Origin of the sequence: Stappia sp. P2PMeth1 (assembly GCF_900185735.1) — a bacterium.
GTDB lineage: Bacteria > Pseudomonadota > Alphaproteobacteria > Rhizobiales > Stappiaceae > Stappia.
This window is the reverse complement of record NZ_FYAW01000019.1, coordinates 280,774-391,866: the sequence shown is the minus strand read 5'-3', so window position 1 is coordinate 391,866 and position 111,093 is coordinate 280,774. Positions and strand designations below refer to the sequence as shown.

Annotated in this window: 106 protein-coding genes (2 of these 106 cut by a window edge); 65 read left to right on the top strand and 41 right to left on the bottom strand. The window is 67.6% G+C overall.

Annotation, left to right across the window (positions count from 1 at the left end; genetic code table 11):
* Positions 1-167, bottom strand: partial view of a bifunctional aminoglycoside phosphotransferase/ATP-binding protein gene (locus P2PM1_RS12805; RefSeq protein WP_186399289.1) — the 5' end (the start) only. Its footprint begins 1,363 nt before the window's first position; only the first 167 of its 1,530 coding nucleotides appear in the window; the start codon lies at positions 165-167; its stop codon lies off the left edge, out of view.
* A gap of 196 nt (positions 168-363) precedes the next feature.
* Here P2PM1_RS12805 and P2PM1_RS12800 point away from each other — a divergent pair, with 196 nt between their 5' ends.
* From P2PM1_RS12800 to P2PM1_RS12790, 3 genes are read left to right on the top strand one after another with little or no spacing between them, the layout of a single operon-like run.
* Positions 364-957 (top strand): LysE family translocator, encoded by a 594-nt coding sequence (locus tag P2PM1_RS12800; RefSeq protein ID WP_186388585.1) that lies wholly within the window; start codon positions 364-366, stop codon positions 955-957.
* Between the two features lie 8 nt (positions 958-965).
* Positions 966-1,373, top strand: coding sequence for a cupin domain-containing protein (locus tag P2PM1_RS12795; RefSeq protein WP_186388586.1), 408 nt, complete (start codon positions 966-968; stop codon positions 1,371-1,373).
* Positions 1,370-1,912, top strand: coding sequence for a cupin domain-containing protein (locus P2PM1_RS12790; RefSeq protein ID WP_186399288.1), 543 nt, complete (start codon positions 1,370-1,372; stop codon positions 1,910-1,912). Before P2PM1_RS12795 ends, P2PM1_RS12790 begins: the two co-directional genes overlap by 4 nt.
* On the opposite strand, the gene P2PM1_RS12785 is transcribed toward P2PM1_RS12790, so the two are convergent.
* Positions 1,843-2,874 (bottom strand): LysR substrate-binding domain-containing protein, encoded by a 1,032-nt coding sequence (locus P2PM1_RS12785; protein WP_244301493.1) that lies wholly within the window; start codon positions 2,872-2,874, stop codon positions 1,843-1,845. The genes P2PM1_RS12790 and P2PM1_RS12785 overlap by 70 nt on opposite strands.
* Before the next feature lie 114 nt (positions 2,875-2,988).
* Between P2PM1_RS12785 and P2PM1_RS12780 the strand changes: the two genes are divergently transcribed.
* On the top strand, positions 2,989-4,398 hold the full coding sequence (locus tag P2PM1_RS12780; RefSeq protein WP_186399287.1) for a PLP-dependent aminotransferase family protein: 1,410 nt from the start codon (positions 2,989-2,991) through the stop codon (positions 4,396-4,398).
* Positions 4,399-4,410: 12 nt separating this feature from the next.
* Here P2PM1_RS12780 and P2PM1_RS12775 read toward each other — a convergent pair whose 3' ends face one another.
* Positions 4,411-5,733, bottom strand: coding sequence for an aspartate aminotransferase family protein (locus P2PM1_RS12775; protein WP_186399286.1), 1,323 nt, complete (start codon positions 5,731-5,733; stop codon positions 4,411-4,413).
* A gap of 202 nt (positions 5,734-5,935) precedes the next feature.
* Here P2PM1_RS12775 and P2PM1_RS12770 point away from each other — a divergent pair, with 202 nt between their 5' ends.
* From P2PM1_RS12770 to P2PM1_RS12725, 10 genes are all read left to right on the top strand, one after another.
* The gene (locus P2PM1_RS12770; protein ID WP_186399285.1) at positions 5,936-7,486 is read left to right on the top strand and encodes a M81 family metallopeptidase; all 1,551 of its coding nucleotides are present in this window, start codon (positions 5,936-5,938) and stop codon (positions 7,484-7,486) included.
* Positions 7,483-9,087: an NAD(P)/FAD-dependent oxidoreductase gene (locus tag P2PM1_RS12765; protein WP_186399284.1), complete on the top strand. Its 1,605-nt coding sequence runs from the start codon at positions 7,483-7,485 to the stop codon at positions 9,085-9,087. Before P2PM1_RS12770 ends, P2PM1_RS12765 begins: the two co-directional genes overlap by 4 nt.
* A gap of 60 nt (positions 9,088-9,147) precedes the next feature.
* Positions 9,148-9,954, top strand: a complete 807-nt coding sequence (locus P2PM1_RS12760; RefSeq protein WP_186399283.1) for an IclR family transcriptional regulator C-terminal domain-containing protein — start codon at positions 9,148-9,150, stop codon at positions 9,952-9,954.
* A gap of 274 nt (positions 9,955-10,228) precedes the next feature.
* Complete coding sequence (locus tag P2PM1_RS12755; RefSeq protein ID WP_186399282.1) at positions 10,229-10,993, top strand: ABC transporter ATP-binding protein; 765 nt, start codon at positions 10,229-10,231, stop codon at positions 10,991-10,993.
* Positions 10,994-11,045: 52 nt separating this feature from the next.
* On the top strand, positions 11,046-11,837 hold the full coding sequence (locus tag P2PM1_RS12750; RefSeq protein ID WP_244293122.1) for a transporter substrate-binding domain-containing protein: 792 nt from the start codon (positions 11,046-11,048) through the stop codon (positions 11,835-11,837).
* Positions 11,838-11,921: 84 nt separating this feature from the next.
* Positions 11,922-12,620: an ABC transporter permease gene (locus P2PM1_RS12745; RefSeq protein WP_186388595.1), complete on the top strand. Its 699-nt coding sequence runs from the start codon at positions 11,922-11,924 to the stop codon at positions 12,618-12,620.
* Positions 12,617-13,363 (top strand): ABC transporter permease, encoded by a 747-nt coding sequence (locus tag P2PM1_RS12740; RefSeq protein WP_186399281.1) that lies wholly within the window; start codon positions 12,617-12,619, stop codon positions 13,361-13,363. The genes P2PM1_RS12745 and P2PM1_RS12740 overlap by 4 nt, the downstream gene beginning before the upstream one ends.
* The gene (locus tag P2PM1_RS12735; RefSeq protein ID WP_186399280.1) at positions 13,360-14,907 is read left to right on the top strand and encodes an aldehyde dehydrogenase; all 1,548 of its coding nucleotides are present in this window, start codon (positions 13,360-13,362) and stop codon (positions 14,905-14,907) included. The genes P2PM1_RS12740 and P2PM1_RS12735 overlap by 4 nt, the downstream gene beginning before the upstream one ends.
* A gap of 5 nt (positions 14,908-14,912) precedes the next feature.
* Entirely contained in the window at positions 14,913-16,535 is a 1,623-nt protein-coding gene (locus P2PM1_RS12730) for a M81 family metallopeptidase (RefSeq protein WP_186399279.1), read from the top strand.
* Positions 16,465-17,853 carry an aspartate aminotransferase family protein gene (locus P2PM1_RS12725; RefSeq protein WP_186399278.1) on the top strand — a complete coding sequence of 463 codons (1,389 nt, stop codon included), beginning with the start codon at positions 16,465-16,467 and terminating at the stop codon, positions 17,851-17,853. Before P2PM1_RS12730 ends, P2PM1_RS12725 begins: the two co-directional genes overlap by 71 nt.
* An 86-nt stretch (positions 17,854-17,939) precedes the next feature.
* On the opposite strand, the gene P2PM1_RS12720 is transcribed toward P2PM1_RS12725, so the two are convergent.
* Positions 17,940-18,560 carry an FMN-dependent NADH-azoreductase gene (locus P2PM1_RS12720; RefSeq protein WP_186399277.1) on the bottom strand — a complete coding sequence of 207 codons (621 nt, stop codon included), beginning with the start codon at positions 18,558-18,560 and terminating at the stop codon, positions 17,940-17,942.
* A 104-nt stretch (positions 18,561-18,664) separates the two neighbouring features.
* Between P2PM1_RS12720 and P2PM1_RS12715 the strand changes: the two genes are divergently transcribed.
* Positions 18,665-19,633: a LysR family transcriptional regulator gene (locus tag P2PM1_RS12715; RefSeq protein ID WP_186399276.1), complete on the top strand. Its 969-nt coding sequence runs from the start codon at positions 18,665-18,667 to the stop codon at positions 19,631-19,633.
* 284 nt (positions 19,634-19,917) lie between these two features.
* A complete protein-coding gene (locus P2PM1_RS12710; protein ID WP_186399275.1) occupies positions 19,918-21,513 on the top strand; it encodes an MBL fold metallo-hydrolase RNA specificity domain-containing protein in 1,596 nt (531 codons plus the stop codon).
* A gap of 64 nt (positions 21,514-21,577) precedes the next feature.
* Here P2PM1_RS12710 and P2PM1_RS12705 read toward each other — a convergent pair whose 3' ends face one another.
* Complete coding sequence (locus tag P2PM1_RS12705; protein WP_186399274.1) at positions 21,578-21,772, bottom strand: hypothetical protein; 195 nt, start codon at positions 21,770-21,772, stop codon at positions 21,578-21,580.
* Between the two features lie 74 nt (positions 21,773-21,846).
* Here P2PM1_RS12705 and nth point away from each other — a divergent pair, with 74 nt between their 5' ends.
* The 4 genes from nth to P2PM1_RS12685 are packed head-to-tail and all read left to right on the top strand — an operon-like array spanning position 21,847 to position 28,049.
* Entirely contained in the window at positions 21,847-22,545 is a 699-nt protein-coding gene (gene nth, locus P2PM1_RS25740; RefSeq protein ID WP_186399273.1) for an endonuclease III, read from the top strand.
* A complete protein-coding gene (locus tag P2PM1_RS12695) occupies positions 22,542-23,327 on the top strand; it encodes an ImuA family protein (protein WP_186399272.1) in 786 nt (261 codons plus the stop codon). Before nth ends, P2PM1_RS12695 begins: the two co-directional genes overlap by 4 nt.
* Entirely contained in the window at positions 23,233-24,807 is a 1,575-nt protein-coding gene (locus P2PM1_RS12690) for a DNA polymerase Y family protein (RefSeq protein ID WP_186399271.1), read from the top strand. Before P2PM1_RS12695 ends, P2PM1_RS12690 begins: the two co-directional genes overlap by 95 nt.
* Positions 24,804-28,049, top strand: coding sequence for an error-prone DNA polymerase (locus tag P2PM1_RS12685; RefSeq protein WP_186399270.1), 3,246 nt, complete (start codon positions 24,804-24,806; stop codon positions 28,047-28,049). Before P2PM1_RS12690 ends, P2PM1_RS12685 begins: the two co-directional genes overlap by 4 nt.
* Before the next feature lie 26 nt (positions 28,050-28,075).
* On the opposite strand, the gene P2PM1_RS12680 is transcribed toward P2PM1_RS12685, so the two are convergent.
* On the bottom strand, positions 28,076-28,732 hold the full coding sequence (locus P2PM1_RS12680; protein WP_186399269.1) for a dihydrofolate reductase family protein: 657 nt from the start codon (positions 28,730-28,732) through the stop codon (positions 28,076-28,078).
* An 87-nt stretch (positions 28,733-28,819) separates the two neighbouring features.
* Here P2PM1_RS12680 and P2PM1_RS12675 point away from each other — a divergent pair, with 87 nt between their 5' ends.
* The 9 genes from P2PM1_RS12675 (at position 28,820) to P2PM1_RS12635 (ending at position 36,430) form a co-directional block, all read left to right on the top strand.
* Positions 28,820-29,341, top strand: a complete 522-nt coding sequence (locus tag P2PM1_RS12675; RefSeq protein ID WP_186395403.1) for a helix-turn-helix domain-containing protein — start codon at positions 28,820-28,822, stop codon at positions 29,339-29,341.
* 368 nt (positions 29,342-29,709) lie between these two features.
* Positions 29,710-30,960: an alanine racemase gene (locus tag P2PM1_RS12670; protein ID WP_186399268.1), complete on the top strand. Its 1,251-nt coding sequence runs from the start codon at positions 29,710-29,712 to the stop codon at positions 30,958-30,960.
* A 15-nt stretch (positions 30,961-30,975) separates the two neighbouring features.
* The gene (locus P2PM1_RS12665; RefSeq protein ID WP_186388609.1) at positions 30,976-31,644 is read left to right on the top strand and encodes an amino acid ABC transporter permease; all 669 of its coding nucleotides are present in this window, start codon (positions 30,976-30,978) and stop codon (positions 31,642-31,644) included.
* A gap of 11 nt (positions 31,645-31,655) precedes the next feature.
* Positions 31,656-32,306 (top strand): amino acid ABC transporter permease, encoded by a 651-nt coding sequence (locus tag P2PM1_RS12660; RefSeq protein ID WP_186388610.1) that lies wholly within the window; start codon positions 31,656-31,658, stop codon positions 32,304-32,306.
* Complete coding sequence (locus P2PM1_RS12655; RefSeq protein WP_186388611.1) at positions 32,293-33,024, top strand: amino acid ABC transporter ATP-binding protein; 732 nt, start codon at positions 32,293-32,295, stop codon at positions 33,022-33,024. The genes P2PM1_RS12660 and P2PM1_RS12655 overlap by 14 nt, the downstream gene beginning before the upstream one ends.
* 34 nt (positions 33,025-33,058) lie before the next feature.
* Complete coding sequence (locus P2PM1_RS12650) at positions 33,059-33,838, top strand: transporter substrate-binding domain-containing protein (protein WP_186388612.1); 780 nt, start codon at positions 33,059-33,061, stop codon at positions 33,836-33,838.
* Positions 33,839-33,929: 91 nt separating this feature from the next.
* Positions 33,930-34,274: a RidA family protein gene (locus P2PM1_RS12645; RefSeq protein ID WP_186388613.1), complete on the top strand. Its 345-nt coding sequence runs from the start codon at positions 33,930-33,932 to the stop codon at positions 34,272-34,274.
* 25 nt (positions 34,275-34,299) lie between these two features.
* A complete protein-coding gene (locus tag P2PM1_RS12640; RefSeq protein WP_186388614.1) occupies positions 34,300-35,322 on the top strand; it encodes a succinylglutamate desuccinylase/aspartoacylase family protein in 1,023 nt (340 codons plus the stop codon).
* Positions 35,323-35,344: 22 nt separating this feature from the next.
* The gene (locus P2PM1_RS12635; RefSeq protein ID WP_186399267.1) at positions 35,345-36,430 is read left to right on the top strand and encodes a LacI family DNA-binding transcriptional regulator; all 1,086 of its coding nucleotides are present in this window, start codon (positions 35,345-35,347) and stop codon (positions 36,428-36,430) included.
* A gap of 3 nt (positions 36,431-36,433) precedes the next feature.
* On the opposite strand, the gene P2PM1_RS12630 is transcribed toward P2PM1_RS12635, so the two are convergent.
* Together P2PM1_RS12630 and P2PM1_RS12625 are read right to left on the bottom strand one after the other, a co-directional pair.
* The gene (locus P2PM1_RS12630; protein WP_186399266.1) at positions 36,434-37,747 is read right to left on the bottom strand and encodes a four-carbon acid sugar kinase family protein; all 1,314 of its coding nucleotides are present in this window, start codon (positions 37,745-37,747) and stop codon (positions 36,434-36,436) included.
* Positions 37,747-39,003, bottom strand: coding sequence for a ribulose-bisphosphate carboxylase large subunit family protein (locus tag P2PM1_RS12625; RefSeq protein ID WP_186399265.1), 1,257 nt, complete (start codon positions 39,001-39,003; stop codon positions 37,747-37,749). Before P2PM1_RS12625 ends, P2PM1_RS12630 begins: the two co-directional genes overlap by 1 nt.
* Before the next feature lie 125 nt (positions 39,004-39,128).
* Between P2PM1_RS12625 and P2PM1_RS12620 the strand changes: the two genes are divergently transcribed.
* The 4 genes from P2PM1_RS12620 (at position 39,129) to P2PM1_RS12605 (ending at position 43,470) form a co-directional block, all read left to right on the top strand.
* The gene (locus tag P2PM1_RS12620) at positions 39,129-39,956 is read left to right on the top strand and encodes a phosphogluconate dehydrogenase C-terminal domain-containing protein (protein ID WP_305849909.1); all 828 of its coding nucleotides are present in this window, start codon (positions 39,129-39,131) and stop codon (positions 39,954-39,956) included.
* 91 nt (positions 39,957-40,047) lie between these two features.
* Entirely contained in the window at positions 40,048-40,782 is a 735-nt protein-coding gene (locus P2PM1_RS12615; protein WP_186388619.1) for a transcriptional regulator NanR, read from the top strand.
* A gap of 91 nt (positions 40,783-40,873) precedes the next feature.
* Positions 40,874-41,935 carry a tartrate dehydrogenase gene (locus tag P2PM1_RS12610; protein WP_186399263.1) on the top strand — a complete coding sequence of 354 codons (1,062 nt, stop codon included), beginning with the start codon at positions 40,874-40,876 and terminating at the stop codon, positions 41,933-41,935.
* Between the two features lie 77 nt (positions 41,936-42,012).
* The gene (locus P2PM1_RS12605; protein ID WP_186399262.1) at positions 42,013-43,470 is read left to right on the top strand and encodes an aldehyde dehydrogenase family protein; all 1,458 of its coding nucleotides are present in this window, start codon (positions 42,013-42,015) and stop codon (positions 43,468-43,470) included.
* Between the two features lie 79 nt (positions 43,471-43,549).
* On the opposite strand, the gene P2PM1_RS12600 is transcribed toward P2PM1_RS12605, so the two are convergent.
* Positions 43,550-44,320 (bottom strand): FadR/GntR family transcriptional regulator, encoded by a 771-nt coding sequence (locus tag P2PM1_RS12600; protein WP_186388622.1) that lies wholly within the window; start codon positions 44,318-44,320, stop codon positions 43,550-43,552.
* Between the two features lie 195 nt (positions 44,321-44,515).
* Here P2PM1_RS12600 and P2PM1_RS12595 point away from each other — a divergent pair, with 195 nt between their 5' ends.
* The 9 genes from P2PM1_RS12595 to P2PM1_RS12555 all read left to right on the top strand — a co-directional run bounded on the left by P2PM1_RS12595 (position 44,516) and on the right by P2PM1_RS12555 (position 52,966).
* Positions 44,516-45,499, top strand: coding sequence for a TRAP transporter substrate-binding protein (locus tag P2PM1_RS12595; RefSeq protein WP_186388623.1), 984 nt, complete (start codon positions 44,516-44,518; stop codon positions 45,497-45,499).
* A gap of 171 nt (positions 45,500-45,670) precedes the next feature.
* Complete coding sequence (locus tag P2PM1_RS12590) at positions 45,671-46,189, top strand: TRAP transporter small permease (protein ID WP_186388624.1); 519 nt, start codon at positions 45,671-45,673, stop codon at positions 46,187-46,189.
* Positions 46,186-47,463 carry a TRAP transporter large permease gene (locus P2PM1_RS12585; protein ID WP_186388625.1) on the top strand — a complete coding sequence of 426 codons (1,278 nt, stop codon included), beginning with the start codon at positions 46,186-46,188 and terminating at the stop codon, positions 47,461-47,463. The genes P2PM1_RS12590 and P2PM1_RS12585 overlap by 4 nt, the downstream gene beginning before the upstream one ends.
* Positions 47,464-47,494: 31 nt before the next feature.
* Positions 47,495-48,244 (top strand): glucose 1-dehydrogenase, encoded by a 750-nt coding sequence (locus P2PM1_RS12580; RefSeq protein WP_186395391.1) that lies wholly within the window; start codon positions 47,495-47,497, stop codon positions 48,242-48,244.
* Between the two features lie 90 nt (positions 48,245-48,334).
* Positions 48,335-49,318 carry a D-erythronate dehydrogenase gene (gene denD, locus P2PM1_RS12575; RefSeq protein WP_186388627.1) on the top strand — a complete coding sequence of 328 codons (984 nt, stop codon included), beginning with the start codon at positions 48,335-48,337 and terminating at the stop codon, positions 49,316-49,318.
* Positions 49,315-50,259 carry an L-threonate dehydrogenase gene (gene ltnD / locus P2PM1_RS12570; protein ID WP_186399261.1) on the top strand — a complete coding sequence of 315 codons (945 nt, stop codon included), beginning with the start codon at positions 49,315-49,317 and terminating at the stop codon, positions 50,257-50,259. The genes denD and ltnD overlap by 4 nt, the downstream gene beginning before the upstream one ends.
* A 2-nt stretch (positions 50,260-50,261) precedes the next feature.
* A complete protein-coding gene (gene otnK, locus P2PM1_RS12565) occupies positions 50,262-51,524 on the top strand; it encodes a 3-oxo-tetronate kinase (protein ID WP_186399447.1) in 1,263 nt (420 codons plus the stop codon).
* Entirely contained in the window at positions 51,521-52,171 is a 651-nt protein-coding gene (locus P2PM1_RS12560; RefSeq protein ID WP_186399260.1) for an aldolase, read from the top strand. Before otnK ends, P2PM1_RS12560 begins: the two co-directional genes overlap by 4 nt.
* 6 nt (positions 52,172-52,177) lie before the next feature.
* Positions 52,178-52,966, top strand: coding sequence for a hydroxypyruvate isomerase family protein (locus P2PM1_RS12555; protein ID WP_208985263.1), 789 nt, complete (start codon positions 52,178-52,180; stop codon positions 52,964-52,966).
* Positions 52,967-52,980: 14 nt separating this feature from the next.
* Here P2PM1_RS12555 and P2PM1_RS12550 read toward each other — a convergent pair whose 3' ends face one another.
* The 6 genes from P2PM1_RS12550 to P2PM1_RS12525 all read right to left on the bottom strand — a co-directional run bounded on the left by P2PM1_RS12550 (position 52,981) and on the right by P2PM1_RS12525 (position 58,857).
* Positions 52,981-53,832: a GNAT family N-acetyltransferase gene (locus P2PM1_RS12550; protein WP_186399259.1), complete on the bottom strand. Its 852-nt coding sequence runs from the start codon at positions 53,830-53,832 to the stop codon at positions 52,981-52,983.
* Positions 53,829-54,575: an aspartate/glutamate racemase family protein gene (locus P2PM1_RS12545; protein WP_186399258.1), complete on the bottom strand. Its 747-nt coding sequence runs from the start codon at positions 54,573-54,575 to the stop codon at positions 53,829-53,831. Before P2PM1_RS12545 ends, P2PM1_RS12550 begins: the two co-directional genes overlap by 4 nt.
* A 13-nt stretch (positions 54,576-54,588) precedes the next feature.
* Positions 54,589-55,416 carry an ABC transporter permease gene (locus P2PM1_RS12540; RefSeq protein WP_186388632.1) on the bottom strand — a complete coding sequence of 276 codons (828 nt, stop codon included), beginning with the start codon at positions 55,414-55,416 and terminating at the stop codon, positions 54,589-54,591.
* A gap of 1 nt (position 55,417) precedes the next feature.
* Positions 55,418-56,341, bottom strand: coding sequence for an ABC transporter permease (locus P2PM1_RS12535; RefSeq protein WP_186399257.1), 924 nt, complete (start codon positions 56,339-56,341; stop codon positions 55,418-55,420).
* Positions 56,342-56,425: 84 nt separating this feature from the next.
* On the bottom strand, positions 56,426-57,730 hold the full coding sequence (locus P2PM1_RS12530) for a PotD/PotF family extracellular solute-binding protein (protein WP_186399256.1): 1,305 nt from the start codon (positions 57,728-57,730) through the stop codon (positions 56,426-56,428).
* A gap of 38 nt (positions 57,731-57,768) precedes the next feature.
* The gene (locus tag P2PM1_RS12525) at positions 57,769-58,857 is read right to left on the bottom strand and encodes an ABC transporter ATP-binding protein (RefSeq protein ID WP_186399255.1); all 1,089 of its coding nucleotides are present in this window, start codon (positions 58,855-58,857) and stop codon (positions 57,769-57,771) included.
* A 256-nt stretch (positions 58,858-59,113) separates the two neighbouring features.
* Between P2PM1_RS12525 and P2PM1_RS12520 the strand changes: the two genes are divergently transcribed.
* The gene (locus P2PM1_RS12520) at positions 59,114-59,827 is read left to right on the top strand and encodes a GntR family transcriptional regulator (RefSeq protein WP_186399254.1); all 714 of its coding nucleotides are present in this window, start codon (positions 59,114-59,116) and stop codon (positions 59,825-59,827) included.
* Here P2PM1_RS12520 and P2PM1_RS12515 read toward each other — a convergent pair.
* Both P2PM1_RS12515 and P2PM1_RS12510 read right to left on the bottom strand, forming a co-directional pair.
* A complete protein-coding gene (locus tag P2PM1_RS12515; RefSeq protein ID WP_186399253.1) occupies positions 59,824-61,041 on the bottom strand; it encodes a cyclopropane-fatty-acyl-phospholipid synthase family protein in 1,218 nt (405 codons plus the stop codon). The two genes, P2PM1_RS12520 and P2PM1_RS12515, sit on opposite strands and share 4 nt — an antisense overlap.
* Positions 61,042-61,233: 192 nt before the next feature.
* A complete protein-coding gene (locus tag P2PM1_RS12510) occupies positions 61,234-62,127 on the bottom strand; it encodes a MurR/RpiR family transcriptional regulator (protein WP_186399252.1) in 894 nt (297 codons plus the stop codon).
* Positions 62,128-62,263: 136 nt separating this feature from the next.
* Between P2PM1_RS12510 and P2PM1_RS12505 the strand changes: the two genes are divergently transcribed.
* From P2PM1_RS12505 to P2PM1_RS12485, 5 genes are all read left to right on the top strand, one after another.
* Complete coding sequence (locus P2PM1_RS12505; protein ID WP_186399251.1) at positions 62,264-63,310, top strand: PotD/PotF family extracellular solute-binding protein; 1,047 nt, start codon at positions 62,264-62,266, stop codon at positions 63,308-63,310.
* 104 nt (positions 63,311-63,414) lie between these two features.
* Complete coding sequence (locus tag P2PM1_RS12500; RefSeq protein ID WP_186399250.1) at positions 63,415-64,548, top strand: ABC transporter ATP-binding protein; 1,134 nt, start codon at positions 63,415-63,417, stop codon at positions 64,546-64,548.
* Positions 64,545-65,477 carry an ABC transporter permease gene (locus P2PM1_RS12495; RefSeq protein ID WP_186388639.1) on the top strand — a complete coding sequence of 311 codons (933 nt, stop codon included), beginning with the start codon at positions 64,545-64,547 and terminating at the stop codon, positions 65,475-65,477. The genes P2PM1_RS12500 and P2PM1_RS12495 overlap by 4 nt, the downstream gene beginning before the upstream one ends.
* 4 nt (positions 65,478-65,481) lie before the next feature.
* The gene (locus P2PM1_RS12490; protein WP_186388640.1) at positions 65,482-66,309 is read left to right on the top strand and encodes an ABC transporter permease; all 828 of its coding nucleotides are present in this window, start codon (positions 65,482-65,484) and stop codon (positions 66,307-66,309) included.
* A 1-nt stretch (position 66,310) separates the two neighbouring features.
* The gene (locus P2PM1_RS12485) at positions 66,311-67,471 is read left to right on the top strand and encodes a P1 family peptidase (protein ID WP_186388641.1); all 1,161 of its coding nucleotides are present in this window, start codon (positions 66,311-66,313) and stop codon (positions 67,469-67,471) included.
* 18 nt (positions 67,472-67,489) lie between these two features.
* Here the strand turns inward: P2PM1_RS12485 and P2PM1_RS12480 are convergent, their stop codons facing one another.
* Complete coding sequence (locus tag P2PM1_RS12480) at positions 67,490-68,068, bottom strand: cupin domain-containing protein (protein ID WP_186388642.1); 579 nt, start codon at positions 68,066-68,068, stop codon at positions 67,490-67,492.
* 131 nt (positions 68,069-68,199) lie between these two features.
* Between P2PM1_RS12480 and P2PM1_RS12475 the strand changes: the two genes are divergently transcribed.
* Together P2PM1_RS12475 and P2PM1_RS12470 are read left to right on the top strand one after the other, a co-directional pair.
* Positions 68,200-69,540 (top strand): aspartate aminotransferase family protein, encoded by a 1,341-nt coding sequence (locus tag P2PM1_RS12475; protein WP_186388643.1) that lies wholly within the window; start codon positions 68,200-68,202, stop codon positions 69,538-69,540.
* A gap of 314 nt (positions 69,541-69,854) precedes the next feature.
* Positions 69,855-70,319, top strand: coding sequence for a helix-turn-helix domain-containing protein (locus P2PM1_RS12470; protein ID WP_186399249.1), 465 nt, complete (start codon positions 69,855-69,857; stop codon positions 70,317-70,319).
* 144 nt (positions 70,320-70,463) lie between these two features.
* On the opposite strand, the gene P2PM1_RS12465 is transcribed toward P2PM1_RS12470, so the two are convergent.
* The 8 genes from P2PM1_RS12465 to P2PM1_RS12430 form a co-directional block, all read right to left on the bottom strand.
* Positions 70,464-71,060, bottom strand: coding sequence for a glutathione S-transferase family protein (locus P2PM1_RS12465; protein WP_186399248.1), 597 nt, complete (start codon positions 71,058-71,060; stop codon positions 70,464-70,466).
* Positions 71,061-71,064: 4 nt separating this feature from the next.
* A complete protein-coding gene (locus P2PM1_RS12460; RefSeq protein WP_186399247.1) occupies positions 71,065-72,429 on the bottom strand; it encodes an MmgE/PrpD family protein in 1,365 nt (454 codons plus the stop codon).
* Positions 72,430-72,442: 13 nt separating this feature from the next.
* The gene (locus tag P2PM1_RS12455) at positions 72,443-73,798 is read right to left on the bottom strand and encodes an MmgE/PrpD family protein (protein ID WP_186388647.1); all 1,356 of its coding nucleotides are present in this window, start codon (positions 73,796-73,798) and stop codon (positions 72,443-72,445) included.
* Between the two features lie 5 nt (positions 73,799-73,803).
* Positions 73,804-75,204: an MmgE/PrpD family protein gene (locus P2PM1_RS12450; RefSeq protein ID WP_186395370.1), complete on the bottom strand. Its 1,401-nt coding sequence runs from the start codon at positions 75,202-75,204 to the stop codon at positions 73,804-73,806.
* 51 nt (positions 75,205-75,255) lie between these two features.
* Positions 75,256-76,023, bottom strand: coding sequence for an amino acid ABC transporter ATP-binding protein (locus P2PM1_RS12445; protein ID WP_186388649.1), 768 nt, complete (start codon positions 76,021-76,023; stop codon positions 75,256-75,258).
* A 22-nt stretch (positions 76,024-76,045) separates the two neighbouring features.
* Positions 76,046-77,152, bottom strand: coding sequence for an amino acid ABC transporter permease (locus P2PM1_RS12440; protein ID WP_186388650.1), 1,107 nt, complete (start codon positions 77,150-77,152; stop codon positions 76,046-76,048).
* Between the two features lie 3 nt (positions 77,153-77,155).
* Entirely contained in the window at positions 77,156-78,352 is a 1,197-nt protein-coding gene (locus tag P2PM1_RS12435; protein WP_186388651.1) for an amino acid ABC transporter permease, read from the bottom strand.
* An 86-nt stretch (positions 78,353-78,438) separates the two neighbouring features.
* Positions 78,439-79,449 carry an amino acid ABC transporter substrate-binding protein gene (locus P2PM1_RS12430; protein WP_371328883.1) on the bottom strand — a complete coding sequence of 337 codons (1,011 nt, stop codon included), beginning with the start codon at positions 79,447-79,449 and terminating at the stop codon, positions 78,439-78,441.
* 155 nt (positions 79,450-79,604) lie between these two features.
* Between P2PM1_RS12430 and metC the strand changes: the two genes are divergently transcribed.
* Positions 79,605-80,771: a cystathionine beta-lyase gene (metC, locus tag P2PM1_RS12425; protein ID WP_186388653.1), complete on the top strand. Its 1,167-nt coding sequence runs from the start codon at positions 79,605-79,607 to the stop codon at positions 80,769-80,771.
* Between the two features lie 188 nt (positions 80,772-80,959).
* Positions 80,960-81,562 (top strand): GntR family transcriptional regulator, encoded by a 603-nt coding sequence (locus P2PM1_RS25695; protein WP_256376467.1) that lies wholly within the window; start codon positions 80,960-80,962, stop codon positions 81,560-81,562.
* 57 nt (positions 81,563-81,619) lie between these two features.
* Here the strand turns inward: P2PM1_RS25695 and P2PM1_RS12415 are convergent, their stop codons facing one another.
* On the bottom strand, positions 81,620-82,537 hold the full coding sequence (locus P2PM1_RS12415) for an N-acetylmuramic acid 6-phosphate etherase (RefSeq protein WP_186388655.1): 918 nt from the start codon (positions 82,535-82,537) through the stop codon (positions 81,620-81,622).
* A gap of 217 nt (positions 82,538-82,754) precedes the next feature.
* On the opposite strand from P2PM1_RS12415, the gene murA reads away from it, so the two are divergent.
* From murA to nagA, 5 genes are all read left to right on the top strand, one after another.
* A complete protein-coding gene (gene murA / locus P2PM1_RS12410; protein ID WP_186395466.1) occupies positions 82,755-84,014 on the top strand; it encodes a UDP-N-acetylglucosamine 1-carboxyvinyltransferase in 1,260 nt (419 codons plus the stop codon).
* The gene (locus tag P2PM1_RS12405) at positions 84,011-84,919 is read left to right on the top strand and encodes a BadF/BadG/BcrA/BcrD ATPase family protein (RefSeq protein ID WP_186399246.1); all 909 of its coding nucleotides are present in this window, start codon (positions 84,011-84,013) and stop codon (positions 84,917-84,919) included. The genes murA and P2PM1_RS12405 overlap by 4 nt, the downstream gene beginning before the upstream one ends.
* Before the next feature lie 91 nt (positions 84,920-85,010).
* Complete coding sequence (locus P2PM1_RS12400) at positions 85,011-85,778, top strand: GntR family transcriptional regulator (protein WP_186399245.1); 768 nt, start codon at positions 85,011-85,013, stop codon at positions 85,776-85,778.
* Positions 85,779-85,916: 138 nt separating this feature from the next.
* Positions 85,917-86,846, top strand: a complete 930-nt coding sequence (locus P2PM1_RS12395; protein WP_244301510.1) for an SIS domain-containing protein — start codon at positions 85,917-85,919, stop codon at positions 86,844-86,846.
* Positions 86,843-87,985: an N-acetylglucosamine-6-phosphate deacetylase gene (nagA, locus tag P2PM1_RS12390; RefSeq protein WP_186395363.1), complete on the top strand. Its 1,143-nt coding sequence runs from the start codon at positions 86,843-86,845 to the stop codon at positions 87,983-87,985. The genes P2PM1_RS12395 and nagA overlap by 4 nt, the downstream gene beginning before the upstream one ends.
* Before the next feature lie 16 nt (positions 87,986-88,001).
* Here nagA and P2PM1_RS12385 read toward each other — a convergent pair whose 3' ends face one another.
* Together P2PM1_RS12385 and P2PM1_RS12380 are read right to left on the bottom strand one after the other, a co-directional pair.
* Entirely contained in the window at positions 88,002-89,000 is a 999-nt protein-coding gene (locus P2PM1_RS12385) for an ABC transporter ATP-binding protein (protein ID WP_186388659.1), read from the bottom strand.
* Positions 88,997-89,980: an ABC transporter ATP-binding protein gene (locus P2PM1_RS12380; protein WP_186399243.1), complete on the bottom strand. Its 984-nt coding sequence runs from the start codon at positions 89,978-89,980 to the stop codon at positions 88,997-88,999. The genes P2PM1_RS12385 and P2PM1_RS12380 overlap by 4 nt, the downstream gene beginning before the upstream one ends.
* 294 nt (positions 89,981-90,274) lie before the next feature.
* Between P2PM1_RS12380 and P2PM1_RS12375 the strand changes: the two genes are divergently transcribed.
* From P2PM1_RS12375 to P2PM1_RS12355, 5 genes are all read left to right on the top strand, one after another.
* Positions 90,275-91,789 carry an ABC transporter substrate-binding protein gene (locus tag P2PM1_RS12375; RefSeq protein ID WP_186399242.1) on the top strand — a complete coding sequence of 505 codons (1,515 nt, stop codon included), beginning with the start codon at positions 90,275-90,277 and terminating at the stop codon, positions 91,787-91,789.
* 166 nt (positions 91,790-91,955) lie between these two features.
* A complete protein-coding gene (locus P2PM1_RS12370; RefSeq protein ID WP_186395359.1) occupies positions 91,956-92,909 on the top strand; it encodes an ABC transporter permease in 954 nt (317 codons plus the stop codon).
* Positions 92,906-93,784 (top strand): ABC transporter permease, encoded by an 879-nt coding sequence (locus P2PM1_RS12365; RefSeq protein WP_186399241.1) that lies wholly within the window; start codon positions 92,906-92,908, stop codon positions 93,782-93,784. The genes P2PM1_RS12370 and P2PM1_RS12365 overlap by 4 nt, the downstream gene beginning before the upstream one ends.
* Before the next feature lie 40 nt (positions 93,785-93,824).
* A complete protein-coding gene (locus tag P2PM1_RS12360) occupies positions 93,825-94,061 on the top strand; it encodes a hypothetical protein (RefSeq protein WP_186399240.1) in 237 nt (78 codons plus the stop codon).
* A 37-nt stretch (positions 94,062-94,098) separates the two neighbouring features.
* Complete coding sequence (locus P2PM1_RS12355) at positions 94,099-95,481, top strand: ThiF family adenylyltransferase (protein WP_186399239.1); 1,383 nt, start codon at positions 94,099-94,101, stop codon at positions 95,479-95,481.
* Between the two features lie 21 nt (positions 95,482-95,502).
* On the opposite strand, the gene P2PM1_RS12350 is transcribed toward P2PM1_RS12355, so the two are convergent.
* Positions 95,503-96,507, bottom strand: coding sequence for a TIM barrel protein (locus tag P2PM1_RS12350; protein WP_186399238.1), 1,005 nt, complete (start codon positions 96,505-96,507; stop codon positions 95,503-95,505).
* An 11-nt stretch (positions 96,508-96,518) separates the two neighbouring features.
* Complete coding sequence (locus tag P2PM1_RS12345) at positions 96,519-97,727, bottom strand: CaiB/BaiF CoA-transferase family protein (RefSeq protein ID WP_256376466.1); 1,209 nt, start codon at positions 97,725-97,727, stop codon at positions 96,519-96,521.
* Between the two features lie 46 nt (positions 97,728-97,773).
* Here P2PM1_RS12345 and P2PM1_RS12340 point away from each other — a divergent pair, with 46 nt between their 5' ends.
* A complete protein-coding gene (locus tag P2PM1_RS12340; RefSeq protein WP_186388668.1) occupies positions 97,774-98,025 on the top strand; it encodes a MoaD/ThiS family protein in 252 nt (83 codons plus the stop codon).
* Here P2PM1_RS12340 and P2PM1_RS12335 read toward each other — a convergent pair.
* The 8 genes from P2PM1_RS12335 to P2PM1_RS12300 form a co-directional block, all read right to left on the bottom strand.
* Positions 98,012-98,794 carry a molybdopterin-synthase adenylyltransferase MoeB gene (locus tag P2PM1_RS12335; protein WP_186399236.1) on the bottom strand — a complete coding sequence of 261 codons (783 nt, stop codon included), beginning with the start codon at positions 98,792-98,794 and terminating at the stop codon, positions 98,012-98,014. The genes P2PM1_RS12340 and P2PM1_RS12335 overlap by 14 nt on opposite strands.
* Positions 98,791-99,264 (bottom strand): SufE family protein, encoded by a 474-nt coding sequence (locus tag P2PM1_RS12330; RefSeq protein ID WP_186399235.1) that lies wholly within the window; start codon positions 99,262-99,264, stop codon positions 98,791-98,793. Before P2PM1_RS12330 ends, P2PM1_RS12335 begins: the two co-directional genes overlap by 4 nt.
* Before the next feature lie 119 nt (positions 99,265-99,383).
* Positions 99,384-100,511: an anhydro-N-acetylmuramic acid kinase gene (locus P2PM1_RS12325; RefSeq protein ID WP_186399234.1), complete on the bottom strand. Its 1,128-nt coding sequence runs from the start codon at positions 100,509-100,511 to the stop codon at positions 99,384-99,386.
* Between the two features lie 25 nt (positions 100,512-100,536).
* A complete protein-coding gene (locus tag P2PM1_RS12320) occupies positions 100,537-101,517 on the bottom strand; it encodes a radical SAM/SPASM domain-containing protein (RefSeq protein ID WP_186388672.1) in 981 nt (326 codons plus the stop codon).
* A gap of 108 nt (positions 101,518-101,625) precedes the next feature.
* Positions 101,626-102,669, bottom strand: a complete 1,044-nt coding sequence (locus P2PM1_RS12315) for a DegT/DnrJ/EryC1/StrS aminotransferase family protein (RefSeq protein WP_186399233.1) — start codon at positions 102,667-102,669, stop codon at positions 101,626-101,628.
* Positions 102,666-103,946: a flavin-dependent monooxygenase gene (locus P2PM1_RS12310; protein ID WP_186388674.1), complete on the bottom strand. Its 1,281-nt coding sequence runs from the start codon at positions 103,944-103,946 to the stop codon at positions 102,666-102,668. Before P2PM1_RS12310 ends, P2PM1_RS12315 begins: the two co-directional genes overlap by 4 nt.
* A 157-nt stretch (positions 103,947-104,103) precedes the next feature.
* Positions 104,104-106,875, bottom strand: coding sequence for an EAL domain-containing protein (locus tag P2PM1_RS12305; RefSeq protein WP_186399232.1), 2,772 nt, complete (start codon positions 106,873-106,875; stop codon positions 104,104-104,106).
* Positions 106,872-107,999: an autoinducer 2-binding periplasmic protein LuxP gene (locus P2PM1_RS12300; protein WP_186399231.1), complete on the bottom strand. Its 1,128-nt coding sequence runs from the start codon at positions 107,997-107,999 to the stop codon at positions 106,872-106,874. The genes P2PM1_RS12305 and P2PM1_RS12300 overlap by 4 nt, the downstream gene beginning before the upstream one ends.
* A gap of 303 nt (positions 108,000-108,302) precedes the next feature.
* On the opposite strand from P2PM1_RS12300, the gene dapB reads away from it, so the two are divergent.
* Positions 108,303-109,106: a 4-hydroxy-tetrahydrodipicolinate reductase gene (gene dapB / locus P2PM1_RS12295; RefSeq protein WP_186388957.1), complete on the top strand. Its 804-nt coding sequence runs from the start codon at positions 108,303-108,305 to the stop codon at positions 109,104-109,106.
* 38 nt (positions 109,107-109,144) lie between these two features.
* A complete protein-coding gene (locus P2PM1_RS12290) occupies positions 109,145-109,765 on the top strand; it encodes a 2,3-bisphosphoglycerate-dependent phosphoglycerate mutase (protein WP_186388677.1) in 621 nt (206 codons plus the stop codon).
* 84 nt (positions 109,766-109,849) lie between these two features.
* Here P2PM1_RS12290 and P2PM1_RS12285 read toward each other — a convergent pair whose 3' ends face one another.
* Both P2PM1_RS12285 and P2PM1_RS12280 read right to left on the bottom strand, forming a co-directional pair.
* Complete coding sequence (locus tag P2PM1_RS12285) at positions 109,850-110,851, bottom strand: adenosine kinase (RefSeq protein WP_186388678.1); 1,002 nt, start codon at positions 110,849-110,851, stop codon at positions 109,850-109,852.
* A 45-nt stretch (positions 110,852-110,896) separates the two neighbouring features.
* Positions 110,897-111,093: the 3' portion of a prephenate dehydratase gene (locus P2PM1_RS12280; RefSeq protein ID WP_186399230.1), read on the bottom strand. 694 nt of this gene lie beyond the right edge of the window; 197 of the gene's 891 nt are visible here — the last part of the coding sequence; its start codon lies beyond the right edge, outside the window — the gene reads right to left on this strand; it ends in the stop codon at positions 110,897-110,899.

Here is a 111,093-nt window from a genome sequence, read left to right as displayed (position 1 = left end):
AACTCCGGCGTCGAGAAGTCGACATAGGGCAGCTTGACCGCCCGCTTCATCTTCCAGGCCCGCTCGCCGGCCAGCACCACATGCGAGATATGGGTCTCGATGACCTCGACCGGTCCCGGCATGCCGGCCAGCAGGGCCATCGCTGCGCTCTGGTCGTCGACGATCATCCGTCCTGCCTTTCGCCGTTGCCCGGCATCGCGATGCCGGGGGACCGCTGGGGCCCCCGCGCTCGCCCGCGCGTCCGGCACGATGGAGCAAAGCTCAGCCCGGCGTGATGAAAACTCAGCAGAACGGATCGGGCTTCTGTGGTCAAGTGTCCCGGCGGTCGCACCACGCGGGCGGACCGGAAGCACGAGCGAGGCAATGGAACCCACGACACTGGCGGCGCTCGCCATCTATGCCTTCGTGATGTCGATCACGCCGGGCCCCAACAACCTGATGCTGACGACCTCCGGCCTGATCTTCGGCATGGCGCGGACCTGGCCGCATATTCTCGGAATTCCCTTCGGCGTCGCGGTGCAGCTTTCCGCCGTCGGCGCCGGCCTTGGCGCGGTCTTCGCGCTCGAGCCGCGGCTGCAGGTCGCCTTGAAGCTGGTCGGCACCCTGTATCTGCTGTGGCTGGCGGCCAAGCTCTGGCGTGCGGCCGAACTCAGCGATGCCTCGATGGCCGCGCCGATCAGCTTTTTCCAGGCCGCCGCCTTCCAGTTCGTCAATCCCAAGGCCTGGCTGATCGCCGTCACGGTCATCGCCGCCTTCGTCGCGCCGGGCGAGGGCTATGTCGGGCGGCTGGCGCTGGTGTGTCTTGTCTTCGCGGTGGTCGGCATTCCCTGCATGTCGGTCTGGGCGGCGTTCGGGGCGGGCCTGAGGAAGGTGCTGCGCGATCCCCGCAAGCTGCTCATGGTCAACCGGACGATGGCCGGCCTCGCCGCGCTGACCGCCGGCCTGTTCTGGCTGTGAGCGCTGTCATGGAGGTGGTCGAAGCGGACGCGGACACGGTCTATACTTGGGGCGACGCCTGCCTCGGCTGGCGCCTGCTGGAGCTGGACGGGCTGCAATTGCGTCAGGAACGGATGCCGCCGGGAGCGCGGGAAGAGCCGCATGAGCATCGCCGCGCCCGCCAGGTGTTCTATGTGCTGGAGGGAGAAATGACCCTGGTCACGCCGCAGGCGGTGCTGCGCGCCGGCCCGCGCCAGGGGCTGCATGTGCCGCCCGGACAGCCGCACTGGGTCCGCAACGACGGTGCGGCCGACCTGGTTTTCCTCCTCGTCTCGGCGCCCTCGACCGCCGGCGACCGGCTGCCGGTCGACCCTGCCGGCTGGCCGGTGCCCACGCTCCCCTCGCATCCGCAAACGGCAGAAGGTGACAGCCGATGACCCCGATCGTTCGACCTGAAAACCTGTCGCTGCAGACCCAGCGCCATGGCGAGAGCTTCGAGGCGCGCATGGCCTCGATCGCCGCCCCGTTCGGCGCCCGCCGGCTCGGCGCCCGCTATGTGGAAGTGCCGGCCGGCAAGCGGGCCTGGCCGTACCATTGCCACCACGCCAATGACGAGATGTTCGTGATTCTCTCCGGCACCGGCCGGCTGCGCTATGGCGGGGAGGTGCATGCGCTGCGCGCCGGCGATGTCGTCGTCTGCCCGGCCGGCGGGCCGGCCACCGCGCATCAGTTGATCGCCGATGACGACGGGCCGCTGCGCTATCTCGCCGTCAGCAGCATGCATGAGCCGGACGTGATGGAATATCCCGACAGCGGCAAGCTGGTCGCCTTCGCCGGGGCGGCGCCGGGCGGCGACAAGACGGCGCGGCGGCTGGAGGTCGTGCTGCGCCGGGACGCCGTCGTCGACTACTGGGCCGGAGAAGGGGAGGCAGAAGGAGAGGCGGAGGCAGAGGCGGAAAGAGGCGAGGGCGGCTGACCGGCAGCCTCGGCCAGCAGCCAGCTCCGCAGGTTGCGGATGCGCCGGTCGCGCTGCAGCGCCGGCGGATAGCACAGATGGTAGCCGGCATCGGCGGCGAGCGTGTGGTCGAACAGCCGGGCGAGACGTCCGGCGGCCATGTCCTGGCCGGCGATCTCGAGGCCGGCCAGCGTCACGCCGGCCCCGTCGATCGCCGCCTTCAGCCCGAGCCCGGACGAATCGACCAGCGTCACCGCCGCCGGGCGCAGCGGCCCGCCCGGCAGTCCGGCGTTCCAGCGCTCGAACGCCTCGCGCCGGTTCTGCGACAGGAACAGGATGCTGCGGCCGATCTGCCGCCGGGCGCTCTCCTCGTCCGGCCGGACAAGGCCGGGGGCGCCGAGCAGGCCGAGGCTCTCCTCGAACAGCAGGTCCGAGATCACTCCCGGCCAGGAGCCGCGCCCGTGGCGGACGGCGGCGTCGGCGGCGCCCGCCGGCAGGTCGACGCTGGCCTGGCCGGTCGAAATCAGCAGCTCGAAGCCGGCCCGCGCGAAGGGATAGCGCGTCAGGCGCGGCGACAGCCAGTGCGCCGCGAAGGTCGGCAGCATCGACAGCCGCAGCGGCCCGAGCTTGCGCTCGCTCTTCAGCAGCCCCACCGCCTCGGCGATGCGGCCGAAGCCGGCGGTGAGTTCGGGCGACAGCGCCTGGCCGGTCTCGGTCAGTTCCAGCCGCGGCCCGACCCGGCGCATCAGTTCGACCCCCAGCACGGTTTCCAGCGCCCGCAACTGATGGCTGATGGCGGAGGGCGTCACGCCGATCTCCCCCGCTGCCGCCTTGATCGACAGATGCCGTGCCGCCGCCTCGAAGGCGCGCAGCGCCGTGAGCGGCGCGGCAAGCCGCATCGCCCTTTCCGGCGAAATCCTGTCCACCGGGCGCGGCGGGACCAGGGTGGGGGCGGCAAAGGCGGAGTGCGCGTCCTGGCGCATGGCGGGGGTCCGGTCGGCTGCGGGGGAAAGCGGGACTTTCATGACGGGCCATGCTATGGGCAGTGACACTTCGTTAAAACAGCAAAAGTGTCACGTTACACTCCGGGAGTTCGCATGCGTCTGCAATCGCCCTGGCACCCGCGTCTGGCCGAGATCGACGGCTCGCCCGCCGAGCGGCTCGATGCCGCCCTGTCGCAGGACATCCTGTCCGGGGCCCTGCCGGTCGGCGCCCGCCTGCCGGCGCAGCGCGATCTCGCCTGGCGCCTCGGCATCGGCCTCGGCACGGTGACCAAGGCCTATGCCATGCTGGAGCGGCGCGGGCTGCTGCGCTCCGAGCGCGGCGCCGGGACCTTTGTCGCCGCGACGGCGGCGCGGCATGGCGACTTCATCGACCTGTCGCGCAACGTGCCGCCGTCGGCCGTCGGCGAGAGGCTGCCGGGGCGTACCCTTGCGGCGCTGGCAAGGCGCATCGATGCCGAGATGCTCAGCACCTATCCACCGGTCGCCGGCCATCCGCGCTTCCGCAACGAGCTGGCCCGCTGGTTCCGCCGCCTCGGCATGGAGGCCGATCCCGCCTGCCTGCTTCTGACCGGCGGCGCCCAGCATGCGCTGGCCGTCGCCCTCACCACCGTCTGCGGTCCCGGCGGCACGCTGGTGGTGGAGGCGCAGACCTATCCCGGCGTGCTGGCGCTCGCCCGGCATCTCGGCCTGCGCGTCGTCGGCGTCGCCATGGACGGCCAGGGCATGCGGCCAGAGGCTCTCGATGAGGCGCTCGACGACGCGCTGGGGCGGGCTCTGAAGGACGCGGGGGGAGGCGGCACCGCCGTCTATCTGACGCCGACCATGCAGAACCCGACCACCGGCTCGATGGACCGGGGCCGCCGCGACGCGATCGTCGCGCTGTGCCGCGCCCGCGACGTCGTGCTGATCGAGGACGACGTCTACCGGCTGGTGCCGGAGCCGGACTTTCCCCCGCTCGCCAGCCTCGCGCCCGAGCGGGTCTTCTATGTCAACAGCCTGTCGAAGACGCTCAACCCGGCGCTGCGCATCGGCGGGCTGGTGGTGCCGCCGGCCTGGTTCGACCGGGCGGAGGCGGCGCTCCATGCCAGCGGCCTGATGATCTCGCCGCTCGGCTGTGCGGTGATGGAGCAATGGGTGCTGGACGGCACGGCGGAGGCGATCGGCGCGGCGATCCGCGAGGAGGCGCGGCGCCGCCGGGCGCTGGCTTCCGCGATCCTCGGCCCGGCCCTGCGCGAGGCCCGCCATGTCGGCTATCACGTCTGGCTGCCGCTCGCCCCGCCGCTGGCGGCGGCGCTGGAGGTGGCGGCGCGGGCGCTCGGGGTGCTGGTCACCCCGCCCGAGTCCACTCGGGCCGACGCGACCCAACCTGCACCGGATCCGGCCGCCTCCGGCGTGCGCCTGTGCATCGGCGGTCCGGCGCCGGACGATCTGGAGGCGGCCCTGCGCGCCATTGCCGGCCTTCTCGGCAATCTCGGCGCGCCCGCCCGCCCCGTCCTTGCCTGAGCGCTGCCCCTGTCAGCCGAGCAGCGCGTCGAGCGTCTCGCCGAGCAGGCGCACCATTTCGGCCAGTTCCGCGCCCGTCGCCGTATAGGGCGGGGCGAGCAGCACATGGTCGCCCGCCTCCCCGTCCACCGTGCCGGCGCCGGGATAGCACAGCAGCCCGCGCGCCTGCGCCTCGCGCTTGATTGTAGCGGCAAGCTGCCGCTCGGGCGCGAAGGGCGCCTTGCTGTCGCGGTCGGCGACCAGTTCCAGCGCGAAGAAGAAGCCGCGCCCGCGAATGTCGCCGACATGCGGATGCTGGCCGAAGCGCGCCTCCAGCAGCGCCCGCACTAGCCGCTCCTCGGCCTGCACCTTCTCCACCAGCTTCTCGCGGCGGATGATCTTCTGCGTCGCCAGCGCCCCGGCACAGGCGACCGGGTGGCCGACAAACGTATGCCCGTGCTGGAACGCGCCCGATCCGTCCGCGAAGGCGGCATGGACATGCCCGCCGACCAGCACCGCGCCGAGCGGCAGGAAGCCCGCGCCCAGCCCCTTGGCGACCGTCATCAGGTCCGGCGCGATGCCTTCGGCAAGACAGGCATGCAAGGAGCCGGTGCGGCCCATGCCGCACATCACCTCGTCGAGGATCAGCAGCACGCCGTGCCGGTCGCAGATCTCGCGGATCCGGCGGAAATAGCCGGGCGCCGGCGGCACCGCGCCGAGCGTTGCCCCCGACACGGTCTCGGCGATGAAGGCCGAGACGGTGCCCGGCCCCAGCTCCAGGATCTTCGCCTCCAGCTCGTCGGCGGCGCGCAGGCCATAGTCTTCCGCGCTCTCGCCCTCCTGCCGGCCGCGATAGGCATGGCACGGCGAGATGTGATGCATGTCGATCAGCAGGTCGGCATAGGCGGCGCGGCGCGCCCGGTTGCCCCCCGCCGACAGGGCGCCGAGCGTGTTGCCGTGATAGCTCTGCCAGCGGCTGATCACATGCCGGCGCGCCGGCTCGCCGCGCTCGCGGTGATACTGATGCGCCATCTTCAGCGCGCACTCCACCGCCTCCGAGCCGCTCAGCACGAAATAGACCTTGTCGAGCCCGCGCGGCGCCCCCTCGACCAGCAGGTCGGCGAGTTCTTCCGCCGGCTCGCTGGTGAAGAAGCCAGTATGGGCATAGGCGAGCCGCCCGGCCTGCGCCGCGATGGCCTCCGCCACTTCCTGCTGGCTGTGGCCGAGGCAGGAGACGGCAGCGCCGCCGCAGGCGTCGAGATAGCGCCGCCCGTCGCTCCCCAGGATGTAGCTGCCCTCGCCGGCGACGGCGAGCGGCGGGGTGGCGCGGGCGGATCGGTGGAAGACGTGGCTCATCGCGGGACCTTTGCGGCAGGCGGGCAGGCGGGCAGGCGGGCAGGCGGATCGGCGGGGCGATGCGGCCGTCGATTGACAGCGGTCCGGATTCGCCCCTAGGATCATCCGCATAGTGAACACAAATCCGCTAAACGGACAAGCCTGTGGCGCGACAGCCCCGATTTTCTCCCGATCCCCTCCACCCGACCAGAAAGAGAGCGTGATGCGGCGTCTGGCGATTGCGCGGCTGTGGCATGAGGCCAATGCCTTTTCCCCCGTTCCCACCGGCCTTGAGAGTTTTCGCCGGCGCGAGTGGCAGGCGGGGCCGCAAGCGCGCGCGGCCTATCGCGGCACGGCGACGGAGATGGGCGGGACGGTCGCCTTTCTCGACGCCCGGCCCGACTGGCAGGGCGTCTTCCTGCGCTGCACCTCGGCCCCGCCCGGCGGTCTTGTCGAGCAGGCAGCGCTCGATGCCATCCATGACGAGATCGTCGCGGGCCTCGTCCGCGAGATGGCGCAGGCGCCGCTCGATGCGGTCTATGTCTCGCTGCACGGCGCCCTTGCCGGCACGCGCGACCCTGGCCCCGACCGCACGCTGCTTGCCCGCATCCGCGCCGCGATCGGTCCGCACGTTCCGCTCGCCGTCAGTTTCGACCTGCATGCCTGCCTCGATCCGCGCAGTGCCGAAAGCGCCGACATCGTCGTCGGCTACAAGACCTATCCCCATGTCGACATGACGGAGACGGCGGAAAAGGCGCTCGGCCTCCTTGAGCGGATGGTGCAGGGCGAGCGCTTCCGCTCGCTGATCCTGCCGGTGCCGATGCTGCCGCCCAGCCATTCCATGCGCACCGACGGCGAGCCGATGGGCGGGCTCGTCCGCCTGGCGGCCGAGCGCGAGGCGGCGGCCGGCCTTGCCGATGTCACCGTCTTCGGCGGTTTCGCCTATGCCGACACGCCCTGGACCTCGGCCGCCATCACCGTCTGCCACCGCGACGGGGGGGAGGACGATGGCGAGGGCGAGGGGGCCGGGGAGGGCGCCCGCGCCCGCGCGGTGGCGCAAGGGATGGCGGACGAGCTGCTGCGCCGCCATGGCGCCTTCCTGCCCGATCTGCCGGGAGCCGCCGAAGGCCTGGCGCGCGCCGTCCGCCTGCTGGAGACCGGCACCCGCTGGCCGGTCGCGGTCTTGGAAAATTCCGACAATCCGCTGTCGGGCGGCGCCGGCGACACGCCGGGCCTGTTCCGCGCCCTTGTCGAGGCGGCGCCGCCCTGGCCGGCCCTGTTCGCCAGCTTCTGCGATCCCGATCTCGTCGCCCGCGCCCATGCGCTCGGGCCAGGGGCCCGGCTGGAAGCCCCTCTCGGCGGCCGGCTCGGCACGGCCTTCGGCCCGCCGGTGCCGTTTTCGGGCGAGATCGTCCGCCTCACCGACGGGCGTTTCGTCAACACCGGGCCGATGGAGCGCGGCCGGCCGGAGGCGGTCGGCCGCACCGTGCTGCTGCGCGCCGGCGCCCTGCAGGTGGTGGTCGCCGAGACCGCCCAGAGCGTCAACGATCCGGCCTGGGCCGCCCTGCACGGCATCGACCTTGGAGAGGTCGCCCTGTTCTGCACCAAGGCCAAGAACCATTTCCGCGCCGCCTTCGGCACGTTTTGCGGCGCCATCATCGATGTCGACACGCCCGGCCCGGCCCCGGCGGACCTGACCAGCCTGCCCTATCGCCATGTGCCGGCGAGCTTCCTCCGCCCCGACGCCCCACCTGAGTGCTGGATCCTGTCATGAGTGCTTCGTCTTCCTTCGACGCCGTCATCATCGGCGGCGGCCATAACGGTCTCACCTGCGCCGGCTATCTTGCCCGCGCCGGCCTGCGGGTCGCGGTGGTCGAGCGCCGCGCCATCGTCGGCGGCGCCTGCGTCACCGAGGAGTTCCATCCCGGTTTCCGCAATTCCTCCTGCGCCTATCTGGTCGGCCTGCTGGCGCCGGAGGTGATCGCCGATCTGGAGCTGCACCGGCACGGGCTGGAGATCCTGGAGCGCGAGGGCGGCACCTTGAGCGTGCTGCCCGACGGACGGTCCATCGAGCTGCTCGGCGACAAGGCGGCGGTGATGCAGCAACTGGCTGCCGAAAGTCCGTCCGACGCCAAGGCCTATGCGGAGCTTTCCGCCCTGCTCGACGTCTCGGCGACGGTGATGCGGGCGATCGCCCGCGAGCGGCCGCCGGAACTGACCGGCGGCTGGGGCGAACTGCTGCAGAGCGGCCGGGTCGGCTGGCACTTGCGGCACTTCAGCCGCGAGCAGCGCGCCGGCTTTGCCGACCTGATGCTGAAGAGCCTTGCCGATTTCCTGAACGAGCGGTTCGACAGCGAGGCGTTCAAGGGCATCTACGGCTTCAAGGGGCTGGTCGGCAACATGGTCAGCCCCTCGGCGCTCGGCTCGGCCTATGTGCTGCTCCACCACGTCTTCGGCGAGGTCAACGGCAAGCGCGGCAAGTGGGGCCAGCCGCGCGGCGGCATGGGCGGCATCACACAGGCGATGCAGAAGTCGCTGGAAGCGCGCGGCGGCGTCGTCCATCTGGGGCGCGGCGTGCGCGAGGTGATCGTCGAGAAGGGCCGCGCCGCCGGCGTCGCGCTGGACGACGGCACCGTGCTGCGCGCGCGCATCCTTGCCTCCAGCGTCAATCCGCGCCTGCTGTTCCTGAAGATGCTGGACAGCAGCCTGCCCGACAGCGCCTTCCTGCGCCGGCTGCGCAACTGGCGCTGCCGCTCGGGCACCTTCCGCATGAACGTGGCACTGTCCGAACTGCCGGACTTCATCGCCCGCCCGGGGCGCGAGATGCAGCGCCACCATGCCGGCACCATCGCCATTGCCCCCTCGCTCGGCTATCTGGAGACCGCCTATGACGAGGCCCGCCATCGCGGCTGGTCGCGCCGGCCGGTCGTCTCCATGTGCATCCCGACCGCCGTCGAGCCGGAACTGGCGCCGAAGGGGCAGCACATCGCCGGCCTGTTCTGCCAGCATTTCAACCCGGACCTGCCCGAGGGCGCCTCCTGGGACGATCACCGCGACGAGGTGGCGAAGCTGGTGATCGATACGATCGGCGACTATGCGCCGAATTTCCCCGCCTCGGTGCTCGGCTACAGCGCGCTGACGCCGCTCGATCTGGAGACCGAATACGGCCTTGTCGGCGGCGACATCTTCCATGGCGAGATGCATCTCGACCAGTTGTTCAGCCTGCGCCCGGCCGCCGGCCATGCCGCCTATACCAGCCCGGTCAAGGGCCTGTTCCAGTGCGGTTCCGGCACCCATCCCGGCGGCGGCGTCACCGGCCTGCCGGGGCGCAACGCGGCGCGGGAGATCCTCAAGCGGCGCCGGGAGTTCGTCTAGCGAACACCCGTGCGTCATGCTAACGAGGGTCGCACGGGATGATTCTTGGAAAGGGCCGCCATGGCGCAGGACGATGTCGAGGACCTTGCGGACGCGCAGGCGGACACCAGCTCCGATTTCGTGCGCTCGCTGGCCCGCGGCCTTGCCGTCATCAAGGCGTTCGACCGCTTCACCCCGGCGATGACCCTGAGCGAGGTGGCGCGCAAGACCGGCCTGCCGCGCGCTGCCGCCGGCCGCTTCCTGAAGACGCTGGTGACGCTCGAATATGCCAGCTTCGACGGGCGCGACTATCGCCTGCGGCCGCGGGTGCTGGAGCTGGGCATGGCCTATTTCAGCTCCTTCTCCTTCATCGAGATCGCCAATCCGATCCTCGAGGCGGCGGCCAAGCAGGCCGAGGAGCCGTGCTCCATGGGCGTGCTCGACGGCGCCGAGGTGGTCTATGTCGCCCGCCACACCGCCAACCGGATGATGTCGATCAGCATCGCGCTGGGCAACCGCTACCCGGCCACCACCACCTCGCTCGGCCGGGTGCTGCTCGGCGGCCTGCCCGATGCCGAGCTCGACGCGCTGCTTGCCCGCTCTGAGATCCGCCAGGTCACGCCGCTCACCGTCACCGACCGCCATGCGCTGCGCGAAATGATCCTCAAGGGCCGCTCCGACGGCTATTGCACCGCCGAGGGCCAGCTCGAGGTGGGCATCCGCTCCATCGCCGTGCCGGTGCGCGGGCGCGACGGACGCGTCATCGCGGCGATCAACATGGGCGTGCCGGCGCCCCGCCACACCATGGAAAGCCTCGTCTCGCAGCTCCTGCCGGTGCTGCGCTCGGCCGCTTCCGAGATCGAATTCGCGATCCGCTCGCGGCCCTGAGCCGCGCGTCCCCCATCTTTCCCCGGTCCTGTCGGTTTCCGCCGGCCCGCGCCGCCAGCGCGCGGGGCTGCCCGTGCGCGCCTGCCTTTGCGCATCTGCCTGCCTTTGCTCGCCCGTGTTCGCCTGCCCGTGTTCGCCTGCCCGTGTTCGCCTGCCGCCCGTTTGTTCGGGCGCTTGACAGCCTCGCCATTCCTTCCTAACGTGTGCGCACAGTGAACGTATGACCGCCAAGCGAACAAAACGGATCGCAAGGCGGTCGCACCGGGAGGGCTGCATGACCGAGGGGACGCCGATCGTCGTTGACGACCTGCACAAGCGCTTCAACCAGTTGGAGGTGCTGAAGGGCATTTCGCTGCGGGCGGAAAAAGGCGACGTCATCTCGATCATCGGCGCGAGCGGCTCGGGCAAGAGCACCTTCCTGCGCTGCATCAACCTTTTGGAGCGCTATGACAGCGGCTCGATCCGCGTCTTCGGCGAGGAGCTGAAGGTCGGGCCGAAGGGCCGCGTCGACAACCGCCAGGCGGACCGGGTCCGCCGCCGCGTCGGCATGGTGTTCCAGGACTTCAACCTGTGGAGCCACCGCACCATCCTGGAAAATCTCATCGAGGGCCCGGTGCATGTGCTCGGCCGGCCGCGCGCCGAGGCGGTGGAGCAGGCGGAGGCGCTGCTCGACAAGGTCGGCATCCACGACAAGCGCGGCCATTACCCTGCGCATCTGTCCGGCGGCCAGCAGCAGCGCGCGGCCATCGCCCGCGCCCTTGCCATGGACCCGGACGTGCTGCTGTTCGACGAGCCCACCTCGGCGCTCGATCCCGAACTCGTCGGCGAGGTGCTGCGCGTCATGCGCGCGCTCGCCGAGGAGCACCGGACGATGATCATCGTCACCCATGAGATGCGCTTCGCGCGCGACGTCTCCTCGAAGGTCGTGTTCCTGCACCAGGGCCGCGTCGAGGAGGAGGGAACCCCGGCACAGGTCTTCGGCGATCCCGCCTCCGACCGCTGCCGGCAATTCGTCCGGCAGTCCTTCGAGGCCGCCTGACCCGCATCCACGGCCGCCCCATCGACCGACCAACCAGAGGAAGAACAAGACAATGACAACGCTGCGCATGAAATTCGCCACGCTGCTCGCCGCCTGCGGCCTCGGCCTTGCCGCTTCGGCGGCGCAGGCCCAAACCCAGACCCAGACGCTGCGCATCGCCACCGAGGGCGCCTATCCCCCGTTCAACTTCGTCGACGCCAAGGGCGAGCTGCAGGGCTTCGACGTGGAGATCGCCAAGGCGCTCTGCACTGAGATGAAGGTCGAGTGCACCATCTCGGCCCAGGCCTGGGACGGCATCATTCCCGGCCTCAATGCCGGCCAGTACGACGCCATCGTCGCCAGCATGTCGATCACCCCGGCGCGGCTCGAGGCGGTGAACTTCACCAAGCCCTATTACCAGGCCGGCGCCGTGCTGGTCGCCCCCAAGGCCTCCGACCTTGCCCCGACCGCCGAGAGCCTTGCCGGCAAGTCGCTCGGCGTGCAGCGCGCCAGCACCTATGCCGCGCTGATCGACGCCCGCTTCCCGAAAGCCGACGTGCGCCTCTACGACAAGGTCGAGAACCACAATCTCGACCTCGTCACCGGGCGCATCGACGGTGTCGTCGCGCAGCGCATCGCCATGTCGAAGTGGCTGGAGTCCGACGACGGCGCCGCCTTCGAGATCAAGGGCGAGGCGATGCTCGACCCTGAAATCCTCGGCCTCGGCGCCGGCATCGCCGTGCGCAAGGACGACACCGACCTGCTCGCCCGGCTCGACGCGGCGCTCGCCACCATCAAGGCGAACGGCGTCTATGACGAGATCAACGACCGCTTCTTCCCCTTCAGCATGAAGCCGGCCGACTGATCGCAGTCGCGACGTCGCGGCGCGGCCGGGCCCAGACCCCGGCCGCGCCTTCCGCTTTTCCAGCCAATCGCAGGACCCCGCCCGATGCCCGACTTGCAAGGCTTCGGCCCGATGCTGGCCGTCGGCACGCTGATGACCGTCCAGGTCGCCCTTCTCAGCACGCTCTTCGGCATTCTCATCGGCATCGCCGTCGCCATGATGAAACTGTCGTCGAGCCGCACGGCCCGCATCGCCGGCGACGTCTACACCACCATCGTGCGCGGCGTGCCGGCCCTGGTGCTGATCCTGCTGATCTATTTCGGCGGCGTGCGCGCCGTGAACGGCCTTGCCCGCTGGCTCGGCCATAGCGAGCATGTCGACATCAACGCCTTCGTCGCCGGCGTCTTCGCCCTGTCGTTGGCCTTCGGCGCCTATGCGACCGAGGTCTTCCGCGGCGCCTTCCAGGCGATCCCCAAGGGCCAGATCGAGGCGGCGCGCGCGCTCGGCATGGGCCGCTGGCTGACCTTCCGCCGGGTGTCGCTGCCGCAGGTCTGGCGCATCGCGCTGCCGGGTCTGGGCAACATCTTCCTCGTCATCCTCAAGGAGACTGCGCTCGTCTCCGTCATCGGCCTGGAGGAGCTGATGCGCAAGACCGAATACGCGGTCGGCTTCACCCGCCAGCCCTTCACCTTCTTCCTCGCGGCGGCCTTCATCTATCTCGCGCTCACCATCGTCAGCATGCTCGCCATCCAGGTGCTGGAGCGCCGGGCCTCGCGCGGCCTCGAACCGGCGGGTGCGGCATGAACCTCCAGGTGATGATCGACGCTCTGCCCGCGCTGCTTGGCGGCGCCGGCCTGACGCTGCGGCTGGTCGGCCTTGCGCTTGTCGCCGGCTTCGTCATGGCGCTTGCCGTCGCGCTCGCCCGCCTTGCGCGCAGCCCGTTCGCGTGGATGCCGGCCTATGGCTTCGTCTTCTTCTTCCGCGGCACGCCGCTGCTGGTGCAGATCTTCCTCGTCTATTACGGCCTGTCGCAATTCGCCGCCGTGCGCGCCAGCCCGTTCTGGGTGGTCCTGCGCGAGCCGTTCTGGTGCGCGCTGATCGCCTTCTCGCTGAACACCGCCGCCTATACGGCGGAGATCGTCCGCGGCGCCGTCCAGGCGGTGCCGCGCGGCCAGGTCGAGGCGGCCAAGGCGATCGGCATGTCGCGGCTGACCCGCATGCGCCGCATCGTCCTGCCGCAGGCGCTGCGCATCGGCCTGCCGGCCTATGGCAACGAGGTGATCCTCCTGATCAAGGCGAGTTCGCTCGCCAGCACCGTCACCCTGCTCGACCTCACCGGCGTCGCCCGCACCATCAGCTCGGTCAACTACATGCCGGTCGAGCTGCTGTCCATGGCGGCGCTGATCTACCTGACGATGACCTTCATCGTCACCCGCGCCTTCAAGCTGGCCGAGCATCTTCTGTCCGGCGACCGCCGCCAGCCGCCCTCCCTTGCGGCCCGCCCCGTTGCCGGTTCCGGCGCCGTCTCCCCTGGTGAAGCGAAATGACCCTGTCCCCCATTCCCTCCACTTCCGTCCCCACTCACGTCCCCACTCACGTCAAAGACTGGCACGCCGCCGCCCGCGACCTGTCGCCGGAGGCCGAGGCTTTCATCGACGGCCGCTACCGCCCGGCGCTGTCCGGCGCCACCTTCGCCACGCTCAACCCGGCGACCGGCCGCATCCTCGCCGATGTCGCCGCCTGCGGCGAGGCGGATGCGGACGCGGCGGTCGCGGCCGCCGCCCGCGCCTTTAACAAGGGCGCCTGGTCGCGGGCCGCCCCGGCGGCGCGCAAGGCGGTGCTCTTGCATCTTGCCGACCTGATCGAGGCGGATGCCGACGCCTTCGCGCTCCTTGAAACGCTCGACATGGGCAAGCCGATCCGCGACAGCCTGACGATCGACGTGCCGGCGGCGGTGCGCTGCCTGCGCTGGTTCGCGGAAGCCGCCGACAAGCTCTATGACGAGATCGCCCCCACGAGGGGCGACGTGCTCGCCATGATCCGCCGCGTGCCGGTCGGCGTCGTCGCCGCCATCGTCCCCTGGAACTTCCCGCTGGTCACGGCGATGACCAAGATCGCCCCGGCGCTCGCCGCCGGCAACAGCGTGGTCCTGAAGCCGTCCGAACTGTCGCCGCTCTCGGCCCTGCGGCTCGGCCGCCTCGCCGCCGAGGCCGGCCTTCCCGACGGCGTCTTCAACGTGCTGCCGGGCATCGGCGCGGAGGCCGGCCGCGCGCTCGCCCTGCATGACGGTGTCGCCTCGCTCGCCTTCACCGGCTCCACCGCCGTCGGCAAGCTGCTGATGACCTATGCCGGCCGGTCCAACATGAAGAAGGTGGGCCTCGAATGCGGCGGCAAGTCCGCCAATATCGTGCTTGCCGACTGCCCGGACCTCGACCGGGCGGTGCAAGCCGCCGCCATGGGCGTCTTCCAGAACCAGGGCCAGATCTGCAATGCCGGCACCCGGCTGATCCTCGAGCGCCCCATCCGCGACGAATTCCTGGAAAAGCTGGTGGCGCTGGTGCGGACCTTCGAGCCGGGCGACCCCCTGCTGCCGGAGACCCGCTTCGGCGCGCTGGTGTCTGCGGCCCATGCCGACCGGGTGCGCGGCTATATCGCGAGCGGCCTTGCGGACGGCGCGACCCGCCTCACCGGCGACGGGCCGCCCGCCCCCGGCCTTGCGCCGGAAACCTGCGTCCGCCCCACCGTCTTTGCCGATGTCGACAACAGCATGGCCATCGCCCGCGAGGAGATCTTCGGCCCCGTCCTCTCGGTCATCGATGCCGGCAGTCTCGACGAGGCCGTCGCCATCGCCAATGACAGTCCTTACGGGCTGGCGGCGGCGGTGTGGACCGGCAGCCTTGCCCGGGCGCTGGAGGCCGAGCGCCGCTTGGACACCGGCTTCGTCTGGATCAACACCCTGCGCGTCGGCGACATCACCGTCCCCTTCGGCGGGGTGAAGGCCTCGGGCAGCGGCCGCGACAAGTCCTTCCACGCCTTCGACAGCGTCACCCATCGCAAGAGCGTCTGGGTCGACCTTTCGGCGGGTTCGTGAGCGCCATGGCAAAGCGCGTCCTCGTCGGTGCGATCCTGCACGAGACCAACACGTTCAACACGGTGCCGACCCGGCTTGCCGATTTCGCCGGCCGCTATCTCGTCTTCGGCGAGGCGGAGGCCCGCGCCCGGCTCGCCGGCACCGGCACGGAGGTCGGCGGCTTCCTGGAGGCCGCCGCCGCCCATGGCTGGGAGATCGTGCTGCCCGTTGCCGCCGCCTGCGGTCCCTCCGGGCCGCTCGCCGCCGCCGACTGGGCCGCCCTAAAGGACGCGATGCTGTCGGCAAGGGGGAGCTTCGACGGGGTGCTGCTCGCCCTGCACGGGGCTATGGTCAGCGAAGACTGCCTCGACCCGGAGGGCGAGCTGCTTGCCGCCCTGCGCGCCCGCCATGGCGAGCGGGTGGCCATCGTCGCGACGCTCGACATGCACGCCAATGTCTCGCCCCGCATGGTCGCCGCCGCCGATGCCTTATTCCCCTATCGCACCTATCCTCATGTCGATCATTTCGACTGCGCGGTGGAGGCCGCCGACGCTCTGGCGCGGCTGATGCAGGAGGCCGACAGGGATGAAGCCGACAGGGGCGGAGCCGGCAGCGGCGGCAGCGGCCGGCTCACCCGCGCCGTGCTCGCCCGCCCGCCGATGATCGATGCCGCCGACCATGGCCGCACCGGCCCGCCGGGGCCGATGAACGCGCTGCTCGCCCATGCCGCCGCCCTTGCCGCGCGGCCGGGCGTCGTCTCGGCCGGGCTCACCATCGGCTTTCCCTGGGCCGATGTGCCCGATGCCGGGCCGGCCGCGATGGTGTCGGTGATGGCGGACGCCGCGGTCGACCCGCGCGCGCTGGCGCTCGACCTCGGCGAAAGGCTCTGGGACAGCCGCAAGGAAACGCAACTCGATTTTGCCGGCGTCGAGACCGCGATCGCCGCCGCGCGCGCGCCGGGCGGCGACCCCCGGCCGCTGGTGCTGGCCGACTTCGCCGACAATCCGGCCGGCGGGGCCTATGGCGATTCGCCCAACCTGCTGCGCGCCATGCTGGAGGCGGGGCTGGAAAACGCCGCCTTCGCGACGATCTGCGATCCTGCCGCCGTCGCCCTTGCCGGCGAGGCGGGGGAGGGCGTCCTGCTCGACCTGGCGCTGGGCGGCCGCCTTGCGCCGCACATCACCCCGCCGCTGGCGCTGAGGGCCCGCGTCCTGCGGCTGCATCCCGGCACCTTCCGCTGCGAAGGTCCGGTGCTGCGCGGGCTCTCCGTCGACATGGGGCCGATGGCCTTGCTGGAGGCGGCGGGCCTTCGTATCGTCGTCGCCAGCCGGGCGCTCGCCGTCACCGATCTCAACCTGTTCCGCGCGCTCGGCATCGAGCCCGCCTCGCTCTCCGTCATCGGCCTGAAGAGCCGCAACCATCTGCGCGCCGCCTTCGGGCCGATTGCCCGCGACATCCTGCTGGTCGATGCCGGCGGCATCGCCACCATGCGCCTGTCGCAGATCCCCTATAGTCGGATCAGACGGCCGCTCTGGCCGCTCGATCCCGTCGAGCACTTCTCCAACCTGGACGCTATCCATGTCTTCGACACCCAATCCGGACCTGAGGAACGATCCCTCCCCGTCGACGGCCACGCTCAAGGCCGCTGACCTTGCCCACCACCTGCATCCCTTCACCGACCATGGCGAACTGGCCGGCGAGGGCGGCGCGCGGGTCATCGTCTCGGCCAAGGGCTGCTACCTGACCGACAGCGACGGCGACCGCCTGCTCGACGGCATGGGCGGGCTGTGGTGCGTCAATATCGGCTATGGCCGCTCGGAACTGGCGGAGGCGGCGGCGCGGCAGATGCGCGAGCTGCCCTATTACAACACCTTCTTCAAGACGACGACGCCGGTCACCACCCTGCTCGCCGAGGAGCTTGCCGAACTCGCGCCCGAGGGGCTCAACCGCGTCTTCTTCGCCGCCTCCGGCTCGGAGGCGAACGACACCAACATCCGCATCGTCCGCAGCTACTGGCAGAAGCGCGGCGAGCCGCAGCGCACCGTCATCGTCTCGCGCAAGCTCGCCTATCACGGCAGCACCATCGCCGCGGCAAGCCTCACCGGCCTTGCCAGCATGCACGATATCCCCGGCATCCCGATCCCCGACATCCATCATGCGCCGGCCCCCAACTGGTGGGGCGAGGGCGGCGACATGAGCCCGGACGAGTTCGGCCTGAAGGCCGCGCGAGGGGTGGAGGACATGATCCTCGCCGTCGGGCCGGAGCGTGTTGCCGCCTTCATCGGCGAGCCGGTGCAGGGCGCCGGCGGCGTCCTCGTGCCGCCCTCCAGCTACTGGCCGGAAGTCCAGCGGATCTGCCGCAAATACGGCATCCTGCTGATCGCCGACGAGGTGATCTGCGGCTTCGGGCGCACGGGCGAGTGGTTCGGCAGCCAGACCTTCGGCATCGCCCCGGACATCATGACGGTCGCCAAGGGCCTCTCCTCCGGCTACCAGCCGATCTCGGCCAGCATCGTCCATGACCGGGTCGCCGAGGTGGTGTTCGACACGCCGGGCCGCTTCCCGCACGGCTACACCTATTCCGGCCACCCGGTCGCCGCCGCCGTTGCCCGCGAGAACCTTGCGATCCTGCGCCGGGAAGGCATCGTCGAGCGGGTCGGCGCCGATATCGGTCCCTATTTCCAGCAGCAGCTCGCCACCCTGCTCGACCATCCGCTGGTCGGCGAGGTGCGCGGCGTCGGCCTGATGGCGGCGGTGGAGCTGACCCGCGACAAGGCCGGCCGGTCGGAGGTCCAGCCGGTCGGGTCGATGTCGACGCCGGTGCGCAATGCCTGTTTCGCCAATGGCCTTGCCACCCGCGCGGTGCGCGATTGCCTGGTCTTCTCGCCGCCGCTGGTGATCTCCCATGCCGAGGTCGACGAACTGGTGGCGATCCTGCGCCGCAGCATCGACGAGGCGCTCGGCTGAGGCGCCTGATTGGCAAACTCCACAGCAAAAAACCCGCCGGGACGGCCGTCCCGGCGGGTTTTGCGTTGCGTCGGCGCGGGTGCGCCTCAGGCGGCGACCAGCTCTTCCAGCTTGCCCTTGGCCTCGTCGATCGAGGCCTCGCGGGCCTCCGGGCCGAAGGCCAGCTTCTCGGCGTAGACGAAGGTGATGTCGGTGATGCCGATGAAGCTCAGCATGGTCCGCAGATGCGGCTCCTGCGAATCCATCGCCTTGGCCGGGCCTTCGCTGTAGAGGCCGCCGCGGGTCGCAACAACGATGGCGCGCTTGCCGGTCATCAGGCCTTCCGGCCCGGCCTCGGTGTAGCGGAACGTCACGCCGGCGCGCAGCACGTAGTCGAACCAGGCCTTCAGCGTCGAGGGAATGCCGAAATTGTACATCGGCGCGCCGATCACCAGCACGTCGGCGGCCTTGACCTCGGCGATCAGCTCGTCGGAAAGCTTCTGGGCGGCGGCCTGCGCCGCGTTCGCCGGCGTCTCGCCGCGCAGGGCGATGGCCACGTCGAGGTCGAGATGCGGCACCTGGCCGTTGCCGAGGTCGCGGGTGGCGAGCTGCAGGCCCGGATTGCGGGCAGTGAGCTGGGCGATCGTGTCGTTGACCAGCTTGTTGGAAGCGGACGCATCGCCCAGCGCGCTGCTGGTGACGGCGAGAACCTGCAAAGTCGAGGGCATGCCCTGATCCTTTCGATAATGTGGTATCGCAGAGGTAGTCGCCCTTGCCCGGCATCAGAATTGCCGAAATCCGCACCACACTGTTGCGCCAGCAGGAACGCCGGATGATCGAACTGGAAGACATGCGCTATTTCGTCGAGATCGCCGACAGCGGCGGCTTCAGCCGCGCCGCCGCCCGCCTCGGCGTCTCCAAGTCCATCGTCAGCCGGCGAATCGCCCGCATCGAGGAGCATCTCGGCGCCCGCCTGCTCAACCGCACGACCCGCGGCGTCACCGCCACCGATGCCGGGCTGGAGTTCAAGGCACGGGCCGAGCGGCTGCTTGCCGACTATGACGAGGCGCTCGACGCGGTCGCCGTCCATGGCGGCGAGGTGGTCGGCCGGCTGCGCATCTCCGCGCCGCTCTCCTTCGGCATCCACCATCTGGCGCCGGTGCTGGCCGAGCTTGCCGCCGCCCATCCGCGCCTGGAGCTCGACGTCTCGCTCACCGACCGGCTGGTCGATCTGATCGGCGAGCGGATCGACGCGGCGATCCGCATCGGCAAGCTGGAAGATTCCAGCCATGTCGCCCGCCGCATCGCGCCGATCCGCTCCCTCGTCGTCGCCAGCCCCGCCTATCTCGCCCGCAAGGGCCGGCCGGCCCGGCCGGAAGACCTTGCCGGCGACCATGACTGCCTGATCTATACCGGCAGCCGCTCGCCCGACTGGGTCTTCACCCGCGGCGAGGGGGTCGTCGCCGTGCGCCCGCGCGGCCGGTTGCGCAGCGACAGCGGCGAGACGCTGGTCGCCTGGGCGGTCGCCGGCCTCGGCATCGCCCAGCTCCCGTCCTTCCTGCTTGGCGACACGGTCGACACCGGCGCTCTCGTGCCCCTGCTGCTCGACCATCCGACCCCCGAATTCGGCATGTATGTCGTCCGCCCGCCCGGCCCCCATGCTCCCGGCAAGGTCAGGGCGCTGACCGAGGCCCTGCTGCGCCATTTCGGCGGCACCCCGGCCTGGGACCGCTGCGTCCGCCAGATGGCGCAGGAGGAGGCCGCCCGCCGCCCGGCCGGCGAAGCCGCCGCGCGGGGATAAGGCGCGCGCCGGGCGGGGATAACCGGGTTTTTCGGGCCATCGGCCGCCGTTTTTCGCCGTCGACGGCCCAATGTGCCGGTTTTGAGAACGCCGTCTCGAAATTCGCCGATATTGAGACGGAAATTTGCAAAATCCGTCTCGAAATTTTCCAAACGTCCGGCGGCGGTCTTGTCCCCGTCTGTCCCCGCCCGTCGTCATGCTCCTTGCCGGCGGCAATTTCGTGCTAACCTGCCGGTCTTGTTGCGATTTGCGCCGCCTGCCGCGGTCGCGCGAAGGAGGCTGCGATGACCCTTGTACCCAGGCTGACATTTCACGGGGCGGCGGGGTGCGTCACCGGGTCGTGCTACCGGCTGGAAACGGCGGGCGGCACGCTGCTGCTCGATTGCGGCCTGTTCCAGGGCTCCAAGACCGAGAAGGAACTGAACTACCGGCCCTTCCCGTTTTCCGTTGGCGACATCGACGCGGTCATCCTCAGCCACGCCCATATCGACCATTCCGGCCTGCTGCCGAAGCTCGTCCGCGACGGCTATTCCGGGCCGATTTTCGCCACTGGCGCCACCTTCGAACTGTGCAGCGTGATGCTTCCCGACAGCGCCCACATCCAGGAGATCGAGGTCGAGCAGCTCAACCGCCGCAACCGCCGGCGGTCGCGCCGCGATGCCGTCGAGCCGATCTATACCGGCGCGGACGCCCAGGCGACGCTGGCGCTTTTCCACCCCTTTGCCTATGGCCACTGGTTCCAGGTCCTGCCCGGCCTGCGCGCCCGGTTCTGGAACGCCGGCCACCTGCTCGGCTCCGCCTCGGTCGAGCTGGAGATCGCCGAACCCCCAATGAAACTGCTGTTTTCCGGCGATATCGGCCCCGACTACAAGCTGATGCATCCGGAGCCGGAAGGCCCGAGCGGCATCGACTATCTCGTCTGCGAGAGCACCTATGGCGACACCGACCGGGAGGACGCTACCCCCGCCCACCGGCGCGGCCAGTTGCGCGCCGAGGTGAAGGCGGCGATGCATCCGGACGGCGTCCTCCTGATCCCCTCCTTCGCGGTCGAGCGGGCCCAGGAACTGATCAGCGACCTTGCCCGGCTGATGGCCGAGGGCGCCCTGCCGCAGATCCCGATCTATGTCGATTCGCCGCTCGCCGCCGCCGCGACCCGCGTCTTCGCCCGCCACGCCCGCGAGCTGGAAGGCGGCGAGGTTCTGCTCAAGGGCCTCGCCGCCCGCAACCTGCACATGACCGAGACGGTCGAGCAGAGCAAGGCGCTCGACCGCGTCCGCGGCTTCCACATCGTCATCGCCGCCAGCGGCATGTGCGAGGCCGGCCGCATCCGCCACCGGCTGAAAAACTGGCTCTGGCGCGACGAGGCGACGGTCCTCTTGGTCGGCTACCAGGCGACCGGCACGCTCGGCCGCATCCTCCAGGACGGCGCGCCTTCGGTCCGTATCCAGGGCGAGGAATTCAGCGTTCGCGCCAGAATCCGCTCCATCGACCTCTATTCCGGCCATGCCGACGGCCCCGAACTGGTGAGCTGGATCTCCGAACGCCTGCCGCTTGCCCACGACATTTTCCTGGTCCATGGCGAGCCCGAGGCGATCGACGGGCTGGCCGCCCGCCTGCCGGGCCTCGTCGAGGCGGAGCACGTTCTCAAGCCCGGTCTCGACGAGACCTTCGAACTGACGCCGACCGGCGCGATTCGCCTTGCCGGCACGGCGCCGCCGCGGCTGCCGCGCGAGGAGGTGGCTCATCTCGACTGGCACAACGACGTCACCCGCCTGCTGCTCGATATCAGCGACCAGCTCGCCACCGAGCCCGACGAGAAGAGCCGCAACGTGGTGATCCGCCGGCTGCGCCGTGCGCTGTCCGAAGAGGCGGCGCAATAGGGCATCGCCCGGCCCTGTCGACCGCTCGTGCGTCACACCTGTCCGGCGGTCGTCCCGCCTCCGGTCAGAAGATCAGCATCAGGATGCCGATCACCACCACCAGGCCGACGAGAAAGATGAAACCGACGGTTCCGCCGATGAACTTGAGCATGTGTTCCTCCATCGTGTCGGAAGGGCAACGCGCCAGCGGCCGGATCGTTGCACGGCGCGTGCAGGAGAGGGCGTCGATGCCGTCGAAGGATTCAGCTTTCTGAATCAAGGCGGTGGCTGAAAGCTGCCGACGGCCCGCAGACTCCTGTTGCGTTTGTTCTCATTTTGTTCTTTCATTCGGGCATGCAATACACGTTGCCGCTCGTTGCCGACACCCGCCTTGCGCGGGTTCACGGACTGCTGCTTGCCCGGTTCGGTCCGGTGCCGGAGTGCTACCGGCTCGACCCGGTGAGCCAGCTCGTCTTCGCGATGCTGAGCGGCCGGACACGGGACGCGGTTGCCATGGAGGTCTTTGCAGCGCTGGTCCGCCGGATGGGTGCATGGGAGCGGCTGGCGAAAACGGCGGCGAGCGAGCTGGAGGGCATGATCGCCGGGGTGACCTTCGCCGAGCGCAAGGCGCGGCAGATCCCGGCCGCCCTGCGCGAGATCGCGGCCCGGCGCGGGCGGCTCGACCTGGAGTTCCTTGCCGGCTGGCCGGTGGAGGAGGGCCGGGTCTGGCTGGAGAGCCTGACCGGGGTCGGCCCCAAGACCAGCATGGCGGTGCTCGGGCTCAGCACGCTGCGCCGCCGGGCGCTGATGGTCGACACGGCCCATAACCGGGTCGCCGGCCGGCTGGGCCTCGTGCCGGTGCGCGCCGACATTGCCCGCGCCACGCGGCTGCTCAATCGGCAGCTACCCGCAGCCTGGACCACCGACGATACGGAAACCCACCATTTTCTGATGCAGGGGCTGGGCCGCAGCCATTGCCGTCACCGCCGGCCGGTCTGCGCGGACTGCCCGTTGTGCCGCCTCTGCCAGGCGGTGCCGGAGGGGCGGGCATGAGGGACGGGAAGACCCTGGCGGCGCTGCGCGCCCGCATGGCCGCGGGCGGGCTGGACGAGGCTCCGGCTTGGCCGCTGGTCGGTTTGGGAGCGGAGGAGGCCGAACTGCCCGGCGGGCTGGCGAGCGGCGCGCTGCACGAACTGCAGCCGGCGTCGCCGGCCGATATCGGCGCGGCGACCGGGTTTGCCCTGGGCCTTGCCGCGCGGCTGCTGGCGTGCCGTCCCGGCCCGCTCCTGTGGGGGGTGCCGGCAGCGCGGGGCTGGCGCGAGGGCCGGCTCTATCCGGTCGGCCTTGCCGCCTTCGGCATCGATCCGGATCGGGTGATCCAGGTCGAGGTGAAGAAGACCGCCGATCTCCTGTGGAGCCTGGAGGAGGCGCTGGACCACCCCTCGCTCGCCGTCGTCGTCGGCCTGCTGCCCGAAGGCGACCGGCTCTACGACTTCACCGCGAGCCGCCGCCTGGCGATGCGCGCCGCCCGCCACGGGGCGACAGCGCTGCTGCTGGGGGCGGCGCCTGTCTTCGACATGGCAACGGCCGCCTCGACCCGCTGGTCGATTGCCGCTGCGGCAAGCCGGCCCGTGCCCCATGCCGGCCAGGCGGTGCCGGGTCTCGGCCCGCCGCGCTGGCAGGCCCGGCTGGTGAAATCGCGCAAGGGTCTTCTGGACGCCTGGGATCTCGAGTGGAACCATGACACGCTGTCTTTCCGTCTGGCTGCCCCGCTGGCCGACCGAGCGCCGCTGCGCCGGACCGGCACTCTCTCGCGGCGGCCGACTGCCGCCTGACGAGGCCGGACCTCTCGTGCTCTCCGTGCTGGAGCGGAACGGGGCAAGAGTCAGCGCGGTCAACGCGCCCGCCGCCGCGCTCGGCCTGACGCCGGGCATGCCGCTGGCCGATGCGCGGGCGATCCATCCCGCCCTCGCTGTCGCGCCTGCCGATCCGGACGGCGATGCGCAAGGCCTGCGCCGGCTCGCCCTGTGGTGCCAGCGCTACAGCCCGCTGACCCGGATCGACGCGCCGGACGGCGTCTCCATCGGCATTGCCGGCTGCGCCCATCTGTTCGGCGGCGAGGAGGCGCTGATGGCGGATCTCGCCGACCGGCTGCACGGTTTCGGCCTCACCGCTCGGCTTGCGCTGGCGCCGACGCTTGGTGCCGCCTGGGCGCTCGCCCGCTATGGCGAGACGGAGATGACGCGAGCCGCACCCGGCGAGACGGGCGAGGTTCTGGCGCCGCTTCCCGTTGCGGCCCTGCGCATCGAGGCAGAGACGGCGCGTGCCCTGGCCCGGCTCGGCCTCGACCGGATCGGCCTTTTAGCCGGCAAACCACGGGCGCCGCTCGCCAGCCGCTTCGGCCCGCTGCTGGTGCTGCGGCTCGATCAGGCCTTGGGGCGCGAGGGCGAGCGCTTCGATCCCGTCGAGGCCGCGCCCGTCCACCGCATCGCCCGCAATTTCGCCGAGCCGGTCGTCACGCTGGAGGCGATCGCCGAGGTGGCGGCGCGGCTTGTCGGCGAGCTTGCCGCGATGCTGCAGGGCCTCGGCAAGGCGGCGCGGCGGCTGGAACTGGCGCTCTATCGCGTCGACGGCTGGCGCGAGGCGCTGGAGCTGCGCATCACCCGGCCGAGCAACGATGCCGCGCATCTGCTGCGCCTGCTCGGCGAGCGGCTCGACCGGCTGCGCGATCATGCCGGCTTCGGCTTCGAGGCGGCGGTGCTCTCCGCCTTCGAGGTGGAGCGCGCCGAGGCGGTGCAGGCGGCGCTGTCGGGGCGCGAGCGTGTCGTCCCCCCGCCGGGCGATCTCGACCGCTTGCTCGACCGGCTGGTCAACCGCTTCGGGCCCGAGCGTGTCTGTCGCTTCGCGCCGCGCGAAAGCCATGTGCCGGAGCGCGCCTGCCATCCGGTCTCGGCGCTTGCTCAGGCGGCGCGCCACGACTGGGCGGCGCATGGCCGGGCCCTGCATGGCGGTGCCGCGCTTGCCCGCCCGCCGCTGCTGTTCGCCCGGCCCGAGCCGGTGGAGGTGCTGGTGGAGATGCCGGACAAGCCGCCGGCGCGCTTCGAGTGGCGGCGCACCGCGCACCGCATCGTGCGGGCGGAAGGGCCGGAGCGGATCGCGCCGGAATGGTGGGCGGGCGGCGAGGCCAACCGCCTGACCCGCGACTATTACCGTGTCGAGGACACGGACGGGCGGCGCTTCTGGCTGTTCCGCGAAGGCCTTTACGACCGGCCCGGCGACACGGTGCGCTGGTTCGTCCATGGGCTGTTCGCATGAGCGCGGCCTTCGCGGAACTGGTGGCGACCAGCAATTTCAGCTTCCTGCGCGGCGCCTCGCATGCGGCGGAACTGGTGGAAACGGCAGCCCGGCTCGGCCTTGCCGCCATCGGCATCGCCGACCGCAACACGCTGGCCGGCGTCGTGCGGGCGCATGTGGCGGCGCGCGAGCATCCCATTCGCCTGATCGTCGGCGCGCGGCTGGTGCTGCGCGACGGGTTCGAACTGGTCGTCCATCCGCAGGACCGCGAGGCCTATGGCCGGCTGAGCCGGCTGCTCACCCTCGGCAACCGGCGGGCGCCGAAAGGGGAATGCCATCTCGACTTTTCCGATCTCGGCGGGCTCGGGGAGGGGCAGCAGCTCATCGTCATCCCGCCGCGCAGCCTTGATGCCGCCTTCGCCGCGCGCCTTGTCGAGTTGGGGCAGGGCTATGCCGGCGCCGTCTCGCTGGCCCTGTCGCCCGCCCATCGCAGCGACGACAGGGCCCGTTTCGACCGCCTGGCGGAGCTTGCCGGGGCCTGCCGCACACCGCTGGTCGCGACCAACGACGTGCTCTACCACGCGCCCGAGCGGCGTCCCTTGCAGGACGTGCTCACCTGCATCCGCACGCATGTGACCATCGACGCCGCCGGCTTTCTGCTGGAGCCGAATGCGGAGCGGCACCTGAAGCCGCCGCGGGAAATGGCGCGGCTGCTGTCCGGCCATGAGCGCGCGCTGGAGCGCAGCCTGGAGATCGCCGAGCGTTGCCGGTTCAGCCTCGACGAGCTGTCGCCGCATTATCCGGACGAGCCGGCCGGCGAGAGCGCGACGCCGCAGCAGGAGCTGGAGCGGCTGACCTGGCTGGGCGCGGAGAACCGCTTCCCGCAAGGCATCCCACCGGATGTGCAGGCGAACATCGCGCGCGAACTGCGGCTGATCGGCGAACTCGGCTTCGCCTCCTATTTCCTCACGGTGCAGGACATCGTCCGCTTCGCCCGCAGCCAGGATCCGCCGATCCTCTGCCAGGGGCGCGGCTCCTCGGCCAATTCCGTCGTCTGCTATTGCCTCGGCATCACTTCGGTCAATCCGACCGAGATCGACCTGTTGTTCGAGCGCTTCGTCTCGGCGGCGCGGGGCGAGCCGCCGGACATCGATGTCGATTTCGAGCATGAGCGGCGCGAGGAGGTGATTCAGTACATCTATCGGCGCTATGGCCGCGAACGCGCCGGCCTTGCCGCCACGGTGATCCGCTACCGCGCCCGCAGCGCCGTCAATGACGTCGGCAAGGCGATGGGCCTGTCGACCGACGTGGTCGGCGCCATGTCCGGCCTGATCTGGGGCTGGTCGGGGAGCGCGCCGGCGGAAGGCGAGATCCGCCAGGCCGGGCTCGATGCGCGCGATCCCCGCCTGACGCAGACGGTCCGCCTGGTTCGCCAGTTGATCGACTTCCCCCGCCACCTGTCGCAGCATGTCGGCGGTTTCGTCATCACCCGCGAGCGCCTCGACGAGGTGGTCCCGATCGCCAATGCGGCGATGGAGGACCGCACCGTGGTGGAATGGGACAAGGACGACCTCGACGCGCTCGGCATCCTCAAGGTCGATGTGCTGGCGCTCGGCATGCTGACCTGCCTGCGCAAGAGCTTCGACCTGCTGCGCGGCCATTACGGCCGCGACATGGGGCTGGCCGGCGTGCCGCGCGACGATCCGGCGACCTATGCGATGATCCAAAAGGCCGATACAGTCGGCGTCTTCCAGATCGAGAGCCGGGCGCAGATGTCGATGCTGCCGCGCCTCAAGCCTGAAAACTTCTACGATCTGGTCATCCAGATCGCCATCGTCCGCCCCGGACCGATCCAGGGCGACATGGTCAATCCCTATCTGCGCCGGCGCAAGGGGCTGGAGCAGGTCGATTATCCCTCGCCCGAGCTTGCGGCGGTGCTGAAGAAGACCCTGGGCGTGCCGCTGTTCCAGGAACAGGCGATGAAGATCGCCATCGTCGGGGCCGGCTTTTCGCCGGACGAGGCGGACCGGCTGCGCCGGGCGATGGCCTCCTTCCGCAACATCGGCACGATCGAGCAGTTCCGCGAGAAGTTCATCGCCGGGATGATCGCGAAGAGGTACCAGCCCGATTTCGCCGACCGCTGCTTCGAGCAGATCAAGGGTTTCAGCGATTACGGGTTTCCCGAAAGCCATTCGGCGAGCTTCGCCCTGCTCGCCTATGCCTCGTCCTGGCTCAAGTGCCATTACCCGGAGGTCTTCGCCTGCGCGCTGCTGAACTCGCAGCCGATGGGTTTTTATTCCTCCGCCTCCATCGTGCGGGACCTGCGTGCCCATGGCGGCCGCGTGCTGCCGGTCGATGTCAACCACAGCGACTGGGACCACACGCTGGAGGAGACGGAGCGATCCGGAGCGCAGACGGCCGAGGGCGGCAATGCCTTCGCCCTGCGGCTCGGCCTGCGTCAGGTCGACGGGTTGGGCGAGGAAGCGGGAGAGGCGCTGGCGGCCGCCCGCGGCATGGGCTTTGCGGATCTCGCCGACCTGCATGGAAGGGCCGGTCTCGACAGCCGGGCGCTGGTGGCGCTGGCCAATGCCGATGCCTTCCGCTCGCTCGGCCTCGACCGGCGCCAGGCCTTGTGGGAGATCAAGGGGCTGGCCGGCCGGCTCGGGCGCGCGGGCCGCCAGGACGACCTGCCGCTGTTCGGCGGGCGGCAGGGACTGGCCTTGCTTGCCGCGCGGGAAGAGCAGGTGGAACTGCCGTCCATGCGCCCCGGCGAGCATGTGGTGGAAGACTACGCTAGCCTGCACCTGTCGTTGAAGGCGCATCCCTTCGCCTTCCTGCGCGCCCGCCTCGATGCCTGCCGCAGCTTGCGCGCGGCCGATCTCGCGTCGCAGGGCAATGGCCGGTTCGTGCGCGTCGCCGGTCTCGTGCTGGTGCGCCAGCGGCCGCAGACCGCCAAGAGTGTCACCTTCCTGACGCTGGAGGACGAGACGGGCATCGCCAATATCGTCATCTGGAGCCGGCTCTTCGAGCGCAGCCGGCGGATCGTCATGGGCGCGCGCGCCATCCTGGTGGACGGTGCCATCCAGAAGGAGGACGGCGTCATCCATCTGGTGGCGCGGCAGCTCACCGACATCACGCCGGAGCTGATGGCCGCGCTGTCGAAGGAGCCGCCGCCGCAGGAGGGGCCGAAGCTTTCGGGGGCGAGCCTGTGGCGGCACCCGCGCGACACGAGGGTGCTGCCGAAGGGGCGGAATTTCCACTGAGGGCAGGTGCGCTGCGGCCCGCCGGCTCAGGCGGCGGAGCGCTGGAGCGTGTAATGCGCGATGCCGTGTTCGCCCGCAGCGACAGTGACGTTGCCGAGCCCGCAGGCAGGAAGATCGAGGCCTTGCATCAGGCTCTCGCCTCGGCCGAACACCGCGGGCACGACCGCAAGATGCATCTCGTCGATGAGGCCGGCCTGAAGATATTGGCGCAAGGTCGAAACGCCGCCGCCGACCCGCACGTCGCGGTCGCCGGCCGCGGCCCTTGCGCGCTCCAGCGCCGCATGAATGCCGTCGGTGACGAAGTGGAACACGGTGCCGCCCGGCATCTCGAAACTGGCGCGCGGGTGGTGCGTCAGCACGAACACCTCGGTGTGAAACGGCGGGGTGTCGCCCCACCAGCCGGTCCAGCTCTCGTCCGGCCAGGGACCGCGCACGGGGCCGAACATGTTCCGTCCCATGATCCAGGCGCCGACCGTCTCGAAGCTGCGGGCGACGAAATCCTCGTTGATGCCGGGGGTGCCGCCGCTCTCGCCCAGCACCCGGCGGCGGAAGCTTGGCGTGTCGAACACCCACTCGCGCAGGGCCTCGGTGCCGACGCCCATCGGCTCCGTCTCGCTCTGGTCGGGGCCGGCGCCAAAGCCGTCGAGCGACAGGCTGAAGCAGTGAACGCGGAGCTTGGGCATGGGTTCCTCCAAACCGATTGCAAACCGAAAGCAGTTGTCTTGTGTCACGACTGCTCCTAGATTGCAACCGGTTTTGACGGAGGCGGCATGCAGGACATCGAGCGCCGGTCGGGATGCCCGATCAATCTGGCGATGGAAGTGCTGGGGGATCGCTGGAGCCTCGTCGTCATCCGCGACATGATGTTCGGCAACCGCCGGCATTTCCGCGAGTTGCTGACCCGTTCGGAGGAAGGCATCGCCTCCAACATCCTGGCGGCCCGGCTGAAGCGTTTGGTCGCGCTCGGCCTCGTCACGAGGCGGGACGATCCGAGCCACAGCCAGAAGGCGATCTACAGCTTGGCCGAACCGGCGATCCAACTGGTGCCGGTGCTGGCGATGCTTGGCGCCTGGGGGCGCCGGCACCTGCCGGTCAGCGAGGACTTGTCGATCCGCGCGCAGCTTCTGGAAGAGGGCGGCGAGCCGATGTGGACCGCCTTCATGGATGACCTGCGCCGCCTGCATCTGGACGACCCCGTCGCCGGCGCCAGCGGAGCCATTGTCTCGCCGGTTCTCGCGGAACTCACCAGGGCCTTTGAGGCCGTGCGGGCGCGGTCGGCACCTGCCGGATAGGAGATCCTCCCTGGGCGCTGTCCTCGGGCGCCTCGCCGGGGCCTCCTGCCCTCTGGCTGCGATTCCCTCAAGATGTCGGCTGTGCCGATAGCGAGGCGCGAGGCCTTGCAGGAAGGCTGTCCTTTCCGCCGTCCTTCTGCTGCGGGCGGAGGGCCGAACATTTAGCCGGATCTCCTGCTCTTGGTGTTCTTGACAACGTTGTCATTCGAATGCTAGTGGCAATGACAACGTTGTCATGCGGTGATTAACGGGCCGATGGAACGGATCGGTTCGGTGCGCCGGTGGGTGGCGAAAGGCCAGCCGACCGGAGGCCCGGCAGCGAAATCCAGGCGGGAGGGCGTGGCGGGAGCCGCGCGAGGGACGGAACGATGCGGGAAGACGGGATCCTCAAGGCAAGTGCTGCACAAGGCGCCGGCGGTCCGGACCTCGGCCTGTCGCCGGAGCGCGGAGAGCTCGCCCTGCCGGTCCTGACCCTGGACGAGGCGGCCTTCGACGCGAATGTCGAGGCGATGTTCGACTATGTCGCCAAGGCCGGCGTCTCCATCGCCCCGCATGCCAAGACGCCGATGTCCCCCGAACTGTCGCAGCGCCTGCTGGATCGCGGTGCCTGGGGCTTGTCCGTCGCCAACCTGCAGCAGGCACGCGTGTTCCTCGAGAGTGGCGCCCGCCGCCTGCTCGTCGCCAACCAGATCGGCGGCCTTCGCTCGGCCGAACGGTTCGCCGCGCTCCTGCAGCGCTTTCCCAACGCGACGCTCGTCTTCTTCGCTGACGCGCCCGAGAGCCTCGAGGTGATCGACCATGTCGGCCGCACCGCCGGACGCACCGTGCCGGTGCTGGTGGAAGTCGGGGCGGGCCGTGCCGGTGCGCGCAGCCTGGAGGCTGCCTGCGCCGTGATCGAGGCCGCGTCCCGCCTGTCCCATGTCGAGCTTGCCGGCGTCGCCGCCTATGAGGGGGCTGCTGCAACCGCCGATCCGCAGGAAACGATGAGGGCGATTTCCGCGCTCGATGCGCTGGTCGGCGAGGTGCATGCGCTGCTGCGCGCTGCAGCGCCGGACCGTCCGCTGATCCTCAGCGCCGGCGGCTCCTCCTTCTTCGATCTCGTCGTCGGCGATCTCAAGCCGCTGGCGCGCCGCGACGGCAACACCGAGCTGGTGCTGCGCAGCGGCGCGATCTTCTTTCACGACCACGGGGTCTATGAGCGGGCGCTCGCCGCGATGGATGCGCGGGCCGGCTTTGCCGCGGTGACGGGCGTCGCTGCGCTCGACGCCTTCCGTCCGGCGCTGACCGTCTGGGCCGAGGTGCTGTCGCGGCCCGAGCCGCGGCTTGCGATCTGCGGCATGGGCATGCGCGACGTCTCCTATGACCAGGATCTGCCGGTACCGCTTGCGGCCTGGCGCGAGGGGGTGCAAACAGCAAGCCGCGATGCCCTCGGGTCGGTGGTGAAGCTCAACGACCAGCACGCCTTCCTGCGGCTGCCGGAGGGCAGCGATCTTGGCGTCGGCGACATCGTCGCCTTCGGCATCTCCCATCCTTGCACCTGCCTGGACCGCTGGCGGGTGATCCTCGGGCGCGGCACCGATGGCCGGATCGCCGCCGCCTATCCCACCCATTTCAGCTAGGACGCCGGAAGGCACATGCTCCAGCTCAATTTCAATCAGCTCTGGCGCTATCAGGACGAGTTCCTGCACGGCATGTCGCTGACCCTGCTGCTCACCCTCGTGGCGACGCTGGCGGGTCTGGCGATCGGTCTTGCCGGCGCCGCTGCCGCCGGCAGCCGCTTCGCCGCGCTGCGGCTGTTCGTGCGCAGCTATGTCGAGGTGATCCGCAACACGCCGGCGCTGATCCAGCTCTTCCTGATCTTCTTCGTGCTGCCCTATGCCGGCTTGCGGCTGCCACCGGTCTATGCCGCCGCCGCCGCGCTCTCCATCTACATGGGCGCTTATGCGTCGGAGATCATTCGCGGCGGTCTCGCCTCGATCCCGCGCAGCCAGATCGAGGCCGGGCAATGCCTCGGGCTGACCCGCTGGCAGGTGTTCCGCCATGTGATCCTGCCGCCGGCCCTGCGCAACATCTATCCCTCGATCACCAGCCAGATCGTGCTTCTGCTGCTCGGAACCTCGCTGGCCTCGCAGGTCTCGGCGCCGGAACTGTTCCATGCCGCCGCCTTTGTCGAGAGCCGCACCTTCCGCAGCTTCGAGGTCTATGCGGTCGTCTGCGCGATCTACTTCACCCTGGTCCTGGCATTCCGGCTGGCTTTCGCGGGCATCGGCCGGATCGCCTTCCGCTGGCCGACCGGTCGATAGGAGGCGGGACGATGCGCGGTTTCACGATTTCCGACGTCCTCACCATGCTGGCCGCCGTGCAGTGGACGGCGACGCTGGTGGTCCTTGCGCTGGCCTTCGGCGCGCCGCTGGCCTTGCTGCTCGCCCGCATGTGCACCGGGCGCAGCCGCCTCGCGCGGCTCCTCGCCACCGGCATCCTGCAACTCGTGCAGGGCGTGCCGGTGCTCGGCCTGCTGATGTTCTTCTATTTCGGCATGCCGGTCTTCCTCGGCATCAAGGTTCCGGCGCTGGTCTCGGTCGGCGCGGCCTTCACCATCTTCACCGCCGCCTTTCTCGGCGAGATCTGGCGCGGCGGCATTCAGGCGGTGCATGTGGCGCAAGGAGAGGCGGCGGCCTGTCTCGGCCTGACCCGCTGGCAGACCTTCCGCCATGTGATCGCGCCGCAGGCGTTCCGCATCGCGCTACCGGCGACGGTCGGCTTCCTGGTCCAGCTCATCAAGAACACGTCGCTCGCCTCGGTGGTCGGCTTCGTCGAGCTGGCCCGTGCCGGGCAGCTCGCCAGCGCGGCGACGTTCCAGCCGCTTCTTTCCTATGCCTGCGTGGCGGCGATCTATTTCGCCCTGTGCTTCCCGCTCACGCTCTGGTCCCGTTCCCTGGAGGACAAGCTCAATGGCGCTCGTTGAGATCCGCAACGTCCACAAGTCCTTCGGCGAGGTGGAGGTCCTGCGCGGCATCGATCTTGCCGTCGAGAAGGGCGAGATCGTCACCATCATCGGCCGCAGCGGCTCCGGCAAGTCGACGCTGCTGCGTTGCATCAACGGCCTGGAGCAGATCAACGGTGGCGAGATCCTCGTCGCCGGCGAGCGCGTCCATTCCCGCTCCACCGACCTGCGCAAGCTGCGCGAGCATGTCGGCATCGTCTTCCAGCAGTTCAACCTGTTTCCGCACATGACGGTGGCGCGCAACATCACCCTGGCACCGGTGCTGACCGGCAGGGTCGCCAAGGGCGATGCGGCGCGCGAGCTGGCGCTCAAGGTCCTCGCCCAGGTCGGGCTGGAGGAGAAGATCGACGCCTATCCCGGCCAGCTTTCCGGCGGCCAGCAGCAGCGCGTGGCGATCGCCCGGTGCCTGGCCATGTCGCCCTACCTGATGCTGTTCGACGAGGTCACCTCGGCGCTCGACCCGGAATTGGTCGGCGAAGTGCTGAAGGTCATGGAGGACCTCGCCACCCAGGGCATGACGATGATCCTCGTCACCCACGAGATGAACTTCGCGCGCAACGTCGCCTCGAAGCTCGTCTTCATGCATGCGGGCATGGTCCATGAAGAAGGCCGGCCCGCCGATCTTTTCGCCAATCCCGCAACGCCGGAGTTGGCGAATTTCATAAGCTCGGTCCGCTGACGGCCGGCTTCTTCCAAAGGAAAGGGGAACCCCCATGAACTTCTTCAGGACGGCTCTCGCGGCAGCAGCCATCGCTGCGGTCTCGCTCACCTCCGGCTCGGCCTTCGCCGACAAGCTGCAGGACATTCTCAATGCCGGCAAGGTGCGCATCGGCGTGCTTGCGGATTCCGCCCCTTGGGGCTTCCGCGACGGCGAGGGCAAGCTCACCGGCTTCGACGTGGAACTCGCCGCCCTCGTTGCCGCCGATCTCGGCGTCAATCTGGAGATCGTCGAGGTGACCGGCGCGGCCCGCCTGCCGAGCCTGCTCTCCGACCAGATCGACGTGCTCGTCGCGGCCGCTGGCGCCACCCCCGAGCGCGCGCAGCAGGTCATGTTCACCTCGCCCTATGTCGCGGTCCAGCTTGGCGTCTACGGCAAGGCCGGCACGCCCGCCTATTCCAGCCCGGAAGAGCTTGCCGGCAAGTCGATTGCCGTTGCCCGCGGCACCACGCTCGACGTCTGGCTGACTGACAACGCGACGGGCGCCAATCTCGTGCGTTTCGAGGATGCGGCCAGCGCGCTCGCCGCCTTCTTCGCCGGCCAGACCGAATACTTCGCCGAGAACAGCGCCATCGCGCTCAACGCCTCCGGCTCTGCCGACGTGGAGCTGAAGTTCCTGATCCGCCAGTCGCCGGCCCACGCCGCCGTTCGCCACGGCGAGCACAACCTGCTGCAGTGGCTGAACACGGACCTGTTCTTCAACCGCATGAACGGCAAGCTCGAGGCTCTGCAGGTCAAGTGGTTCAAGGAAGCGACGCCGCTTCCCAACATGTGAGTTCCTCCCGGACGGGCGGGATCGCGTCCTCTGTGGCGTGGTCTCGTCCGTCCGGGCGTTCCAGTATTTCGACAGTCACGGAGTAAAGTCGATGATCACGCGTTTCCAGGTCGGCCCGCGCATGTCCCAGGCCGTCGTCTCGGGCGGCCATGTCCACATTGCCGGTCAGGTGGCCGACAACCGCAAGGGCAGCCTTCAGGAGCAGACCCGCGAGGTCCTGGCCAAGATCGATGCGCTTTTGGCTGAGGCCGGCAGCGACCGCTCGCGCCTCGTCGCCGTGACCGTCCTGCTGCCGCATATCATCGACTTCGACGCGATGAACGCCGTCTACGACGCCTGGATCGATCCGGCCAACCCGCCGGCGCGGGCCTGCTACGAGGCGCGCCTCGCCGATCCGGACCTGCGCGTCGAGATGACCGCGATCGCCGCCCTCTGATCCTTCCCTCCCAGGCCGGGCGACCATGCACACTGGCGTTTTCCACGATCTCGACCTGACGGCACAGGGCCGGCGGCTTGCCCGCCTGTCCGTGCCGTTCTCGATCGACCGCTCCCCCTACTTCCAGGCGAAGATCCCTGTCGTTCGCCTGCGCAACGGCGAGGGGCCGCGCATCCTGCTGATGGCCGGCAACCACGGCGACGAATACGAGGGCGAGATCCTGCTGGCGCGGCTGGCGCGCGAACTGACGCCCGAGCGGATGCGCGGCGAGGTCACCATCATCCCCTTCGCCAATGCGCCTGCTGTCATGGCGGCGCGGCGGCGCTCGCCGCTCGACGAGGGCAATCTCAACCGCGCCTTCCCCGGCGATCCGCTCGGCACACCGACGGCCCGCATCGCGCATTTTCTCGAGCACGAACTGTTCCCCGTCCATGACGTGGTCTTCGATCTGCACTCAGGCGGCACCTCGATGGAGCACCTGCATTGCGCGCTGATCGAGCGCCAGGGCCCGCCGGAGCGCTTCGCCGCCGCCCTGCGGCTGATGCGGGCGACCGGGCTCCCCTACGGCTTCGTCGCGGAGAACGGTGCGGCGGCACCGACTTCCATGGCGGCCGCCGCGCGGGCCGGGGCCATCGGCCTCAGCGGCGAGTTCGGCGGCGGCGGCACGGTGACGGCCGAGTCCATGCAGGCGACGGCCTGCGCCATCGACAACGTCTTGATCGAGCTGGGCGTCATCGATGCTCCCCTGCTGTCCCGTAAGCCCTTGTCGCGCAAGGAAATGACCGTGCTGGCCCTTGAAAGCCACGCACAGGCGATCTATGCGGTTCGGCGGGGCTGGTTCGAGCCGGCGGTGGCGCTGGGCGACAGGGTCGAGGCCGGCGATCTCGCCGGCTGGTATCACGATTTCGAACGGCTCGACCTGCCGGAGGAGGAGCTGCGCTTCGCTCGGGCGGGCATCGTGCTGTCGCGGCGGTTGCATTGCGACAGCCAGGCCGGCGATTGTCTCATGCAGGCGGCGCGTCCCCTGCGGGAGGACGAAATGGCCTGACGGCGCGGGAGAACGGGGCAGCATGGCGAAAGCGACCGATCTGACGGCACATACCCATGATGCCGTGCTGCGCCTTGCACCCGACAGGCCGGAGGGAGCTGCCGCCCGCCCGGCCCGCCCGCCGCGCATCGAGGATGTCGCCCGGCAGGCCGGCGTCTCGCCGATCACCGTGTCCCGCGCCCTGCGCACGCCCGATATGGTCTCGCCGAAGACCCGCGACCGCATCCTGCAGGTGGTGGAGGCGACCGGCTACTGGTCCAATCCGCATGCCTCGGCCCTGCGCTCGGGCCGCTCCAGCATCGTCGCGGCCTTCGTGTCCAACCTGCTCAGCCAGCAATACAGCCAGGCAGTGCGCGCCTGCGCCCGGGTGGTGGAGCAGCACGGCTACCAGTTGATGGTCGGCCAGACCTCCTATTCCTATTCGCGCGAACTGAGCGCCATCCAGTCGCTGCGCTCGCTGCGGCCTGCCGCGGTCTTCTTCACCGGTGTTATCGAGCTGGAGGAAAACCGCGGCCTGCTGCGCGAACTCGACATTCCGATCGTCGAGAGCTGGGCCTACCCGCCCGATCCGCTCGACATGCTGGTCGGTTTCTCCAACACCGATGCCGGCCGGCTGGCGGCAAGCCACCTGGTCGAACGCGGCTATCGGCGGCTTGCCTTCATGGGCCGCAGCGGCGGCCGCGGCGCCCTGCGCCTTTCCGGCTTTGCCGAGCGGGCGGCGGAGCTGGGGGCGGAGATCGTCGAGACGATCCGGGTGGAACAGGTCGACAGTGTCATTGACGGGCGCCAGGCCTACCGCAGCCTGGTGGAGGGCGGGCGTAGCTTCGATGCGATCTTCTGCGCCAACGACCTGCTCGGCCTCGGCACGCTGTTGGAGGCGCGCCAGCAGGGACGGCGCATCCCCGACGATCTCGCTCTGCTGACCTTCGGCGACAACGACCTGGCCGGTGAGCTGTCGCCGCGCCTGTCGACCATCTCCTTCGACAGCCATGCCATGGGCACCCATGCGGGCGAGATGATCGTCGACCGGCTGGACCCGCGCAGCGAGGGGAGGCTGCCGTCCAGCCTGTGCCTCGATCTGGAGCTGATCCCCGGCGAAACGACCTGAGGTTCAGCCGATCAGAGTGCCGTCGCGCAGGCGTACGAAATAGTCGTCCTTGCCGATCTGGCCGCCCTTGAGGATCAGCTCGACACCGGGCTCCCCGTCGGTGCCATGGGCGTTGCAGACGGGCGAACCGGGGCTGTCGGGAATCGGATGGCGCAGGGTCAGGGCGTGAATGTCGAGCGCGCCGAGCGCGTGGCTCGACGTGTCGCCGCCGGCCACCGCCACGCGGGCAAGCCCATGACGCACGAGCAGCGCGGCGAGCAGCCGGCCGAGCGCCTCGCCCACCGCATCGTCGCCTCCCTGGTCGTGACCGGCCGCCACCACGCTGGTCTGGCCGAGGGCGGTATAGACGAGCGGACTGCCGCCGGAGGAGAGCACGCCCTCAGCGCGGGCCAGCACCGCCTCGAACGCCGCCTCGCGACCCTCACCGGAGGCGAGCGCCGCATAGTCGATCTCGATGCCGGTAAAACCGGCATCGAGCGCGGTACGGATCTGCCGTTCGGTCGTCGGCGAGCAACTGCCCGAGACGATCGCCATCCGCTCCTGCCGCGTCAGCGGCTCGAACCGCGCAGGACGTACCCCCGCCTCGCTCTGCCGCCATGCCTCGAGCAAGGCATACTCGATGCCCGACGAGCCGAAGACCAGCGGGCCGTTCTGCCGGCCGGCGTCCTCGAGATAGGCGCCGGCGGCCACCTGGGAGGCCTTGTCGAAGACATCAAGGAGGACGATGCGGGCCTCGTCCGGCGGCACCTGTCCCAGCGCCGGATCGGTCGGGCCGACCAGGGTGGAGGGCAGGGAGGTCTGGGCGGCGAGATGCAGCAACAGGTCGGCCTCGCCCATCGGCGTAGCCGGATGGTGCGCCATCACCGGGTGCCGGTCGATGCGGTGCAGCGTGTCGCGCCAGGCGGCGAAGAGATGGCCGGAGAACGTGTAGCGCCGCAATTGCGGCGCGCCGACGACGAGCGCCAGCCGGTGCTGGCCGAAGGCGGCAAGGCCGATCTCCATCGCCCGGCCGATGGAGCCGCGATGAGGGGCGCTGTCGAAGGTCGAGCACACCTTGTAATGGCAAAAGCGCGCGCCGAGCGACTTCAGCCAGGCAAACACCTGCGGCAGTTCCGCGTCCATCCAGTCGGGCGATCGGCTGCGGCTGGTGCCGGCAAGGCCCATGGCGCGGCAGCCGGCAAAGCGCGCCAGCAGGGCTTCGTCCGGCCTGCGGGTGAACAGCACGGTCTCGATGCCGTTGGAGGTCAGCGCCTCCATCACGTCGGTCGAGCCGGTGAAGTCGTCGCCGTAATAGGAGAGCAGCAGGTCGCCGGCCATCAGCGCTTGTCCTTGAACAAGGACAGGGCGGCGGCAAGCTCGGGATGGGTCAGGGCGTGGGTGTCGATGTCGATGCCGGCCATCGCCGCATCCGCCGCCTGGCGCAGGCTCGCCACACCGCCGGCAATGCCATGCGGATGGCCCATGATGCCGCCGCCGGCGCAGTAGAGGAAGTCGGGCGAGCCGACCGCCGCATGGGTGCCGGCGACCTGCGCCGCCGTCTGCCCGGAGGAGAAGACCGGCAGCGCCTCGAACCCCGGCAGCCCGTTCCCGAACAGCGGCGCGCCGACGGCTCTCGCCGAGGCGATCACCGAGGCGTCGCTCTCGGAGAACTTGTTGGCCAGCCCGTTGACATGCAGGTGGTCGGCGCCGGCGATGCGCCAGAACTTCTGCCAGGCCTCGTAGGCAATGCCGATGTCGGGCGAGCGGGAGAACAGGCCCCAGCCGTTGCGGTGGCAGTGCAGCGGCAGGCTGGCATGGCGGCGAATGGCGCCGAGGCCGGCCAGCCCGATCGAGTGCAGGCTGACCATGATGCAGGTACCGCCGCGCGCCAGAACATGGTCGGCGCGCCGTTTCATCTCGTCGATCTCGCCGGTGATGTTGAAGGCGACCATCGCCTTGCGGCCGTTGCGCTGCGCATGGTCCTCGACCACCCGCATCACCGCATCGACGCGCGCTTCGAACGGACAATGCGGGCCGTCGGCCTGCAGTTCGTCGTCCTTGATGAAGTCGATGCCGCCGGCAACCAGTTGCTCGACCATCGCCGCCGTCTCGTCGGGCGCAAGGCCGACGCTCGGCTTGATGATCGTGCCGATCATCGGCCGACCCTCGACACCGGCAAGGCGCCGCGTGCCCTGAACGCCGAAGGCCGGGCCCGGATAGGCGCCGGCAAAGCTCGGCGGGAAGGTGATGTCGAGAAGGCGTAGCGCCGAGACCTCCGCCAGCTCGAACAGGTTGCCCGCGACCGTCGCCAGCACGTTGGTCAGCGAGGGGCCGAAATTCTCCAGCGGCCAGGACAGCACCATCTCGCCGCGCCGGTAGCGGTCCGAGCGGATCCGGCAGGGCAGGGCCGGGGTCGGCGAGCTTCCCGTCTCCACAATGCTCTCGACCCTCGCGCCGGAGCGCTCGCGCAGCTCGTCGGTCTCTCCCGGCAGGCGCAGGAAGGTGCCGCAGGACTGCTCGCCGGCGATCACCGCCGCGGCATCTTCCAGCGGCAGCGGGCTTTCCAGTTCGTAGCGTGCGTAAAGCCGTTCCATCTGCCACGTTCCCTCTCGCATCCCTGCCGCGTGCCGGCATCCGTTGGCAGGTTCGATATCATCTCATCATACCAGTTGACAACATGATGTTTGACGGGTTTCATCGCCGCCAAACAGGAGGTCGACTGATGAAGATTGCTTTGCTTGGCGCCGGCGGAAAGATGGGCGTGCGTCTTGCCACCAACCTCAAGGGCTCGCGCTATGAGGTCGCGCATGTGGAAATCGGCGAGGCGGGGCGCGCCCGCCTGCGCGAGGTCCTCGGCGTCGAATGCGTCGACATGGACGCCGCCCTTGCCGGGGCCGGCGCCGTCATCCTCGCCGTGCCGGACACGGCGATCCAGGCGGTCGCGGCAACCGTCGTGCCCAAGCTCGATCCCGGCACGCTGGTGATGGCGCTCGATGCGGCCGCGCCCTTTGCCGGCCACTTCCCGGAGCGCGCGGACGTCACCTATTTCGTCTCGCATCCCTGCCATCCGCCGATCTTCAACGACGAGACCGAGATGGCGGCCAAGCGCGACTATTTCGGCGGCGTTGCCGCCAAGCAGGCCATCGTCAGCGCCCTGATGCAGGGACCGGAGGAGCACTACGCGGTCGGCGAGGAGATCGCCCGCACCATCTACGGCCCGATCCTGCGCTCGCACCGGGTCACGGTGGAGCAGATGGCGCTGCTCGAACCGGGCCTGTCGGAGACGGTCTGCGCCACCCTGCTCGTCGTCATGAAGGAAGCGATGGACGAGGTCGTTGCGCGCGGCGTCGATCCGGTCGCGGCCCGCGACTTCCTGCTGGGCCATCTCAACATCCTCGGTGCCGTCGTCATGGGCGAGGTGCAGGGCGCGTTCTCCGATGCCTGCAACAAGGCCATCGCCAACGGCAAGCCGCGGCTGATGCGCGACGACTGGCGCGGCGTCTTCGAGCCGCAGGAGATCGCGGCGAGCATCCGCGCCATCACCTGACGGCGTTCGGGACGACGTTTGCGGCTGCCATATAGGCAGCCGCACTCCAGCATTGCTATAGGAGGTGGATGGCCTGGGCGAGGGAGCTGGAATGCGCAAGCGCGGCACGAAAACGGACGAGGGCGACAAGATCGTCAGGCGGAAGCTGTCGGACCAGGTGCTGGAACGGCTGCTGGAGATGATCACCCGCCGCGAGGTGCTGCCCGGCGAGCTGATGCCGTCCGAACGCGATCTGATGGAGCGCTTCGGCGTCGGCCGGCCGGCGGTGCGCGAGGCACTGCAATCGCTCGACACGATGGGCCTGATCAGCATCTCCCACGGCGAGCGGGCCCGGGTCAGCGCGCTCACCGCCGACACGGTGATCCGGCAGATCGACGGGGTGGCCCGCCTGATGCTGTCGGCCTCGCCGGACAATCTGGAGCACCTGAAGCAGGCGCGCCGCTTTTTCGAAATGGGCATGGTGCGGCTCGCCGCCGCCAATGCCACCGCCACCGACATCGCCGAACTGCGCCGGCTCGTCGACCGCCAGCGCGAGGCGCTGGGCGATGCCGAGGCCTTCATCGCCGCCGATATCGCCTTCCACCGCAAGATCGCCTCGCTGTCGGGCAACCCGATCTTCGCCGCCGTCGGCGATGCCATGCTCAGTTGGCTGTTCAACTATCATTCGGAGCTGCTGCTGTGGTCCGGCGGCGAGACCAAGACCCTGGCCGAGCACGCGGTGATTGTCGACCGGCTCGCCACCGGCGACCAGGAGGGCGCCGCCGCCGCCATGGGCATCCATCTCGACCGCAGCGATCTTCTCTATCAGCACCGCGAGGATGCCTGAGACGTTTTGTATAGTTGTAAACTCAATTGACTCATCTGGCGCTTTGCCGCATGGTCGCCGCCGGAATTAAAGACGTGTCGGGAGGTGCTCCATGGGCAGGAATTACGATATCGCGGTGATTGCGGGCGACGGCATCGGCAAGGAGGTCGTGCCCGAGGGCCAGCGGGTGGTGGAGGCGGCCGCGCGGCGCTTCGGGTTCACGGTCGACTGGAAAGACTACGACTGGAACTGCGACTACTATGCCCGCCATGGGCGGATGATGCCGGAAGACGGCGTCGACCAGGTGCGCGGCGCCGATGCGATCTTCCTCGGAGCGGTCGGCTGGCCCACCGTGCCGGACCACATCTCCACCTGGGACCTGATCCTGCGCCTGCGCCGCGAGCTCAACCTCTATGTCGCGCTGCGGCCGGCCCGCCTGCTCAAGGGCATCACCTCGCCGCTCGCCGGCCGCGATGCCAAGGATATCGACTTCGTCATCGTCCGCGAGAATTCGGAAGGCGAGTATTCCTCCGCCGGCGGTATTCTCTATCAGGGCACGCCGGAAGAGCTGGTGATTCAGGAATCGGTGTTCTCCCGCCGCGCCACCGACCGGATCCTGCGCTATGCGTTCGAACTGGCGCGCACCCGCCGCAACAAGGTCTCGCTGGCCACCAAGTCGAACGGCATCAAGATCGCCATGCCCTATTGGGACGAGCGCTTCGCGGCCGTCGCGGCCGAGTATCCCGACGTCGCGGCGAACAAGTTCCACATCGACATCCTGACCGCGCATTTCGTCAACCATCCGGACTGGTTCGACGTGGTCGTCGGCTCCAACCTGTTTGGCGACATCCTCTCCGATCTCGGTCCCGCGGTCGCCGGCAGCATCGGCATCGCGCCGTCCGGCAATATCGACCCGACCCGCGCCAATCCCTCGATGTTCGAGCCGGTGCACGGGTCTGCCCCCGACATTGCCGGCCAGGGCATTGCCAATCCCATCGGCCAGATCTGGGCCGGCGCCATGATGCTGGAGCATCTCGGCGAGCTGGAGGCTGCACGCGCCATCGAGACCGCGATCGAGGCGGTGCTGTCGCAGGGCGGCCCGCGCACCCGCGATCTCGGCGGCAGCGCCGGCACGATCGAGGCCGGCAAGGCCATCGCCGAGGCGCTCGCCTGACCCTTAGGCAGAACCAGCCGGTGCGTGTCGTCGGCTGGTCCTTTCCCCGGTTTCAGCCACTTTCAGGAGCAAGTACGATGCTCGACAGGACATCCATCACGGCTTTCGGCCACATCATCGACGGCAAGGTCGTCGACCGCGCGGACAAGGGCGGCATCGACGTCGTCGACCCGGCCGACGGCCGGGTCTTCGCCCGCCTGCCGCGCGGCGGCGCGGCCGAGGTTGACCGGGCCGTGGAAGCGGCGCGCGCTGCTTTCGAGGGCGAATGGGGCGCCAAGAGCGCTCTGGAGCGCGGCCGCATCCTGATGCGCTTTTCCGCGCTGATTCTCGATCATGCCGAGGAGCTCGCCGAGCTGGAATGCCTCGACACCGGCAAGCCGCTGACCCAGGCGCGCAACGATATCGCCGCGACCGCCCGCTATTTCGAATATTACGGCTCGGCCGCCGACAAGCACCATGGTGAGACGATCCCCTATTCCAAGGGCATGACCGTTCTGGCGCTGCGGGTGCCCCATGGCGTCACCGGCCACATCATTCCGTGGAACTATCCCTCGCAGATCTTCGGCCGCTCGGTCGGCGGCGCCCTGGCGGCCGGCAATGCCTGCGTCGTCAAGCCGGCAGAGGATGCCTGCCTGACGCCGCTGCGGCTTGGCGAACTGGCGCTTCAGGCGGGCCTTCCGGCCGGGGCGCTCAACATCGTCTGTGGCCTCGGCATGGAGGCGGGTGCAGCACTCGCCGGTCATCCGGGGATCAACCACATCTCCTTCACCGGTTCGCCCCAGACGGGCACCGCCGTTGCGAAGGCGGCGGCGGAAAACCACGTGCCCGTCACGCTGGAACTTGGCGGAAAGTCGCCGCAGATCCTCTTTGCCGATGCGGATCTCGACGCGGCGCTGCCGGTCGTCGTCAACGCCATCGTGCAGAATGCCGGCCAGACTTGCGCGGCCGGCAGCCGCGTGCTCATCGAGCGCTCGATCTATCCGGAGGTGATGGCGCGGCTCGCCGAGCGCTTTGCCGCGCTGAAGGTCGGTCCCGGCATCGACGATCCAGACTGCGGTCCCATCGTCAGCGCCCGCCAGTTGCGCCGGGTCACCGAACTGGTCGAGGCGGCGCTCGCCGACGGCGCACAGGTCGTTGCCAAGGGGCAGGTGAAACCCGACGCGCCCGAAAGCGGCTACTACTTCCCGCCGATGCTGCTGGACGGTGCGGCGCCCGACAGCCGCCTCGCCTGCGACGAGATCTTCGGTCCCGTGCTGGCGGCCTTTCCCTTCGATGACGAGGCCGAGGCGATCCGCCTCGCCAACGGCACGCCCTACGGGCTCACCGCCTCGGTCTGGACCCAGGATGGCGGCCGGCAGATGCGCTGCGCCCATGCCATCGAGGCGGGCCAGGTCTTCGTCAACAATTACGGCGCCGGCGGCGGCATCGAACTGCCCTTCGGCGGCATGAAGCGCTCCGGCTACGGCCGCGAGAAGGCCTTCGAGGGCATGATCAGCTTCACCACGATCAAGACCGTGGTGTTGAAGCACGGCTGAGTTGCGGATATCGCGACAAGATCGGACAGGCGGGGCCTTCGGGTTCCGCCCGTTTCGTGTGGCCGGGAGCGATGAGGGGTCAGAAGCCGGGGCGGCTGTTCATCATTCGCGTGCGGGCGTGTTCGATATGATTGCGCATCGCGCGCTTGGCCTTGGTCGCCGCGCCCGCCTCGATATGGCGGAAGATGTCCTCGTGCTCCGCCTGCACCGCCTCGGCGCGCACCAGCGGCTGGAACTTCACCAGGAAGCGCATCAGGGTCACCGAGCGGGTGACGTCATATTCTAGCGATTTCAGCGTCTTGACGATGCGCGGATTGCAGGTGGCGATGGCCACCGCCTCGTGGAACGCATAGTCGTGATAATGCATGATCGCGTTGGTGTGCATTGCCTCGGAGAAGCGATCGAGCGCCTCGCGCAGCCGCTCGATATCCGCCGGCCCGCGCCGCTTGGCGGCGAGATAGGCCGCCTGCGGCTCGACGATCAGGCGCAGTTCGATGCCGTTCAGCATGTCGCCGATACGCTCCAGCGCGTCGCGGTCGTCGTCGCCGGTGGCGCGCTCGGGGCTGGCGCCGAGGGCGTTCTGCACATAGTTGCCCGAGCCGCGCACCGAGGAGATCAGCCCGTCCTCGCGCAGCTTGTCCAGCGCCTCGCGCAGGACGGGGCGCGACACGTCGAACTCTCCGGCAAGCACGTTCTCCGGCGGCAGCTTGGTGCCTGCCGCGATCATGCCGGTGACGATGGCATGGAACAGGTTCTCATAGACCCGGTCGGCCAGCCGATCGGCCTTGCTCTGCTGGAGGTCGGCGAAGGTGAACTCCCCCGACCGCGATGTCGGTGCGGCCTTGTCCATGTCTCGACTTATTGGTCAATCCTGCCGTTCGGTCAATATCGCCGGGCGCCGACGCTCTATTGCGGCAATTGCCAGGCTCCAGCTTGCGGGTGATCATCATACCAGTTAGAGTTAAGTTGTAAAACGTGTTGACTGGATGATCGATCGCCGCCAAACTTCGCGATCGGTGCAGGAGACACCAGGGAGGATATCGCTATGTTTCGTTTCCGCAGCTTGACTGTCGTGTCCACGCTCGCCCTTTCGATGGCGATGGGGGGTGCCGCCACGGCGCAGACCGTTCTGAACTTCGCGCATTCCACGGCGCAGAATTCCCACTACAGCATGGGCGTCCAGGCGTTCGGCAAGAAGCTGTCCGAGCTCAGCGGCGGCAAGTACGAGATCCGCGAGCAGGCCGCCGGCGCGCTCGGCGGCGAGCGTGACGTGATCGAGGGCCTGCAGATCGGCTCGGTCGAACTGACCATTTCCTCGACCGGCCCGCTGGGCAATTTCGTGCCGGAAGCGCTGGTGCTCGACCTGCCCTTCCTCTTCAAGGACTATGCCTCGGCACGCGGCGTGCTCGACGGCGAGATCGGTCAGGAACTGCTCGACAAGGTCAGCGAGAACAACCTCGTCGCCCTTGCCTGGTCGGAGAACGGCTTCCGCCACGTGACCAACTCCAGCCGCCCGATCAACACGCCGGCCGACCTGCAGGGCCTGAAGATCCGCACCATGGAGAACCCGGTGCATATGGAAGCCTTCCGGGCAGCCGGCGCCTCGCCGACGCCGATGGCCTTCCCGGAGGTCTTCGCCGCCCTGCAGCAGAACGTCATCGACGGCCAGGAGAACCCGATCCCGGTGATCACCGCCTCGAAGTTCTGGGAGGTGCAGAGCAACCTGACCCTGACCGGCCACGTCTATTCGCCGGCCATCATCCTCGCCTCGCCGAGCCTGTGGGACGGATTGTCCGACGAGGAAAAGGGCTGGTTCGAGGAGGCCGCCAAGGTGGCCGTCGAGGCGACCCGCGCCAAGGTCGAGGCCGACGAGGCCAACGGCGTCGCCCTGCTGCGCCAGAACGGCATGAACGTGGTGGAGACGGTCGATCAGGCTGCCTTCCAGCAGGCCGTCGCCCCAGCCTATGACAGCTTCAAGGCGAAGTATGGCGACGAGATGCTGAAGCGCATCCAGGCCGCCCAGCAGTAAGGCCCTCCCAAGGCCCCGCCCGCCGGGCACCGCGAGGCGACTGGTCACGGTCGTCTCGCGACCGGCGTCCCTGGGGCGGCCGCGAGCGGTCGCCCCTGATGGCGTTCCCCGGTCGGCCGCAGGTGGCGCCGCCGTCGCGGTCGCCAGCGGTTCTCCGGCAGGAGTTCGATCATGCAATGGTTCTTCGCCGCCGAGCGCCGGGTGACCCGCGTCGCTCTCGAACTGTCGGTCCTCGCCCTGGCGGCGATCGTCGCTCTCACCTTCTACCAGGTGGTGACGCGCTTCGTCTTCGGGCATCCTTCCGCGTGGTCGGAAGTGGCGGCCCGCTCGGCGATGATGTGGATGGTGTTTCTCGGCCTTGCCGCAGCGTTCCGCCAGGGCGCGATGATCGCCGTCGATTTTCTGATGGATGTCGGGCCGAAGCCGCTTCGCCAAGTGCTCACCATCGTGATTGCCGCCGCGTCGCTGATCTTCCTCGCCCTGCTGATCTGGTACGGCACGGCCATGGCGTTCAGGGTGCAGCGGCAGAACCTCGCCGGCCTTGATGTCAGCATCGCCTGGGTTTATGCGGCGCTGCCGGTCGGCGCGGCGCTCGCCGTCCCCGGCGTCATCGCGCGCACCATCGTCAGCTTCACCGGTCAGGATGATGCCCGCTCCGGCGAGCTCAAGGACGTGGAGGGCCAGGTATGAACGCGGCCCTTGCCTTCTCGCTGCTGATCCTCTTTGCCGTCGCCGTTCCGATCGGCGTGTCGCTGGTCCTTGCCAGCGCCTTCGGCATCCAGTTCTTCTCGACTGTGCCGCTGCTGCTCGCCGTGCAGCGGATCTTCGCCAGCCTCGACTCGTTTCCGCTGCTCGCCGTGCCGCTGTTCATCCTGTCCGGCAATCTGATGGCGGCGGCCGGCATCTCCGAGCGACTGGTGGAACTGGCGAAATCGATGGTCGGCGGCATCCAGGGCGGGCTGGCCTGCACCTGCGTCGTCACCTGCATGATCTTCGCCTCGGTTTCCGGCTCCTCGGTCGCCACGACCTTCGCGATCGGCGTGATTCTGATTCCAGCCATGGTCCGGCACGGCTATCCGGTCGGCACTGCCGCCGCGATCCAGGCCTCCTCGGCCGAGCTCGGCGTGCTGATCCCGCCGTCGATCCCGCTCATCCTCTATGGCGTTGCCACCGAAACCTCGATCGGCCAGCTCTTCCTGGCCGGCATCGGCCCCGGCATCCTGGTGGCCAGCGCGCTCTTCGTCTACCTGATCATCCTGTGCCGGGTGAAGGGCTACGGCAAGATGGACGGCGACGGGCGCAAGCCGTTTTTTGGCGCTTTGGTCCATGCGCTCTGGGCCCTGCTGATGCCGGTGATTGTGCTCGGCGGCATCTATGGCGGCATCTTCACGCCGACCGAGGCCTCCTCCATCGCCGTGGTCTATGCGCTGTTCGTCGGCCTCTTCGTCTACCGCTCGCTGACCCTTGCCAAGATCCACGCGGCGCTGCGCACCTCGGTGATCTCCAGCGCGGTGATCATGGTGATCATCGCCGGCGCGGGCCTCTTCTCCTTCCTCGTCACCCGCTCCGGCCTTCCGGCGATCATCGCCGAGTGGGTCCAGCAGGTGTTCACCGACCGCGTTAGCTTCCTGATCGCCGTCAATGTCTTCCTGTTCATCGTCGGCATGTTCGTCGAGACGTCCGCGGCCATCCTGGTGCTGGCGCCGCTGCTCGCGCCGATTGCCATCGCCTATGGCGTCGATCCGGTGCATTTCGGCCTGATCATCGTGGTCAATCTGGCGCTCGGCATGTTCACGCCGCCGGTCGGCGTCAATCTCTTCGCCGCCTGCGCGGTGGCGAAGATCTCCATCCAGAAGATCATTCCGGCCCTGGTGCCGATGGTGCTGGTGGTGATGGGCTGCGTGCTGTTGGTGACCTACGTGCCGTTCATTTCGCTCGGTCTTGTCGAGCTGTTCTACAGGTAGCGATGGCGCTGCCTCTTTTCGGGAGACTGCAATGAAACTGAAGGACAAGGTGGCCATCGTCACCGGCGCCGGCGGCGGCTATGGCGAGGGCATTGCCCATTACTTCGCCGAGCAGGGCGCCAAGGTCGTCGTCGCCGACATCCGCGGCGACGCGGCGCAGAAGGTCGCAAGCGACATCGGCGCCGCCGCCGTTGCCTGCACCGCCGACGTCACCAGCGGCGAGTCCACCAAGGCGATGGTGCAGGCGGCGCTCGACGCTTTCGGCAAGCTCGACATCCTCGTCAACAATGCCGGCACCACCCACAAGAACCAGTCGATGCTGCTGGTCGACGAGGCCACCTTCGACAAGGTCTATGCGGTCAACGTCAAGTCGCTCTACCACGCGGCGATCCACGCGGTGCCGGTGCTGGAGAAGAACGGCGGCGGCGTCATCATCAACATCGCCTCGACCGCCGGCGTGCGTCCGCGTCCGGGCCTGACCTGGTACAACGGCACCAAGGGCGCGGCGATCGCCATCACGCGCTCCATGGCCGTGGAACTCGCCGACCGCAAGATCCGCGTCTGCGGCATCAACCCGGTGATGGGCGAGACCGGCCTGACCGACCAGTTCCTGCCGGGCGAGGACACGCCGGAGACGCGGGCCAAGATCATCGCCGGCATTCCGCTCGGCCGCCTGTCGCGTCCGCTCGACATTGCCAAGGCCTGTGGCTTCCTCGCCTCCGACGAGGCGGAATTCATCACCGGCGTGCTGCTCGAAGTCGACGGCGGCCGCTGCATCTGATGCACCCATGAAAGACATCCGGCGCGGCCCGCATCGGGTGCGGCGCCGGATGTCGCGTCCGGCCCTGCCGCCCGCAAGGAGAGAGTGACAATGACGACCTGCCTCATCATCGGTGGTGGCGGCATGCTCGGCCAGGGGCTGGCCGGGGCGCTGGCCGCGCGGGGAACCCTCGCCGGCGGCGCCCTCTCGCACCTGACGCTTTTCGATGTCGTCCCGGCCCGCGCGCCGGAGGGCGGCATCCCGGTTGCGATCGAAACCGGCGACCTCAGCGCGCCCGGTGAGGCCGAGCGTCTCGTCGCCTCCCGTCCCGACGTCATCTACCATCTCGCCGCGATCGTCTCCGGTGAGGCCGAGCGCGATTTCGAGAAGGGCTACCGGATCAATCTCGACGGCACCCGCCATCTGTTCGAGGCGATCCGCGCCGAGAACGCGCGTTCGGGCTATTGCCCCCGCGTCGTCTTCACCTCGTCGCTGGCGGTGTTCGGCAGTCCCTTGCCCGATGTCATCGGCGACGATTACGTCGTTACCCCGCTGTCGAGCTACGGCACGCAGAAAGCCATCGGCGAATTGCTGCTTGCCGACTACAGCCGCCGCGGCTTCTTCGACGGCATCGGCCTGCGCCTGCCGACCATCGTCATCCGGCCGGGCAAGCCCAATGCGGCGGCCTCCGGCTTCTTCTCCTCCATCCTGCGCGAGCCGCTTGCCGGCAAGGAAGCCGTGCTGCCGGTCGGCACCGACGTGCGCCACTGGCTGGCCAGCCCGCGCGCGGCCGTCGGCTATCTCGTCCATGCCGGCGATCTCGACAGTGCCGCCATGGGCGGGCGTCGCAACATCACGCTGCCCGGCGTCTCGGTGACCGTCGGCGAGCAGATCGAGGCGCTGCGCAAGGTGGCGGGCGATGCGGCGGTCGCCCTGATCCGTCACCAGCCCGATCCCGCCGTGGAGGCGATCATCTCCACCTGGCCGAAGGCATTCGACACGCGCCGCGCGCTCGATCTCGGCTTTGCCGGCGATGCCTCTATCGAGGCGATCATCACCGCCTATCTTGAGGATCACGCGGGAGCGGCGTCATGAGCAAAACCGGTCCCATCGTCGTCATCGGCCTCGGCGCCATGGGGCTCGGCATGGCGCGCTCGCTGCTGCGCGCCGGCCTTGCCGTCACCGGCATCGACCGGGAGCCGGCTGCCATGGCCGCCTTCGAGGCGGATGGCGGGCGCAGTGCCGCTGATCGCGCGGCTCGCGACGCAGCGCTACGCAACGCCTCGGCGGTCGTGCTCGTCGTCGTCAACGCAGCCCAGACCGAGGCCGTGCTCTTCGGCGAGGACGGCATCGCGCCGCATCTTCGCCCCGGCACCGTCGCCGTCTCCTGCGCCACCTTCGCGCCCGAACACGCCGTGCGTTTCGAGGCGAAGCTCGCCGAAACCGGCCTGCTCTATCTCGACGCGCCGATCTCCGGCGGTGCGGTCCGCGCCGCCGAGGGGCGCCTGTCGATCATGGCCTCCGGCACGGCGGAGGCCTTCGCGGCCGCCCGGCCGGCGCTCAATGCGATGGCCGAGACGGTGTTCGAGCTCGGCGACCGCGCCGGCCCCGGTTCGGCGATGAAGGTGGTCAACCAGTTGCTTGCCGGCGTCCACATCGCCGCCACCGCCGAGGCGCTCACCTTCGGCGTCGGCCAGGGCATTGAGGTGGCGCGCATGGTGGAGGTGATCTCGCGCTGCGCCGGCTCGTCCTGGATGTTCGAGAACCGCGGGCCGTTCATCGCGGGCGGCGACTATCGCCCGCATTCGGCAGTCGATATCTTCGTCAAGGATCTCGGCATCGTCGCCGAGGCGGCCTCCGCCGGCGGGCTCTCCGTGCCGTTGACGGAGACAGCGCTCGCCCGCTTCCGGGCCGCGCACGATGCCGGTCTCGGCCGCGAGGGCGACGTGGCGGTCGCCAAGATCTATGCCCGCGAGGGCAACATCGCCCTGCCGGGCGTTCCGGCATCGGGTGGAGCCTCCAGGGACAAGGATTGACCATGCTGCTCGGCTGCATCGGCGACGATTTCACCGGCTCCTCGGATCTTGCCAACACGCTGGTCAAGGGCGGCATGGCGGTCACGCAATATTGCGGCCTGCCGGAAGGTCCGGCCGCGCCCGGCGTCGAGGCTGGCGTCGTCGCGCTCAAGACCCGCAGCGTGCCGGTTGCCGAGGCGGTCGAACAGTCGCTGGCGGCGCTCGACTGGCTGCTGGCGCAGGGCTGCCGACAGATCTTCTTCAAATACTGCTCGACCTTCGATTCCACGCCGCAAGGCAATATCGGCCCGGTCATCGATGCGCTGATGGACCGGCTCGGGGCGAAGACCGCCATCGTCTGCCCGGCCTTTCCCGGTACGGGCCGCACGCTCTACCAGGGGCACCTTTTCGTCGGCGACCGGCTGCTCAGCGAGTCCGGCATGCAGGATCACCCGCTGACGCCGATGACCGATCCGGACATCCGCCGCTGGCTCGCCCTGCAGACGCCGCGCAAGGTCGGTCATGTCGCCCATGCCGACGTCGCCAAGGGCTCGGACGGGATCGCCAGGGGCCTTGCCCGCGAGCTTGCGGCCGGTGCCGGCCCGGTGGTCGTCGATGCGATTACGGATGCGGATCTTCACGCCATCGGCGCGGCGGCGGAAGGGTTGGTGCTGATCACCGGCGGCTCCGGCGTTGCGCTCGGCCTGCCGGAGAACTTCCGTCGTGCGGGAGAGCTTGCCGGCGGCAGCGACAGCTTTGCCGGGGTCGACGGGCCGGGCGTCGTGCTGTCGGGCTCCTGCTCGCGCGCGACCCGCGCCCAGGTGGCGCGCTACAAGGCGAACCATCCTGCGCTGGAAGTCACCGCCGATGATGTCATGTCCGGCAAGACCACCGTCGCGACCCTGCGCGCGTTCGTGCTAGAGAACCGGGACGCCGCGCCGCTGGTCTATTCCTCGGCCGATCCTGACGAGGTGCGGCGCGCCCAGGGCGTCTACGGAACGGAGAAACTGGCAGGTACCATCGAAACCCTGTTCGCCGATCTTGCCGGCGAGCTCGCGCGCTCCGGCGTCCGCCGCATCGTCTCCGCCGGCGGCGAGACCTCGGGCGCGGTGGTGCGCGGCCTTGGCTGCGAGGCGCTGCGCATCGGCCCGGAGATCGATCCCGGGGTGCCGGCCTTGCGCGTCGAAGGGGCCGAGCTGGCGCTGGCGCTGAAGTCCGGCAATTTCGGCGGCGAGGACTTCTTCGAGCGCGCGCTGGCGATCCTGTCCGAAAAGGGCGCGGCATGAGCGAGGAAGCACGGCAACGCGAGCTTCTGTGCACGCTCGCCCGCTCTCTGTTCGACCGCGGTCTGACCGGCGGCGCCTCGGGAAACATCTCGCTGCGCCTCTCCGACGGCGGCTTGCTGGTCACGCCCACCGGCACCTCGCTCGGCCGTCTCGACCCTGGCCGCCTGTCGCGCTTCGATGCGGGGGGGCGGCATGTCGACGGCGACGCTCCGACCAAGGAAATGCCGCTGCATTCGGCCTTCTACGAGACGCGCGGCGCCAGGGCCGGCGCCATCGTTCACCTGCATTCCAGCCATTCGGTCGCCCTGTCGATGCTGCCGGAGGTCGATCCGGACAATGTGCTGCCGCCGCTCACGCCCTATTCGATCATGCGGCTCGGCAAGGTGAAGCTGCTGCCCTTCTTCCGTCCGGGCGACGCCGCCATGGGCGAGGCGATCCGCGGGCTTGCCGGTCGTCGCAGCGCCGTGCTGCTGGCCAATCACGGCCCGGTGGTGGCGGCCAAGGACCTGGAGGCGGCGGTCTACGCCATGGAAGAGCTGGAGGAGACCGCCCGTCTCGCCCTCTTGCTGCGCGGGATGAACCCGCGTCTCCTGAGCGAGGGCGAGATCCGCTCGATTGTCGATCACTTCGATGTGGAATGGGACTGAGGCGCGATGACCGTGAACAAGACCTCCCTGCCGCTTTCGGCCAATCTCGGCTTCCTCTGGACCGATCTGGCGTTGCCCCAGGCGGTGCATGCGGCGGCCGCCGCCGGCTTCGGCGCGGTCGAGCTGCACTGGCCCTACGAGGTGCCGGCGGCCGAGCTTGCCGCCGCCCTCAAAGAGACCGGCTTGCCGGTGCTCGGGCTCAACACGGTGCGCGGCGACGTGGCGAAGGGCGAGTTCGGGCTCGCCGCCCTTGCCGGGCGCGAGGACGAGGCGCTGGCCGCCTTCACCCAGGCCCTCGACTATGCGGTGGCCATCGGCGCAGGCAACATCCATGTCATGGCCGGAAAGGCGGACGGGGAGGCTGCGCGCCGCACCTTCGTCGCGAACCTTCGCCGCTTCCGCGATCTCGCTGCCCCCAGGGGCGTCCGCCTGCTGCTGGAGCCGATCAACACCCGCGACGTGCCGGGCTACTTCCTGTCGGACTGCGAGAGCGCCGCTTCGATCATTTCGCAGTGCGGCGGCGAGGGCATCCGCATCATGTATGACTGCTACCATATGCAGATCATGCGCGGCGACCTGCTGCGCCAGGCCGAGCGCTGGATGGACCTGATCGGCCATATCCAGTTCGCCGCCGTCCCCGACCGGGGCGAGCCGGACCGGGGCGAGGTCGACTATGGCTGGCTGCTGCCGGCCTTGCGCGATGCCGGCTATCGGGGCCATTTCGGCGCGGAATACCGCCCGCGCGGCGCGACCAGTGAGGGTCTCGGCTGGATGAAGGCTTTCGCGAGCGCCTGAGGCCCCCGCGCCGCTCAGCCGAGCTCCAGCGTCGTTGTCGCCAGAACGCGGGCCAGAACGCGGGATGGATCGCCGCCCGGCAGCCCGTTGCGGTACATGCGGGCGGTGGCGAAGCCTTGCGTGAAGCCGGCCTGCTCCAACCAGGTCCCGAAGCCGTGCCCCGTGTCGGGCACGTCGAGATGCAGCTCCTCTCCGCCCGTCGCCGCGCCGAGGGCGGCAAGGAGGGCGGTGCCGTCCGCCAGCGTGTCGGCGAAGAGCGGCCCGACCTTCCACCCCTGAAGGCATTTTCGCGCGGTGCCGTAGCCGACGACGCGCCCGTCCCGCAGGGCCATGCGCGCGATGCGCGGAGACGAGATCCAGGCAGACAGGAAGGCCTCTCGCGGCGCCGGGAAGATGGCGGCATCATAGGCGGCAAGGCCGGCGCCGCCGGGATCGGCCGGGACGATACGGGTGCCGGCCGGTGGAGTCGCCTGGGGTGCGTGTCCCGAAAAGCGCAAGGTGCGATAGGCAACGGCAAAGCCCATGCGACGGTAATTGTCTTCCTGCGCCGGCACGCCGTCGAGGCCGATACAGCGCTCGCCGAGCCTCGCCATGCCGGCGTCCCAGACCTGGCGCCCGAGCCCCTTGCCGCGCAGGTCCGGCCGGCAGATGTAGAGGCCGATGAAGCCGAAGCCTGGCCCATAGGCGACGGCGGAAATCGCTGCCGCCATTTCGTTGCCAAGGAAGAGCCCGAGAAAGCCGCCGGGATCGGCGGCATGGAAGGCCGGGGCGTCGTCGAGGCCGGGGTTCCAGCCTTCGCCGGCGGCCCAGTCGATCAGGAGAGGCAGTTCATCAAGGGCAAGCGCGCGCAGTGTCGGTTCGGTCATTCGGTCCCTGCCGGCATCGGAGCGAAAGAGGCCATGGCGCCGCTGTAGCGCTTGGGCGAGGGGGCAGCATAGGCGCCGCGCTTGGAGGTGAACAGGTCGAGCGCGGCAAGCGCCTCCGCCTGTTTCACCGCGGCGCTCACCCCGTCGATCACCGGCACGCCGAACTCGGCGGACAGGCGGCGGGCGAGGTCGGCCATGCCGGCGCAGCCGAGCACGATCGCCTCCGCGTGGTCGCAGGCGAGTGCCGCCCGGATCTCAGCTCGCAGCAACTCGCCGGATCCGGAGGCCGGATCCTCCAGCGACAGCACCGACATGCCGGCAGCGCGCACCCTCGCCCGGCCTGTCATGCCGTAGCGCGCAACCAGATCCTCGACCGGGACGCGCGCGGCCTCCGCCGTCGTCACCACGGTGAACCGGCGGGCAACGAAAGCGGCGAGCGACAGCGCCGCCTCGCAGATGCCGAGCACGGGAATGCGGGCCATCGCCCGCGCCGCGTCGAGGCCGGTATCGTCGAAACAGGCGATCACCGCCGCCCTCGCGCCGGCCCGTTCGCCCTCGCGGATTTCGGCGAGCAACCCCGGCACGGACAGCGCCTCGTCGTAATAGCCCTCGATGGAGGCGGGGCCTCCTTGCGAGGTCGTGGCGATGATGCGCGTGCCGGGCGCCGCGACGGCCTTGGCTGCGGCCTCGATGGTACGGGTCATCGAGGCGGTGCTGTTCGGATTGACGATCAGGAGGTCCATTGTCTGCCGCCCGTCACGCGGTGCCCTGGCCGCGGGCGCGGCGGCGGCCGAGCCAGACGATGGCGCCGAGCGTCGCCACGATGACGAGGAAGGAGAACAGCGTCGTCACGGTGCCGAGTGCGTAGAGCACCGGCGTCGTGACGTTGGTGGTCATGCCGTAGATCTCCAGCGGCAGAGTGTTGTAGGTGCCCGAGGTCATCAGCGAGCGCGCGAACTCGTCATAGGACAGGGTGAAGCCGAACAGGCCGACGCCGATCAGCATCGGCGCGATCATCGGCAGCAGCACATGCAGGAAGGTCTGCCAGGCGCTGGCGCCAAGGTCGCGGGCGGCCTCCTCGTAGGCGGGCGAGAAGCGGTTGAACACGGCGAACATGATCAGCACGCCGAAGGGTAGGGTCCAGGTCAGGTGGGCGCCGAAGGCGGAGCTGTACCAGGCCGGGCGCAGGCCCACCTGCTGGAACATCACGCCGATGCCGAGCGAGACGATGATCGAGGGCACCACGAGGCTCGCGACCGACAGGTAGAACAGCGGCGTCGCGCCGAGGAAGCGGCGGCGGAAGGCGAGGCCCGCCAGCAGCGACACCACGACGGTGACCAGCATGACGCCGATGCCCAGCGTCAGCGAGCGGCGGAAGCTGCCGCCGAAATCGCCGACCGCCTGGCGCTCCGTCAGGTTGCGGAACCAGTGCAGCGAGGTGCCGTTGAGCGGGAAGGTCAGCCCGCCATCCGGTCCCTGGAAGGACAGGATGACGATGGCCGACAGCGGTCCGTAAAGGAACACCACGAACAGCGCGAAGAACAGCGCCAGGATCCAGAATTCGAGGCCGCGAGTCTCGCTCATCTCACAGCTCCTTGCGGATGTCGACGACGCGCAGGATCGCGGCGACGAGCAGCAGGACGATGGCCAGCAGCACCACCGCGTTGGCGGCGGCGGCCGGATATTGCAGCAAGGACATCTGGTTGCGCATCATCAGGGCGACAGAGGCGCTCTGCCCGCCCGACATCACCTGGACGGTGATGAAGTCGGCCATCACCAGCGTCACCACGAAGATCGTGCCGATCGCCATGCCCGGCTTGGCCAGCGGCAGGATCACGTTGGTCAGCACCTGCAGGCTGGAGGCGCCGGCATCGCGCGCCGCCTCCACCAGCGCGCGGTCGATGCGCATCAACGTGTTGAAGATCGGCGTCACCATGAACAGCGTGTAGAGATGCACCATCGCCAGCACCACGGCGAAATCGGAATAGAGCAGCCATTCCACCGGGGCCGGCACGATGCCGAGGTCGACGAGCGCCGTGTTGACCAGCCCGTTGCGTCCGAGCACCGGGATCCACGAGATCATGCGGATGATGTTGGAGGTCAGGAACGGCACGGTGCAGACCAGGAACAGCACCATCTGCATGGTCTGGCTGCGCACGTGGAAGGCGAGGAAATAGGCGACCCAGAAGCCGATGACGAGGGTCAGCACCCAGACGATCACCGCATATTTGAACGTGTTGAGATAGGTCCGCCAGGTCACCGCCGAACCCAGCGTCTCGATATAGTTGGTCAGCACGAAATCGGGATAGAGCCGGGCGAAGTCGTAGTCCCAGAAGCTTACCGCGACGATCATCGCCAGTGGCGCCAGCAGGAAGGCGCCGAGGATGAGCGCCAGCGGCGCTGCCTGCAGATAGGCGGCGGCCCTGCCGAGGCGGGCGAGACGGCGGGCGGGCGGCGTCCCGTCCGGTGCGGCCTGGTGTGCGGCAGGCGGATTGGCGGCGGCGGTCATGCCTCGGCTCCGTGCAGGGTTTCAGGGTGCGGGAAGCCGCTCTCCCGGGACGGTGGGCGTCCCGGGAGAGCGGTGAGATCATCCTCAGGCGGCGATGAACTCGTTCCAGCGGCGGACCATGTAGCGGTCCTCGTCCATGACCGAGTTCCAGCAGGCGACCTTGCCCATGCGCTCGTTGAAGGAGCCGCCGTCGCGCACGGCACCGGCCTTTTCCATCACCCTGCCGTCCGGCGACAGGATGTCGCCCGCCGCCGGCTTGCCCTCGACCCAGAAGCCCCACTCGTCCTCGGACATGTATTCCTTCGCCGTCTCCATGGCGGCGGAGTAGTAGCCCTGGCGGTTGAGATAGGCGCCGACCCAGCCGGACAGGTACCAGTCGATATACTCGTACGCCGCATCGAGCTTGGCGCCCGACAGGTGCTTGGCGAGGCCGATGCCGCCGCCCCAGGCGCGGTAGCCTTCCTTCAGCGGCTGGTAGACGCAGGGAATGCCACGCGAGCGCACGGCGGCCACCGCCGGCGACCACATCGACTGGATCACCACCTCGCCCGAGGCCATCAGGTTGACGCTTTCGTCGAAGGACTTCCAGAAGGCGCGGAACTGGCCGTCCTTCTTGGCCTTGATCAGGAACTCGATGGTCTTGTCGATCTCCTCCTTGGTCATGTTGCCCTTGTCGGCATACTGGACCTCGCCCAGTGCCTCCATGATCATGGCCGCGTCCATGATGCCGATGGAGGGGATGTTGAGGATCGAGGTCTTGCCCTTGAAGGCCGGGTCCATGATGTCGGCCCAGGTGGTGATCTCGCGACCGACGAGGTCCGGACGGATGCCCAGCGTGTCGGCGTTGTAGATCGTCGGCACCATGGTCAGCCAGTCGGTCGGGCCGCTGGCGAAGGTGGTGGAGTCCTTGCCCTCGACGAAGCCGACGGTGTGCGGCGCCGTTCCTTGCGCGATGACGCTGTCCGGCGTCAGCTTGCCGTCGATGAACAGCGGCACGATCTTGTCGTAGTATTTCAGCCGGGAGACCTCCATCGGCTGCATCACACTGGCCGGGAACACCTTCTTGGCGATCCAGTATTCGATATCGGCGATGTCGTAGCTGTCCGGCTGGGTGACGGCGCGCTGGGCGGCGGCGTCGGAATCGGTCGCCGTCATTTCCAGCGTGATGCCGAGGTCTTCCTTGCACTTCTCGGCGATGGCGTTGAGGTTCGACACACCGGTGCCGAACTGGCGCAGGGTGATCGGGTTCTGCGCCCAGATGGTCGGAAAGCCGGTGATGGCGCCGCTGCCGGCGACAAGGCCGGCGGCAGCCGCACCCGTCTTCAGCAGTGAGCGGCGGGACAGGCCGCTCGCGCCGGTGGCGGTCTTGGTGGTCGGTGTCGTCGTCATTTCAGTTCCCCTCTCTTTTGATGATCGGCCTTGGATTTTCAGGAAGCGAGGCGGCCGAGGACGATGGCGTCCTCCCGGTTCCACGCGAGCGGCGCCGCATCGCCGACCTTGACGGGCGCGGCGAAGAAATCGGCGTCGCTGACGATTGCTGTGAAGTCGTCCACTCCGGCTCCGGCGACGGTGAGCTTCACCGACGAGCCGCGATATTCGATGTTCTGCACCACACCGGTGAAGCCGAGGCCCGGCGCGCTAGCCGGGCCGATCCGCACCCGGTCGGTTCGCACGGCAATGTCGATGGCCTCATCTGCGTCCGGCGGCGTGCCGTCGGCGGAAAACAGCCCGCCACCGGCCGGGGCGATGGTCACGCCGCGCTCGTCGCGGCTCGAAAGGCGGCCGGTGATGACGTTGTGATCGCCCATGAAGCGGGCGACGAAGGCATTGGCGGGCTGCTCGAACACTCTGCGCGGCGCCGCCGCCTGTTCGATCCGTCCGGCATTCATCACCACGATCAGGTCGGCGAGCGCCATCGCCTCCTCCTGGGAGTGGGTGACATGCACGAAGGTGATACCGAGCGAGGCCTGCAGCCGCTTCAGCTCGGCCCGCATCTTGACCTTCAGGAACGGGTCGAGCGCCGACAGCGGTTCGTCGAGCAGCAGGGCCTGCGGATCGGTGATCAGCGCGCGGGCGAGCGCCACGCGCTGCTGCTGGCCACCCGAAAGCTGCGCCGGCCGGCGCGCGGCATAGGGCTCCATATGCACCAGTTCGAGCATGTCCAGCGCCCGCCGCCGCCGCTCCTGCTTGCCGACGCCCTTCATCTTCAGGCTGAAGGCGACATTGTCGGTGACATCGAGATGCGGGAACAGCGCATAGGACTGGAACATCATCGAGGTGCCGCGGCGCGCCGGCGGCAGGTCGGTGACCACCTGGTTGCCGAGCCGCACGTCGCCGTCCGAAATGCTCTCGTGGCCGGCGATCATCCGCAGCGTCGTGCTCTTGCCGCAGCCCGAGGGACCGAGCAGGCAGCAATAGCTGCCGGCCGGGATCTTCAGGCTGATCGCATGCACGGCCGTGGTCGATCCGTAGACCTTGGTGACGGAGGCAATGTCGATGGCGGCGGCCTTGCTCATATGCGGTCCCCTCTGGCGTGGCTGCTGCAATGCATCATGCGTGCCAGTCGCGGAACTCCGGGCTTTTCGACGGTTTTTCAAATGGTTCTGCGAGGCTGGCTGTGAGGTGCGGAGCGCCATCTTGCCGCGCTGCACAGATTCTGTGCGATTGTCGGCAAAACATGAAAAGATTGTATGCAATCTTGATGAGGGTCGTATGCGCTCCCTGTGCGAGGCGGCGGAAACGCGCTAAAAGGGTTGCGGGGAATCAGATGAGATGACTGTTCACGACCACGCCGCCCCCGGCGGCCAGCTTTCCGACGACCGTGCCGGCGCCATCCGCGACCGGCTGCGGCTGGCCATTGTCGGCCGCAAGCTGGCGCCCGGTACCAAGCTGTCGGAGGCCGAGGTCGGCGCTCTGTTCGATGTCAGCCGCACCGTCGTGCGCGCGGCGTTGCAGATGCTCGCTTTCGAGGGGCTCGTGCGCAGCGAGCGCAACCGCGGCGCCTTCGTCGCCAATCCCTCGCCCGACGAGGCGCGCCAGATCTTTGCCTCCCGCCGGCTGATCGAACCGGGCATTGCCCGCGAGGCTTGCGCGCGCATCGATGCCGCCGCGCTCGAGCGCTTTGCCGCACTGATTGCCGAGGAGGCGAGCCAGATCGCCGCTCCCGGCCCGGCGGCCCGCCAGGCGGAGATCAAGGCGTCGGGAGACTTCCACCTGTTGCTGGCCGAAGTCGCGGGGAACGCCATCCTCCACCGCTTCATGGAGGAACTGGTCGCGCGCTCCTCGCTGGTCATCGCACTCTATGGTCGCTCGGATGCCTCCAGTTGCGCCCATGCGGAGCATCGCGGCATTCTGGAGGCGCTGGCTGCCGGTGAAGCGGATCGGCTCGTACGGCTGGTTGGCGAGCATATCGACCATATCGAGGCCGATCTCGACCTTGCGCCGCAGGGCCGCGCTCCAGCGCTCAAGGACGCGCTCGGCTTCTAACGTTTCGCCTCGCGCGCCTCGGCCGCGCGCTCCGCCTCGGCCATGTAGTCGCGGGTGATCGGCACCGTGTCGATCCGCTTTGTCAGTTGCAACTGGAACACTATGTTGGTGCGCTGCCGGAAGCCGACCTCGCACAGCGCCAGATAGAACTCCCACATCCGCAGGAAGCGCGCGTCGTAGATCTTCAGCACTTCCTCGCGGTGGGCGAGGAAGCGTTCGCGCCAGTGGCGCAGCGTTTCCGCATAATGCAGCCGCAGGATCTCGACATCGGTGGCAAAGAGCCCCGTCTTCTCCACCGCCGCGAACACTTCCGACATCGAAGGCAGATCGGCGCCGGGGAAAATGTACTTGCGGATGAAGGGATTGATCGGGGCGGGCTCGTCCGAGTAGCCGATCGAGTGGATCAGCGCGACCCCGTCCGGGGCCAGCAACTCGCGCAGCTTCGTGAAATATTCCAGGTAATGCCGCTTGCCGACATGCTCGAACATGCCGATCGAGACGATGCGATCGAACGGCCCCTGCTGCTCGCGGTAGTCCCTGAGGTGGAACGACACACGCTCCCGCGTCGGCGAGGCGGCGGCGCGCGCCTGGGAATGGGCGAACTGTTCCTCGCTCAACGTCACGCCGGTCACTTCGGCGCCATAGGCTTCGGCAAGATAAAGCGCCATGCCGCCCCACCCCGAGCCGATGTCGAGGACCTTCAGGCCAGGCCGGTCGAGCATCAGCTTCGCCGCGATATGTCGCTTCTTGGCGAGTTGCGCCTCCTCCAGCGTGTCGTCAGGGGAGCGGAAATAGGCGCAGGAATACTGCCGGTCGCTATCGAGGAAGAGGTCGTAGAGGGCGGGCGACAGATCGTAGTGATGGGCGACATTGCTCTGCGCCCGGCCCAGCGGGTTGGACTGTTTCAGCCTGGCGGTGACCCGCTCCAGCAAGGACATCCAGGGATGACCGGCCTCCTTGCCATAGTTGCGGGCAAGAAGGTCCAGCACCTCGTAGAGCCGCCCGTCGTCGACCGTGAGGCTGCCGTCCATATAGGCCTCGCCGATGCCGAGCACCGGGTTGCGGACCAGCTTCCAGTCGGAGGCATCGGCCGACAGCCGGAGGGTCGCGACCGGCGGCGAGCCGTCGCCGAGAAGATGGCGGCGGCCGGCCCTGTCGATGACCGTGAGACTGTCGCGGCGGACAATGGAGCGAAGGAGGCGAAGGAAGATCATGGACGGGCTTGGCGCTCATGAGAGGTCAGGCGGGCTGCCGGGGAGACGGCTTGCATGCACAGGCGAGCGGCGGAACAAAGCCCGCCGACCGAGCACGATACCACGGCTTTCCGTTTTGTCCGAACCGGTTGCGACGCGCGCGTCCGGCCTGTGTCGGTTGTGCAGGCGCTTCGGATCCCGATCTTCGCCCCGCTAGAACAGCCGCATGTCGCGGGCAAGCAGCTTCCACTGGTGGATTCGGGCGGCGCCGCCATCGTCCTGCCGCTCGGCCACCGCGTCGACGATCAGGTTCAGCGCCGAGATGATGCCGACAGTCGACTCCAGGTAGAGGCCGCTGCGCGAGGGGGCATGGATCACGGCATCGGCGAGATCCTTGGCCCAGTGGCAATATTCGTCGGTGACCACGGCGCAGCGCCGCCCCTGCGCGCGGGCGATGCGGGCAAGGTCCTGAGACTCCCGCGCATAGGGCACCACATCGACCAGCAGCAGACAGGTCTCGCCCGGCACCCGGTCCGGCGCGGTACCGCTCTCCGGCAGCCATTCGGCCAGCATGCCGTCATGGGCGGAGAGGTAGCGCACCGCCGGGCGGGCGATGGCGAGCCGCCTTGCGAAATCCTCCGCGATGCCCCGCACCGACTGGAAGCCGGTAACATGGATGGCGGCCGAGCCTGCCAGCAGGTCGACCAGCGTGCGGAAGGCCGGGCCGCCGGCCTGCTGGAAGACGCTGTGCAGTGCCTCGACCTCGGCCTTCAGCACCCGCTCGAGCCGGTCGCCGAGGGGCGGCGCGACGGCCCCCGCCTGTCGCCCGTGGCCGGGTGACAGGGAATACTGTTCCCGCATCATCGCCTTGAGGCCGCGCATGCCGTCGCAGCCCAGCCGCCGCAGCAGCCGCCCCACCGTCACCTCGCTCACTCCCACCTTGGCCGCAAGGGTCCGGCCGGTCTCCAGCCCGAGCGTGTCCAGGTTCAGAAGCATGAACTGGGCAAGCCGGGCCTCCTGCGTCGGCAGGCCGGGCAGGGCGGCTTCGATCTTCTCCGCCAGTTCCTGGAAGCTGACGGTCGGATAGCTGGCGAAACCTTCCCGCATGGTGACCTCTCATGACAGAAAAATAACATTTGCAGATTTTGTAATTTAAATGGCACCTTTCATTCGTCAAACAAAAAAGGCTCGGGACAAAAGAAAACCCGGTCACTCCTTCACCTTCCAAAAGGGGAGCCGAACAATGAAACTCTCATCGGGCGTAAAGCCCAAGTCGTCGACGGCGCTGCTCGGCGCCGTCATCGCGCTGTCTGCGGGCGTCCTTGCGGTTGTTCCGCAGCAGGCCGCCGCTGAGGGCAAGCTGAGTCTCTACAACTGGGGCGATTACATCAATCCAAAGATCCTGGAGACGTTCAAGGAGGAATTCGGTGTCGAGGTTAGCCTCGATACCTATGGTACCAACGAGGAAATGCTGGCGAAGATCCAGGCCGGGGCGACGGGTTATGATATCGTCTTCCCGTCCGTGCACATGCACGACATCATGCACCAGCTCGGCCTTCTGGCGAAGACCGACATCGGCAGCCATCCCGACTTCAAGAACATCGACCCGCAGTTCATCCGCGCCAGGACCGACCCACAGGCCGAGTATTGCCTGCCCTATGCGTGGGGCAGCGTCGGCATCGTCTACAACCGCCAGAAGGCGGAAGGCATCGAGGGCTGGGCGGATTTCTTCGCATTGGCCGAGAAGGGCGAGAAGATCATCCTGCTCGACGACCTGCGCGAGACGCTCGGCATCGGCCTGATCATGAACGGCCACTCCGTCAACTCGCGCGACGAGGACGAGGTGCGCCAGGCCGCCGACTACATTATCGAGCGGGTCGGCAATATCAGCGCCTTCACCTATGACAGCATCCCTCTGGTCCAGTCGGGCGACGTTGCCGCCGCGCACTGGTATGTCGGCGCCAATATCTTCGCCCAGGAGATGCCCGACACCCTCAAATACATCATCCCCAAGGAAGGGGCGACGATGTACCAGGAGGATATGTGCGTGCTCGCCTCGGCGCCGAACAAGGAGAATGCCATCCGCTTCATGGAGTTCTACCTGCGCCCGGAGATCGCCGCGCTCAATGTCTCGCAGCAGCTCAACGGCACGCCCAACGTGCCGGCACTGGAGCTCATCCCCGAGGCGATCCGCGGCAACGAGAGCATCTATCCGCCGCAGGAGGTGATGGACAAACTCGAGATCTTCGAGGATCTGGGACAGGATCTGAAGCTCTACAACCGCGAGTAGACGCGGGTAAAGACGGCGCAGTAGCGGCCTTGTCTCCCTCCCCCGGCGGCGTGTTCGCGCCGCCGGATCCTTCCGGTTCCCCTCCGATCCATCCGGGAGCTTGCATGCCACCGCTTCTCGAGATCCGCGACGCCGCCCGGCAGTTCGTGACGCCCGACGGGGTGCGCGTCGCCGCCCTGGACGGTCTCTCGCTGACTGTCTCCGACAATGAATTCGTCACCTTGCTCGGGCCCTCGGGCTGCGGCAAGACCACTTTGCTGCGCACCATCAGCGGCTTCGAGGACCTCGATTCCGGGGATATCCTGATCGACGGCGCCTCCATTCTGGGCCGGCCGGCCCATGCGCGGCCCGTCAACACCGTGTTCCAGAACTACGCGCTGTTTCCGCATATGAACGTGGCGCGCAATGTCGGCTACAGCCTGGAGGTCGCCGGCGTGCCGGCCCGCGAGCGGACCCGCCGTGTCGGCGAGGCGCTGGAGCTCGTCAGCCTGTCCGGCTTCGGCGAACGCTCGGTGCGCCAGCTCTCCGGCGGCCAGCAGCAGCGGGTGGCGCTTGCCCGGGCCATCGTCGCCCGGCCGAAGCTGCTGCTGCTCGACGAGCCGCTCTCCGCGCTAGATCGCAACCTGCGTCAGAAGATGCAGGAAGAGCTGAAGCTGCTGCAACACGAGCTCGGCATCTCCTTCATCTTCGTTACCCACGACCAGGAGGAGGCGCTGACCATGTCCGACCGCATCGTCGTCCTCGACGGCGGCCGGATCCAGCAATGCGGCGGGCCGGAGGACGTCTATTATCGTCCGGCCAATGCCTTCGTCGCCCGGTTTATCGGCGAGAGCAACCTGCTGGCCGCGACTGTCGTCTCCGCCGATGCCGGGGGCAGTCTGGTGGAGATCGCGGACGGAACCCGGGTGCACCTTGCCGGCCGCTCCCTCACGCCGGGAGCGCGTGCCACGCTGCTGGTGCGGCCCGAGGCGATCGACCTGTCCGCGGCGAGCGAAACCGGTGGCGCGTCCGCCGGCTCGGCCCGCCGGGACGATGGCCTTGCCCTGTCGGGCAGGCTCGCCCAGGCGTTCTTCGGCGGCACGGACTATCGCCTTGCCGTCGACGTGGCCGGGCTCGATCCGCTGAAGGTGACGGCCCGCGGCGGCATTGGCGCGGCAAGCGCGGGGTTTGCCCCCGGTCGCCCGGTCTCGCTCTTCGTGCCGCAGGCAGCGATCCATGTGCTGGAGGGGCGGCCATGACCGGGCGGCAGGCCGCCTCGCACGGCCCCAACGCGCTGCGCCGGCAGGCGGCGCTCGCCCTCCTGCTCGCGGCGCCGACCCTGTTCCTGGCGGTGTTCTTCGTCGGGCCGCTGGCGCTGATGTTCGTCTATAGCTGGTTGGAGCCCGGCCTCTATGGCGGCGTCGAGTGGACCTTCTACCATCTCAACTTCGGTCGCATCTTCGGCTGGGCCAACACCCGCTACGAAAGCTTCGATCCGGTGTATTTGCGCATCTTCGCCCGCTCTCTATGGCTGGCGCTGCAGACCTCGTTCTTTTGCCTGCTGCTGTGCTATCCGGCCGCCTTCTGGGTCAGCCGGCTCGGTCCACGCGCCCGCAACCTCTTCATCTTCCTCATCACCCTGCCGTTCTTCGTCAGCCTGGTGGTGCGCCTTTTCGCCTGGGTGCTCTTGCTGCGGCCGACCGGCTTCGTCAATCAGGCGCTGCTCGGCCTCGGCCTCGTCGAGCGGCCACTGGAGATCATCTACACGGAAGCCGCCGTGGTGATCGGCATGGTCTATGTGTTCATCCCCTTCATGTTCCTGCCGCTCTATGCCAGCGTCGAAAAGCTCGACGCTAGCCTGGTCGAGGCTTCGCAGGACCTCGGTGCCAGCCGCTTCCAGACCTTCCGCAAGGTGGTGCTGCCGCTCACCCTGCCGGGCATCGTCGGCGGTTCGATCATCGTCTTCATCCCGAGTCTGGGCAATTTCGTCGTGCCCTCGCTGCTCGGCGGGGCGAAGGTGATGATGACCGGCAACCTCATCGAGCAGCAGTTCCTGTCGGCGCGCAACTGGCCATTCGGTGCGGCTCTCGGCATGACGGTGATGGCCGCGGTGCTGCTGCTGCTCGTCGTCTATGTGCGGCTGCTGGCGCGCGACGACGATGCTGCTCCCTCCGGCGCAAGGAGCTGAGCCCATGTCCGCACCGCGCAACAGGATCGGCCTTCTCGGTCTCTACGGCGTTCTCTTCTTCGCCTTCATCTACGCGCCGATCATCCTGATCGTCGTCTTCTCGTTCAACGCCAATCCGGTCAACATGATGATCTGGAGCGGCTTCACCCTCGACTGGTACCGCTCGATCTTCGGCCTCTCCACCGGCCTCGACGAACTGTCGCTCTATGTGCAGTCTACCGATCAGTTGTTGAAGGCGGTGCGCAACAGCCTGATCGTGGCCTTGACCACGACCCTCGTTGCCACCGTCTTCGGCACCTCGGTGGCGCTGGCCGTGGCGCGCTTTCGCTTCCGCCTGCGTTCGTTCTACCGGGCCTTGATGTTCATGCCGATGATCATGCCCGACATCGTCCTCGGCATTGCCCTGCTGGTCTTCTTCGTCAGCTTCGGCATGAGCCTTGGCCTCGTCAGCATCATCATCGGCCACTGCACCTTCCTGACCAGCTATGTCTTCATCGTGGTCAGTGCCCGGCTCGCCGGCATGGATCGGTCGCTGGAGGAGGCTTCGGCCGATCTCGGCGCCGACGGCTGGACCACGTTCCGCAAGGTGACGCTGCCGCTGATCCTGCCCGGCGTGATCGGCGGTGCGCTGCTCGCCTTCATCATCTCGATGGACGATCTCGTCATCACCTACTTCATCTCCGGAGTCGACTCGACCACCCTCCCGGTCTTCATCTATGGCATGTTGCGGCGGGGAATTAAGCCGGAAATCAACGCGATAGCGACTGTCATGCTGGTCTTCTCCTTCGTCGTCGCATCGCTCGGCCTCTATCTCAGATCGCGAGGAAAATGACATGACCGCCCGAAGCGCCCCGCTGAAGCCGCGCGCCCGCGATCTGGGCCTCGACCTGCCCGGCTGCTGCGGTCCCTTCAATGCCATCACCGACGTGCCCGGCGTCCTGGTCGGCTTCAAGACCCTGCAGCGACCGGCCGGCTCCGGCACGCCGCCCGTGCTGACCGGCGTCACCGCCATCCTGCCGCGCGGCTTCGACACGCATCCAAGTCCGGTCTGGGCGGGGCAATATACGCTCAACGGCAATGGCGAGATGACCGGCAGCCACTGGGTGCGCGACGCCGGCCATTTCCTCGGCCCGCTGGTGATCACCAACACCCATTCGGTTGGCATCGCCCATCATGCGGCGACCCGCTGGATCCTCTCTCATCATGCCGAAGCGTTCGCGCGGCACCACCTGTGGGCAATGCCGGTGATCGCCGAGACCTATGACGGCGTCCTCAGCGACATCAACGGCCAGCATGTCGGCGAGGACGACGTTCTGGCGGCGATCGGAGCGGCCGTCTCCGGCCCGGTGGCGGAAGGCAATGTCGGCGGCGGGGCCGGCATGATCTGCTACGAGTTCAAGGGCGGCACCGGCACATCCTCGCGCCGCCTCGCGGTGGCGGGTGAGGACTTCACCCTCGGCGTTCTGGTCCAGGCCAACCATGGCCACCGGCCCTGGCTCACCGTGCTCGGCGCTCCGGTCGGCCGCCATCTCGAGCGCGACCGCATTGCCGAGATGCCCAGCGAGCGCGGCTCGATCATCGCCGTCATCGCCACCGACCTGCCGCTCGGCCCCTCGCAACTGGAGCGTCTCGCCCGCCGTGCCGCTCTTGGCATCGGCCGCGGCGGCACGCCCGGCGGCAACAGTTCCGGCGATATCTTCCTGGCGTTCAGCACCGCCAACCGCATGGACCTGCCGCAGCTTTCCGGGCCCTGGCGTGACATGCGCACGCTCAACGACGAGCTGCTCGATCCGGTCTATCTGGCCGCCGTCGAGGCGGTGGACGAGGCGGTGCTCAACGCCATGCTGGCAGCCGAGGACGCGCCGACGGCAAAGCCCGCCGGTCACGTCTGCCGGGCGCTGCCAGTGAAGGACCTGCTGGCGGTGCTGGCCCGCTATGGGCGTGCTCCGCTGACGGTTCCGGCCTCCACACCGGCGCCGGCGACCGGCCGCTGACCCCGCCCCCGAAGACTGTCAGAAGCTCGGCGGCGTGCAGGCGCTGACCACGATGCAGGGCTCCGGCCCGACTGCGCGGAAGCGGTGCGGCACAGTGCTGTCGAAGGCGTAGGCATCGCCCGCCCCCAGGATCTTGCGCTGATCTCCGACCGTCACTTCCAGCCGGCCGGAGATCACCACGCCGCCTTCCTCGCCGTCGTGGGAGAGCGGTGCCCGCCCGGTATCGGCGCCCGGTTCGTAGCGCTCGTGCAGGATCTGCAGCCGCCGGCCGAACAGATTGCCGCCGACCTGGCGATAGGAGATTCGCCCCTTGCCGATCTCCTTGAGCTCCTCGCCCTGGAAGAACACCTGCCGCTCGGCGCCAGGCTCGAAGGCGAAGAAATCGGTGAGGCTGACCGGGATGCCGTCGAGCACCCGTTTCAGCGCGCCGACGGACGGGTTCATGCGACCGGACTCGATCAGCGAGATCGTTGCATTGGTGACACCGGCCCGCTTCGCCAGCGTGCGCTGCGACAGCCCATGCGCGGCGCGCAACGCCCGCAGCCGGCCGCCGATGTCGAGTTCCGCGTCGCTGCCGTTGGGCCTGCCGTTAGACATGTTTACGATCCTCAACGCTCTCCTATCTTCCTTAGTAGAAACAATGGCTTGCAAAAATCAAGAAACAGACTGTTTCAGGATGGAAAAAGAGCGCAGGCTACAGATTGACAAAAACCGCCGGAGAGGCCGCCATGGACATGCTGGACGATACGCCCCGGGGCAAGAGCAACCGCAAGCTCGATGCCTATTGGATGCCCTTTACCGCCAACCGCCAGTTCAAGGCTTCGCCGCGCATGCTGGTCGGCGCCAAGGGCCTGCACTACACCAGCGATGACGGGCGCGAGATCCTCGACGGTACTGCCGGCCTGTGGTGCTGCAATGCCGGCCACGGTCACGCCGAGATCGCCGATGCGGTGCACCGCCAACTGCTCGAGATGGACTACGCGCCCTCCTTCCAGATGGGCCATCCGCTGGCGTTCGAATTCGCCGAGCGGCTGAAGGAACTCGCCCCGGACGGCTTCGAGCATGTCTTCTTCACTGGCTCGGGCTCCGAATCCGTCGACACAGCGCTGAAGATCGCGCTGGCCTGGCACCGGGCGCGCGGCGAGGGCTCGCGCACCCGCCTGATCGGCCGCGAGCGCGGCTATCACGGCGTCGGCTTCGGCGGCATCTCCGTCGGCGGCCTCGTCAACAACCGCCGCCATTTCGGCACGCTGCTGACCGGCGTCGACCATCTGCCGCACACCCATGCGCCGGAGCACAACGCCTTCTCGCGCGGCCAGCCGGAATGGGGCGCGCATCTTGCCGACGATCTTGAGCGCCTTGTCGGCCTGCACGGCGCCGAGACGATCGCCGCCGTCATCGTGGAGCCGGTCGCCGGCTCCACCGGCGTGCTGGTGCCGCCGAAGGGCTATCTGCAGCGCCTGCGCGAGATCTGCGACAAGCACGGCATTCTGCTGATCTTCGACGAGGTGATCACCGGGTTCGGCCGTCTCGGCACGCCCTTCGCCTCGCAGTTCTTCGGCGTCATGCCGGACATCTTCACCACCGCCAAGGGCCTGACCAACGGTGCGGTGCCGATGGGCGCGGTCTTCACCACCGACCGCATCCACGACGCCTTCATGAACGGGCCGGAAGGCACGATCGAACTGTTCCACGGCTACACCTATTCGGGTCATCCGATCGCCTGCGCCGCGGGTCTTGCGACGCTCGACATCTACGAGCGCGACGGGCTGCTGACCCGCGCCGCCGCCATTGCTCCGGCCTGGGAAGAGGCGCTGCACGGGCTGAAGGACGCGCCGCATGTTGTCGACATCCGCAATCTCGGCCTGATCGGCGGCATCGAACTCGCCTCGCGCCCCGGCGCGCCGGGCGCCCGCGCCTATGACGTGTTCACGGCCTGCTTCCAGGAAGGCTGCATGATCCGCGTCACCGGCGACGTCATTGCCATGTCGCCGCCGCTCTCCATCGGCGAGGCGGAGATCGGCCAGTTGATCGGCACCCTGCGCAAGGTGCTCGAACGCACGCAGTAACAAGGCGGCGGGAGCCGAAACAGATCATCTGGAAACATCGACCGCACGCGGGGCTCGGCGCAGTCCCGCGTGGCGGATGCGCGTGCGCAGGGCGCAGCAGGAAATCATCCGACGACATCGACCTTGCTTGCCCGGCAAAAGCGCTCGCCAAAGAAGCCGTGGGATTATTTCGCAATGCCGTGGGTGCACGCCTGGCGCCGGGCCGATCAGCACGATTTGTCGCCACCGTGGCGTGTTGAAGTCGTGCTGCTGTCGTGGTGGAATGACGGCCGTTAGGGCATGGGTTCGGTATCGGACATCACCGCAGGCTTTTCATGGTCATCCGCAAATACCGTCTCGAAAAAGGCCTGAGCCAGGAACAGCTCGCCGATATGGCTGGCGTGAGTGCCCGCACCATCCAGCGCCTCGAGCGCGGTGCGAAGGTAACGCCCGAGACCTTGAAGTGCCTGGCTGCTGCTCTCGATGTCGATTTCGCCGCACTCAGAAAGGACGACGACATGCCCGAAGCCCTCTCTTCAACCAGCCCCATCGCTCCCGCAGTCGAGGACCATGTCAGGGACATCAAGGCGTTTTATCTGCATGCCATTCGCTATGCGCTGGTGATGTTCCTGCTTCTCGTCATCAATCTGTGGGTCTCGCCGGGATTCCTGTGGGTGGTCTTTCCGGCAATCGGGTGGGGGATTGGGCTGGCGGCGCATGGCCTGTCCGCCTTCCAGATCTCCACGTTCTTCGGCCCGGATTGGGAGCGCCGCGAGATTGCCCGCCGACTGCGCAAGTGATCTGGGCGGACGGCGGTCAGGAACGTGTCCGGACGGACCGTCGTTGCGCGTTTTGCTGCGCGCCCCGGTCAGATCCCCGTTGCGCTTCAGCATGAGCAGGGCTTGCCGCGACTGCATCGTGGGAAGCCGTCTTGGGCCGGCAGGTCAACTCAGCGCATCGCGAATATGGCGCTGATAGTGGGGGTTTGTCCCCAGCCGTTGGGCATAGGCACGCAGATGCGGGAACTCGGCGCCGCTTTCGGGCAACAGGAACCAGCGGTGAACCGATGGGGCCGCCGTTATATCGGCGAGCGACAACTGGTCCCCCGCCAGAAAGCGGTGATCAGCCAGCCAACTGTCCAGTGCGGCGACCGCCGCTTTGACCGCCGGCAGGTCTGCATCCTCTGTTTTGCCGGCTGCCCGGGCCTTGCGCAGGCGGGTCATGACCGGAGTGAACGAGATCGAGGCCCAGTCCATCCAACCATCGACCCTGCTACGGGCCCCGGTCTCCTGCGGCCAGAGCAGGGTCGGCTGCCGACCGGCCAGATAGCGCAGCACTGCGTTGGATTCCCAGACCACGGTATCGCCATCCCGCACCACAGGCACCTTGCCGAAGGGGTTCATCGCCAGAAACTCCGGCGTGTCAGTGGGGCCGAAGCCGCGGCCGGTGGGCACCAGACGATAGTCCTGCCCCAATTCATCCAACAGCCAGAACACCTTGGCGCTGTTCGAGGAGTTGCACCGTCCAAACACCGTCAGCATCCCGTTATGCTCCCTTGCCGGAGAGCCGCGCCAGAAGCGGGCCAAGCAGGCTGTCCGTCTCAAGCGCGAGGAATGTCGCGCAGACAGTTTCGGCCGCAGCCGTGCCAAGTTTCGCCTGCGCACAATCGATGAACTTGTCGGTCACCTCGGCGTCCGACATCGGGTTCATCGGTCCGCGCCCGAAATTGGTCGAGGCGCTGTCGTTGAACGTGCGTCCATCCTTCATCACCACTTCGACGCATCCCAGATAGGCGTCTGCCTCCCGATGGCCGGTCGCGGTGACATGCGGCAGGAGCGGCGCCAGATCGGCGGTGAGGAAAGTCGCGTCATCGAAATCGGCCAGACGGATGCGACCGGCGGTCAGCGCCTTGGCAGTCAGGAACTGCACGCTGAACTTGGCGTCGAGACCCGAGCGGGGGGCGCTTCGGTTGGTATGCGCCAGACGGCGCTCATGGGTGCGGATCTCTATCCTGGCAATCTGGTCTGCGGCAAGCAGGCCTTCGCGGGCAACGATCCGCAACGCTGCGTCGATGGCCGAATGCGCACTGCCGCAGCAGGGGTGCTGCTTGATCGCGATGCCGGGCGACAGCACTTCGAGCGGACCGTCCCATCCGTTCAGGATGGCGTCTGCGTCATAGGTGCCTGCCCCGTTGAACAGGTTGAAGAAGCCATACTGATGTTCGAAGGCATCCGGATTGGCCGTCATTCCCCGCTGGGCGACAAGCGCCGCCATGATGCCGTTATACGCGGCGTGGCCGACATGCATCGGCTTGACCGGGGTGCCGAAGTTGGATTTCAGCCCCGAGGCCATCGAGACCGCGATGGCCAGTGCCATGGCCATCTGCTCCTCGTCGAGGTCGAGCATCCGTGCTGCCGCGGCCGTTGCGCCGAAGACGCCCAGTGTCGCGGTCGGGTGCCAGCCCTTTTCATAGTGATGCGGCAACAGCCCGCGCGCCAGCCGGGTTTCCACCTCGACGCCGGTGATCCAGGCTTCCAGCGCCCGGCCGGCCGTTGCGCCCTGGACTTCGGCAAGGCCGAGCACCACAGGTACGACCGGGGCCGAGGGGTGCCCGCCCATGGTGGTGGAGCAATCGTCGAAATCCAGCGCATGGGCGGCGGTGCCGTTGATCATTGCGGCATGCAGCACCGAGGCGCGGCGTCCCGCCCGGCCCCAGAGCGTGACCGTGCCCGGCGCGGCATCGATCGCCAGCGTCTCCTCCAGCGCATCGAGATAGGGCGCGTCGGCCCCGGCCAGCGCCACGCCAACGGTGTCGGCAAAGGCGCGTCGGCCGATATGCACTGCGTCGGCCGGAACGGTGTCGAGCCGAATCCCGAGCGCCCGACGTGCAAGTTTGCGTGCAAAGCTCATGTCTTTCGTTCCTTCAACGGGTCGCGGCTGCAATGGCTGCGGTCAGGTCGGCTGCGCGGGGAAGCTGGTCCAGGCGCATCAGCAGGGCAAACACCTCTGCGGCGCCGGTTTCCGTCAGGCTGGCGCGGGCGCAATCGCCGAACTTCGCCTCCAGCATGTCCTGCGGCAGAGGAGTTTCGGGACCACGGCCCAGCGGGGCGGCAACCGACTGGCGCAGGACGCGGCCGTCGGAGAGTGTCACCACCACCTCGGCACCGTAATCGTTCGCGTCGTCGTCATGTGGTTCCATTCGGATCAGCCCCATGATGCGGGTCACCTCGGGATCGTGCAGGGCATGATCCTCGAAGTGATCGAGCAGCACAGCGCCGTTCACGAGGCCCCGCGACACTGCATAGGGCAGCGAGAATTTGGCGTTGAGGGCACTGGTCGCGGGATTGCGCACATGCGGCAGCAGACGGCGGGGGTGCATCCGCACCAGGACATCGCGGATAGCCAGACTGTCGGATAGGGAACTGTCGTGCATCTGGATGGCCGCGTCGATGGCGCCGTGAACGCTGTAGACACAGGGGTATTTCTTGATCGAGATCCCTGGGGCGAGCAGATCCAGTGGCGCAGACCAGTTCATCAGCATCTTCTGCGGGTCGTAATTGCCGGCGCCGTTGAAGACCTCGAGAAACCCTTGCGGATGTTCGAGCGCGGCGGGAGACCCCTTCACGCCTCTCGCCGCCACCAGGGCCGCGAGCAGGCCGTTGCGGGCGGCAATGCCTGCATGCATCGGCTTGGTCGGGGTGCCGAAATTTGCCTTGATGCCCGAGGCGAGCGAGGCGGAGATCGAAATCGAGTGAGCGATCTGGTCTTCGGACAGGTTCATCAGTGCTGCCGCGGCCACTGCCGCGCCGAAGATGCCGAGCGTTGCCGTCGGATGCCAGCCCTTCTCATAGTGCTGGAAGTTGACGCCGCGGGCGAAACGAGTCGCGGCTTCGACGCCGACGATATAGGCCTCTGTCAATTGCCGACCCGTCGCGCCGCGCACTTCGGCCAAAGCCAGAAGGCCGGGGATGATGATGACGGTCGGATGTCCCGACAGCGATTTGGAAGTGTCGTCATAGTCCAAGGCATGGCCCGCCGTGCCATTGACGAACGCGGCGTCCAGCATGCTCAGCCTCTGCTTGCGACCCAGCACTTGGCACGGGCCGGTGCCATAAAGTTCGGGCATCAGCACGGCGTCGGTCGTTGCGGTGGGGGCGCCCAGCAATGTGCAGCCGATCATATCGGCAATTGCATTGCGGGCCCATTTCACGGCCTCGGGGTCAAAGCTTGCCGGATCAAGGGCGACAACCCGCTTGGCGAGTTCGCGGGACAGGGACATCGCATTTACCTTTCTTCTGTCGTAAGGGCGACGATGCGGGGCTGGGATTGGGTGTGGTTGTCCGAGGGGGGCTGCATGAGCGCGGTCAGGCGACGGACGGAGGGTTGCTCGCTCAGCGTCGCCAACCGCGTGTAAAGTTCGGCCATCGTCGAGGTCGGCAATACGCGCTGCGCGCAATCGTCGAACTTGGCCCGGAACTGGGGTTCGGTCATTGGATTGGCCGGACTGCGGCCCATGGCGACGCTGGCGCTGGCGGAAAGCCTGCGCCCGTCGGACAGGGTCACGGTCACCTGGCCGAAGGACAGATCCGCGTCCTCATGCGCGGCTAGATGAATCCGCGCCGAAAGCGCCTGTGTCTGCGGGTCGGACAGAAGCGGCTCTTCAAACTCGGCGAAGCCGACAGTGCCCGAAAGCAGGGCGCGGGCTGTCAGGTACTGGGTGGAGAATTTGGCATCCAGGCCGTCGCGCGGCCGTGGGCGGTCGATATTCTTGAGCCGCTTGGGATGCAGTGCCACCTTAACCGTTTCGATGCCGGCACCGCCGATCAGCGGCTGCAGTTCGGCCGCGGCGTCGATGGCGCAGTGAATGAAGGCACAGCAGGGGTATTGCTTGATCGCGATTCCAGGGGAGAGCAACGCGAAGTCCTCACCCCAGCCGTCGAGGGCCGGGGCGAAGTCCTCGGCGATGCCGCCGTTGAATGCGGCCATAAAGCCGAACCTGTGCTCCAGAACGGTGGTACTGGCGGTAAAGCCGGCCTGCGCCAGCAGTGCTGCTTGCAGGCCGTTGCGATTGGCCTGGCCGGCGTGAAGGGGCTTGGTCATCGTGCCGGAATTCGCCCGCAGCCCGGCCGCGCTCGAGGCGGCGATGCCGAGGGCGACCGACATGCGCTCGGCGGACAGGCCGAGCAGGCGGCCGGCAGCGACTGCGGCCCCCAGAACGCCGAAGGTGACGGTGGGGTGCCAGCCTCGTTCCGCGTGCGCAGGATTCGAAAGGCGGGCGATCCGGATCTCGGCCTCCACGCCTGCGACATAGGCGGTCAGGAGGTCCTTGCCGCTGCAATCCAGCGCGTCGCCCAGTGCCAGCAGCGCCGGTACGATGCTGACCGATGGATGGCCATCCATCTCAAGATTGCAGTCGTCGAAATCAAGGGCATGGGCGGCAACGCCGTTGATCTGGGCAGCATCCAGGACGTGTGCATGCCCCCGGCGGCCGAGCAGCCTCGCCTTGCCGGTGGTGGCCGGCAGGATGGACGCGGCAAGGCGTGTCACAGTCTCGTTGGCGCCAGCGATCCCGCAGCCGACGGTATCCGCAAGAGCGCGGCAGGCCCAGTCCCGCACCGCCGGGCTCAGGGCGCAAGAAGACAGGCCTGCAGCGCGCGCTGCAAGCTCAAGCGTCAAGGACGTCACGAGGAAACTCCGGTTGCTATGCCCGGCCCGCCGGCGGCGGGCCGGCGCAGGTCAATGCTTCAGGATCTGGTCGAGGAAAACGCGGGTCCGCTCCTCGCGCGGGTTTCCGAAGAAGTCTTCGGGAGGGGCGCTTTCCACCTTGCGGCCATCGGCCATGAAGACAACGTTGTCGGCAACAGTGCGGGCGAACCCCATTTCATGCGTCACCACGATCATGGTCATGCCGCTTTCGGCAAGCTCGATCATGGTGTCAAGCACTTCCTTGATCATCTCCGGATCGAGTGCGGAGGTCGGCTCGTCGAAGAGCATGATCTCGGGCTCCATGCACAGGCTTCGGGCAATGGCCACCCGCTGCTGCTGCCCCCCCGAAAGCTGGAGCGGATATTTGTTCGCCTGCTCGGGGATGCGGACCTTCTTCAGGAAGTGCATCGCCAGATCTTCGGCGGCGACTTTCTTCATGTGCCGGGTCAGCATCGGGCCGAGCGTCAGGTTTTCCAGAACGGTCAGATGCGGAAACAGATTGAAGTTCTGGAACACCATGCCGATGTTACGGCGGATCGTATCGATGTTCTTCACATTGTCGGTCATCTCCAGTCCCTTGACGAAGATCTGACCGGACTGGTGCGCTTCAAGCCGGTTGATGCAGCGAATGAGTGTCGACTTTCCCGAGCCTGAGGGGCCGCAGACGACGACGCGTTCGCCCTTGCGCACATCGAGGCTGACATCGTGCAGCACCTGAAAGGCGCTGAACCACTTCGACACGTTGCGCATGCTGATGACAGGGGTGGAGGTCTGATCTGGAAGGGAGGATTGGGGCATGTCTTATCTCCAGTTTTGGTCGTCAGATCCGACCCGAGGCGATCCACTTCTCGACCTGGCGCGCATAGAGCGAGAGCGCATAGCCGAAGAAAAGGTAGACCGCCGCCACGAACAGATACGCTTCGACATAGAATTTGCGCCAGAGCGGATCCTGCATCACGGCCGTGGTTGCTGTCAGGATGTCGAAGAGACCGATGATGATCACGAATGAAGTGTTCTTCATTGCCGCGATGATGTGGTTGGTGATCGCGGGCAGGCTGATGCGCAAGGCTTGCGGTAGGATGATCGTGCGCGTCGTCTGCCAGTAGCTGAGGCTGAGGGACTGGGCCGCCTCGTACTGACCGCGCGGGATGGCTTGAAGCCCGCCACGGATCACCTCGGCTTGATAGCAGGCGAAGAAGATCGCGATGCCCACGGTGATGCGCAGCAGCTTGTTCACCTCCATACCGGCGGGCAAGAACAGCGGAAACACGTTCACGGCCACGAAGAGGATGGTGATCAACGGCACCCCGCGCAGGGATTCGATGAACACCACCGACACGCCCCGCGCCACCGGCAGGGGGGCACGGCGCCCCAGCGCCAGCAGCACCGCAACGGGCATGCCGATCAGGACGGTTCCGGTGAACAGCAGCATGGTGAGCGGCAGCCCGCCCCATTCCGATGTGGCCACATAGCGCAGACCCAGAACGCCCCCGAACATCAGCGCGCCGATGGACAGCGTCGCAAAGATCCAGAGCGGGACCAGAAGGCGCAGGTTCCAGAAGCGCGGCCAGAGCGAGATGACCACCGTGACCAGGTAGATCACCATCATCAGCACCAGTCGCCAGTGTTCGTCATAGGGGTAGAGCCCGAACAGCATCGGCCGGTGCTTCTCGACGATCACCGCCCAGCAGGCGCCGGTCGCGGCGCGGCAGACATCGGGATCGGTGGTATAGAACACGGCATTGATCACGCCCCAGTCCAGCACGAACCAGAAAAAGCGGATGAGGCCAGCAGCGACAATCACCGTCAGAAGGCTTTGCCAGATGGAACCAAACAGGTTCGCTTTCAGCCAGACAGTGCCGGAGATGCGGGCATGCGGGTCATAGGTGGGGGCCGGGGTGGCGATCTGTGAGGAAATCGTGGTCATGACTTACCGCTCCTTGATCGCCACGAGGCGGTTGTAGGCATTCATCAGGAGCGAGGTGACAACACTGATGATGAGATAGACCATCATCATCACCGCGATCGCTTCGACCGCTTGCCCCGTCTGGTTCATGACGGTGTTGCCGATGTTGACCAGATCCGGATATCCGATGACGACGGCGATGGAACTGTTCTTGATCAGGCTGACATATTGACTGGTCAGCGGCGGCACGATCACGCGAAGGGCCTGTGGCAGCACGACATAGCGCAGGATGAAACGCGGACGCAGCGCGATGGAGCGGGCAGCCTCGACCTGACCGCGGGGAGTGGCCTGGATGCCGGCTCTGACGATCTCGGCGATGAAGCCCGAGGAATAGAGCGAGATTCCCGCCATCAGGGCCACGAATTCCGGGCTGATGGTTGCGCCGCCGGCAAAGTTGAAGCCCTGGCGTTGCGGATAGCTGATGGCGTGGGGGGCGCCGAAGACCAGCCAGACGAGAAGCGGCAGTCCGGCGATCAGGGCTATGCTTGGCCACAGCATGTCGACATAGCGACCGGTGGCTTCGCGGTGACGCTTGGCCAGATGGCTGGCGGCGGCGGCCAGAACGATGCCCGTGACCAGTGCGGCCAGCATCCACACATGGGCGGCATGGGCGACCGGCATCACGAAGGTCAGCCCGCGATTGGACAGAAAGCCCAATCCCCACAGCTCGATGGCCTGGCGCGGAGCGGGCAGGTTGCGGATCACCGCCGCCCAGAAGATCACCTGAAGGATGACCGGGATGTTGCGTACGATCTCGACATAGGCTGTGGCGATGCGCTGCAGCAGCCAGTTGGTCGAGACCCGCGCGATGCCGACCGAAAAGCCGATGACGGTGGCAACGACGATGCCCGCCGCCGAGACGGTCAGCGTGTTTATCAACCCGACCAGCAGAGCTCGGCCATAGGTATCGCGCGAGGAATATGCGATCAGCGTCTCGCCGATCTCGAACTGCGCGACCTGATCCAGGAAGCCGAACCCGGTGGCGATGTTCTGGCGGCTGAGGTTGGCGATGACGTTCTGGTAGAGGTAGAAGCCCAGAAGCGCCACCGCCGCTGCCAAAGCGACCTGATAGATCACTGTTCGGAAGCTTTCGCTGTAGAGAATGTCCTTCAGGTTCCGCGCGGGGCGTGCTCCGCTCCGGCCTGGACTGGCGTCTGTCATGTGTCGTTCCCATCAGGGCAAGGCATGTACAGCCTCCGCATCCGGCGAGCCGGCTGCGGAGGATACGGAAGAGGCGGCCTGCGGGCTTACTGCATCGGGAAGCCGTAGAGCAGGCCACCTTCGGTCCACAGCGCATTCTGGTCGCGGTCCAGCGCGACGGGGCTGTAGGGGCCGAAGTGACGCATGTAGATGTCCTTGTAGTTCCCGACTTGCTTCACGATCGCATAGACCCAGCTATTGTCGACACCGAGCTTGGCGCCGTTGTCGCCGATCACGCCGAGCAATGCCTGGACGTCGGGGTCTTCCGAATTCTTCATCTCGTCGACATTGTCCTGGCTCACGCCCAGTTCTTCTGCGTTGAAGGTGGCGTAGGTGACCCACTTGACCAGGTCATACCAATTGTCGTCGCCCTGGCGGACGGCCATTGCCAGCGGTTCCTTGGAATAGATGCCGGGCAGCATGATATGTGCGGAAGGGTCTTCGGTGTCGAAGGCGCGCACGCCAGGCAGGGCCGCCTTGTCCTTGGTCAGCGCGTCACAACGGCCCGTGACATAGGCATCGACCAACTGCTTGTTGTTCTCGATCACGACGGGCGTGTAGGTGAGGCCGCGGGCAGCGAAGATCTGGGCAACGTTGCGTTCGGTGGTGGAGCCGGGCGCCATGCAGATCGCCGCGCCATCCAGATCCTCGATCTTGGCGATGCCGTCGTCCTTGCGAACCAGAAAACCGGTTCCGGTATAGAAGACCGGCGGGGCGAAGTTCAGTCCCAGTGCCGTGTCACGGCTGAGGGTCGCGGTCACGTTGCGGGCCAGCACGTCGACCTCGCCGGACTGGATGGCGGGAAAGCGCTGCTGGGAGGACAGCGCGACGAAGCGGACCTTGGATGCATCGCCAAAGACCGCGGCAGCGATGGCGTGGCAGAAGTCGACCTCGAACCCGCTCCATTTGCCCAGACTGTCCGGGGCCGCAAAGCCATGACGAGCCGGGTGGACGCCGCACAGCACTTCGCCCCGCGCCTTGACCGCCGCCAGCGTATCGCCCGAACCGGCCCGAGCCATCGGAGCCCCCGCGACGCCGAGCATGAGGCTAGCCATGATGGAAAGCCCGACAACCTTTGTCTTGATCATCTCATTCCCTCTCTGTTGGGGGGCATTGCAGTCTTGCTTGGCATCCGATTGACGCCCCCAGGATCATTGTATACATATGTTTTCATCGGTATTCAATAGGGAGCACCTCGCAGGAGGGCGCGAAAATGGACACAGAGAATCTGGGATATGACACGATCTTGGCCCATGCCGGCCGCTCGCCCGCCCTCCATTCCGGCGCCGTGAACACGCCGGTCTATCGCGCTTCGACCATCCTCTTTCCGAATCTGGCGGCGCTGGAGGCGAAAGAGGGAGCCAAGCTGCGCTATGGGCGCCGGGGCACACCCACGACCCACGCGCTTGAGGATGCGATCTGCGCCCTCGAGATGGGCGATAGAGCACTGGTTGCACCCTCGGGCGTCAATGCGATCAGCGTCGTTCTGATGAGTTATGCCGAGCCCGGTGCCCATTTCCTGATGACCGACAGCGCCTATGGGCCTGCCCGCAAGTTCTGCGAGTTCACGCTAAGGAAATTCGGCGTCGAGACGACGTATTATGACCCGACCATCGGCGCGGATATCGAAAGCTTGATCCGTCCGCAGACCAAGCTGATCTGGATGGAATCGCCCGGATCGCAGACCTTCGAAATTCAGGATGTGACGGCCATATGCCAGGCGGCTCGACGGCACGATGTGGTTACCGCCATCGACAACACCTGGAGCGGCGGTTATTTTTGCCGGCCGCTGACGCAGGGCGCCGACATTTCCGTTCAGGCCGGCACGAAATACATCTCGGGTCATTCAGACCTGATGCTTGGCACCGTGGCCTGTCGGGCTGAGCAGTATGAGCGTCTCCGCGAAACCTATCTGCGCTTCGGCGTCTGTGTTGGAGGAGACGATGCCTTCCTCGCCCTGCGTGGCTTGCGGACATTGGCTGTGCGCATGGCTCATCATCACGCCAGCGGCCTGAAAGTCGCGCAATGGTTGTCGCAGCAAGAGGAAGTGCTTCGGGTGATGCATCCAGCCCTGCCTGGCGATCCCGGACATGAGCTGTGGAAGCGGCACTTCTCCGGCGCTTCGGGGCTGTTTGGCTTCGTGATGCGCTCTGCTGATCGGCCTGCGCTCGGGCGGATGTTCGACGGACTGACCTTGTTTGGCATGGGATCCAGTTGGGGCGGCTTCGAAAGCTTGCTGGTGCCGTCCAACCCGTCCGTCTATCGCAGCGCCACGACCTGGTCTCCCGGCGGGCAGACCGTGCGCATTCATGTCGGCCTCGAGGATCCGGAGGATCTGATCAATGAGCTGCGTCGCGGTTTTGACCGTCTGAGGCAATAGCTGTCCGCGATCTTCGGCCGGGAGGCTGTGTGCCAACGTTCTGGCCTCGCAGAGGAAACATTTGTATACAGAAGGGAGTTGATTTCGCCCGCTCCGATCGGGCCAGAACTGCCGGGAAAGGCCGAGCCAAACGTATGACGCAGGTGTCCAAGTCCACGCTGATCCGACGCAGTCCCCTGGATCACCTCATGGATCTGATCGAGGCAGGCGAATTGCAGCCCGGCAGCCGCCTGACCGAAACCGAATTGGCCCAGAGACTGGGCATCAGCCGAACGCCAGTGCGCGAAGCGCTGCACCGGCTGCATGCAATGGGTCTTGCGGAGCACGGTCCTCAGCGCGGTCTGATCATAGCCCATCTGAGCTATGATCAGATCCGCCAGTTGTTCGCGGTGCGTGAAGGACTGGAAGGGATGGCGACCCGCCTTGCGGCTGAGCACGCCTCCCGGGCCGAGGTCAATCTGTTGCGCGACATGGTGGCGGGGGATCGCGAACTTAGGGATCCGCTCAAGCTTCTGGAGCGCAACAAGCTGCTGCACCGGCAGATTGTCCAGGCCTCGCACAACAAGTTCATGATCGAGGCGCTCGGCAACCTCCGGGTTCATCTCAGCCTTCTGCCCGGCTCCACCTATACAACGGGCGGACGCATCGATGAGGCTCAGGCAGAACACGAGGAAATCGTGGAGGCCATCGCCGCCGGCGATGGAGACCGGGCCGAGCAGGCTGCGCGCAAGCACATTCTGTCCGGTTTTCAGATCCGGCTGAAAATGATGGCGGAGCACGGCTTCAACTGAGCCGGCTACGATGGGGTTTAAGGGGCGCGCGAAATTGACCAGCCCGCCCCGCTGGGGTCAGGCGCCAGCAAGCCGTGTCAGCGCCGCGCCGAGGTTCCCGTCGACTTCACCGAGCAGACGTGCAGCCATGTCCGGAGTGGCTCCGGCAGCCACCAGTACCGCGCGCTTGATGTCATAGCCGGTCGCATCGAGCGCGGCCTGTGCCGCGTCATCATCGCATCCGGCGATGTCGGAAACGATCGTCACGGCACGGACGCGCAACTTGGCATTGGTCGCGCGCATGTCGACCATGTAGCCCTTGTAGACGCGGCCAAGACGCACCATCAGCCCGGTCGAGAAGGTGTTGAGCGCGATCTTCTGGCTGGTGCCGGCGGTCAACCGGGTGGACCCGGCCAGGATCTCCGGTCCGGTATCGAGCAGGACGGGGCAGTCGACCATCGACAGCAGCGGCGCCCCCGGATTGTTGGCAAGGCCGATGGTCGTGGCAGCGCGCTCCCGCGCGGTTTCCATGGCCTGAAGGACGTAAGGGGTGGTTCCGCTCGCCGCCAGACCGACGACCACATCGTTGGCGCTGACATCGAGCGCGTTCAGCGCCGCGCGCGCGGAAGCGCCGTCATCTTCGGCCCCTTCCTGGGCTTCGTAGAAACTCTGCGCGCCCCCGGCCAGAAGCACCTCCAGACGTTCGTCGGGCCAGTTGAAGGTCGGCTTCAGCTCGACCGCATCGAGCAGGGCGATTCGCCCGGACGTTCCCGCACCACAGTAAATCAGCCGCGACCCGGACCGGCGCATCACCGACGCGGCCATGGCGATTGCCCGGTCGATCTGCGTCTGCGCGGCGCGCAGCGCCGCGAGCGCTGTGCCCTGGCTCTCGATGAGAGCGGTCGTCATCGCCTCGCCATCCAGTTGGTCGAGTGGTGCGGCATGCCGTCCCACCGTCTCCGTCCGCGGCCGTGCGCCCAATCCGCCTTGCCTCATTTCGTGCTCCCTGGCCTGGCTCTTTCGATCGAAAATACAAAAATACCAAAATGCTACCACTTGGCTATGACGTTCATCGGCGAGACCGGATCAATTCACGGCCTATAAATCGGTTCGCCGCGCTCTGTTGGCCGAGGCCGGCCTTGTGGAATGGTTTGAAGTGGACGATAATTGGATTTATATCACCGTCCGTCTCGGGCAAGCAACGGAGTTGGTTTTGGACAGGCTGATTATCCGCGGCGGGCGCCCCTTTTCCGGCTCGGTGCAGGTTGCCGGGGCCAAGAACGCGGCGCTTCCGGTGCTGGCCGCCTCTCTGCTGGTGGGAGGCCGCGTGTCGCTGTCCAACGTCCCGGCTGTCACCGACGTCGCCTCCATGCTGGATCTGCTTCGCATGCTGGGCGCGGACGTGACTGAGGCCGAAAATGGCCGGCTTTCGTTGTCCTCGGCGGCGGTGGCCGGATCCGAGGCAACCTACGATATCGTTCGCCGCATGCGGGCATCGTTTCTTGTCCTCGCCCCCCTTGTAGGCAGGCTCGGGCGAGCCCGCATTTCGCGGCCCGGCGGCTGCACCATCGGCACGCGCCCGGTCGATCTGCATCTGCAGGCGCTCAAGACCCTTGGAGCGGACATCAGCCAGGACGGCGGCGTGATCGAGGTCGCGGCGCCCGGTGGCCTCTCCGGCGCGCGCGTGGTGTTTCCGACGCCCTCGGTCGGCGCGACCCATACAGCGATGATGGCGGCGGCGGCGGCGCGCGGGGAAACGGAGATCGTCAATGCCGCGCGCGAACCCGAAGTCGCTGATCTCGCCGCGTTCCTGACGGCGGCTGGCGCGACCGTGGAAGGGGCCGGAACCCACCGCATTCTGGTGCAAGGGGCGCAGAGCTGGCGTCCCGTCGCGCATACGATCCTGCCCGACCGGATCGAGGCGGCAAGCTATATGATCGCCGCCGGCATGACGGGCGGGCGGGTGGAAGTCATGGGCGGCCGACTGGAACATCTCGGCGCCGCCTGCCAGGCGCTTGAGGAAGCCGGCATCCGGATCTTCCCGAGCGACCGCGGCTTGATCGCGGAACGGGACGGGCCGCTGAGAAGCGTCGACGTGACGACAGAGGCATTTCCGGGGTTTCCGACGGACCTGCAGGCCCAGTTCATGGCGATGATGTGCCTTGCCGATGGGGTATCCGTCATCCGCGAGAGAATCTTCGAAGCCCGGTTCATGCATGTGCCGGAGTTGCAGCGGATGGGGGCAGACATCCGGCAATCGGGATCGATGGCGACCGTGCGCGGCGTCAAGGCGCTGCATGGCGCGCAGGTCATGGCAACCGACCTGCGCGCCTCCATGTCGCTGGTGCTTGCCGGGCTTGTCGCCGAGGGAGAGACGATCGTCCATCGGGTCTATCACCTCGACCGGGGTTACGAGGACATCGACGGCAAGCTCACGCGCTGCGGGGCCAGCATCGAGCGGGTTCGCGGATGAGCGCGATCCCAGGCCCGCAGGGGGCGGAGGTGCCGCTCTTTCTCGCTGTCGACGGCGGCGGCACTGGGTGCCGGGCGCGGATCGAGACGGGCGACGGGCGGGTTCTCGGGCGCGGTCTTGCCGGACCTGCGGCGACGCGCTTCGGCATCGATGCGACCTGGGCCGCGATTTCGCTCGCGGCAGCCAATGCGCTCGCGGAAGCCGGCATTGCCGATGCGCGCAGTGTTCCGATCCGGGCGGGCATCGGCGTTGCGGGACTGTCGCGGTCCGGCGCGCTTGCCGCACTGGAGGCCATGCCGCACGATTTTCGCAGCATCGCTTTCGCAAGCGATGGCGTCATTGCCTGCCTCGGCGCACACAATGGCGGGGACGGGGGGATTGTCATCGTCGGCACCGGCAGTTGCGGCATCGCGCGGATCGGCGGCCGGTCGATCAAGGTCGGGGGATACGGCTTTCCGATTTCCGACGAAGGGTCGGGAGCCTATCTCGGCCTGCGTGCCTTGCGGCTGGCGATGCTGTGCCATGACGGGCGGGCAGAGCGCACCGCGCTGCTCGGCGAGTTGCTTGATCATTTCGCGGGAGACCCCGCCAGGGTGGTCGAATGGATGGATGGAGCGACGGCGACGGATTATGCCCGTTTCGCGCCGATGGTGGTCCGACACGTGGACGACGGAGATCCGGCCGCGCGGCGGATCATGCAGGACGCGGCGGCCAAGATCGATGGCATCTGCCGTGCGCTGATCGAGCACGGCGCTCCGCGACTGTCGCTGCTCGGCGGGCTCGGCAGTGTCATGGAAACCTGGCTCGCGCCGGACCTGCGGCGCAGGCTGGCGCCGCCGCGAGGTGATGCGCTCGACGGCGCGGCGATCCTCGCCGGCCGTCCGCCGCTGGATGACATGGCATGAGGCCGGGTGCAAGGCCCGTTCCGGGCGATGACCGCGAGACATGTCGGGCCTGCGGGTGTGCATGATGTCCGCAAGAAAGGAAAAAACACGGATGAACAAAGCTGAGCGCCTTTTTCTCAACGCGCTTCCGATCGACGAGACCAATCCGACGCCGCGCTATATCCAGCTCGCCAGTCACCTGCGCGATGCGATCCGCGACTCGACGCTGAAACCCGGCGACGCCCTTCCGCCGGAGCGGGCGATCGTAAGCGCCACCAACCTGTCGCGGGTGACGATCCGAAAGGCGCTCGACGTGCTGGTGCGCGAGGGGCTGCTGCGCCAGCGACACGGCTCGGGCACCTATGTCAGCGACCGGCCCGAGCGCATCGAGCAGTCGCTCGGCGTGCTGACCGGCTTCAGCGCCGACATGACGTCGCTCGGACACATCCCGTCGGTGAAATGGCTGCAGCGTGCCTATGCCATGCCGACCCCGACAGAGGCGATGATGCTCGGGCTTTCTCCTGGCGAGCAGGTGCTCAAGCTGCACCGATTGCGGCTTGCCGACGGCCAGCCGCTGGCCGTCGAACTCGCTGTCGTGCCCGCCAGTCTGTTGCCCAATCTCGAAACGCTTGGCAATTCGCTCTATGAGGCGCTTTCCGATGTTGGGGCGCTGCCTGAAAAGGCGTTGCAGCGAATGCGTGCAAGCCGTCTGCCTGCCTTCGAGGCCGAATTGCTCGAAGCCGAGGAGGGGGAAACGGTGCTCTATATCGAGCGGCTTTCGCGGCTTGCTTCGGGCCGGCCTGTCGAGTTCACGCGCTCGTACTACCGGGGCGACAAGTACGATTTCGTCGTCGAACTGACCCTCCCGAAGAAGCTCTAGGAGCCGATCGTGCAGCAGACCTCACGCGATGTCGGGACGCGCCTTGCCCGAGAGACGGCGGAAATCCCGCAGCGGGTCGCGGCGCAGATCGACGCGCAGGCTCTGCGGTATCGGGAGATCGGAGCCGGGTTGAAGGCGATGCGGCCGGTGGCGGCGGCGACGCTGGCGCGGGGGTCTTCGGACCACGCCGCGACTTTCCTGAAATATCTTTGCGAGATGCGCGTCGGCGTTCCGGTGGCTTCGCTTGGGCCGTCGCTCGCCTCGGTCTATGGCTGCCGGCTGCGGCTCGCCAATATGGTCTCCTTCGCCCTGTCGCAATCCGGACGCAGTCCCGATCTGGTTGCTTTCCAGCGCATGGCCGGCGAGCAGGGAGCCAGAACCATCGCGCTCGTGAACACCGTAGCCTCGCCGCTCGCCGAGGTTTCGCGCGACGTGGCCGATATCGGTGCAGGCGTCGAGGAAGCGGTTGCCGCATCGAAGTCCTTCGTTTGCACGCTCAGCGCCGCCGCTGCCATTGTCGATGCCTGGGCCGGCGACAGCGGTCTGGCTGCTGCGCTGGCCGATCTGCCGGAGTGCCTGCACCGCGCGCTTGCCTGCGACTGGTCGGCACTGCTGCCGGTCGCGGCGCACGCTTCTTCTGTCTATGTGATTGCGCGCGGGCCTGGCCTTGCGGGCGCTCAGGAGGCAGCGCTGAAACTGAAAGAAACCTGCGAGCTGCACGCGGAGAGCTTCAGCGCCGCCGAGGTGATGCACGGGCCGATCCAGCTCGCTGCCGGCGATCTGTGCGCACTGGTTTTCCTGTCCCGTGACGCGGCGCGGCCGGGTCTGGTTTCGGCGGTTGAGCGGCTGGCGGCGACGGGCACGCGGGTGTTCGTCGCCGATCCGCTCGGTGAGGTTGGCGGGTCGGCGGGCGTTACCGCACTGCCCTGTGTCGCCGCTCCCGACCCCCTCCTCGATCCGCTGTGCCAGATCACTTCGTTCTACCGTTTCGTGGACCACCTGGCCCGCGGGCGGGGGCTCGATCCGGATCGGCCGAGGCTCCTGAAGAAAGTGACGGAGACGATATGACAGACGGTATGGCGCTCATCGCTCCGGCGGTGTTCGACGGAGACACGATGCATCGCGACACGGCTCTCGTGATCGCGGCGGGGCGCGTGCAGGGCCTGGTTCCGATCAACGCCCTGCCGAAGGGGCTTCCCTCCCGTGTGGTGGAGGCGGCGGTTCTGGCGCCGGGTTTCGTCGACTGGCAGGTGAACGGCGGCGGCGGCGTGCTGCTCAACGATGTGCCGACGGTCGACGGCGTGAGGACGATCGCACAGGCGCATGCCCGTTTCGGCACGACGGCATTGCTGCCGACGGTGATCACCGATGCGCAGACCGTGACGGAGCGTGCCGCGGACACGGTGGGCGCGGCGATTGCCGCGGGCGTTCCCGGCATTGTCGGGATCCACTTCGAGGGTCCGCATATCTCGCCGCAGAAAAACGGTGTGCATGATGCCCGCTTCATCCGCCCGCTTGCGGCGTCCGACATTGCACGGCTCACCCGGTCCGACCTTGGGGTCGTGGTGGCGACGCTAGCGCCCGAATGCGTCGATCTCGACGACATCGCCCTGCTTGCCGCCCAGGGAGTGATCGTCTCTCTGGGTCATTCCGCGGCCGATTTCGAACGCGCGACAGCGGCCTTTTCCGCCGGGGCGAGGGCCGTGACGCATCTGTTCAATGCCATGTCCGGACTGCATCACCGGGAGCCGGGGCTTGCCGGCGCGGCGCTGGCAAATCCGGCGGTCTTCTGCGGATTGATTGCGGATGGCCATCACGTTCACCCGGCGATGCTTGATCTTGTCGCGCGCACTGGTCCGGTCGGACGGCTGACGCTGGTCACCGACGCCATGTCGTCCGTGGGCTGTGCCGCCGACACGTTCGAGCTCAATGGACGAACCGTGCGCAGGGAAGGTGGTCGTCTGACCGTCGCCGACGGGACGCTTGCCGGATCCGATCTCGACATGGCCTCGGCTGTCCGGTTCATGGTCGAGCGCTGCGGTGTTGCCCTGCCGGCAGCGCTCGCGATGGCCTCGCGGGCGCCTGCGGCTCTGCTCGGGCTTTCCGATCGCGGTCATTTGCGCCGTGGCGCAAGTGCGGACATCGTGGCCCTGAATGCCGATCTGACGGTCGCCTCGGTGCTGATCGGCGGTCGGCCGATCCCGTGATCTGGCCGGCTGGCAGCTACCGGTTTTCGGACGCCGTTTCCGCGACCAACCCGTCGATCTCGTCGGCATAGTGGCAGGCGCTCAGCCAGTCGGGCTTGTCGGGCCGGGTCGCGGCGAGAGGCGGAACATCCTTCTGGCAGCGGTCCTGGGCGATATAGCAGCGCGGGTGAAACAGGCAGCCGCCGGGGCGGTGAGCCAGATTGGGTACATCGCCGCTCAGAACGATGCGTTTGCCGCAAGGCCCGCCTGCCGCACCCGGAAGCTTGGGCACGGCGGAAATCAGCGCCCGTGTATAGGGATGACGCGGCGCGGCGAAAAGGTCTGCCGCGCTCGCCTGTTCCACGAAGCGTCCGAAATACATCACGCCGATCCGGTCGCTGAGGTGGCGGACCACGGACAGGTCGTGGCTGATGAAGATGATCGCAAGGCCGAGATCGCGGCGCAACTGCGCGAGCAGGTTGATGATCTGGCTCTGGATCGACACGTCGAGTGCGGACACCGCCTCGTCGGCGATGATGATCTTGGGCGACAGGGCCAGGGCCCGGGCGATGGCGATCCGCTGGCGCTGACCGCCGGAGAACTGATGCGGCAGCCGGCTCGCCGCCGACTGGGGCAGGCCGATCAGATCGAGGAGCTCGCGCACGCGCGCCGCACGGCCGGGCCGGTTGTGAACCACCAGCGGCTCGCCGATGATGCGTTCGATCGTATGGCGCGGATTGAGCGAGCCGAACGGATCCTGAAATACCATCTGGATTTCGCCGCGCAGGCGCTTGAGCGCCCGGCCGCGCGCGGCCATCACGTCCTCGCCCTCATAGAGGATCCGACCGGAACTCGCGGTCGCCAGCCGCATCAATGTGCGCGCCAGCGTGCTCTTTCCGCATCCCGATTCGCCGACAATGCCGAAGATCTCGCCGCGGGCGAGCGAGAACGACACGCCGTCGAGGGCCAGCACCGACTTGCCGCCGGGGGCCGGGTAGTGCTTGACCAGGTCAACGACCGACAGCATTGGGGTCATGCGGCAGGGTTCCAGCAATAGGCCACCCGATCATCGCGGGTGATGCGGGGGGGCAGGTCCGCGCGGCAGCGCGCGATCACCGCGCCGCACCGATCGGCAAAGGCGCAGCCGGGCGGACGGGCGCCCGGCGCCGGCACGGTGCCGGGGATCGCCGGCAGGGACACACCCGGCGGATTGGCCGCCGGAATGCTGCGCAACAGCGCTTCGGTATAGCGATGCAGCGGTGTCCGGAACACCGCGGCGACCGGACCCTGCTCGACGACGCGCCCTGCATACATGACGGCGACGGTGTCGCATGTCTCGGCGACGACGCCGAGATCATGGGTGACGAGCAGGCACGCCATGCCGAAGCGCTCCCGCATGCGGGCGATCAGTTCGAGGATCTGCGCCTGGATCGTCACGTCGAGGGCGGTGGTCGGCTCGTCGGCGATCAGCACCGCCGGCTCGCAGGCGATCGCCATGGCAATCATCACGCGCTGGCGCTGTCCGCCGGAGAGCTGGAACGGATAGCGGTCGAGCTGGTCGGGGCTTGCGGGCAGGCCGACGAGATCGAGCAGCCGGAGAATCTCGTCGCGGCGCGCGGTTCCGCTCAGGCCGCGATGGATCTCGAGCACCTCGCCGATCTGGGCGCCGATCGTCATGATCGGGTTGAGCGAGGTCATCGGCTCCTGGAAGATCATCGCGATGTCGCGGCCCCGAATGGCGTTGAACTCGGCTTCCGAAAGTCCCGACAGCGGGCGACCGCGAAAACGGATGTCCCCCGCGGTATGCCGGACCGCAGCCGCCGGCAACAGGCCGAGTATCGACAGCGCCGTGATCGTCTTGCCGCTTCCGGACTCGCCGACAAGACCCATCATCTCGCCCTCCTCGAGCGCGAGCGACACGTCCTCCACCAGCGCTCCGATGCGCGCTTCCAGCCGAAGCCCGTCGACCGCAAGGACGACCTGCTTTGTGGTTGCGGCGGTTGCCGGTAAACTCATCTGCCCATTCCTCCGGTGCGATATCCGGACGCGCGATCCAGGCGGCTGTCCCGTTCTGCGAGGGGTCCGTGAAATTTGTCCGATATTGGTCCGCTCTGAATCGCCGGAAACTTGTAAATGGTTTTTAGGTGGACTACCATACACATGCTTGGCGACGGCCCGCAAGACGGTGTTGGCATGAGTGCCCCGGGAAGGGATCTTGCCAGTTCTCGCAGGGACGCGGACCCTGTTTCGGGACGCGCGCCACCACATTGACGCATCAGGAATTGATCCATCACGGGAGGGTTATGGTTCATGGTTAGTCTGCGCGCGTTCCTCATTGCATCCGCTGCCGCGCTGGCCATCGGCGCCGCGGCCTCGGCCCCGGCTTGGGCCGCTTCGCTGGAGGTGGCGGTCGACAGTTCGCCGTCCGGTCTCGACCCGCATATCGTCACGGCGTTCTCGTCGTTCCAGATCATCGACGGGACCGTTTATGAAGGTCTTACGGCGCTCGACGGCGACCTCAACATCGTTCCGGGCCTCGCCACCGGCTGGACCATCTCGGACGACAAGAAGACCTATACGTTCACGCTGCGCGACGGCGTGACCTTCCACAGCGGCGGAACCATGACGTCGCAGGATGTCGCCGCGAGCCTGGCGCGGGTTCGCGCCGAGGCGACGGGCTCACCGCTTGCCAGCCGGCTGACGGCGGTGGAGGCGATCGAGACGCCGGATCCGCTGACCGTCGTGCTCAAGCTGTCGGCTCCCTCCGCTCCGCTCCTGTCTTCGCTGTCGACGATCGCGATCGTGCCGGCGAAATACGCGGAGGATCTCGAGACGCTGCAGCGCGCGCCCGATGGCACCGGTCCGTTTCGCTTCACCTCCTGGCAGCCGAACGTGAAGATCGGGCTTGAGGCGAATGCAGGTTACTGGCAGGAGGGGCTGCCCAAGCTCGATGGCATCAATTTCAACATCGTGCCGGAAGCGGCGACGCGCCAGGTCGGCCTGACCAGCGGCCAATATCACATCCTGCCCAACATCGATGGGGTGAACGCCCTGCAGTTGCAGGGGCAGCCGGGCATCGAGATCGCCGACACGCTGGAACTTGCCTACTCGCTGGTCGGGTTGAACGTCAGCCGGCCGCCGCTCGACAATCCGAAGGTGCGCGAGGCGCTCAACTACGCGATCAACCGCGACGATCTGGTTCAGGCCGCGCTCTTCGGTGCCGGCAGGCCGGGCGGGCCGCTGTCTCCCGCCCTGACGAATTTCGCGGTTCCGACCAGCGAGTTCGCCTGCTTCACGCCGGACGCGGACAAGGCGAAGAGCCTGCTTGCGGACGCTGGCGTCACAACGCCGATCGATCTGGGGCTGCTCGTCCTGCCGCGCGATTCCACCAAGGCTATGGCCCAGGTGCTCCAGCAGCAGTTCGCGGCCATCGGCGTCAACGTCACCTTGAACATTCCGGAGATCGGCCAGTTCGTGCAGGACTGGCGGAACTCGGAGTTCGACCTGTTCGTCTCGCTCAACTCGGGCACGATCGAGCCGGACGACTACTTCTACCGGACGTTCAAGACCGGCGGGTCGACCAACGTTTTCAAGTACTCGAACGAGGAACTCGACGCGCTGCTGGAAGCCGGCCGCACGCAGACGGAGGTGGCCGAGCGCCAGACCATCTATCGCGAGGTGCAGGAGACGCTCGCCTGCGACGGCCCTGTGCTGTTCCTGACCTATGGCCAGATCTACACCGCCATGCGCGCGCAGGTCGACGGCTATCAGATCTATCCGAACCGGTCGCTCGCCTCGCTCAAGGCCGTCTCGCTCGGAAACTGAGCCGGCGCGCGCCTGCACTGCGAGCACCGAATACCGCTGGCACGGGTCCCGGGCGGACCCGTGCCGGACGGCCTCTCCGAAAGTGTCGGCTGACGGTTGGGCCGCAGGCCGGGGAGCGACCGTCGCCTCCCTAGGAACGACATACGGACCAACGGCGCAAGGATCCATGCTGTTTCTCAATCGGCTCCGACGGCGACTCTTCGACCTGGCGCTCGTCATCATCGGCGTGTCGGTGCTGGTGTTCGCCTTCATCCGGATGATCCCCGGCGACGCCGTTGCGATCATGCTCGGCTCCAACGCGGAGGTGACGCCGGAGCGCATCGCCGCGGTTCGCAGCCGGCTCGGCCTCGACCTGCCGATCCACGAACAGTACATCGCCTGGCTTTCCGACGTGCTGGCGGGTGATTTCGGTGTCTCGATCTGGACGGGGCGGCCGGTGATCGAGGAAATCGCGGCCCATGTCTGGCCGACGCTGCAACTGACGCTGCTGGCGCTGCTGACCGCCATCGTGCTGGCGATCCCGCTCGGCATCCTGATGGCCCGCATCCGGGGCAGGCGGGGAGAAGCGCTCGTGCAGGCGGGGTCGGTTGTCGGCCTGACCATCCCACCGTTCTGGCTCGGCATCCTCATGATCCTGGTGCTGTCGAGCGTCGCCCCCGGCGTGCAGATGCTCGGCTATGTGCCGTTCTCGCAGGATCCGCTCGGCAATCTCACGCGGCTGATCCTTCCGGCCTTTGCCTTGTCGCTGCCGATTACCGCCAATCTTGCCCGCTTGCTGCGTTCGACGCTGCTCGAGGCCCTGCAGCAGGACTATATCCGCACCGCCCGCGCCAAGGGCATGCCGGCGCGCCGCATTCTCTATCGCCACGCTCTGCGCAACGCGCTGATCCCGTTCGTCACGTCGGTCGGCATCATGGCCGGATATCTGCTCGGCGGGGCGATTGTTATTGAGCAGGTGTTCGCGATACCCGGTCTCGGCCGACTGATCCTGGGTGCGATCGCGGAGCGCAACTACCCGCTTATCCAGGCGACCATCCTGCTGGTCACCTGCAGCTTCGTGCTGGTCAACTTCATCGTCGACGTGATCTACGCCATGATCGATCCGAGGATCCAGGGATGAGTGGCACCTCCCCCCCGCCCGAACCGCCCGCCGCAGTGCTTCCGCACCGCCGAGGTCCGCGTCTTCCGGCCCCCACGCTCTACAACATGTCGCTCGGCATGATCGTCGTGCTGACCATGGCTGCGATCTTCGCGCCGGTGATCGCGCCCTATGATCCCCTTCATCAGGACATTCTGGCCCGTCTCAAGGGACCGTCGGCGGCGCATTGGCTCGGGACGGATCAGTTCGGGCGCGACGTGCTGTCGCGCATCCTGTTCGGCCTGCGCTCGTCGCTGATGATCTCCGGCGGCGCGGTGTTCGCCGCCTTTCTTGCCGGCAGCCTGCTCGGGCTGACGGCTGCCTATTACAAGGGCTGGGCCGACCGCATCATCATGCGGCTGATGGACGTGCTGTTCGCGTTCCCGGTGATGCTGCTCGCGATCGGCGTGATCGCGTTGCTCGGCCCGGGCGCGACCCCGACGGCGACGGCCATCGGTATCGTCTACACGCCGATTTTCGCGCGGCTGCTGCGCGGCCCCGCCCTGGTGGTCGCGGAAAGCGACTATGTCCTGAACGCAAGAGCGATCGGGGCCTCGGACGCGCGCATCATCTTCCTGCACATCCTGCCCAATCTGGTCAGCGTCATCCTAGTGCAATTCAGCCTACTGCTGTCGTCGGCCATCCTCGTCGAGGCCTCCCTGTCCTTTCTCGGGCTCGGCACCCAGCCGCCGGTGCCCTCGCTCGGCATGATGCTGTCGGAGGGGCGCGGCTTTCTGTTCCTGGCCCCCTGGGCCGCGGTTTTCTCGGGCTTTGCCATCCTGATCGTCGCCTTTGCGCTCAATCTTTTCGGCGATGCGCTGCGCGACGAACTCGACCCGCGATTGCGCCAGGCCTGAGGCGTCTGGCGAGGATCGCGTGTAACCATGGGAGCTGCTGATGCAAGACCCTCTGGAGATTACCGTCAACCGCCGGCGCTTCGACCGTAACGCCGGCGTGCATGCGGCAATGACGGCCGAAGCCATCGCGACGCTCGTCGGCGTGCCGGTGCGCAACGCCATTGTCGAGCGGGAAGTCGGCCCCGGCGCCTATGAGCGGCTGGCCCCTGGCGCCGAGATACCCGTCAAGACAGGCATGCATTTCCTGGTGACCCGGGAATTCGTGATGGGCGGCTGAGGCGGCCACATCAGGTCCAGCGAAGGGGGGGAGGAGCATGTCCGACCGGGACAAACGGGTCGTTCTCCGGCTGTCGCGCCGCGACCTCGACGGTTTCGGCGCCGCTCTTGCGGCTGCGACCGGGACGTTCGTCGATCTGCCCATGCTGCTGGCGGCGAGCGAGACGCGCGAGGCCTTGGTTCTGACCGTCGTCGAAACCGGCGTGGACGAGGCCGTAGCTCCGGAAGCTGGCCGGGATGGTCTGACCGTCGGCCGTGTTCGCATCGTTCCGGCGGATGCCGGCGCGGGCTTCGCTGGAGCGCTCGAAGACTGGCAACGGACGGTCGCGACCCGGACCGCCGACACGTCCTGCATGGTGTTGGTGGGACTGGGGCAGGCCGCCGACGCGCCGGTGGAGGTGGCGGCGGTCCATGGCGCGGGCGGCTCCGCAGCAGCGGTGGAGCGTGTCATTATCGAGCGCACGCCGCAGGTTCGCCTGTGGCGGGAGGGACATCCGCCGGCCTTGCCGGAACTTCCGCCGGAGCGTGTCGCCCGGTTTACCAGTTCCTTTGGCGTGGAGGCCTGGCAGCGCCTGCGCCGCGCCTGCGCCGTGGTGATCGGTGCGGGCGGCACCGGCTCGGTCGCGATCCCGATCCTGGCACGCGCCGGGGTCGGACGGATCGTTATCGTCGACACGGACGAGATCAGCGCGTCCAATCTCGAACGGACCCATGCCAGCTTTCCCGAGCATGTGGCGGCGCCTACCAAGAAGGCCGTGCTCGCGCGCGACCATGTGCGCCAGATCGACCCCGACATCGACGTCGTCGCCATCGACGGTCGCCTGCCGCAGTGGGCGGTTGTCGAGGCCATCGCCGAGGCCGATGTGCTGCTCGGCTGCACCGACCAGCACACGAGCAGGCTTGCCCTCAGCGACGTGGCGCGGCGCTTCCTGGTTCCGGCGATCGACTGTGGCGGCCTGATCGAGGGAGCGAACGGCCACGTCACCGGCCAGATCATCCAGCTTGTCCTGTTCCGCCCCGACGACCCCTGTCCGCGCTGCCGAGGCATGATCAATGATGTACGGGTGGCGCAGGAACTGATGTCGCCACAGGAGCGGGCCCGGCTGCTTGCGCAAAGCGCCGGCGGTTCTGTGCCGCCCGAGGCCGCGGACATCCCGCAGATCGATACGGTCGGCTACATCACCACGGTGAGTGGCACGCTGGCGGCCGGCTACGCGATCGGCTGGCTCACGGGGCGGTTCGATCCGCCGTTCGAGCGCATGCAGATGAACCTCGTCGCCGACTGCCTCGACGTGACCAATCGTCCGCAGCGCATCGATCCGGCGTGTGGGTGCCGCCATGCCCGAGGACTTGGCGATGCCGGTCAGGTCTTCGCGCCGTTTGTTCCGCCCGCGCATTGGCCTCCGGCGCGGACGGTCTGACCACAGGATAATCGCGCCGTCTCACCTGGGAGCCTGGAATTGCCGTTGCAGCGCCTGCAGCGACCGATGTTGCGCCCCGTTTGCCTGATGGCTTTCGCCGACTGAGGGATCGACCTCCAGCACCAAAACCGCCGTCTCCCCGACATGGCGCGGCAGATCCGCCCAGGGCAGATTGCCCGCCCCCAGTTCGAGCCCTTCGCTGGTCAGCGCGTCGAGCGGGATCTCCGCCGGCGCCAGCGCCGGGTCAGGGTAGAAGCGGCTGTCGCTGACATGCAGCCAGGGCATCTTTGGGTCGACGAAATCGAACGGATGCAGCCGGTCGGCTCGCTCCAGATCCTCGTCGAGGATCGCCGAGAAGCGGACATCATCGCGGGTTTCGGCCGGATAGGTTCGGCGCCAGTTGAACAGGTTCGCGGACAGCGTCGCATGGGCCACGTCGACGAACGGCGTGACATTGGCGATCCGCTCGCGGTCGAGAAACGTCCGGAATGCGGCGATCTCCCAGGGAAAGAAATGATCGAGCGGTCCGGCGAGGAACGAGGCGCGGTCGCGCGGCAGCAATGCGTAATGGCCGACATTCTCGACGAGAAGCCGGATCGGATCGGCTTGCCGGGCGAGCCGCGCAATCGTTGCGTTGAAGCCGTCGCTCGCCTCGGCGCGGCTCGCCCGTTGCGGCGCGTCGCCATACACCAGACCCCAGTAGCGGTGCACCACCACGTCCTTCGCCCCCGCATTGCGGGCGAAGGCGATCGCATCCAGAACCTGATCCGCATCGAAGTCGAGGCGGGTGACGCGGCCGACCTCCTGCAGCGGCACGTGAACGGTCAGGACGAGGGGGCCGTACTCCGCGCGCAGCCGGTCGAGATTGGCGAGGCAGGCGGCGCGCGCGCGATCCTGCTGAAGATCCCGCGGGCCGAAAGTGTGCAGTTCGAGCACCACCGGCAGTCCGGCGCGCACCAGCGCCGCCGCCCTGTCGGCGAGTTGCGGATAGTCGACCACGGCGCCCTTGAGCGCGAATGCGGGCATGCGGCGCTCCCTCAGATGCAGCCCGATGCCCGGATCCGGGCGATGGCATCCTCGCCGAGCCCGAGCCAGTCGGCAAGCACCTCGTCCGTATGGGCGCCGAGCGCGGGCGGGCCGCGATGCACGGCGGGGGGCGTCTCCGACATCCGGATCGCCGGGGCGGGCACGGGAACCGTGCCGCCGGACGGGTGCGGCACATCGGCGATCTGGCCGCGATGGCGGAGCTGCGGATTGGCGATGACGTCCGGGATCTCAGCGACGGGTTCGCAGGGAACGCCCACGGCATGCAGGCGGTCGAGGATGTCGGCAGCATCGGTCGCGAGCCCCCAGGCGTCGATGATCGTTTCCAACTCCGCGACATGGGCATTGCGGGCGACAAAGGATGAGAACCGGGCGTCCTCGGTCAGTTCCGGCCGCCCCATCGCCTCCGCGAACCGTGCGAAGTGATGGTCGTTGCCGGCGACGATGTAGACCCATTTGCCGTCGCGGCTCTTGAAGCAGTGGGACGGTGCCAGATAGCGGTCGCGGTTGCCGAGGCGCGTGTGGTCGATCCCCAGCAACTGAGACTCCGCGATCTGCGTGGTCAGCATCGACAAGGCGCTGTCCATCAATGTCGCCTCGACCACCTGGCCGCGACCGGTCGTCTGGCGTGCCTGGAGCGCCGCAAGTGCGGCGATCGTCGCATAGAGCGCGGTGGAGTAGTCGCTGACGAAAACGCCAGCCATGGTCGGCGGCCCGTCCGCCTGTCCGGTCAACGTCATGATGCCACTATGGGCTTGGGCAGCCCCATCGAAACAGGCATGCGAGGCCATCGGTCCCTCCTGTCCGAAGCCGGAGATGCGCACCAGAACCAGCCCCGGATTGGCCGCGCTGAGCACATCGTAGCCGCAGCCCATCTTCTCCAGCGTACCGGGCCGGAAGTTCTCGATGAGAATGTCGGCCGTCGCGGCGAGCCGGCGCAGGAGCGCCTGACCGTCGGGATGGCGGAAGTCGAGCGAAAGGCTCCGCTTGTTGCGATTGGCGCCGAGAAAGAACAGGGTCTCCCCGTCGATCATCTCGCCAACGCGTCGGCCTTCCTCGCCGCCATCGAGGCGCTCCACCTTGACGACATCTGCGCCAAGGTCTCCAAGCACCTGACCACAGAAGGGGCCGGCAATATATCTCGAGAGTTCGAGAATTTTTATGCCGATCAACGCAGAATTATTTGCGGTCTTGCTTGACATTTATTTATCTTGTGTCTTGATAAAAGGAGAAATTGGGAGATTTTTCATGGAAGTTCGCTTTCAGAGTTGGTTGAAGACAAAGACCGGGTGCGCCATTGAGCAGCTTGATCTGTCCGACGATGTTCGCACCATCTCCGATCTGACAGCGCTGCTTGCCGACCGGCATGCCGAGGCAGCCGCGCTGTTCAACGCCCCCGAGGCCCTGCGCTATGTGGTCGACCGTCGCTATGTGACCCCCGATCATGAGCTTGCGTCCTCCGCCGTGCTGGAGATCTACCCGCCGGTCACCGGGGGCTGAAAGAGGCAACCGCACAGACCGGACAGTCGGCGCGTTTCTCGATCGCGACCTCCGTCACCCGCGCAGCCATGCCGTCGACAATCAGGATACGGCCCGAGAGGGTATCTCCGTCCCCGATCAGGATCTTGATCACCTCCATGGCCTGGAACCCGCCGATCACCGCGAGGACGGGGCCGGCAACGCCGATCTCGGAGCATGACGGCGTCAGCGTCGCGGACAGGGCGGCGGGATAGAGGCATCGGTAACAGGGGTGGCCGGCGCCGCGATAGGGAGTGAATGTGGTCACCGTTCCGTCGGTCATCTGCGCGGCGCCGCTCACCAATGGCTTGCGTGCCGTGAGGCACGCCGCCTGCAAGGCATCGCGGGTCGCGAAATTGTCCGTGCAGTCCGCCACCAGGTCATAGGCGGCTACAAGGTCGGCGGCGTTTTCGGCGGTGACCGGAAAGGCATGGGTTACCACTGCCACATGCGGGTTCTGGCGGCGCAGTTTGTCGGCCGCGCTGTCGACCTTGGTGCGGTCGATGTCGTCGATGGTATGGACCACCTGGCGGTGCAGGTTGGACAGTTCCACGAAGTCTCCATCTGCGATGCCGATTGTGCCGACGCCGGCCGCCGCGAGATATTGCAGAACCGGCGCGCCCAGTCCGCCGGCGCCGACGACAAGCACGCGGCCGGCCTTGAGGCGCCGCTGGCCCTCCATGCCCCAGCCCGGCAGGATCATCTGCCGTTGGTAGTAACGCCGCTCATCGGGATGCAGATCGTCGGTCATGCGGAGATCGCCTTGTCGGGCCGGAGTGGCGGGCCGGCGGCGGTATCATGCGTCGCCCGGGCGGAGCCATAGGCGTGCACATGGCGCAGCAACCGGTAGACGCCGTTCGCACGATTCGGTGCCATGGCCTCTACGAGGCCGGCCTCGATCAGCAGATCGGGCGGGTGGGCCGCGATCTCCTGCGGCCGGCGTCGGTGGTAGAGGCCGACGGCGATGGCAAGCAACCCTCGCATCACCCGCGCATCGGAATCGGCCTGAACCTCGACGACCTCGTCGATCCGGTTCCAGCCGAGATCCAGCCAGACCTGCGACTGGCAGCCGTGGAAGCGCGTCTCCTCGCACTTGCGCGCCGGGTCCATCGCCGGCAGCCCTTCGGACAGGGCAAGGATCAGCTTCATGCGCGCGTCCCATCCCTCGGCGGCGTTGAAGCGGACTTTCAGGTCGGCGATGTAGTCAGCGATCGAACCCATTGCCTAGTCCCCTGCGGCCTGGTTCCTTGCGTCTCCTATCCGCACCGCAAGCGGGTGCGGGGCATGTGCGAAACCCGTTGCCGGGCGGCCACAATTCGCGGCGGCCGCCGGAAACGGTCCTAGGCCGCAGAGCGCGCGGCCGCGAGAACGCCGCCGGCGAGCGGCGTCTTCACGCCCGTGGTGTGCGGGAAGCTGATCGGCAGGCCACGCAGCGAGCGCATCGCGAGATAGGCGAAGCACTCCGCCTCGACCGCGTCGCCACGCAAGCCGACGCTTTCGGCCGGAAGGGCCTCCGCGCCGGTGCGCTTGCCGATTTCACGCATCATCACAGGGTTTTTGCGCCCGCCGCCGCACACGATGATCCGGCGCGGACGGACGGGCAGCAGATCGAGCGCCTTGCCGACCGCACCGGCGGTGAAGGCGGTCAAGGTGGCAGCCCCGTCCTCAAGCCCAAGGCCGTCGGCCATGGAGGCGGAGAAGTCGAACCGGTCGAGCGACTTCGGGTAGGGAGCCGCCAGGAAGGGGTGTTCGAGCAGGGCTTTCAGTCGCTCCTCGTCGACGGAGCCGCTGGCGGCCAAGGCGCCGTCCACGTCCATGTCGCCGCCGGTGTGCTGTGCGATCCAGTCGTTGACCGGAGCGTTGGCGGGGCCGGTATCGAAGGCGATCATCTCGTCGCCGTCGCACCAGGTCAGGTTGGCGACGCCGCCGAGGTTGAGGATCGTGGTTTCGGAGCCGGCGCGCACCTTCCGCAGCGCGGCCTTGTGATAGATCGCCGACAGCGGCGCGCCGTGCCCGCCCGCCGCCATGTCGGCTGACCGGAAGTCGTAGACCACATTGGTGCCGACGATCTCGGCCATGCGGGCGCCGTCGCCGAGCTGCCGGGTGTGGCCGCGGACACCGCCCTGGGGCGCCACATGCAGCACCGTCTGGCCGTGGAACCCGACTGCGGCGATGTCGGAGGCGGTGTAGCCATGCTTGTCCAGGAAGGCGTTGACGGCGAGCGACTGGGCCTCCGTCAGCGCGATCTCCGCCTGGCGGAAGATCGCCGGCTCCGGCCCCTCGAAACGCCATTCGAGGGCCGCGGTGAAGGTCCGTGCCAGCAGATCGCGAATGTCGACAGGATAGGGCGCGAGTTCCCAGGGGCCGAAGGCCTCGATGCTCTGCCCATCGGTCTTGATCATCGCGATGTCGATATAGCCATCCAGAACGGTCCCGGTCATCAGACCGATCGCCCACGCTGGCTTCATGTCGCATTCCTCCTGTCGTGTCGGGTCAAGCCGCGGCTTGTCGGCGTTGCATATGTTGCGGGAAAATTCGGCCGGCGGGCTTGCGACAGTTCTTGCAGTGCCCGACGGAGGCGCGGCCGTGATCGGCGAGGCGGCAGCGGAAGGCGAGGGCCCCGGCGAGGACACGGTCGACCCCATCCGTCAGCAGGTTGCCGATCACGCCTGCCTTGCCATGGCTGATGACGCAGACGGCGACCTCGCCGGTCGGGCCGACGCAGAACACGTGTCCTGCCCAGAAGCAGGGAAGCTGGGGCACCGGAAGATGCGGGAGGACAACCTCCGACAGCATGCGGTCGAGGGTGCCGTCGTCCTGCAGGGATTCCACCCGGTCGACCGCCTGCTCCGCTCCGCCGGGCAGCAGCGGCTTGACCTTCTCATGCTGGTGGACGCGCGCCAGCAGCTTCAGGAACTGCGGGTCGTAGTCCTCCAGCGGCTCGTCGAGGTCGATCTGGTAGACGCCGATGGTCAGGTCGGGGCGCGTCCTCTCAGCCGCGTCGAGCAGGGTCTCCAGCCCGCGCAGGGTTTTCTGGAAGCTTCCGGGCCCCCGGTTGAGGTCGTGCGAATAGGCGTTGCCGCCGTCGAGCGAGACGAAAATCTTGTGCGGGAACTGGACCGCGAGAATCTCGCGCACGCGCTTCTCGGTCAGCATGATGCCGTTGGTGTGCCACTGTAGGGCGACCTCGGGCATCACGTCCGCCACCGTTGCCAGGAGTTCGGCAAAGCGCGGGTTCATCAAAGGTTCGCCGCGCCAGTTGAGGTGGATGCTCTGAACGTCGACCGACCGGCTGTCGCGCAGGTCGACGAGCATCCTGCGCAGATCCTCCGGCGCCATGTCCTCCTTGCCATGGCTCTGCTTCGTGTAGCACAGCCGGCAGGCGAGATTGCAGCGGGATGTCGGGTCGAGCCAGAGCCAGATCGGCGAGCCGGAGACGGAGGCGTCTGTTGCGCGCAATCGTTCAGGGATCATGAACCACCTCCGAATGCAACTGTGGGGCGCAAACTCGAGCTAGTTATGCCATGCTAGCACGGACTTCCGGTAAGAGCCATACCGGAATGATGCCAATCTCATACCAACCTAACTCCTGTCGCGCGGATAGTAGAGCGGAACGCACCAATGATTGCGGGCGATCCACTCCGTGTTCGGGAGCGTGACATCGTGCTCCAGGATGCGGTGGCAGGGGAGCTCGTAGACCTTGCCGGTCGAGGGTTCGACGGGATCGAAGACGATGTACTTGTAATATCCGCTGGTCATGCCGTCCGGCAGCCGCACCCGGTTCGGATGGTGAAGGTCGAGAACGTCCCGCGCATGGGCCGCCTTCCACGCGAGGATGTCATCGAGCCGCCGGGTCTGAACCACGCCAAGGGCGGCGGTAAATTCGTCGATGCGATGGTTCATGCCCTGAATGCGGTAGCGGGAGCCGCGCCCATAGTCGCGATAGGACCGGGCATGCGCGGCAAGGTCCGGATTGCCCGTCACCAGCATGCCACCTTCGCCCGTCGAGATCGTTTTCGTGGGATAGAAAGAGTAGACGCCGACATCGCCGAAGCTGCCCGCCGCGCGGCCGTGCCATCGGGCGCCGTGGGCATGGGCGCAGTCCTCCAGCAGCCAGATCCCGTTCTCCCGGCAGTAGGCGGCGATCTTTTCGATATCGAACGCGATATGCCCGCCCACATGGACGATCCACGCCGCCTTCGGCCGATGCTGCTCCGCCTTGGCGACGAAATCCTCGAAAGAGCCGCAGAGGTCATGGCGATTGCAGTCGTAGAAGACCACGGTTCCCCCGGCCTTCTGGATGGAGCGGGGCGTGGCGAGAAAGGTGTTGGATGGGGACAGCGCGGTCTCGCCCGACAAGCCGATGAAATCCAGCGCCGCCAGGGCGCCGCCGCTCCAGTTGTTGAAGGCGACCGCCTCCAGTCCCGTCCGCTCGGCCCACAGCGCTTCGAATTCTCGCGTCTGGTCGCCGTCGCTCCAGCGGTTCGAGCGCAGCAGCGCGCGCCAGCGCGCCAGCACCTCGTCCTCGTCACGGGGATCGAACGCCACCGAAAAAGCGAGCGGCCCGTGCGAGCTCGCCAGAGCCGCCGCCGTCGCGGGATCGGCCGGGTGAGGGTGCGAGGTCATAGAAGCATGTCCTCCCGCTCGGCGCCGAACAAGGCCGCGCCGTCGATGCGCGCATGGACTTCGTACTGGTTGGCGGCATGTTGGCGGGCGGCCAGCAGGTCGTTGAAGACGCGCAGCAGCGGGCTGCCCCGGTAGAGCGCTTCAGCACCCGCCGCGCGGTACAGTCCGGCGGCGTGGGAGAAGCACCGGTCGGCGACACGGGTGGCGTTCAGCCGGAAGCTCCTGCGAGCGGCGAGCGGTGTGTCCCGCGCGAGCGCCGCATCCGCCTCGAGCGTGCCGATGTCGGTCTCCAGCACCGCCCGCATGGCGGCGAGATCGGCATCGATCGTCGCGCAGAGGCTCTGAACATGCGGATCCTCGGCGATCTTCTGCGACAACATCGAGGTACGCGCGCCATTTGCGGCGAGGAAATCGGCGAGCATGCCGGCAAGTCCGCCGATCGAGGCCGTCGAGATCGTACGAAACTGCAGTTGCGGGACGGGTATGCGGTAGAGCGGGCCGGTGTTGACGGCATGGCCGGGGCAACGACCGAGAAAGCGCTCGCGATGCGGCAGCACCCGGTGGCCCGGCACCCGGACGGTGTCGACGCGAATGCCATGGCTGCCGGTGCCGCGCAGGCCGACGACATCCCAGTCGGGGGCAATGACGATATCGCGCCGGGGCAGCAGCACGGCAGAGGGGATCGGCGCAGCACCCGGGTCTTCGGCCTCGCACAGGGCGCCGAGAACCACCCAGTCCGCGTGGTCGACGCCGCTCGAAAACCGCCATTGGCCGCTCAGCTCGAAGCTGCCGTCCGGAAGCCGCCGCCCGCGGCCGCCCGGCATGTTGCTGGAGGCAAGGATGGCCTCGGGCGCCTCGCCCCACACATCGGCCTGGGCTTGCGGGGCAAACAAGGCCAGATGGAAGGCGACGATGCCCATGTTGCCCAGAACCCAGCTTGCCGACATGTCGGCTTCGCCGAGGACCGCCTGCAGGCGCAGCAAGGTGCGCGGCGAGGCTTCCTGGCCACCAAAGGCGCGCGGCTGCAGGAGCGAGAAAAATCCGTTCGCGCGGAACTCGGCCACCGTCTCGGCATCGAGCCGGCAGGCGCGCTCGTCATCCGGCGCACGCCGCCGCAGGGCCGCCAACAATGTCCGCGCCGCCGCCATGAGCGGCTCGTCAAGCGGAGTCGGAGTGCCGGTATCCCCGCCGGCCTCTCGCAATGCTAGCATGATCGCGCGCCGCCTCCATAAAGTGTTATCAGATTGGTATAGTACGCCTGCTGGTTGCCATTTCAAGGTTGAAGAATGATCGCCCGGCCTTGCATCCGACCACGCGGCCGATCGCGGGCGGCGGATCCGAGCCAATGGCCCTTACGGCATCGGCGGAGAGGGAAGGCAGCGCGGGGCGGGGAATGGTGGCCAAGGGCGGGCTGCGGGACGTTTCGCAGGCCGGTCAGGCAGTGCCGGTTCTCTGTGTCCGATGCGGGCCGTCATGCGCCTGCAGATACTCGCGGAACTGCTCGTCCGGCATCGGGCGGCCGAGATAGAAGCCCTGGATGCGGGTGCAGCCAAGCCGGCCGAGCAAGGTGCACTGTCCCTCCGTCTCGACCCCTTCGGCGATGACGGTGATGCCCAGGCTCGTCGCCATCGCCAGGATCGCCTCGACCAGCGCCCGGTCGTCGCTGTCGGTTTCGAGGTCGCGGATGAAGGAGCGGTCGATCTTCAGGATGTCGATGGGAAACCGCTTGAGGTTGCTGAGCGAGGAAAAGCCGGTGCCGAAATCGTCGAGCGAAAGGCCGATGCCGAGCCGGCGGATCGCATTCAGCGTGTCGACCGGATTGCTGCCCGTCTCGTCGAACATGACGCTCTCGGTGATCTCCAGGTGCAGCCGCTCCGGCGGCATTCCGGTTCGCTCCAGCGTATCGCGGACGAGTTCGACGAAATTCTCGTCCCGGCACTGGCGCGGCGAGACGTTGACGCTGATGCCGGGCAGGTCGAGCCCCAACGCCCTGCAGCGCTGATAGAAGAGGCAGGCGGCCTCGAGCACGAAGGCGCCGAGCGGCACGATCAGTCCGGTGGTTTCGGCGATCGGAATGAACTCGGCCGGAGAAATGACCCCGCGTTCCGGATCGCTCCAGCGCAGCAGTGCCTCGCAGCCGGCCACCCGGTTGTGCGCAATGTCGATCACCGGCTGGAAGTTCAGCGTGAACTGCCGCTTTTCGAGAGCCTTGCGCAGGGCTCCCTCCATTTCGAGCGCCCGTGCCACCTGCTCGTTCATGTGGGCCGAGAAGAAGCGCAGCTTGTTCCCGCCTTCCGCCTTGGCGTGATACATGGCGGTGTCGGCTTGCCGCAACAGCAGTTCGTCGTCGCGGCCATCGCTGGGAAAGACGGTGATGCCGATGCTGGCGGTGGTGAAGACCTCGACGCCGTCTCCCACCACCAGCGGCCGCGCCAGGTGTTCCAACAGCCGGGCAGCGGCCATCTCAACATCCATCACGCTGCGCACATTGCTGAGGATCACCGCGAATTCGTCGCCACCAAGGCGCGCGACGGTGTCGTGATCATCCAGCACCGCACCGATGCGTGCGGCCGTCTCCTGGATCAACTGGTCGCCGATGCTGTGTCCGAGACTGTCGTTGATATTCTTGAACCGATCGAGATCGAGAAACAGCAGGGCGACGATGTTGCCGTCCCATTGGGCACGGGACATTGCCTGGATCAGGCGATCCCGGAACAGTGTGCGGTTCGGCAGACCAGTCAGTCCGTCGAAATTGGCCTGGCGGACGATCAACTCCTCCTGCCGCTTTCGCTCCGAGATGTCCGAAACGGTAACGTGAAATGCATTGGCGCCGTTCCACCGGGTCTGGCGGAGATGGAGTTCCACCCAGACCCGCTCGCCATGGCGCGACAGGGCGCGCGCCTCGTACACTTCGGGTGCCGAGGCACCCGATTCGCGCGCGCGGCCATAGGATTTGAGACGCTCGTGTTCTTCCGGCGCGAACAGGTCCAGCACCGACAGGCCGATCACCTTGTGCCGTTCTTCGCGGTCATAGCCGAGCAGATGCAGCAAGGCGTCGTTGATATAGAGAACCCTCTGGTTGGAATGGATGCAGACCCCCTGCAGGGATTCGTCGATCAGTGCGCGGAACTGGGCGTCGGTCTCCTTGAGGTCGCGGAAGGTTTCCTGCAAGGCGAGGCCGAGAGCGTTGAATTCGCGGATCTTGCCGGGTCGATAGGTGAGGTCGGATGTGCCTTGGCGGATGCGATCCGCATATTTGACGAGGCGTTCGAGTGCCGGACTGGTGAAGCGATGCAGGGCATAGGCGCCGAGAACGGATCCGGCCAGAACATAGAGCAGGAATGGGGTGAACAGCGTCTGATAGGTGCTCTGGATATTGTCGATCGTCTCGCCGGGGCGGTCGCTGACCAGATGAAGGGCGCGGCCGGCCGGCGCTTCTCCGAGCCGGGAACTGATCAGCAGCCGATCATCCGCCAGCAGATGGTCTTTTGCCTGCACTTGCTTCAGAACGTCGGGCGCGTCGCGGAACCTGTCGCGCAACGGGCCGCTGGCGGAGATGATCCGGTCTTCGAGGAACAGCGCCAGACTGTCCGTGTCCAGCGCTTGGGAAAGGCCGGACAGCAAATATTTGCTGTCGTTGAAGACATAGCCTCCGATCAGATGGCCCAGCACCCGGCCGTCGAGATCGTCGATCACCGGCACTGTGATGGCCGCAAGCAGAATGGGGGCACCGGTTGCGCCGGTCTCGCCGCCGCTGAAAAGGTGCCACTGGCCGGTCGGCATCCGCTCGCGCAAGGTGGGCGTCAGGATCTGGTCGAGATCGTAGAGCGAGGCGCCGGCATTCACCCAGTCGGGCTTGTCGGCCCGGTCGATCGTCAGCAGTTCGAGCTGCGCGCCGATCGGCTCCCGGGCGGCATCGGACAGAATCTGGAGAGCCAGCCGGTCGTTGCCCGACCATATGGCGCGGCGCAGTGCGGCGTTCTCTGAAAGCGCCCTCAGATAGGTGTCGAGCCGGCTGAATGTCTGGTCGAACACAAGGCGGGAGAGCGTCGCCTCCTTGCGGGCGAAGCGCTTCAACTCCTGGTCGGCAATGGACAGGCTTCCGATATAGCTGATCGCGAAAAGCGCCGCGGAGGTCGTCAGCAGGGCAACTGCGAACAGGCCGAGCACGAAACGATTGAAGCGGAAGTCGGCCTTGCGTGTCATTGCGAGTAGCGGAACGCCCTCCGCTTCAGCTCCTCGATGCGCTCGGGGGCGTCACCAGAGGAAACGAGGGCAAAAGGACCGGAGAAGACCAGGGGAACCTCGTCCCCGCGCCCCTGCAGGTCGAGAGAGATCGCCTCGGCAATGGCAACGCCGTTGTCGTCGTTCATCCGCATCACGGTCAGGGCGAGCCGGCCCCTTGCCAGGTCTTCGAGCTCCGCGCTGCCGCCGCCCCAGCCGTTGGTCGCCACCGTGGCGGCAAGGCCGGAAGCTTCTATGGCATCGGCAACGCCGAGTGCGATGTCGGTGGAGGAGGAATAGATGAAGCCGAGGTCCGGATGCCGCCGCAGCAATGCGGTGGCGGCATCCCTGGCCTTGTCGCGGTCGAAGCCGACATAGTAGGACGCCACCAGTTGCTTTCCGGGTGTCTCCAGCATGGCGACCCGGAAAGGCTCCGCCCGGGCGTGGCTGACATGTCCCTTCAGTCCGTAAAAGATGGCAAACTTTTCAGGCTGCGGCCGGGTCTCGAGAATCCGGTCGGCCAGCATCATGGCCCCGGTTGCGTGGTCGAACCCCGCGTAGAGAAAGGGTTGGTCGGTCCCCCAGCCGCGCAAGGGGGTGGTGATGTTCTGCAGAATGACCTTTGGCCGGCCGCGGGCGATCAGGCGTTCCACGATCACCCTGTGGCGCAGGGCATCGAGAGTGAAAACAAGATAGTCGGGGTCCGATTTCAACACATCGGCGATCTGCTGGGTCTGTTCGCGGATCTCGGCCCCTGGCAGGGAAAACTGCGTGGTGATCTCGTAGCGGATCCCGATCTCGTCGAGGCGCCGCTCGAGTGCGACGATGCTGCGGCGCCAATAATCCGAGGACTGAAAGCCAGGGTAGAGGACCGCAATGCGCACCGGACCTTGCGAGGCGGGCCCGGCCGGCATGGCCGCGCCGACCACCTTCTGGGTGAAGGCCTCGCTCAGTTCGCGCTGTTGGGGAAATCTGGCGAAAAGTTCGGGCAGGGTCCAGAACTCGCCGGAGGCCTCACGGCCAAACTGCGATCTGGCGATGCCGGGCGGGAGCATCGCCAAGATCAGGATGCAAAGAACCGGAATGATCAGTCGGGTTCTTCTCACGGTAGCTTTCCGATGCGGCGTCCGTTTGCGGAAGTCTGTCCGATTGCCCCGGCACATGCAAGCTATCATCATACGATTGATAGAGCATAGAAAATCCGCCCGCCACGCGGGCGTCAGCAAAGCCGGACGGCTGCGCGCCGGCTCTGTCGATGCGCGGGTGCAACGGCTTCGCGGCTGCAACGGGCGGTGTTTGTGCCGCATTGGCGGCCCTGCGGCGTTGCGTGCGTCCATCAACCTGCTATACCGCCCCGAAAACCCGGTTCCGCGCCGGGGATACGAGGACGGAGTTGCGCGATGACGGAAATGCGCCTGACAGTGGTGGGGGCTGCCGGACGCATGGGCGGCGCGCTGATCCGCGCGCTTTCGCAGATCGATGGTGTGCGGTTGTCGGCGGCGGTGGAACGGCCCGGCTCGCCGGCTGTCGGCCAGGATTCGGGCGTCCTGGCGGGCCTGCAGCCGAATGGTGTCGCCGTCTGCGATGATGCGCTGGCCGCGTTTGCCGCGACCGATGGGGTCCTCGATTTCACCACCCCGGCCGCGACGCGGCACTTCAGTGAACTGGCCGCCCAGGCTCGCATCGTCCATGTCATCGGGACGACCGGTCTCGGCGAGGAGGACGTCGCCGCGATCCGCCCGGCAGGCCGCCATGCCCGGATCGTCAAGTCCGGAAACATGAGCCTTGGCGTCAATCTGCTTGCCGCGCTGGTCCGCCGGGCGGCGGCGGCGCTGGACGAGGACTTCGACATCGAGGTGCTTGAGATGCACCACCGGAACAAGGTCGATGCCCCGTCCGGGACCGCGCTGCTGCTGGGCGAGGCTGCGGCCGAAGGCCGAGGATTGACCCTGTCGCAGCACAGCGTGCGCAGCCGCGATGGCATTACCGGTGAAAGGCCGCGCGGTGACATCGGTTTTGCGACCTTGCGCGGTGGCACGGTTATCGGCGATCACAGTGTGGTCTTTGCGGGACCACTGGAGACGATTACGCTGTCCCACCATGCTCAGGACCGTCAGATCTTCGCTCGTGGCGCGGTGAAGGCGGCCCTGTGGGCGCGCGACAGGAAACCCGGTTTCTATACGATGGACGACGTTCTCGGTCTCGTCGACTGAGTGCCTCGTCCCCCATCCGACCTGGAGACAGTCTGGCAATGGAACATCTTCTTGTGCTCGTGCGCCACGGGCAGAGCGACTGGAACCTCAAGAACCTCTTTACCGGCTGGAAGGACCCGGACCTGACGGAACTCGGGGTTGCCGAGGCACGGACCGCAGGCAGCAAGCTGCGCGATCTGAAGCTGGCCTTCGACGTCGCCTACACATCCGACCTCACACGGGCTCAGCACACGCTGACGCTGATCCTCGAGGAACTGGGCCAGCAGGATCTCGAGACGGTTCGCGATGCGGCGCTCAACGAGCGGGACTATGGCGATCTGACGGGAATGAACAAGGACGAGGCGCGCGAGAAGTTCGGCGAGGAGCAGGTGCATGTCTGGCGCCGCTCCTTCGACGTCCCGCCGCCGGGCGGTGAAAGCCTGAAGATGACGGCGGAGCGCGTTCTTCCCTACTACCACTCGGAAATCCTGCCCCAGGTGATTTCGGGCAAGCGGGTGATTGTCGCTGCCCACGGCAATTCGCTGCGGGCGCTGATCATGGAACTGGAGGGTCTGTCGCCGGAGGAGATCCTCAAGCGTGAACTGGCAACCGGAGCGCCGATCGTCTACCGGCTGACCGACGAGGGCACGGTGGCCTCCGTTCAGGATCTGGCCGACTGACTGCGCTCTTCCGCCGCGGCTTGAAACAACGGCGGCCGCGCCTCAGGCGCGGCCGCTTTGCGTTCGGGGACGCCCCGTTGGAGATTAGAGGCCGAAGCCCTGCTGTTCGGCCAGCCGCTTGAGCGAGCGCTCGGGGCGGGCGCCGACATGCCCGATCACTTCGGCTGCGCAAAGGCATCCGAGCTCCGCAGAAGTGGTGAAGTCGTAGCTGCGCGCCTGGCCGAGCAGGAAGCCGGAAGCGAACAGGTCCCCGGCGCCGGTGAGATCGACCACATCGGTCACTTCCGCGGCAGGCACGCGGATCGTCTCGTTTCGGGAAATGGCCATCGCGCCCTGTGCACCGAGGGTGAGCGCCGTAACCGCGCAATCCTCGCGCACCGCGGCAATGGCGGTATCCAGGTCGGCTGTCTCGTACAGCGCCTTCAACTCGTGTTCGTTGGCAAACAGCAGGTCAATCGTGCCGTTCCGCATGAGGCCGAGGAACTCGGACCTGTAGCGGTCGACGCAGAAACTGTCGGAGAGTGTCAGGCTGACCTTGCGGTCATGCGCGTGGGCGATTTCCGCGGCCTTCAGAAACGCCGCCTTGGCTGCCGGCGGATCCCAAAGGTAGCCTTCCATATAGGTGATCGCCGACGCCGCCACTGTTTGCGCGTCGATGTCCTTCTCCGAAAGTTCCACGCAAGCACCGAGATAGGTGTTCATCGTCCGCTCGCCGTCCGGCGTGATGAGGATCATCGACCGTGCGGTGGGCGGGCCATCGACGAGGACCGGCGTTTCGAAATGCACGCCGGTGCCGCGCATGTCATGCCGATAGGCAGCGCCCAGCTCGTCCTCGGCCACCTTGCCGAAATAGGCTGTGGCGCCGCCGAGCGCTGCAACTCCGGCCGCTGTGTTGCCGGCGCTGCCGCCTGAAATCCGCGTCGTCTGTCCCATTTTTTCGTAGAGACGGACCGCCTCTTCGGTGTCGATCAGCCGCATTGCTCCCTTAACGAGTTTTTCGCGCAGGAGAAAATCTTCCTCCACATGGGCAAAAACGTCGCAAATGGCATTGCCGATGCACAAGGTGTCGAAGCGCAGACTGGTCATGATGGCGAAAGTGTCCCTTTTGGTGTCGGCAGACGGAGCGACCGATCAGATTCCGGGCGTCGGCCGCAAGGCGCGATTTGCTTCCGGCTCGCGGATCTTGTCGCGGAACGGACTGGCTGGATAGATGCCAAGGAGCTTGAACTCGGCGGAAAAGAACTCCAGTTCCTCAAGCGCCAGCGAGACGCTGCGATCGTCCGGATGGCCCTCCACATCGGCATAGAACATCGACGCGAAAAACTGGC

Coding starts and splice junctions, on each gene's coding strand:
- P2PM1_RS12800 (WP_186388585.1), top strand. CDS start 364: ATGGAACCCACGACACTGGCGGCGCTCGCCATCTATGCCTTCGTGATG.
- P2PM1_RS12795 (WP_186388586.1), top strand. CDS start 966: ATGGAGGTGGTCGAAGCGGACGCGGACACGGTCTATACTTGGGGCGAC.
- P2PM1_RS12790 (WP_186399288.1), top strand. CDS start 1,370: ATGACCCCGATCGTTCGACCTGAAAACCTGTCGCTGCAGACCCAGCGC.
- P2PM1_RS12785 (WP_244301493.1), bottom strand. CDS start 2,874: ATGCGCCAGGACGCGCACTCCGCCTTTGCCGCCCCCACCCTGGTCCCG.
- P2PM1_RS12780 (WP_186399287.1), top strand. CDS start 2,989: ATGCGTCTGCAATCGCCCTGGCACCCGCGTCTGGCCGAGATCGACGGC.
- P2PM1_RS12775 (WP_186399286.1), bottom strand. CDS start 5,733: ATGAGCCACGTCTTCCACCGATCCGCCCGCGCCACCCCGCCGCTCGCC.
- P2PM1_RS12770 (WP_186399285.1), top strand. CDS start 5,936: ATGCGGCGTCTGGCGATTGCGCGGCTGTGGCATGAGGCCAATGCCTTT.
- P2PM1_RS12765 (WP_186399284.1), top strand. CDS start 7,483: ATGAGTGCTTCGTCTTCCTTCGACGCCGTCATCATCGGCGGCGGCCAT.
- P2PM1_RS12760 (WP_186399283.1), top strand. CDS start 9,148: ATGGCGCAGGACGATGTCGAGGACCTTGCGGACGCGCAGGCGGACACC.
- P2PM1_RS12755 (WP_186399282.1), top strand. CDS start 10,229: ATGACCGAGGGGACGCCGATCGTCGTTGACGACCTGCACAAGCGCTTC.
- P2PM1_RS12750 (WP_244293122.1), top strand. CDS start 11,046: ATGACAACGCTGCGCATGAAATTCGCCACGCTGCTCGCCGCCTGCGGC.
- P2PM1_RS12745 (WP_186388595.1), top strand. CDS start 11,922: ATGCCCGACTTGCAAGGCTTCGGCCCGATGCTGGCCGTCGGCACGCTG.
- P2PM1_RS12740 (WP_186399281.1), top strand. CDS start 12,617: ATGAACCTCCAGGTGATGATCGACGCTCTGCCCGCGCTGCTTGGCGGC.
- P2PM1_RS12735 (WP_186399280.1), top strand. CDS start 13,360: ATGACCCTGTCCCCCATTCCCTCCACTTCCGTCCCCACTCACGTCCCC.
- P2PM1_RS12730 (WP_186399279.1), top strand. CDS start 14,913: ATGGCAAAGCGCGTCCTCGTCGGTGCGATCCTGCACGAGACCAACACG.
- P2PM1_RS12725 (WP_186399278.1), top strand. CDS start 16,465: ATGTCTTCGACACCCAATCCGGACCTGAGGAACGATCCCTCCCCGTCG.
- P2PM1_RS12720 (WP_186399277.1), bottom strand. CDS start 18,560: ATGCCCTCGACTTTGCAGGTTCTCGCCGTCACCAGCAGCGCGCTGGGC.
- P2PM1_RS12715 (WP_186399276.1), top strand. CDS start 18,665: ATGATCGAACTGGAAGACATGCGCTATTTCGTCGAGATCGCCGACAGC.
- P2PM1_RS12710 (WP_186399275.1), top strand. CDS start 19,918: ATGACCCTTGTACCCAGGCTGACATTTCACGGGGCGGCGGGGTGCGTC.
- nth (WP_186399273.1), top strand. CDS start 21,847: ATGCAATACACGTTGCCGCTCGTTGCCGACACCCGCCTTGCGCGGGTT.
- P2PM1_RS12695 (WP_186399272.1), top strand. CDS start 22,542: ATGAGGGACGGGAAGACCCTGGCGGCGCTGCGCGCCCGCATGGCCGCG.
- P2PM1_RS12690 (WP_186399271.1), top strand. CDS start 23,233: ATGACACGCTGTCTTTCCGTCTGGCTGCCCCGCTGGCCGACCGAGCGC.
- P2PM1_RS12685 (WP_186399270.1), top strand. CDS start 24,804: ATGAGCGCGGCCTTCGCGGAACTGGTGGCGACCAGCAATTTCAGCTTC.
- P2PM1_RS12680 (WP_186399269.1), bottom strand. CDS start 28,732: ATGCCCAAGCTCCGCGTTCACTGCTTCAGCCTGTCGCTCGACGGCTTT.
- P2PM1_RS12675 (WP_186395403.1), top strand. CDS start 28,820: ATGCAGGACATCGAGCGCCGGTCGGGATGCCCGATCAATCTGGCGATG.
- P2PM1_RS12670 (WP_186399268.1), top strand. CDS start 29,710: ATGCGGGAAGACGGGATCCTCAAGGCAAGTGCTGCACAAGGCGCCGGC.
- P2PM1_RS12665 (WP_186388609.1), top strand. CDS start 30,976: ATGCTCCAGCTCAATTTCAATCAGCTCTGGCGCTATCAGGACGAGTTC.
- P2PM1_RS12660 (WP_186388610.1), top strand. CDS start 31,656: ATGCGCGGTTTCACGATTTCCGACGTCCTCACCATGCTGGCCGCCGTG.
- P2PM1_RS12655 (WP_186388611.1), top strand. CDS start 32,293: ATGGCGCTCGTTGAGATCCGCAACGTCCACAAGTCCTTCGGCGAGGTG.
- P2PM1_RS12650 (WP_186388612.1), top strand. CDS start 33,059: ATGAACTTCTTCAGGACGGCTCTCGCGGCAGCAGCCATCGCTGCGGTC.
- P2PM1_RS12645 (WP_186388613.1), top strand. CDS start 33,930: ATGATCACGCGTTTCCAGGTCGGCCCGCGCATGTCCCAGGCCGTCGTC.
- P2PM1_RS12640 (WP_186388614.1), top strand. CDS start 34,300: ATGCACACTGGCGTTTTCCACGATCTCGACCTGACGGCACAGGGCCGG.
- P2PM1_RS12635 (WP_186399267.1), top strand. CDS start 35,345: ATGGCGAAAGCGACCGATCTGACGGCACATACCCATGATGCCGTGCTG.
- P2PM1_RS12630 (WP_186399266.1), bottom strand. CDS start 37,747: ATGGCCGGCGACCTGCTGCTCTCCTATTACGGCGACGACTTCACCGGC.
- P2PM1_RS12625 (WP_186399265.1), bottom strand. CDS start 39,003: ATGGAACGGCTTTACGCACGCTACGAACTGGAAAGCCCGCTGCCGCTG.
- P2PM1_RS12615 (WP_186388619.1), top strand. CDS start 40,048: ATGCGCAAGCGCGGCACGAAAACGGACGAGGGCGACAAGATCGTCAGG.
- P2PM1_RS12610 (WP_186399263.1), top strand. CDS start 40,874: ATGGGCAGGAATTACGATATCGCGGTGATTGCGGGCGACGGCATCGGC.
- P2PM1_RS12605 (WP_186399262.1), top strand. CDS start 42,013: ATGCTCGACAGGACATCCATCACGGCTTTCGGCCACATCATCGACGGC.
- P2PM1_RS12600 (WP_186388622.1), bottom strand. CDS start 44,320: ATGGACAAGGCCGCACCGACATCGCGGTCGGGGGAGTTCACCTTCGCC.
- P2PM1_RS12595 (WP_186388623.1), top strand. CDS start 44,516: ATGTTTCGTTTCCGCAGCTTGACTGTCGTGTCCACGCTCGCCCTTTCG.
- P2PM1_RS12590 (WP_186388624.1), top strand. CDS start 45,671: ATGCAATGGTTCTTCGCCGCCGAGCGCCGGGTGACCCGCGTCGCTCTC.
- P2PM1_RS12585 (WP_186388625.1), top strand. CDS start 46,186: ATGAACGCGGCCCTTGCCTTCTCGCTGCTGATCCTCTTTGCCGTCGCC.
- P2PM1_RS12580 (WP_186395391.1), top strand. CDS start 47,495: ATGAAACTGAAGGACAAGGTGGCCATCGTCACCGGCGCCGGCGGCGGC.
- denD (WP_186388627.1), top strand. CDS start 48,335: ATGACGACCTGCCTCATCATCGGTGGTGGCGGCATGCTCGGCCAGGGG.
- ltnD (WP_186399261.1), top strand. CDS start 49,315: ATGAGCAAAACCGGTCCCATCGTCGTCATCGGCCTCGGCGCCATGGGG.
- otnK (WP_186399447.1), top strand. CDS start 50,262: ATGCTGCTCGGCTGCATCGGCGACGATTTCACCGGCTCCTCGGATCTT.
- P2PM1_RS12560 (WP_186399260.1), top strand. CDS start 51,521: ATGAGCGAGGAAGCACGGCAACGCGAGCTTCTGTGCACGCTCGCCCGC.
- P2PM1_RS12555 (WP_208985263.1), top strand. CDS start 52,178: ATGACCGTGAACAAGACCTCCCTGCCGCTTTCGGCCAATCTCGGCTTC.
- P2PM1_RS12550 (WP_186399259.1), bottom strand. CDS start 53,832: ATGACCGAACCGACACTGCGCGCGCTTGCCCTTGATGAACTGCCTCTC.
- P2PM1_RS12545 (WP_186399258.1), bottom strand. CDS start 54,575: ATGGACCTCCTGATCGTCAATCCGAACAGCACCGCCTCGATGACCCGT.
- P2PM1_RS12540 (WP_186388632.1), bottom strand. CDS start 55,416: ATGAGCGAGACTCGCGGCCTCGAATTCTGGATCCTGGCGCTGTTCTTC.
- P2PM1_RS12535 (WP_186399257.1), bottom strand. CDS start 56,341: ATGACCGCCGCCGCCAATCCGCCTGCCGCACACCAGGCCGCACCGGAC.
- P2PM1_RS12530 (WP_186399256.1), bottom strand. CDS start 57,730: ATGACGACGACACCGACCACCAAGACCGCCACCGGCGCGAGCGGCCTG.
- P2PM1_RS12525 (WP_186399255.1), bottom strand. CDS start 58,857: ATGAGCAAGGCCGCCGCCATCGACATTGCCTCCGTCACCAAGGTCTAC.
- P2PM1_RS12520 (WP_186399254.1), top strand. CDS start 59,114: ATGACTGTTCACGACCACGCCGCCCCCGGCGGCCAGCTTTCCGACGAC.
- P2PM1_RS12515 (WP_186399253.1), bottom strand. CDS start 61,041: ATGATCTTCCTTCGCCTCCTTCGCTCCATTGTCCGCCGCGACAGTCTC.
- P2PM1_RS12510 (WP_186399252.1), bottom strand. CDS start 62,127: ATGCGGGAAGGTTTCGCCAGCTATCCGACCGTCAGCTTCCAGGAACTG.
- P2PM1_RS12505 (WP_186399251.1), top strand. CDS start 62,264: ATGAAACTCTCATCGGGCGTAAAGCCCAAGTCGTCGACGGCGCTGCTC.
- P2PM1_RS12500 (WP_186399250.1), top strand. CDS start 63,415: ATGCCACCGCTTCTCGAGATCCGCGACGCCGCCCGGCAGTTCGTGACG.
- P2PM1_RS12495 (WP_186388639.1), top strand. CDS start 64,545: ATGACCGGGCGGCAGGCCGCCTCGCACGGCCCCAACGCGCTGCGCCGG.
- P2PM1_RS12490 (WP_186388640.1), top strand. CDS start 65,482: ATGTCCGCACCGCGCAACAGGATCGGCCTTCTCGGTCTCTACGGCGTT.
- P2PM1_RS12485 (WP_186388641.1), top strand. CDS start 66,311: ATGACCGCCCGAAGCGCCCCGCTGAAGCCGCGCGCCCGCGATCTGGGC.
- P2PM1_RS12480 (WP_186388642.1), bottom strand. CDS start 68,068: ATGTCTAACGGCAGGCCCAACGGCAGCGACGCGGAACTCGACATCGGC.
- P2PM1_RS12475 (WP_186388643.1), top strand. CDS start 68,200: ATGGACATGCTGGACGATACGCCCCGGGGCAAGAGCAACCGCAAGCTC.
- P2PM1_RS12470 (WP_186399249.1), top strand. CDS start 69,855: ATGGTCATCCGCAAATACCGTCTCGAAAAAGGCCTGAGCCAGGAACAG.
- P2PM1_RS12465 (WP_186399248.1), bottom strand. CDS start 71,060: ATGCTGACGGTGTTTGGACGGTGCAACTCCTCGAACAGCGCCAAGGTG.
- P2PM1_RS12460 (WP_186399247.1), bottom strand. CDS start 72,429: ATGAGCTTTGCACGCAAACTTGCACGTCGGGCGCTCGGGATTCGGCTC.
- P2PM1_RS12455 (WP_186388647.1), bottom strand. CDS start 73,798: ATGTCCCTGTCCCGCGAACTCGCCAAGCGGGTTGTCGCCCTTGATCCG.
- P2PM1_RS12445 (WP_186388649.1), bottom strand. CDS start 76,023: ATGCCCCAATCCTCCCTTCCAGATCAGACCTCCACCCCTGTCATCAGC.
- P2PM1_RS12440 (WP_186388650.1), bottom strand. CDS start 77,152: ATGACCACGATTTCCTCACAGATCGCCACCCCGGCCCCCACCTATGAC.
- P2PM1_RS12435 (WP_186388651.1), bottom strand. CDS start 78,352: ATGACAGACGCCAGTCCAGGCCGGAGCGGAGCACGCCCCGCGCGGAAC.
- metC (WP_186388653.1), top strand. CDS start 79,605: ATGGACACAGAGAATCTGGGATATGACACGATCTTGGCCCATGCCGGC.
- P2PM1_RS25695 (WP_256376467.1), top strand. CDS start 80,960: ATGGATCTGATCGAGGCAGGCGAATTGCAGCCCGGCAGCCGCCTGACC.
- P2PM1_RS12415 (WP_186388655.1), bottom strand. CDS start 82,537: ATGAGGCAAGGCGGATTGGGCGCACGGCCGCGGACGGAGACGGTGGGA.
- P2PM1_RS12405 (WP_186399246.1), top strand. CDS start 84,011: ATGAGCGCGATCCCAGGCCCGCAGGGGGCGGAGGTGCCGCTCTTTCTC.
- P2PM1_RS12400 (WP_186399245.1), top strand. CDS start 85,011: ATGAACAAAGCTGAGCGCCTTTTTCTCAACGCGCTTCCGATCGACGAG.
- P2PM1_RS12395 (WP_244301510.1), top strand. CDS start 85,917: ATGCGGCCGGTGGCGGCGGCGACGCTGGCGCGGGGGTCTTCGGACCAC.
- nagA (WP_186395363.1), top strand. CDS start 86,843: ATGACAGACGGTATGGCGCTCATCGCTCCGGCGGTGTTCGACGGAGAC.
- P2PM1_RS12385 (WP_186388659.1), bottom strand. CDS start 89,000: ATGACCCCAATGCTGTCGGTCGTTGACCTGGTCAAGCACTACCCGGCC.
- P2PM1_RS12380 (WP_186399243.1), bottom strand. CDS start 89,980: ATGAGTTTACCGGCAACCGCCGCAACCACAAAGCAGGTCGTCCTTGCG.
- P2PM1_RS12375 (WP_186399242.1), top strand. CDS start 90,275: ATGGTTAGTCTGCGCGCGTTCCTCATTGCATCCGCTGCCGCGCTGGCC.
- P2PM1_RS12370 (WP_186395359.1), top strand. CDS start 91,956: ATGCTGTTTCTCAATCGGCTCCGACGGCGACTCTTCGACCTGGCGCTC.
- P2PM1_RS12365 (WP_186399241.1), top strand. CDS start 92,906: ATGAGTGGCACCTCCCCCCCGCCCGAACCGCCCGCCGCAGTGCTTCCG.
- P2PM1_RS12360 (WP_186399240.1), top strand. CDS start 93,825: ATGCAAGACCCTCTGGAGATTACCGTCAACCGCCGGCGCTTCGACCGT.
- P2PM1_RS12355 (WP_186399239.1), top strand. CDS start 94,099: ATGTCCGACCGGGACAAACGGGTCGTTCTCCGGCTGTCGCGCCGCGAC.
- P2PM1_RS12350 (WP_186399238.1), bottom strand. CDS start 96,507: ATGCCCGCATTCGCGCTCAAGGGCGCCGTGGTCGACTATCCGCAACTC.
- P2PM1_RS12345 (WP_256376466.1), bottom strand. CDS start 97,727: ATGTCAAGCAAGACCGCAAATAATTCTGCGTTGATCGGCATAAAAATT.
- P2PM1_RS12340 (WP_186388668.1), top strand. CDS start 97,774: ATGGAAGTTCGCTTTCAGAGTTGGTTGAAGACAAAGACCGGGTGCGCC.
- P2PM1_RS12335 (WP_186399236.1), bottom strand. CDS start 98,794: ATGACCGACGATCTGCATCCCGATGAGCGGCGTTACTACCAACGGCAG.
- P2PM1_RS12330 (WP_186399235.1), bottom strand. CDS start 99,264: ATGGGTTCGATCGCTGACTACATCGCCGACCTGAAAGTCCGCTTCAAC.
- P2PM1_RS12325 (WP_186399234.1), bottom strand. CDS start 100,511: ATGAAGCCAGCGTGGGCGATCGGTCTGATGACCGGGACCGTTCTGGAT.
- P2PM1_RS12320 (WP_186388672.1), bottom strand. CDS start 101,517: ATGATCCCTGAACGATTGCGCGCAACAGACGCCTCCGTCTCCGGCTCG.
- P2PM1_RS12315 (WP_186399233.1), bottom strand. CDS start 102,669: ATGACCTCGCACCCTCACCCGGCCGATCCCGCGACGGCGGCGGCTCTG.
- P2PM1_RS12305 (WP_186399232.1), bottom strand. CDS start 106,875: ATGACACGCAAGGCCGACTTCCGCTTCAATCGTTTCGTGCTCGGCCTG.
- dapB (WP_186388957.1), top strand. CDS start 108,303: ATGCGCCTGACAGTGGTGGGGGCTGCCGGACGCATGGGCGGCGCGCTG.
- P2PM1_RS12290 (WP_186388677.1), top strand. CDS start 109,145: ATGGAACATCTTCTTGTGCTCGTGCGCCACGGGCAGAGCGACTGGAAC.
- P2PM1_RS12285 (WP_186388678.1), bottom strand. CDS start 110,851: ATGACCAGTCTGCGCTTCGACACCTTGTGCATCGGCAATGCCATTTGC.